This window comes from Pseudomonas sp. SR18, from assembly GCF_023701505.1.
In the GTDB taxonomy this organism is placed as follows: domain Bacteria; phylum Pseudomonadota; class Gammaproteobacteria; order Pseudomonadales; family Pseudomonadaceae; genus Aquipseudomonas; species Aquipseudomonas cyclaminis.
The window spans coordinates 1-91,138 of sequence record NZ_JAMQAU010000023.1 but is presented as its reverse complement, the minus strand read 5'-3'; the positions used below and the strand labels follow the sequence as shown (position 1 = coordinate 91,138).

Below are 91,138 nucleotides of genomic sequence, written 5' to 3'. Positions count from 1 at the left end.
GCATTCTACAGCAGCCTCATTTGCTGTCAAGTGATTATTTTCAGAAGCTTTCGAAGATTTCTTCAACAACTTCAACCACTTGCGCTTCAGATCTCTCATCAGCGGGAGGCGAATTCTACAGCGTTACGCGCTGCTGTCAACACCTCTTTTTCAACTTCCTTTTGGCTTCGATGAACTGAAGCAACCCGCTGCCGAAAACTGCGTAACTCATTGTTTACCAAGGAGTTTTCCGTTTCGACTGCGCCGGAAGTGGGGCGAATTATAGACAGATATAATTCGCCGTCAACCCTTAACTTCAACCTTATTCGGATTTGAGCGTAATACGCGCAAACGCCTTCTTCCCCGCCTGGCAAACATGGGTCGCGCCCAGCTCGTATATAAAGGTGCGATCTACCACTTCACCATCTATACGCACACCACCAGAATTCAGAAGGTCGCGCGCTACGGCCGAGTTCTTGACCAGGCCTGCCTTATTAAGGACAGCAGCAATAGGCATAGCCTCGCCAGCAGTCAGCTCGACCTCAGGCAAATCATCCGGCAGTTCGCCATCCTTCATACGATTACCCGCTGCGCGGTGAGCACTGGCCGCAGCCTCCTCACCATGGAAACGCGCAACAATCTCTTCGGCCAGCTTGATCTTCACATCACGCGGGTTGGCGCCAGCCTCGACATCTGCGCGCAGCGCATTGATTTCATCCATGGAGCGGAAGCTCAGTAGCTCGAAGTAACGCCACATCAGCGCATCAGGAATGGAGACCAGCTTGCCGTACATGACACCCGGCGCCTCCTGGATACCCACATAGTTACCCAGGGACTTGGACATCTTCTTGACGCCGTCCAACCCTTCCAGCAGCGGCATGGTCAGAATGCACTGCGCCTCCTGCCCATACGCACGCTGAAGCTCACGCCCCATCAGCAGATTGAACTTCTGATCGGTCCCACCCAGCTCCACGTCGGCACGCAATGCCACCGAGTCATAGCCCTGGACCAGCGGATACAGGAACTCATGAATAGCGATCGGCTGATTGGTGGAGTAGCGCTTATCGAAGTCGTCGCGCTCAAGCATCCGCGCAACAGTGTACTGGGAGGTCAGGCGAATGAAGTCCGCAGGCCCCATCTGGTCCATCCAGGTGGAGTTGAACGCTACTTCGGTCTTAGCCGGATCAAGGATCTTGAACACCTGAGTCTTGTAGGTCTCGGCATTGTCGAGAACCTGCTCGCGGGTCAGCGGCGGGCGCGTCGCACTCTTGCCACTCGGATCGCCGATCATCCCGGTGAAGTCACCTATAAGGAAGATGACCTGATGCCCCAGCTCCTGGAACTGACGCAGCTTATTAATAAGCACGGTGTGACCAAGGTGCAGATCCGGCGCCGTCGGATCGAAGCCAGCCTTAATACGCAGGGGCTGGCCACGCTTGAGCTTTTCGATCAGCTCGGACTCGACCAACAGTTCTTCCGCACCACGTTTTATCAGCGCTAGCTGCTCTTCAACCGACTTCATAACAGACCCGCAAGGCTCAGATTCAAAAGGGAACCAACCATACAAGATCAGGGACTAATTACAAGTTTTGCCCTGCGCACGGACACCGTTCAGCAAGCCCAGCGTTCGCGAGCTTGCGCCACAGATGATTTGGTTATATTTTATACAGTTATTTCATCTTCATCATGTCATTCATCTTTTCCATTTCATCTTCAAAGTCAAAATTACCTATGACCACTGAACCGTCTAAAGCGCCGCCGCTTTACCCGAAGACCCACCTGCTCGCTGCAAGTGGTATCGCCGCCCTTCTTAGCCTGGCACTCCTGGTATTTCCTTCCAGTGACGTAGAAGCCAAACGAACATCCCTGAGCCTTGACTTGGAGAGTCCAGTTGAACAACTGACACAAGATCAAGACGCTTCCGACGCTCAACAAGCCACAAATGCCCCGTCTGAATCGCCGTTCGCGCAGATAGAAAACACGCCCGAAGAAACCCAACAGGCCGCTAAGGAAACGCAAAAGCCCCTCGCAGACGCTGCCAAGAATCCTCAGCACCGCGAAGTGATCGTCGCAAAAGGCGATACGCTTTCGACCCTTTTCGAGAAAGTTGGCCTTCCCGCTTCCGCCGTAAACGACGTGCTGGCGAGCGACAAACAAGCCAAGCAGTTCACCCAACTGAAACACGGCCAGAAGCTTGAGTTCGAACTGACGCCCGACGGCCAGTTGAACAACCTGCACAGTAATGTCAGCGACCTCGAAAGCATTTCCCTGACCAAAGGCGCCAAAGGCTTCGCCTTCAATCGCATCACCACCAAACCGGTGATGCGCTCCGCCTACGTTCACGGCGTGATCAACAGTTCACTGTCGCAATCCGCTGCCCGCGCCGGGTTGTCCCATAGCATGACCATGGACATGGCCAGCGTATTTGGCTACGACATCGACTTCGCTCAAGACATCCGCCAGGGTGACGAATTCGACGTAATCTACGAGCAAAAAGTCGCCAACGGCAAAGTGGTCGGCACAGGCAACATCCTCTCCGCACGCTTCACCAACCGCGGCAAGACCTACACCGCCGTGCGTTACACCAATAAACAAGGCAACAGCAGCTACTACACCGCCGATGGCAATAGCATGCGCAAGGCCTTCATCCGCACCCCGGTGGACTTCGCTCGCATTAGCTCGCGTTTCTCGATGGGTCGCAAGCATCCAATTCTGAACAAAATCCGCGCCCACAAAGGCGTCGACTATGCCGCCCCACGCGGTACGCCGATCAAGGCTGCGGGTGATGGCAAGGTCCTGCTGGCCGGCCGTCGCGGTGGTTACGGCAACACCGTGATCATCCAGCACGGCAACACTTACCGTACCTTGTATGGCCACATGCAAGGCTTTGCCAAGGGCGTGAAGACGGGCGGCAACGTGAAGCAGGGCCAAGTGATCGGTTATATCGGCACCACTGGCCTCTCTACCGGACCGCACTTGCACTACGAGTTCCAGGTCAACGGCGTACACGTCGATCCATTGGGTCAGAAACTACCGATGGCCGACCCAATTGCCAAAGCAGAGCGTGCGCGCTTCATGCAACAAAGCCAGCCGCTGATGGCACGCATGGACCAAGAGCGGTCCACCCTGCTGGCTTCGGCGAAGCGTTAAGCCATGCCGCTCTATATAGGCGTGATGTCCGGGACCAGCCTGGATGGCCTGGACATCGCTCTGGTTGAACAGGGCGCGGCAGTCAATCTGATCGCCACGCACTACACACCGATGCCTGACGCCCTGCGCGCAGAGCTGCTGAGCCTGTGCGCCAGCGGCCCGGATGAGATTGCCCGCTCAGCGATCGCCCAGCAGCACTGGGTTACCCTCGCAGCCCAAGGCATTCGTACGCTGCTCGAACAGCAAAACCTCAAGCCTCGGGACATCCGCGCGATCGGCAGCCATGGCCAGACCATCCGCCACGAACCCGCCCGGGGCTTTACCGTGCAGATTGGCAACCCAGCCCTGCTCACCGAGCTGACGGGCATCACCGTGGTAAGCGACTTCCGCAGCCGCGATGTCGCCGCCGGTGGCCAGGGCGCGCCGCTCGTACCCGCGTTTCATGAAGCATTGTTTGGCGAAAGCACCGGCAATCGTGCGGTACTGAACGTAGGCGGTTTCAGCAACCTCAGCCTGATTGAGACCGGCAAGCCCGTAGCCGGCTTCGACTGCGGCCCGGGCAATGTCTTGCTTGATGCCTGGATTCATCTACAACGCGGCGAACATTTTGATCGCGACGGCCAGTGGGCAGCCAGCGGCAAAGTAGAACCTCAATTGCTCAACGCACTGCTCAGCGATCCCTTCTTCCTGACCAAAGGCCCAAAAAGCACCGGCCGCGAAGTGTTCAACCTGGGATGGCTGCAACAGCACCTGAGCCGCCTACCAGCCTTCGCCCCACAAGATGTACAGGCGAGCCTGCTGGAATTGACCGCTCTGACCATCGTCGAGTCCCTGCAATCGGCACAACCGCAGACAGAAACGCTCTTGATCTGTGGTGGCGGCGCACATAACACCGCCATGATGAAGCGACTGGCTGCCCTGCTGCCATCTACTCAGGTCAGCAGCACCGCCACTTACGGCGTAGACCCTGACTGGGTCGAAGCCATGGCCTTCGCCTGGCTGGCCCATTGCTGCCTGGAAAGCATTGCCGCCAACCGACCCAGCGTCACTGGCGCACGCGGATTGCGGGTGTTGGGCGCGATCTATCCTGCCTGAATCCCAGACAGCAAAACGCCGCTTGGCCCATGAAAGCCAAGCGGCGTTTTTTTGCATCCACTCTCGATCAGATCGAGAACGAAGACCCACAACCGCAGGTAGTGGTGGCATTAGGGTTCTTGATCACGAAACGCGAACCCTCCAGACCTTCCTGATAATCCACCTCGGCGCCTGCCAAGTACTGGAAACTCATCGGGTCGACAACCAGGCTCACGCCCTCGCGCTCAACGATGGTGTCATCGTCAGCCACATCTTCATCGAAGGTAAAGCCGTACTGAAACCCTGAACAACCGCCGCCCGTAACGAATACGCGCAGCTTCAAGCGATCATTACCCTCTTCATCGACCAGGCTCTTCACCTTGTGCGCAGCACCGTGGGTGAATTGCAAAGCCGTGGGGGTGAAGGATTCAACGCTCATGCTGATAATCTCCCGGCGTAGCGCCGCCATATGCGTAATGGCGGGCATTATCCGCTTCTCCTAGAAAATCGGTCAACTATTGTTACGGTATATCAATGTGCTTCGCCGCCATTAGAAACACAAAAGGCCCGTTCGACGGGCCTTTTGCCTAGCCGCTAAACCGCCTTAAGGCAGCATGCCCGCGTGGGACAAACCCAACTTCTCGTCCAGTCCGAACAGGATGTTCATGTTCTGCACCGCCTGGCCCGACGCGCCTTTGACCAAGTTATCGATCACCGACAGCACCACGACCAGATCACCATCCTGCGGACGATGCACCGCAATCCGGCACACATTGGCGCCGCGCACGCTGCGGGTTTCCGGGTGGCTGCCCGCTGGCATTACGTCGACGAACGGCTCATTGGCGTAGCGCTTTTCAAACAACGCCTGCAGGTCTACCGAACGGTCAACCACGGTTGCGTAAAGCGTGGAGTGAATACCACGGATCATCGGCGTCAGGTGCGGCACGAAGGTCAGGCCCACGTCCTTACCGGCAGCACGACGCAGGCCCTGGCGGATTTCCGGCAAATGACGATGCCCTTTTACCGCGTAGGCCTTCATGCTTTCCGACGTCTCGGAGTACAAAGAACCTACCGCCGCACCACGGCCTGCACCGCTGACGCCGGACTTGCAGTCTGCGATCAGGCGCGAAGCATCCGCCAGCCCAGCTTCAAGCAACGGCAGGAAGCCCAGTTGCGTCGCGGTTGGGTAGCAACCCGGCACCGCAATCAGGCGCGCCTGCTTGATCTGCTCACGATTGACTTCCGGCAGGCCGTACACCGCCTCTTCCAACAACTGAGGCGCGCCGTGTGGCTGACCATACCATTTGGCCCATTCATCGGCATCCTGCAGACGGAAGTCCGCCGACAGGTCGATCACCTTGGTGCCAGCCGCCAGCAACTCACCTGCCAGCGCATGGGCAACACCATGAGGCGTGGCAAAGAACACCACGTCGCAGGCGCCAAGGGTCTTGATGTCCGGAACGCTGAACGCCAGGCCGTCGTAGTGGCCTCGCAGGTTCGGGTACATATCGGCCACGGCCAGGCCGGCCTCGGATCGGGAGGTAATGACCACCACCTCAGCTTGCGGATGCTGAGCCAACAGACGCAGCAATTCGACACCGGTGTAACCCGTGCCGCCGACGATACCGACCTTGACCATAAACCTGCCCTCAACGAACCACTGGAAAGCCGTCGATAATAGGGGCCGTATCGTCCTGCGACAACCGTCAACGTGACGTATGGACGTATGAGCCACTACTATCTCGACTACCGTGAACCTGGGAATAACTAGAAATGCTCTATCTATGGATCAAAGCCCTCCACATCGTCAGCATCGTCTGCTGGTTTGCAGCGCTGTTCTACCTGCCGCGCCTGTTCGTCTACCACGCCCAAAGCGAAGACACGGTGAGCAAGGAACGTTTCAGCATCATGGAGCGCAAGCTGTACCGCGGCATCATGGGGCCGGCGATGATCGCCAGCCTGGTATTCGGTGGCTGGCTGATCTACCTCAACCCAAGCATCTTTCAGTCCGGCGGCTGGATCCACGCCAAGCTGACCCTGGTCGTGCTGTTGATCGGCTATCACCACATGTGCGGCGCGCAGGTAAAACGCTTCGCCCGTGGCGAAAACACCCGCAGCCATGTCTTTTATCGCTGGTTCAATGAAGTTCCGGTTCTGATATTGCTGGCTATCGTAATTTTGGTCGTGGTCAAACCGTTCTAACTTCAATTACTCGGGGTACCTCCAATGTCGCTGCCCGCTCTGCTTGAACAACGTCTGCGCCTGCCCGTGGTAGTGGCGCCGATGTTCCTGATTTCCAACCCGCAACTGGTCCTGGCCTGCTGTCGCAATGGTGTGGTCGGGAGCTTTCCCGCGCTTAACCAGCGCGAGAGCAGTGGCTTCAAGGCCTGGCTGGAGGAAATTGAAGCGGGCCTGGCGCAACTGGATGACCCCGCTCCGTATGCCGTCAACCTGATCGTGCACAACAGCAACCCGCGCCTGGAGGCGGACCTGGCAATCTGCGTCGAGCACAAGGTGCCGATTGTGATAACCAGTTTGGGCGCGGTAAAAGAGCTGGTAGATGCCGTGCACAGCTATGGTGGCCTGGTGTTTCACGATGTCACTACCCGTCGCCATGCCGAAAAAGCCGCTGAGGCGGGTGTAGATGGCCTGATTGCCGTGGCTGCGGGTGCCGGCGGCCATGCCGGTACCTGGAGCCCGTTCTCACTGATTGCCGAGATTCGCCAGTTCTTCGACAAAACCCTGCTGCTGGCTGGGTGCCTCAATCACGGGCACCAGATCCTCGCCGCACAATTGCTGGGTGCGGACCTGGCGTATTTCGGCACGCGTTTTATCGGTACCACCGAAAGCCACGCCCCAGATGCCTATAAAGAGATGCTGCTCACATCGCGCGCCGCCGACATCGTGCACACTCCCGCAGTCTCCGGCGTTCCCGCTAGCTTTATGCGCCAAAGCCTGGAAAATGCCGGGTTCGACCTCGCTGCCCTGCAAGGCAAAGGCGAAGTCAACTTCGGTTCCAAGCTCAAGCCGCTGGGCGACGAAGCCAAGGCGTGGAAGACCGTATGGTCCGCCGGCCAAGGCGTCGGTGAGATTGATGATTTGCCCAGCGTCGATGAACTCGTTGCCCGCCTGGATGCCGAATACCGCAAGGCGCGCGAGCAGGCCGCACAATTGCGCTGGCCACGCTGACCCAACCGACAGGCCTGCCGATTGAGCGGGCCTGCACCTCCTACCTGAATAAGTGACAAGGAAGCCTGCATGAGCGACAACCGCTTCAGGATTGTGTTTGATGGAGCCTTGCTCCCGGGCGTCGAAAGCACCACGGCCAAGCTGAACCTGGCTGAGCTGTTCAAGAGCACCGTCGAGGACATCGAGAAACTCTTCACCGGTCGCCCGGTCGCACTCAAACGTGACCTGTCACGCCCCGATGCCGAAACCTACCTCACCGCGCTGAAAAATGCCGGCGTGGATGCACGCATCGAAGCTGAACAGCCCGTGGCCTTCAGCCTCGCCGAAACCCACGAGACAAGCTCTGGTGCGACAGACTTCGCTAGCCCAGCCGCTTCACCGTACGCGCCTCCGCGTTCTGCCGTGGGTGACAGCCTCCCGGAATACGCCACGCTGAAGATCTTCACGATCAATGGCCGTATTGGCCGCCTGCGGTATCTGGCCTGGACGCTGGTACTGACCGTCGCAATGCTCGTCGCAGCAGGCATCCTCAGTACTGTGGGCTTCGCCATCGCGACCGCGTCGCCGACGATAGCCATCATTGTTGGCTCGCTGCTCGGTTTCGCACTGTTCGTTGCGGTTATGGTCGTGAGTGTGCAAATCGGCGTGCAGCGCCTGCACGACCTCGGCTGGTCTGGTTGGCTGTACCTGCTTAACCTCGTGCCGCTGGTCAACAGCATTTTCCCGCTGTTGCTGCTGGTCGTGCCAGGTAACTCGGGGGCCAACCAGTACGGCGCGCCGCCACCGCGCAACTCCACTGCGGTGAAGGTCCTGGCGTCCCTGTGGCTGGCATTCATTCCGCTGATGCTCATCATCGTGGTGTCGCTGGGCATGAACGGCTACCTGGACCAACTCGAAACGAACGTGGACAGCAGCTACGAAAGCAGCTCCATCACCTCCGATGAAGACGCCGATCAAAGTGTCATCGTTGATGAAGAAGACGCCCAAAGTGCTGACGAAGCGGCCGAACCTGTAGACTCTGCTGAAGAACAGTAAAGAAACGCCCCCATCCGTGATGCCTCCATCATCGATGGGGGCGTTGCGATGGAGAAAGGCATGACCCGTTACGCTCTGATCACCGGTGCCTCCAGCGGCATTGGCCTGGCCTTGGCCGAAGCACTGGCCCGTCGCGGCCGCAGCTTGATTCTGGTGGCCCGCCAGCGTGATCAGTTGGAAAGCATTGCACTCGAATTGACTCAACGCTTCGGCGTCGAGGTGCTGTTTCGTGCCTGTGACCTGGGCGAGCCGCTGCGCTTGTCCGGGTTCCTGCTGGAGCTTGAAGAAGGCGAGCGGCAGATCGATTTGCTGGTCAACTGCGCCGGCATCGGCACCAGCGGGCCATTCCTGGCCCAGGACTGGATGACCGAACAAGACCTGATTGAAGTCAACGTCCTCGCCCTCACCCGCATGTGTCACGCCCTGGGCAATACCATGGCGTTGCAAGGCGGCGGGCAGATTCTCAACGTCGCATCGATTGCCGCCTTCCAACCCGGCCCGTGGATGAGCAGCTACTACGCCAGTAAAGCCTATGTGCTGCACTTCTCCGAGGGGTTACGTGAAGAACTGAAGACCTGTGGCATCAAGGTCTCGGTCCTTTGCCCCGGCCCTACGCGCACCGCATTTTTCGGCACGGCGCAAATGGACATCGCCAAACTCGATCGCAGCGAACAACTGATGAGCCCGGAAGAGGTCGCGCTCTACACCGTGCGCGCATTGGAAAAGAACAAAGCCATCATCATCCCTGGCCGCCGCAATCGCTGGCTGGCGTTCAGCCCACGTTTCAGCCCGCGCTGGCTGACTCGCAAGATCGCCGGTGCAATCAACAAAGCCTATTGCCCACGCTGACCGGCTGAGTACACTCCCCCTGCACTTTCATAATGGAGAAACAGCTGTGGATACTCTGTTCACCAAGATCATCAACAGAGAAATACCCGCGAAGATCATCTACGAAGATGATCAGGTCCTCGCCTTCCACGATATTGCCCCGCAGGCCCCCGTGCATTTTCTGGTGATCCCGAAGAAGCCGATCCGCACCCTGAATGATCTCACGGAAGATGACAAAGCCCTGGCCGGACACATCCTGTTCACCGCCCAGCGCCTGGCCCTTGAACTTGGCTGCGAGGATGGTTTCCGCGTCGTCATGAACTGCAATGAAAAGGGCGGCCAGACCGTCTATCACATCCATATGCATGTGCTGGGTCAGCGCCAGATGAACTGGCCGCCGGGCTGACAGGCCTCTGAAACGGATCGCAGCACGGTGCTGCGACCCCATGCCCTTGACTCAGCGCAAACGCTTCACCCTCTCTTGCGGTAAACTGGCCGCCGAGATTCTTCCCGGAGGTCAGCATGACTACCCAGCGTCACTACTCGCCGATTGATCGCCTGTTGCTGCAAGCCGACATGGCCATGCGCACGCTGCTGCCCTTCAGCGGCCAACCGTACCGTCCGTCGCCCGCCATTGTGCAGCCCGACGCGCAGATGAGTGAGACAGACACGCGTCATGTCGCCGGCTTGATGCGCATCAACCATACCGGCGAAGTCTGTGCCCAGGCGTTGTACCAAGGCCAGGCCCTGACCGCCAAGCTGCCGCAGGTACGCGCAGCCATGGAGCATGCGGCCGAGGAAGAAATCGACCACCTGGCCTGGTGCGAGCAACGCATTCGCCAACTGGGCAGCCACCCCAGCGTGCTCAACCCACTGTTTTACGGTTTGTCATTCGGCATCGGCGCTGCTGCCGGGTTGATCAGCGACAAGGTCAGCCTGGGCTTTGTCGCCGCGACCGAACATCAAGTGTGCAAGCACCTGGATGAACACCTGGAACAACTGCCGGCCGAAGACGAAAAGTCCCGGGCCATTCTTGAGCAGATGCGTATCGATGAAGAACACCACGCTGAAAGCGCCCTGGATGCCGGCGGTTTCCGCTTCCCGGCGCCGGTGCGGTTCGGCATGAGCGTGCTGGCCAAGGTCATGACAAAAAGCACCTACCGTATCTGACCCAACCTGCAGCCGAAAAAAAGGGCGCTTTCAAAGCGCCCTTTTCTTTTGCCATTGGCGATCAACCCAACTCGACAATCTCGTAGTCGTGGGTAATGGCCACACCAGCCGCGCCGAGCATGATCGACGCCGAGCAGTACTTCTCTGCCGACAGTTCGATAGCACGTTTGACCTGGGCCTCCTTCAGCCCCCGGCCCTTCACCACGAAGTGCATATGGATCTTGGTGAACACCTTGGGATCTTCAGTGGCGCGCTCGGCTTCCAGGAACGCTTCGCAGCTTTCCACGGCCTGACGGGATTTTTTCAGGATGCTGACCACGTCGAAGTTGCTGCAACCGCCCACGCCCAGCAGGAGCATTTCCATCGGACGTACGCCCAGGTTGCGGCCACCGGCTTCCGGGGGGCCATCCATGACCACTACATGGCCACTGCCCGACTCACCGAGGAACATGGCTTCGCCCGCCCATTGGATGCGTGCCTTCATCGCCCAGACTCCACTGCTAAAAAAGGGTCGCCAGCTTAGCACAGGGCCCGAGCGCGGCAGCGTTTCCCGTCAATGTGATCAATAACAGGGCTTACTCGGTAAATTGGCTAATCGAGTCAGAATGTGTCTGTTAAGCTGGCGCCAAATGAGTGGCGTATTGCCACCCTTTATACAGCGTGTATCAATGCCGATACCGCTGAGTACAACAACTCCAACCACCTCGCGCTGCCTTTCGGGATACAACCATGGTTGCTCTGACGCCCATACCCAAGATCAAGAATCTCGACAAGCTGCTGATGCACTGCCAGCGCCGGCGCTACCCGGCCAAGCACAACATCATCTGCGCCGGCGAGCGCTCCGAAACGCTGTTCTTCATTATCAAAGGCTCCGTCACCATCCTGATCGAGGATGAAGACGGCCGCGAGATGATCATCGCCTACCTGAACACCGGGGATTTCTTCGGGGAGCTGGGGCTGTTTGAACAAGCGGGCAAGGAACAGGAGCGCAGCGCCTGGGTGCGGGCCAAGGTCGAGTGCGAAGTGGCCGAGATCAGTTACACCAAATTTCGCGAGCTGGCCCAACACGATCCCGACATTCTGTACGCCCTCAGCGGCCAGATCGCCCAACGCCTGCGCGACACGACGCGCAAAGTCGGCGACTTGGCATTCTTCGACGTCACCGGTCGCGTGGCCCGTTGCCTGCTGGAGCTGTGCAAACAGCCCGATGCAATGACACACCCGGACGGCATGCAGATCAAAGTTACACGCCAGGAAATCGGGCGCATTGTCGGCTGTTCACGGGAGATGGTCGGCCGTGTGCTCAAGGATCTGGAAGAGCGCAACCTGGTGCACGTCAAAGGCAAGACAATGGTGGTGTTCGGTACCCGCTAAACCGGCAGGAAGCTGGCCAGCATCTGACGGTACAAGGTATCCAACCGGCTGATGGCATCCGGTGCGGGGAACGCTTCGTGCAAGGCGATATGGCTGTCGGCACGAACCCGTTGGTCGAGGCCGCACGCCTGGTTGAAGCGGTTGACCGCCGCGATCAACGCTTCGCGATGGTTATCCAGCAGCAAAGCGCCGTGTACCAACCCCACCGGGCGGCCACCGCTTTGCCGCCAGCGCTGGGCAGTGCCGACCATTTTGCGGCCATCGAGATTGACGTTGTAGCGACCGTCGCAGAATGCCCCGTCGATCTCACCCACGGAAGCATTGCCGCCCAGCTCGGTCAGCACATCACAGATCGGCTGGCACAGACGCTGATAACCGGTTTCGATGCGGCCTTGATCACCTTCGCTGCGGGGCGGCGCGTACACCAGCGCAATATTGACCGTAGCACTCGACTGCGGCACCGGCTCACCGCCGGTTTCGCGCAGTAGCACGGGCCAACCGGCATCGGCGGACACGCGACTGGCGACTTCGAAAGCGGGCAGTCGACTCAAGCGACGTGGCATCACCAATGCCTGATCGCTGGGCTGCCAAAACAGCAGCCCGTACTCCAACTCACCGGAGCAAACCGCACCCAACAAATCTTGCTCAGCAGCAAGGCCTGCTTCGACGGTCATCATCACGGGCTGAGTCATCAAACACCTACCTCTCTGGACAAACACAAAACCCAATGTGGGAGGGGGCTTGCCCCGATAGCGGAGTGTCAGCCGACTGGTTCATCAACTGACAGAATGCCATCGGGGGCAAGCCCCCTCCCACATTGTGATCGCATTTCACATCAATCGAGCGTGGAACCGCTGACCGCCACGCCACGCTCCGGGAAGAACAGACGCTGCAGTTCCGCCCCCGGGTTCTCGGCACGCATAAAGGTTTCGCCCACCAGGAACGAGTACACGCCGCTGATTTCCATCAGCTCCACATCGGCGCGGTTGACGATGCCACTCTCGGTAATCACCAGGCGGTCACGCGGGATACGCGGCAGCAGGTCGAGGGTGTTTTCCAGGCTGACTTCGAAGGTATGCAGGTTACGGTTGTTGACCCCGACCAGCGGCGTGTCGAGGGTTTTCAACGCCCGCTCCAGCTCGTCGCCGTCGTGCACTTCCACCAGCACATCCAGGCCGACGCTTTTGGCTACAGCCGCGAGTTCGGCCATCTTCACGTCATCCAGTGCGGAAACGATCAGCAGCACGCAGTCGGCGCCCAAGGCACGGGCTTCGACGATCTGGTACGGGTCGACCATGAAGTCCTTACGGATCACCGGCAACTTGCACGCCGCCCGGGCCTGTTGCAGGAACAAATCGGAACCCTGGAAATAATCAATGTCGGTCAGTACGGACAGGCATGTCGCCCCGCCCTTTTCATAGCTGACCGCGATTTCCGCTGGCACGAAGTGCTCGCGAATCACACCTTTGCTCGGCGAAGCCTTCTTGATCTCGGCGATCACCGCCGGGTGCTTGAGCTTAGCCTGGGCGATCAGCGCATCGGCAAATCCACGTGGTGCGTCAGCGGCTTTCGCTTGGGCTTCCAGCTCAGCCAGGCTCACGCGGGCACGGCGCTCGGCGACTTCTTCGGCCTTGCGGGCGAGGATTTTTTCCAGAACAGTCGGAACACTCATCCTTCATTCTCCATCTTGAATACGGCGGTGAATGCTCCCAGTTCTTCGAGCTTCTCGCGAGCCAGACCGGTGTGCAGCGCATCGTGGGCCAATTCGACACCTTCCTTAAGACTATAGGCGTGGTCGGCTGCGTAAAGTGCCGCGCCAGCATTCAGAACAATCATTTCCGCAGCCTTTTGACCGTTCTCAGTCTTGCGCCGCCCCAGGGCATCACGGATCAGCTCCAGCGACGCCGCCGGGCTTTCCACCGCCAGGCCATGCAGGCTCTGACTCTTCATGCCCAGGTCTTCAGGCTCGACCCAGTATTCGGTGATCTGGTCATTCTTCAGTTCCGCCACAAAGGTCGGCGCGGCGAGGCTGAATTCATCCAGGCCATCTTTGGAATGCACCACCAGCACATGTTTGCTGCCCATGCGTTGCAGTACTTCAGCCAATGGTTTGCACAGCGCCTGGCTGAACACGCCCACCACCTGGTGCTTCACACCGGCCGGATTCGTAAGCGGGCCGAGCATGTTGAACAGGGTGCGCAGGCCCAGGTCTTTACGCGGGCCGGCGGCGTGTTTCATCGCGCCGTGGTGGGACTGGGCAAACATAAAGCCGATGCCGACGTTGTCGATGCAACGCGCCACTTGCACCGGCGTCAGGTTCAGGTAGATCCCGGCCGCTTCCAGCAGGTCGGCACTGCCGCTCTTGCCGGACACCGCGCGGTTACCGTGTTTGGCCACGGTGCAACCGGCCGCCGCCACCACAAAGGAGGACGCGGTCGACACGTTGAAAATATTTGCACCATCGCCGCCGGTGCCGACCACGTCGACCACGCCATCGAGGGTTTTGAGCTCAACCTTGTCCGCCAGCTCGCGCATCACCGAGACGGCGCCGACGATTTCGTCGATGCTTTCGCTCTTCATGCGCATCGCCATCATGAACGCGCCGATCTGCGCGTCGGTGCATTGGCCGGTCATGATCTCGCGCATCACATCGCTCATTTCAGCGGTGCTCAGGTCCAGATGGCCGACGATACGGCTCAGGGCAGTCTTGATATCCATGGAAAGTCCTTAGCGCGTGCCGCCGCTCTGCTTGAGAAAATTGGCGAACAGCTCGTGGCCCTGCTCGGTCAGGATCGATTCAGGATGAAATTGCACCCCTTCGATGTTCAGTGTCTTGTGACGCAGGCCCATGATCTCATCGACCGAGCCGTCTTCCAGCTGGGTCCAGGCGGTCAGTTCCAGGCATTCGGGCAGGGTTTCACGCTTGACGACCAGCGAGTGGTAGCGGGTCACCGTCAAGGGATTGTTCAGGGCCTGGAATACGCCCAGCTCTTTGTGGAACACCGGGCTGGTCTTGCCGTGCATCACCTGGCGCGCACGCACCACGTCACCGCCAAAAGCCTGGCCGATGGATTGGTGGCCCAGGCATACGCCCAGGATCGGCAGTTTGCCGGCGAAATACTGGATGGCTTCAAGGGAGATGCCCGCCTCGGTCGGCGTGCACGGGCCTGGCGAAACCACGATGCGCTCGGGGTTCAGCGCCGCGATCTCGGCCACGGTCAGTTCGTCGTTGCGCACCACCTTGACCTCGGCACCCAACTCGCCCAGGTACTGCACAACGTTGTAAGTAAAGGAATCGTAGTTATCAATCATCAGCAACATGGGGCAAACCTCAGGAATTGGGGGTCTGTTCAGCCAGCGCAACAGCGCGGAACATCGCACGGCGCTTGTTCAGGGTTTCTTCCCATTCGAGGGCCGGCACCGAGTCGGCGACAATCCCGCCACCGGCCTGCACATGCAGCTCCCCGTCCTTGATCACTGCCGTGCGGATCGCAATGGCAGTGTCCATGTTGCCGTTCCAGGCGAAATACCCCACGGCGCCGCCGTAGACACCCCGCTTGACCGGTTCCAGTTCGTCGATGATTTCCATCGCGCGAATCTTCGGCGCGCCCGACAAGGTGCCCGCCGGCAGAATCGCTCGCAACGCATCCATTGCAGTCAAGCCAGCCTTCAGCTCGCCCGTGACGTTGGACACGATGTGCATAACATTGGAGTAACGCTCGATGACCATCTTCTCGGTGAGCTTCACCGAGCCGATTTCCGAGACGCGCCCGGTGTCGTTGCGGCCCAGGTCGATCAGCATCAAATGCTCGGCGATTTCCTTGTCGTCGCTGAGCAGGTCTTCTTCCAGCGCCAGATCGGCTTCTTCGGTCGCGCCACGTGGGCGCGTACCGGCAATCGGGCGCACGGTGATCAGGTTGTCTTCGACGCGCACCAGTACTTCCGGCGAACTGCCTACAACGTGGAAGTCGCCAAAGTTGAAGAAGTACATGTATGGCGTCGGGTTGAAGCAGCGCAGCGCACGGTACAGGTCGATGGGTGCAGCCTTGAAGTCGATGGACATGCGCTGCGACGGCACCACCTGCATGCAGTCACCGGCGAGGATGTATTCCTTGATGGTGTCGACGGCGCGCTCGTAGTCATCCTGGGTAAAACTTGAGCGGAACAACGGATCGCTCGCCGGCGGGCGGCTGAGGTCCAGGCCGCGACGCGGGGTGATCGGCTGGCGCAGTTTTTCCAGCAGGGCTTGCAGGCTGGCCTGGCCTTGTTCGAACGCCTCTTCGCGGGACGGATCGGCCAGTACGATGGCGTGCATCTTGCCGGCGAGGTTGTCGAACACCACCACCGCGTCAGACACCATCAGCAGAATATCCGGCACGCCCAGCGGATCCGGGTTCGGGCATTTGCCCAGGCGTTTTTCCACATAGCGCACGCAGTCGTAGCCGAAATACCCGACCAACCCGCCATTGAAGCGCGGCAGGCCAGCAATGGTCGGCACGTTGTAGCGCGCCTTGAAGGTTTCGACAAAGGCCAGCGGGTCTTCCACGTCATGGCTTTCGATCTCGACGCCGTCATGGGTGATGCTCACATGATGATCGTGTACCCGCATCACGGTGCGGCACGGCAGGCCGATGATCGAATAACGGCCCCATTTCTCACCGCCCTGTACCGATTCCAACAGATAGGAATTGGGCTCGTCGGCCAGTTTCAGGTAGATCGACAGCGGCGTGTCGAAGTCGGCCAGGGTTTCGCAGGCCAGGGGAATACGGTTATAGCCGGCAGCGGCCAAACGCAGGAATTCTTCGCGATTCATGAGGTGCCTCGTGGTGTGAGGGTCTAACAGTCAGGTATGCAAACGTGCCGCAGGGCGCGGCCAGGATCAGTCAGGCGCGCCAACGCCAGCGGGCCAGGGCCTTGATGACTTTCATCCAGAGTTTGCGAGTGACCACCACGATGGGACTTCCAGAAGGGGACGGATCGGTATCGGGCAACGTTATCTCAGCGCCCGCTCCCAAGCAACCGGGGATTAGCAGTCGCAGGTCATCAATCACCAGCGCTGGCGACTCTTCGGCAATCGGCCGGCCATGGTTATAGCCGTAGCTCAGGGCAACACACTGCACGCCTGCAGCTTTTGCCGCCTGCACATCCGTGCGCGAATCGCCGACAAACAACGACTGGGACGCCGGGATATTGGCCATTTTCATCACGAAAAACAGCGCCGCCGGGTCAGGTTTCTTCTGCGGCAAGGTATCGCCACCGATGATCCAGCGGAAATACCGGCCGATTTTCATCTGGTCCAACAGCGGCGCGACGAAACGCTCCGGCTTGTTGGTGATCAGGGCCATTTCCACGCCCTGCTTGTGCAGCCATTTGAGGGTGTCGCGCACGCCGGGATAAACCACGGTCAGTTCATGGCCGTCTTCATAGGCAGCATTGAACAGTTCCAGGGCATGCTCGGCCTCCACCTCATCGACGCCTTCGGGGTCGATGTTGTTGGCCAGGGCCCGGCGTACCAGCATATGCACGCCGTTACCTACCCAGTTACGCACGGATCCCAGACCCGCGGGCGGGCGTCCGAGTTTGAGCAGCATCTGGTCCACCGCCGCCGCCAAGTCAGGCACCGAATCGATCAACGTACCGTCCAGATCGAACATCACCAACCGTGGCAGTTTGCCGGGGAACAGCTGCTCAAAGCCGCTCATGGACGTGCCAGCGCCAGTTCTGCACGCATCTTGTCGATCACTTCCTGGTAGTTCGGCGCGTTGAAGATCGCCGAACCGGCCACGAACGTGTCGGCACCGGCCGCTGCGATTTCACGGATATTGTTGACGTTGACCCCACCGTCGATTTCCAGGCGGATATCACGGCCCGAGGCGTCGATCAGCGCGCGGGCTTCGCGCAGTTTGTCGAGGGTGCCGGGAATGAACTTCTGCCCGCCAAAGCCTGGGTTGACGCTCATCAGCAGCACCATGTCGACCTTGTCCATCACGTACTTGAGTACATCCAGCGGGGTCGCCGGGTTGAACACCAGGCCCGCCTTGCAGCCACCTTCGCGGATCAATTGCAGGGTGCGGTCGACGTGCAGCGAGGCTTCCGGATGAAAGGTGATGTAGGTCGCGCCGGCCTCAATGAAGTCGCCGATGATGCGATCCACCGGGCTGACCATCAGGTGCGCATCGATCGGCGCGGTGACGCCGTATTTGCGCAACGCCGCGCAGACCATCGGGCCGATGGTCAGGTTGGGCACGTAATGGTTGTCCATGACATCGAAGTGCACGAAGTCGGCACCGGCGGCCAACACGTTGTCCACTTCCTCACCCAGTCGGGCGAAATCGGCGGAGAGAATCGATGGGGCAATAACGAAGGGCTGCATGACGCACCTTTTCTGAGCTAAATCACGATGGCGCGCATTGTATACCTCATGCTTTGCTGCGCGCACCGTGACCTAGCTCAATGGCTAGTACGCGGCCCGGTAGATTTTCTCGATATCCGCCACGCTGAGCTTGCGCGGGTTGTTGCGCATCAGCCGTTCGATCCCGACGGCTTCCGCCGCCATGGTCGCAATTGCGCTTTCGGGAATCCCGAAACTGTGAAGCCCGGCCGGGATCTCGACCGCAGCACACAGTCGCGTCATCGCCTCGACCGCCTGGTCGGCCGCGTCATTGGCACTCAACCCCGTGATGTTCACGCCCATGGCCTGGGCAATGTCCTGCATACGCTCGACACACGCGAGCTTGTTCCAGTGCATCACATAGGGCAGCAACAGCGCGTTACTTACGCCATGGGCAATGTTGAAGCGCCCACCCAGCGGATACGCCAACGCATGTACCGCGCCCACCCCGGCGTTGCCGAAAGCCATGCCGGCCATCAGGCTGGCAGTGGCCATGTCGTCGCGGGCCTGCAAGTTGGCCGGGTTGGCGTAGGCCTTGGGCAGCGCCTTGGCGATCAGCTTGATGGCGCCGATGGCCAAGGCGTCGGTGATCGGCGAAGCATTCAGCGACAGATAGGACTCAACGGCATGCACCAGCGCATCCACACCACTGGCAGCGGTGACGCTACGCGGGCAGGTCAGGGTCATTTGCGGGCTGATCAGCGCCACGTCCGGCAACAAGTAATCGCTGACGATGCCCTTCTTGAGCTGCGCGGCCTTGTCGGAGAGGATCGCTACATTGGTCACCTCCGAGCCGGTGCCGGCCGTAGTCGGGATGGCGATCAGCGGCGGGCCCTTGCGCGGTACCTGGTCGACACCAAACAAGTCAGCCAGGGCGCCGTGGTAACCGGCGTAGGCGGCCACGCTTTTGGCGATGTCGATGGCGCTGCCGCCACCCAACCCGATCAAGCCATCGTGGCCGCCGTCGCGGTAGGCCTGCATGCAGTCTTCGACAATGGCGATTTCCGGGTCGGGCAGCACGCGGTCGAAAATCTCATAGGGGCGGTCGCCCAAATGTTCGAGCGCCAACGCCACGGTGCCGGATTTGACCAGCACGGCGTCGGTCACGATCAGCGGGTTATCCACGTCCAGGCGCGTGAGTTCAAAGGCCAGTTGTTCGATGGCGCCAGCGCCGGTCAGGAGTTTGTGGGCGATCTTGAATGAGGAAATACTCATATGCGCGGCCTCTTATTCGGAAATGGGCTGGCACAAGAGTAGCTGACCGAAACAGGTTGTCTTCCATTCAGCAGCTGAATGGTCTTTGTGGTTCAACACACAACCCTTGTGGGAGGGGGCAAACCCGCTCCCACACTTTGATCTGCGCTGCGCTTTAGACCTGGGCAGTACGCAGCTTCTCGCTACGGCCGCGCAGCCATTCCAGGGTCAGCAACAGCAACACCGAGAACGCAATCAACAAGGTCGCCGCTGCGGCAATGGTGGGGCTGAGGTTTTCGCGGATACCGCTGAACATCTGCCGTGGCAGGGTCGCTTGCTCCGGGCCGGCAAGGAACAGCGTCACCACCACCTCGTCGAACGAGGTCGCGAACGCAAACAGCGCCCCGGATATCACCCCCGGTGCAATCAACGGCAAGGTCACCCGACGAAACGCGGTGAGTGGCGAAGCCCCCAGACTGGCCGCCGCACGCACCAGATTGTGGTTGAACCCCTGCAATGTCGCCGACACCGTGATGATCACAAACGGCACGCCCAACACCGCGTGCACCACGATCAGCGAGAAGAAACTGTTACCCAAACCCAGCGGCGCAAAGAACAGGTAGCTGGCCACGCCGATGATCACCACCGGCACCACCATCGGCGAAATCACCAGGGCCATCACCAGCGCCTTGCCAGGGAAATTGCCACGGGTCAGGCCAATTGCCGCCAGGGTACCGAACACCATGGCCAATACCGTGGCTGCCGGGGCGACGATGATGCTGTTCTTCAGCGCACGCATCCACTCGGCCGAGGCGAAGAAATCCTGGTACCAGTGCAGCGAGAAGCCCTGCAACGGGTACACCAGGAAACTGCCGCTGTTGAACGACAGCGGGATGATGACCAGCACCGGCAGGATCAGGAACAGCAGGATCAAGCCGCAGAGGATCCGCAAGCTGTAGAACCAAACCCGCTCAACGGGCGACATGTAAGGGCTCAGCATCGCAAGGTCTCCTCAGCTCAGGCGCAGGCGGCTGGCGCCGACCAGACGGTTGTAGATCAGGTACAGCACCACGGTCGCCAGCAGCAGCAAGCCGCCCAACGCCGTCGCCATGCCCCAGTTGATGCTGGTGTTGGTGTAGAAGGCCACGAAGTAGCTGACCATCTGGTCGTTCGGGCTGCCCAGCAAGGCCGGGGTGATGTAGTAACCAATCGCCAGGATGAACACCAACAGGCAACCGGCGCCCACACCGGCGTAGGTCTGCGGGAAGTACACCCGCCAGAAACTGGCAAACGGGTGGCAGCCCAGGGAAATAGCGGCACGCATGTAGGTCGGCGAGATGCCTTTCATCACGCTGTAGATCGGCAGGATCATGAACGGCAACAGAATGTGCACCATGGAGATGTAGACCCCGGTGCGGTTGAACACCAACTCCAGGGGCTTATCGATCAATCCCATGCCCATCAGCGCGCTGTTGATCAGGCCGCCGGACTGCAACAGCACGATCCACGCCGCCACTCGCACCAGGATCGAGGTCCAGAACGGCAGCAACACCAGGATCATCAGCAGGTTGCTTTTACGCGCCGGCAGGTTGGCCAGCAGATACGCCAGGGGATAGGCCAGCAACAGGCAGATCACGGTGATCACCAGGCCCATCCAGAAGGTGCGGGCGAAGATGTCCAGGTAGATCGCCTGGTCCGGGGTGGCCGGGGCCACTTCGCCGAGGTCGTCGATACGGTGATCCACGGCCGCCAGCAGATAGAACGGCGTCAGGCTGCTGGTATTGCGCCGGATCGCCTGCCAGTACGCCGGGTCGCCCCAGCGTTCGTCGAGGGTTTCCAGCGCTTCTTTATAAGAGGCCGGCGCTTCGGTAAACGGCAGCGCCCGCGCGGTTTTGGTCAGCAGGCTGCGATAGCCGGCCAGTTCCATGTTCAAGCGTTTGGACAGATCGCCCAGGGTCTGGTTTTTACGCGCCTCGCCCAAGTCCTCACTGAGGGCCTGGTACACCGGCTCGCCGGGCAGGCCACGGCCGTCCCAGGCAGTCACCGCCACCACGGTACGCGGCAAACCGCCCACCACTTCCGGGTTGCCGACGCTTTTAAACAACAGCGCGACGATCGGCACCAGGAACACCAGCAGCAAAAACAGCACCAGCGGCGCAATCAAGGCCTGGGCCTTCCAGCGATTGAGCCGCTCGGCACGCGCCAGGCGCTGCTTGAGGGTGGGGATGGCGATGGCCATGGCAAACTCCGGATCTTGAAGATAAATGCAGATCTCCTGTGGGAGGGGGCTTCCCCCCCCCCACAGAGGTTAGGCGGTGTTATTTAGCAGCCCAGGAATTGAAGCGCTGCTCCAGTTGCTCGCCGTTATCCGCCCAGAAGCTCACGTCGATCTGCACCTGGTTGGCGATGTTCTCTGGCGTGGTCGGCATGTCCTTGAGGATGTCCTTGGCCAGCAACGGTACGGCTTGGGTGTTGGCCGGGCCGTAGGCGATGTTTTCCGAGTAGGTCTTCTGCTGCTGCGGCGCGACCGAGAAGGCGATGAATTTCTTCGCCGCTTCGGCACGATCCTTGGCCAGGCCTTTTGGAATGGCCCACGCGTCGAAGTCGTAGATGCCGCCGTTCCACACCACTTTCAGGTTGCTTTCTTTCTGCACGGCAGCGATGCGGCCGTTGTAGGCCGAGCTCATCACTACGTCACCCGAGGCGAGGTACTGCGGCGGTTGTGCGCCGGCTTCCCACCACTGGATCGACGGCTTGAGTTCGTCGAGTTTCTTGAAGGCACGGTCCTGGCCATCTTTGCCGGCCAGCACTTTGTACACATCCTTCGGCGCTACGCCATCGGCCATCAACGCGAATTCCAGGGTGTACTTGGCGCCTTTACGCAGGCCGCGCTTGCCCGGGAATTTCTTGGTGTCCCAGAAATCCGCCCAGTTGGTTGGCGCAGAAGCCAGTTTGTCGGCGTTGTACGCCAGCACCGTCGACCACACGAAGAAACCCACGCCGCACGGCTGGATCGCGCCCTTCACGTAGTTGGCGCTGTCGCCGAACAGTTTCGGGTCGAGCGGCTCGAACATGTCTTCGTCGCAACCGCGGGACAGTTCCGGCGATTCCACTTCGACCAGGTCCCAGGACACGCTCTTGGTGTCGACCATGGCTTTGACCTTGGCCATTTCACCGTTGTACTCACCGGCGACGATCTTGCCGTTACCCGCGCTTTCCCACGGTGCGTAGAAGGCCTTGACCTGAGCCGCCTTATTCGCGCCGCCGAAGGACACGACCGTCAGGTCCGGGCCCGCCATGGCCTGTGTCGCGCCCATCAAGCTCAATGCCAGAACGGAATACTTCAAGGAACTCAACATTGTTGTTCTCTCCACGTGCAGGGTTGGTGAAGCCATGGGGGCGATCAATTCGCCTCTAGAAGTGGGTCGAGTGCGCGAACGTGCTCGACTTGCCAGCCAATCGGTACCACGTCGCCGACCGCCAGGGCTGGGTCCAGCTCGGCAATCGGTTGTTTCACAAAAAAATCGGCCTTGCCGCAGACTTCCAGGCGCACACGCACGTGGTCGCCCAGGTAGATGAATTCCGCCACCCGCCCGGAGAAGCGGTTGACGCAGCTTTCGCTGGAGCCATTGAGACTGACCCGTTCCGGACGTACCGACAGCGTGACCGGGCCACCGATCTGGCCGACGTTGATCGCCAGCGCTTCGACCTTCTCGCCCCGCGCCAACTCGACCACGCAGCGGTCACCGGTATGGCTGTGCAGACGACCATTGAGACGGTTGTTCTCGCCGATGAAATTGGCGACAAAAGTGTTCTTCGGTTCTTCATACAGGGTGCGCGGCGGGGCGATCTGCTGGATCTCGCCCTGGTGGAACACCGCCACTCGGTCGGACATGGTCAGGGCTTCACCCTGGTCATGGGTCACGTACACCACGGTCACACCTAGGCGTTGGTGCAGGTGCTTGATCTCCATCTGCATGTGTTCGCGCAGTTGTTTGTCGAGAGCGCCGAGGGGTTCATCCATCAGCACCAATTGCGGTTCGAACACCAGCGCACGGGCCAGGGCCACACGCTGTTGCTGGCCCCCAGACAATTGCGCCGGGTAGCGCTGAGCGAAGGCGTCGAGCTGGACCATGCTCAGCACACGCTTGACCCGCTCGCTGACGTCGGTCTTGCTCAAACCGCGTACAGACAAGGGAAACGCCAGGTTCTCGGCCACGGTCATGTGCGGGAACAGCGCATAGTTCTGGAACACCATGCCGATGTCGCGCTTGTGCGGCGGCACGTTGTTGATGGAACGCCCGGCCAGCTGGATTTCACCGGCGGTCGGCGTTTCAAAGCCCGCGAGCATCATCAGGCTGGTGGTCTTGCCCGAACCGGAAGGCCCGAGCAAGGTGAGGAACTCGCCCTTGCGAATTTCCAGGTTGAGGTCTTTGACGATCAGGTTCTCGCCGTCGTAGCTCTTCTGCACGCCACGAAAGCTGACCAGCACATCATTTGAATCCACCTCGCTCATACCCGCACCTTTGTGTTTTGGACTGCTGTGGCACAAGCGTAGTCCAGGCGCGAGGCCCCGGAAATCGGGGGCCAGGAGAGAATTGCATCAGCCGGATGGAAGGTTGGGGGTAGGGATTGCCCTACACGGATGGCGGGAATGGAACAGTGCCGTGGTGCGAAGCGCCGGGCATCGCGTCAGCGCGGTTTAAAGCAGGTCGCAAACAGGCATGTCGTCACAACAGCTTGTGTTCCATGGCGTACTTCACCAGATCAGCCAGGGAGGTGATATTGAGCTTTTGCATCAAGCGCGCCTTGTGGGTGCTGATGGTCTTGCTGCTCAGCGCCAGCTGCTGGGCGATGTCATTGACGTTGGCGCCTTGAGCCAGGCGCTCGAACACCGAAAACTCACGCTCCGAGAGCAGCGAGTGCAACGGCCGGGCATCGGTGAGGCCGACTTCGAAGACCATACGGTCCGCCAAATCCGGATCGATGTAGCGCCCGCCCGCCGCGACCTTGCGAATCGCCGTGAGCAACAGCGCCGGGTCGCTGTCCTTGGTCGCGTAACCAGCGGCGCCGACCTTCAGGGCGCGGGCAGCCATTTGCGCTTCATCGTGCATCGACAGCACCAGGATCGCCGGCGGGTTACTCAATGCACGGATCCGGGCAATGGCTTCCAGGCCGTTGACGCCGGGCATCGAGACATCCAGCAACACCACCTCGCACGGCACGTGGCGTAAGGTCTCCAGCAACTGCTCGCCATTGCTCGCCTCCCCCACCACCAGCAGGTCTTTGGCCAGGCCGATCAGTTGCTTGATGCCTTCGCGAACGATGGTGTGGTCTTCGGCTACCAGTACACGGATCACAGGAATTTCCTCTTGGTGTTATGCATCCAGCGGCACCGTCACACTCAGGGTAGTGCCCTCCCCCAACTCGCTGTGCAGGCTCAATTGCCCGCCCATGATCAGCACGCGCTCGCGCATACCGACCAGGCCAAACGATACCGCACGGCCTTCAGGCTGGACGAAACCGACCCCGTCGTCGCTGATGGTCAGCCGCAAATCCGTGCCTTCTATGGCCAGGGTCAGCTCCACAGTATGCGCCTGGGCATGGCGCATCACGTTGGTCAGCGCTTCCTGCAGGATACGAAACAGGCCGATGGCCTTGGCGTCGCTCAGGGCCGGCAGGTTATCCGGCACCTGAACCAGGCAGGGAATCTGCGTGCGCGCTTCGAAGCGTCGGGCCTGCCATTCAATCGCGGAGGCGATGCCGGCGTCGAGAATCGGTGGGCGCAGCGCCGTCGCGACGTCCCGCACCAGTTGGAACAGTTGAGCGATCAGGCGCTTCATGCTGTTCAAGCGCTCGTGCAGGCCGGGGTCCAGTTGCGCATAGGCCAACTCGCACATGGAGGTTTCCAGCTTGAGCACGGTGAGCATCTGCCCGAGCTCATCGTGAACCTCCCGAGCGATGCGGGCTTTTTCTTCTTCGCGCACGGTTTCCAGGTGGGCCGAGAGTTCGCGCAGTTGCGCTTCACTTTGCATCAACGCGGCCAGCGTGCGGCGCAACTCGGTGACATCGTTCAGGTAGACCACCAGGTACTCGGCCTCGGCAAACCGCAGAAAGCTCAAGGACACGTTGGCCGGCAGGATGCTGCCGTCGGCGCGTAAACAATCGGTGGCGAAGTTCTGCGGCCCCTCTTCGCTGGCCCGTGCGCGCTTCCACAGGTTGAGCCAACGGTCCATGTCCAGGGTCGGGTCGAGGTCGACGAGCGGGCGCTCGATCAGCGCACCCGGGGCGTAACCGAGCATGCTTTCGGCGGCGTGGTTGGCGTAGCGCACATGGCTGTCCCAATTGACCCATAGGATGCCGACGGTGCTTTGGTCGATGGAAAACTGCGTCAACCGCAGCGCTTGCGCACCCGCGGCGCGGGCGGCGCTTTCTTCCCGCGCAGCCAGCAGTCCATGTTCGAGCACGCGTTGCTGGCGGCGCTGCCAGAACACGGTCGCCAGACTGGCGAGCAGCAGCAGGCTCAGCAACAGGCTGAGGTTCTGCCACAGCCCAGGCGACTCCGATAACCGTGGGTATTTGGGTTGCAGCCAACGGCTGTGCAGTTGATCCAGGTCGCGGGCGGGGATAGCGGCCAGGGCACTTTCCATGATGCCCGCCAGTTCGGGCCAATCCCTGCGCGTGGCCACCCGCAGCAATTGCGGCAGACCGATGTCCCCCACCACCGCCAGGCCGGCGAACTCGGCCTCGCCAGACAGTCGGCTCAATTGCGCTTCATCCACCACGGCATAACGTGCCTGCTGGCTGACCAACAACTGCAAGGCTTGGCGCTCGATGGGCACGCCTTGCAGGTTGAGGCTCGGATAAGTGCTGCGCAGGTAATCGGCCACCGCGCTGGGCATGCGCACGGCAACGCGGGACTGATCGTCGAGTTTTTCCAGCTCCACCGCGCCGCCGCCCTCGCGGACGCCGACGATATGCTGGGGCACGCGCATATAGGGGTCGCTGAATAACCACAGGCGCAAACCAGCCGGGGTTTGTTGCAGGCCGGGGGCGATGTCCACTTCGTCATCGCGGACGGCGATTTCCAGTTGCTCCTGGTTAGGGAAGTTGCGCCAGGTCAGCTCGATATTCAGCGCCTTGGCCAGCGATTGCATCAACTCCACATTGGCCCCGGACAAGCGCTGCAGGCGCCGGTCGTACTGCGCGTAGGGCACTTGCAGCACCACGCCCACCCGCAACTCCGGGTGCCGGGCCAGCCATTCGCGCTGCTGCGCAGTGAGCTGCGCCTGCGGGGCGGCAGGCGCGGGGGAGGCGTTTGCGATCAAGGCGACGCACAAACAGCCGATAACCAGCAGACAGCGAAAACCCATGATCCACGTCTCACATCACTGACAAAAACTGACCAACCCTTTAGGCTGCTGGAATCTCTTCTGGCCGGAAATCAACGATGCCCTATCGAAACCGTTCGGCACTGCCAGCATTGTGCCTGTCGCTGCTGTTTACCAGTGCCTTTTCTGTACAGGCTGCTGACGCCCCCGCGCCGGCTGCCGAAAAACCTGTCGAGCGCCAACCCCTGCTTGAGCGCAGCCAGGAAGACGCCAGCGCGCTGGAGCGCACGATACCGCAGCAGGAACAGCAACAGCTGCAGGCCGGCAGCGACTCATTCCTCGCCCTGTGGAAACCGGCCAACAGCGCCGAACCCGAAGGCGTGGTGATTATCGTACCCGGCAGCGGTGAAAGTGCTGACTGGCCGCAAGCAATCGGCCCGTTGCGACGCAAATTGCCGGACGCCAATTGGGGCAGTCTCAGCCTGTCGTTGCCGGATGTGAGCGTCGACACCCTGCCGCCGCGCGTGATGGAAGCGCCCAAGGCCACCGTCGACACCAGCAGCAAGGACGCGAGCACCGCCGACAAACCGATCGAACAAGCCGCCAGCGCCGAAGCCGAAGGCACCGATCCGTCAGTGGTGCCGGGTGTCGACGAGCAAGACAAGACCGACGCCTCGCGCATCTTTGACCGCATTGACGCGGCCGTGGCCTTTGCCCAGACCCAAAGCGCACGCAGTGTGGTGCTGGTGGGCCATGGCACTGGCGCCTGGTGGGCTGCACGTTACCTGAGCGAGAAACAGCCGTCTCAAGTGCAAAAGTTTGTGATGGTCGCGGCGCAGACGCCTAACGGGCGCCATCCGGATGTGCAGCAACTGGCGCCCGGACTGAAACTGCCGACTGCCGATGTCTACTATCAGGACAACGCACAGGCACGCAAAAACGCCCAGGCCCGTGCCCAGGCAGCCAAGCGATTGAAGAACGATGGCTACAAGCAGGTGTCACTGAAGACCTTGCCCGGCAACAGCGCTGCGGAACAGGAGCAGTTGTATCGCAGGATTCGCGGATGGTTGAGCCCGCAGGCCAGCACCGACTGAGGAACAGTACATACCCAATGAGGGAAGGGTCTTGCCCCCTCCCACATTGGTTTATGGTTATCCGTGAATCTAACGAAAATCCCGGCGCTCACGAATCAGCGCATAGGCGTTATGCAGCTCGCGAGTGCGCTCGGTGGCCTCATGCACTTGCGTAGGGGTGGCGCCACCGCCGGCGACTTTATCCGGGTGGTGGCGGCTGAGCAGCCGACGGTAGGCACGCTTGATGACCGACGGTTCGGTGGTGGCGGTTACACCTAGCAAGCGCAGCGCGTCCTGATAACTGCCGCCGCGATTGACCAGCGTCTTGCGCTCGGGTGTGTAGTCCGCCGCCAAGGCCTTGAGCTGCTGCGGTGTCCAGCCCAACCACTTGCCCCACAAGTCGATCAGGTCGCGCTCGGCGTCATCCGCCCTGCCGTCCGCCCAGACCATCCGCCAACAGGCGCGCAACACACCTTCCGCTGCATGGGGCTGGGCCTTGAGCACACGCAGATAACTGCGCACACGGTCTGAGCCGGACTTACCCCGATTGAACGCGGCAATCGCGCGGCGCTGCGCGGACTCGGTCATGTCCAGCGAACGCATCTCCTGTCGCGCCTGCTGAATATGCCCGTCGACCACGCGCCCGTTGCTTTTGGCCAGGCGCCCGAGCAATACAAACAACAACTCATCATTGCGCAGCACCGGACGACCACCCATGCGCTCGCGCAGCTGAGCCCAGCTGTGCAGTTGCATTCGACGGTCCAGGGCCTGGCCCAGCAATGCACCCAACAAGGCCCCTGGAATACTGGCAATGGCGAAGCCAGCCCCGGCGCCGATCAGCGTCCCTGGCCACAACATGCTACTGCCCCGCTGTCAGCAGGGTTTCGACTTGCGCCAGGCGCTCCAGCGTGCCGACATCAATCCAGCGTCCCGCCATGTGTTCCCCCGTTACCAAACCTTTAGCCATGGCCTCGCGCAATAGAGGCGCCAGCTTGAAGGCACCGGCGCTGCAACCCGCGAACAATTGAGGGTCGAGCACTGAAATGCCACTGAAGGTCAGGTTATCGGCACCGGGCGCCGCATCATGAAGCAGACCCTCGTCCAGGTAGAAATCACCGCCCGAAGGGTGATGCGCCGGGTTGTCGACCATCACCAAATGGGCCAGGCCCTTGAGCGGCCGATTGAGTGGGGTGAAGTCGTAATCGGTCCAGATATCGCCATTGACCACCAGGAAAGGCTCATCCCCCAGCAACGGCAACGCCCGGAAAATCCCGCCACCGGTTTCCAGCGGTTCGCCCTCCGGGGAGTAGCGGATGCGCAAGCCAAACTGTGCGCCATCCCCCAGGTAGCTCTCGATCTGCTGACCGAGCCAGGCGTGGTTGATCACGATATCGGTGAAACCAGCCTTGGCCAGCGCCTCCAGGTGATATTCGATCAGCCGCTTGCCGCCGGCCTGCACCAGCGGCTTGGGCGTGTGCAAGGTGAGCGGACGCATCCGCTCGCCTTTGCCGGCGGCCAGGATCATGGCCTTCATACCATTGCCTCAGCGGGTTGGCGCAGGCTGGTGAGCAACTCAGCCAATTCGCTCAACTCCGGACGATCCGCGATCACTGCTTCTATATAAGCAAAGAAACGCGGCACGTCGGCCAGGTAGCGCGGCTTGCCGTCGCGATGGCAAATGCGCGCGAAGATGCCGATGACCTTGAGGTGGCGCTGCACGCCCATCAGGTCGCTGGCACGCAGGAAGTCATCGAAATCCTCGTGCACCGGGATGCCAGCCTGGCCTGCACGCTTCCAATAGCCGCGCTGCCATTCGCGCACGCGCCCCTGGGGCCAGCTGAGGAAGGCGTCCTTGAACAGGCAGGTAATGTCGTAGGTGACCGGGCCGTAGACCGCGTCCTGGAAATCCAGCACGCCGGGGTTCGGCTCGCTGATCATCAGGTTGCGCGGCATGTAGTCGCGGTGCACCAGCACTTTGGGTTGCGCCAGGGCGCTCTCGATCAGGCGGTCGCTGACACGCTGCCAAAGGTCTTGTTGTTGTGCATCCAACTCGACGCCCAGATGGCGGCGTATGTACCACTCGGGGAAGAGTTCCAGCTCGCGGCGCAACAAGGCGACGTCATAACTGGGCAGCGGCGCCTCCATCGGCAACTGTTGGAACGCCAGCAAGGCATTGATGGCGTCGGCAAAGAGTTGATCGGCGTTTTGCTCGTCAATCACGTCCAGGTAGGTTTTTCTGCCAAGGTCATTGAGCAAAAGAAAGCCGCGCGGCAGATCTTCTGCATAAATTTTTGGAACATTTACGCCCGACTTCGCCAGTAAATGGGCGATATCGACGAAGGGTTTGCAGTTTTCCTGGGGGGGCGGCGCGTCCATTACCACGAAAGTCCGGCCGCCGCCTTCCCAACGGAAGTAACGCCTGAAACTCGCGTCGCTGCTGGCCGCAGTCAATGTGGCCGGGGGTACGGGGCCCCAGTCCTGAGCGTTGAAAAGGATCGGCAACTGCTCATCCAGCCAGACTTCCAGCTGTTGTAAACGTAGATCTTGCTCGGGCATTACAAGGGTCTCCGACGGCGCTAGCCGTCAAGCGGGGCATGCTTTATTATCACGCATCTTTTTCAGACCATCGAGAGGCGTGCGGCCCAAACCGCGGGCAGATGGCACGCAGGAAGCCCGGACTAATAAGATGGCATTGAAATCCCCCGCGTTTCGTAGAAAATTTCCGTTGCTGGTAACCGGCAGTCTGCTGGCCATGCAACCCTTCGCCACCTCATTCGTGGTCGCCGCGGAACAGTATGACTGCTCAGTCTCTGCTTCGGGTGCCTGGGATTGCGCGCCGAAAACCGCCGCTGCCCCGTTGCCACCGCGCCCGGTGCATGACGGCGCTGCCGTCAGCTCGGCCAACAGCACGGCGCAGGCCGATGCTGGTGGCAGTGCCGCGGCCGAACCCAAGACTGCACTGGTCACCGAATCCAAGGGCCGTGGCCTGCGCTCGCGCAGCGCCGATTACAGCCACTTGGACTGGGTACCTCGCGAAAAGTTGACCGCAGCCCAGTTGGCCGAAACCGGTCCTTATTGCGGCGGTGCGTACATCGAGCCGAATCGTCCTGGCATGAACGACAAGACGAACAAGAGCGATGCGCCCACCTTCATCGGTGCCAAGGCCTCTCGTTACGAGCAGGAACAACAAGTCGCAACCCTGGCCGGTGACGTTGTCATGCGCCAGGGCAGCATGCAGCTTGAAGCCGAAGAAGCCAGCCTGTACCAGGCGGAAAGCCGCGGCGAGCTGAACGGCAACGTACGACTGCGCGACAACGGTGCCCTGATCGTCGGCGACCACGCCCAGGTTCAGCTGGACACGGGTGCGGCGCAGATCGACAACGCCGAATACGTAATGCACAAGTCACGTATCCGCGGTAACGCGCTGTACGCCAAGCGTGCCGAAAACGCGATCATCCGTCTCAAGGACGGTACGTACACCACCTGCGAGCCGGACAGCAACGCCTGGCAACTCAGGGGCAACAACATCACGTTGAACCCGGCCACCGGTTTCGGTACCGCCACCAACGCGACGTTGCGGATCAAGAACATCCCGATCCTGTATACCCCGTATATCTATTTCCCGATCGACGATCGTCGTCAGTCCGGCTTCCTGCCGCCGAGCTTCAGCACCGGCAGCGAAACCGGCTTCACCCTGGTCACGCCGTACTACTTCAACCTGGCGCCTAACTACGACGCCACGTTGTACCCGCAATACATGACCAAGCGCGGCATGATGATGGAAGGCGAATTCCGCTACCTCACCAAGTCCAGCGAAGGCCAGTTCGGCGGCGCGTACCTCAACGACGACAACGACGAACGCAAGCTGCAGACCGATTACGAAAAAACCCGCTATATGCTCAATTGGCAGCATAAAGGTGGGCTGGATTCGCGTGTACTGACCCAGGTCGACTACACAAAGATCAGCGACCCCTATTACTTCCAGGACCTCAAGTCCTACCAGGAAGGTGTCGAGAGCCAATCCTTCGTCAACCAGCAGGGTTCCGTGAGTTATCGCGGCGACTCCTTCAAGGCGCGCTTGAATGTCCAGGCTTATCAGCTGGCCACGATCTCCCAGATCACGCCTTACGACCGACTGCCTCAGATCACCTTCAATGGTCAGTTGCCCTACCACCCAGGTGGTTTGAACTTCAGCTACGAGACCGAAGCAGTTCGGTTTGAACGCAGCCTGGAAAGCGGCAACTTCATCAACGAAAATGGTGATTCCGAGCGCCGCCTGGACACTTACGTCAACGGCCTGACCCGTGCAAACGGTACTCGCCTGAACGTGGCGCCAGCCGTCTCCTACCCGATGAACTGGACCTACGGCTTTGTGACGCCGAAGCTCAAGTACGTCTACACCAAGTACGATCTTGACCTGGACAACAAAGGCAAGAACGACATCATCGCTGCACAAGCTGCAGCGGCGACAGCTGGCACCCAATATAACGGTGGCACGTTCAAAAGCTCCCAGGACCGTGCAATTCCTGTAGCCAGCGTAGACAGCGGCCTGTATTTCGACCGCAATACCAACTGGTTCGGCAAAGACTATCGCCAGACCCTTGAGCCGCGTGCGTTCTACCTGTACGTACCGAACAAGGACCAAAGCGATATTCCGGTGTTCGACACCAGCGAAACCTCCTTCAGCTACGCGTCGCTGTTCCGCGACAACCGCTTCAGCGGCTCCGACCGTATCGGCGACGAAAACAAGCTGTCCCTGGGCGTGACCAGCCGCTGGATCGAAGAAAACGGCTTCGAGCGTCAACGTGTGGCCGTGGGCCAGGCGCTGTATTTCAAGGACCGTGAAGTGCAACTTCCAGGTGTCCTGGCTGCCGACCGTGCCGATGCACAGTCTGACGTATCGCCGGTTGCCCTGGACTACGAGTTCCGCTTCAACCGTGACTGGCGCGCCACTGCCGACTACAACTGGGACACCGAGGAGCACAGCCCTCGCTCCGGCAGCGCGATGCTTCATTACCAGCCGGAAGACAACCCGAACAAGATCATCAACGTCGGTTATCGCTATCGTAACGACCAGGTCGTCTACAACCAGCTGACCGGTAAATGGCAGTTCGGTGGCGACTACGGCACACCAGGCTCGGCGAACTACGTGAAGGATTACTACAAAATCCAACAACACGATTTCTCGATGATGTGGCCGATCATTCCTCAGTGGAACCTGATCACCCGCTGGCAGTATGACTACGCACGCAACCGTACCCTGGAAGCCTTCGGTGGTTTCGAGTACGACAACTGCTGCTGGAAACTGCGCGTCATCAACCGTTACTGGGTTTCCAACGACGAATACAGCCAGATCGCCCCGCTGAACGAAAAGGGTGACCACGGGCTCTTCCTGCAAATCGTCCTCAAAGGACTCGGCGGCCTGACCGGCGCCAAGGTAGAGAGCTTCCTCGACAAAGGCATTGAAGGTTATCGTGAACGTGAAGACCAAGCTTTCTGATTGTCTGCGCCCGCTAGTGCTGGGCGCACTGTTCCTGGGGACCGCATCGGCACACGCTGCGGTTCAACAGCTGGACAAGGTTGTGGCCATCGTCGATAACGACGTGATCATGCAGAGCCAACTGGACCAACGCGTCAAGGAAGTTCAGCAAACCATCGCCAAGCGTGGCGGTGGTGTGCCGCCTACCAGCGTCTTGGACCAACAGGTATTGGAACGTCTGATCGTTGAAAACCTGCAACTGCAGATCGGCGACCGCTCCGGCATCCGCATTTCGGACGAAGAGCTGAACCAGGCCGTTGGCACCATTGCGCAACGCAACAACATGAGCATCGATCAGTTCCGCGCCGCCCTGGCTCACGACGGTCTCTCCTATGAAGACGCCCGTGACCAGATCCGCCGCGAGATGATCATCAGCCGTGTGCGTCAGCGCCGGGTGGCCGAGCGGGTTCAGGTGTCCGAACAGGAAGTGAAGAACTTCCTGGCGTCGGACCTGGGCAAGATGCAGCTTTCCGAAGAACTGCACCTGGCCAATATCCTGATCCCGACCCCGGACAGTGCCAACTCCGAGCAGCTCAATGCCGCCGCCGCCAAGACCCAGGCCATTTATGAGCGCCTGAAGGCGGGTGCAGATTTTGCCCAGATGGCAATTGCCCAGTCCGGCAGCGACAACGCTCTTGAAGGCGGCGACATGGGCTGGCGTAAAGCTGCTCAGTTGCCACCTCCGTTTGACCGCGAGCTGAGCGCCATGGAAGTGGGTGGTATCACCCAGCCAGCGCGCACCCCAGGCGGTTTCATCATCCTGAAGTTGCTGGAACGTCGCGGTGGCGAGACCTCGCTGAAAGACGAAGTGCATGTTCGTCATATCCTGGTCAAACCAAGCGAGATCCGCACCGAAGCACAAACCAAGGAACTGGCCCAGAAGATCTATGACCGCATCGAAGGCGGTGAAGACTTCGCCACCCTGGCCAAGAGCTTTTCGGAAGACCCTGGTTCGGCCCTCAACGGCGGCGACCTGAACTGGATCGACCCGAAAGCCCTGGTGCCGGAGTTCCAGCAGGTCATGGCCGATACGCCACAGGGCGTGCTGTCCAAGCCGTTCAAGACCCAATATGGCTGGCATGTACTGGAAGTCCTTGGCCGTCGCGCCACCGACAACACCAGCCAGGCCCGCGAGCAACAAGCACTGAACGTACTGCGTAACCGCAAATACGACGAAGAGCTGCAAACGTGGTTGCGTCAGATCCGTGACGAAGCCTACGTGGAAAACAAGCTGCCAGGCGCCGAGCAAACAGGCACCGACCAGGCAGTACAGTGAAACCCCAGCGTTTCGCGGTAACACCCGGCGAGCCGGCCGGTATAGGTCCAGACCTGTGCCTGCTGCTCGCCTCGCAGCCCCAGCCACACCCCCTGATTGCCATCACCAGCCGCGACCTGCTCATTGAGCGGGCCGCGCAACTGGGTGTGGCCGTCAACGTGCTGGACGTGGCACCGGGCAACTGGCCCGACCTGCCGGCGCCAGCCGGTAGCCTGTATGTGTGGGATACCCCACTTGCAGCCAAGGTGATTGCCGGGCAACTGGACAAAGCCAATGCGGCATTTGTGCTGCAAACCCTGACCCGCGCCGGGCAAGGCTGCATCGACGGCGACTTCGCAGGCATGATTACCGGCCCGGTACACAAGGGTGTGATCAACGAATCCGGCATCGCCTTTTCCGGCCACACCGAATTCCTCGCTGAACTGACCCACACCGAACAAGTCGTGATGATGCTGGCAACGCACGGCCTGCGGGTCGCACTGGTGACCACACACCTGCCGCTGCGTGAGATTGCCGACGCCATCACCGCTGAACGCGTGGAGCGCGTCACGCGCATCCTGCACGCCGATCTGCAGCAAAAATTCGGCATCGCCCAACCGCGCATCCTGGTCTGCGGGCTCAACCCCCATGCCGGTGAAGGCGGTCATTTGGGCCATGAAGAAATCGACATCATCGAACCAACCCTGGAGCGTCTGCGCCAAGAAGGCATGGACCTGCGTGGCCCACTGCCAGCGGACACTCTGTTTACCCCCAAATATCTGGAGCACTGCGACGCAGTGCTGGCGATGTACCATGACCAGGGGCTGCCGGTGCTGAAATACAAAGGCTTCGGCGCCGCCGTCAACGTGACACTGGGCCTGCCGATCATCCGCACGTCCGTCGACCATGGCACTGCCCTGGACCTGGCGGGCAGCGGCAAGATCGATACCGGCAGCCTGCACGTGGCCCTGGAAACCGCCTATCAGATGGCCGAGACCCGTATATGACTGAGCATTACCAACACCGGGCGCGCAAGCGTTTCGGGCAAAACTTCCTGCACGACGCCGGCGTGATCGACCGCATCCTGCGCTCCATCCATGCCAAGCCCGAAGACCGCCTGCTGGAAATCGGCCCAGGCCAGGGCGCATTGACCCAAGGCCTGCTGGCCAGCGGTGGCCAATTGGACGTGGTTGAACTGGACAAGGACCTGATCCCGATCCTCAACCAGCAGTTTGCCGGCAAATCCAACTTCAACCTGCACCAGGGCGATGCACTGAAGTTCGACTTCAACTCCCTCAACGCCGCGCCCAACAGCCTGCGCGTGGTCGGTAACCTGCCGTACAACATCTCTACGCCGCTGATTTTCCACCTGCTGAACAACGCCGGGATCATCCGCGACATGCACTTCATGCTGCAGAAAGAAGTGGTGGAGCGCCTGGCCGCAGGCCCTGGCGGTGGTGACTGGGGCCGTCTGTCGATCATGGTTCAGTACCACTGCCGTGTTGAACACCTGTTTAACGTAGGTCCAGGTGCATTCAATCCGCCACCTAAGGTCGACTCGGCCATCGTCCGCCTGGTGCCACACGCCGTTCTGCCGCACCCGGCCAAGGATCACAAGTTGCTGGAGCGCGTGGTGCGCGAGGCGTTCAACCAGCGCCGCAAAACCCTGCGCAACACGCTCAAAGCACTGCTGAGCAACGCCGAAATCGAAGCCGCCGGCGTCGACGGCAGCCTGCGCCCCGAGCAACTGGACCTCGCCGCGTTTGTGCGCCTGGCCGACCAGCTTGCCATCCAGCCTGCGCCAGCCGCCGACTGAAGCACCCAGGCATGGCCAGACACATGTCTGGCCTAGTGCCCACCTCTTGGCCTAGACTGATCCGCATCTGCTGTCCTCCGCTTTTGCTTTTAAGGCCTCTTGCATGTCCGATCCTCGCTACCAGATCGACGTCAGCGTCGTCACCCGCTTCCTGGCGGACCAATCGCAACCTGAACACAACCGCTTTGCCTTTGCCTACACCATCACGGTGAAGAACAACGGGCTCGTGCCGGCCAAGTTGCTGTCACGCCACTGGGTGATCACCGACGGTGACGGCCAGGTCGAAGAAGTAAGCGGCGCAGGCGTGGTTGGCCAGCAGCCGTTGATCGACATTGGCGCCAGCCACACCTACAGCAGCGGCACGGTGATGACCTCCAAGGTCGGCACCATGCAAGGCTCGTATCAGATGAAAGCCACTGACGGCCAACTGTTCGACGCCATCATCAAGCCGTTTCGCCTTGCCGTACCGGGAGCCCTGCACTGATGGCGACCTACGCGGTCGGTGACCTGCAGGGCTGCCTGGAACCGCTCAAGTGCCTGCTTGAGCGCGTGGCGTTCAATCCGGCCAACGATCGGCTTTGGTTGGTCGGTGACCTGGTCAATCGCGGCCCCGAGTCACTGGATACCCTGCGCTACTTATATAGCCTGCGTGATTCCCTGGTATGCGTACTCGGCAACCACGACCTGCATCTACTGGCGGCCGGCAACAATATCGAGCGCCTGAAAAAGGGCGACACGCTACGGGAAATCCTCGAAGCTCCCGACCGGGCCGAGTTACTCGACTGGCTGCGCCGGCAAAAGATCATGCATTACGACGAAGGCCGCAACATGGCCCTGGTGCATGCGGGTATCCCGCCGCAGTGGACACTGAAGAAGGCCCTCAAGTGCGCCGCTGAAGTTGAAAGCGCCCTGGCCGACGACAGCCTGTACACCGCCTACCTCGACGGCATGTACGGCAACGAACCGGTGAAATGGGACAACGACCTGACCGGCGTCGCCCGCCTGCGGGTGATCACCAACTACTTCACGCGCATGCGTTTCTGCACCGCCGAGGGCAAGCTGGACCTCAAGAGCAAGGAAGGCGCCGACACCGCCCTGCCCGGCTACAAGCCCTGGTTCGCCCACAAGGAACGCAAGACCCGTGACACCAAGATCATCTTCGGGCACTGGGCCGCCCTGGAAGGCAAGTGCAACGAACCCGGCGTGTTCGCCCTCGACACCGGTTGCGTGTGGGGCGGCGCCATGACCCTGATGAACATCGACACCGGCGCGCGCCACAGCTGCCAGTGTGAATCTCCCCTTTCCGTTACACAGCAGACCGCAGTCAAGCCTTAGGAGCCTGCCATGAGCGAATTCAAACGTATCCCCCCCATAGATGCCCAGGCTCTGCGCGAGCGAGGTGCAGTGGTCGTGGATATCCGCGACCAGCCCACTTACGCCGCCGCCCACATCACCGGCGCCCAGCACCTGGACAACGTCAACATCGCCGACTTCATCCGTGCGGCCGACCTCGACGCGCCGCTGATCGTGGCCTGCTACCACGGCAACTCCAGCCAGAGCGCCGCCGCCTACCTGATCAGCCAGGGTTTCTCCGACGTCTACAGCCTGGACGGTGGTTTTGAGCTGTGGCGTACGACCTATCCTGAGGAAATTTCCTCGGGCGATTCGCAATAATTTTTTTCAAACCCCGCTACCCCGCGTGACGCTTGGGCTCGCGCCGTTTCTGACGAACGGCGCAGGCAAACTAATTGCGTATCGCGCCTTGACCTCCCGGATTCCGAACTATCCTTAAGCGCAGGCCATCCGAATCAGGGGAGAGCCGGTACACCGGCGTGCGGGTCATCGGTAGGGTTTAGGGTGTTCTGGGGGGAGAACAGCCGTTGGCGATTGCCAATGGCTGCCAGCATCGACTGATTGATCCGGCGTCGGCTCCACGTATCGAGCGAGGTGACGACGTCATGAGTATTTTTAGCCACTTCCAACAACGCTTCGAGTCCACACAGCAAGAAGAACTCACGCTTCAAGAGTATCTAGAGCTGTGCAAAAAGGACCGCAGCACCTACGCGTCTGCCGCCGAACGCCTGCTGCTGGCAATTGGCGAGCCGGAGCTGGTGGACACCTCGAACAATTCGCGCCTGTCGCGAATATTTTCCAACAAGGTGATCCGCCGTTACCCGGCCTTTGAAGACTTCCACGGAATGGAAGAATGCATTGACCAGATCGTCTCCTATTTCCGCCATGCCGCCCAAGGCCTGGAAGAGAAGAAACAGATCCTTTACCTGCTCGGTCCCGTCGGCGGTGGCAAGTCGTCCCTGGCCGAAAAGCTCAAACAGCTGATCGAGAAAGTGCCCTTTTACGCGATCAAGGGCTCGCCGGTCTTCGAGTCGCCACTGGGCCTGTTCAACGCCACGGAAGATGGCGCGATCCTCGAAGAAGACTTCGGCATCCCACGACGCTACCTCAACACCATCATGTCGCCCTGGGCCACCAAGCGCCTGGCTGAATTTGGCGGCGACATCAGCCAGTTCCGTGTCGTGAAACTCTACCCGTCGATCCTCAACCAGATCGGCGTGGCCAAGACCGAGCCGGGTGACGAAAACAACCAGGATATTTCCGCGCTGGTGGGCAAGGTCGATATCCGCAAACTCGAAGAATTCCCGCAGAACGACGCCGACGCGTATAGCTACTCTGGCGCACTGTGCCGGGCCAACCAGGGCCTGATGGAGTTCGTGGAAATGTTCAAGGCACCGATCAAGGTGCTGCACCCACTGCTGACCGCGACCCAGGAAGGTAACTACAACAGCACCGAAGGCCTGGGCGCGATTCCGTTCACCGGGATTCTGCTGGCCCACTCCAACGAATCGGAATGGCACACCTTTCGCAACAACAAGAACAACGAAGCCTTCATCGACCGGATTTATATCGTCAAGGTGCCGTACTGCCTGCGGGTCAGCGATGAGATCAAGATCTACGACAAACTGCTGTTCAACAGCTCCCTGGCCAAGGCCCATTGCGCACCCGACACCCTGAAGATGCTCGCCCAGTTCACCGTGCTGTCGCGCCTCAAGGAGCCGGAGAACTCGAATATTTACTCGAAGATGCGCGTGTACGACGGTGAGAACCTCAAGGACACCGACCCTAAAGCCAAGTCGATCCAGGAATACCGCGACACGGCGGGCGTGGATGAGGGCATGAACGGCCTGTCGACACGCTTTGCGTTCAAGATCCTGTCCAAAGTCTTCAACTTCGACCCGCACGAGATCGCCGCCAACCCGGTGCACCTGCTCTATGTACTGGAACAGCAGATCGAACAGGAACAGTTCCAGGCGGAAACCCGCGAACGCTACCTGCGCTTCCTCAAGGAATACCTGGCACCACGCTATATCGAGTTCATCGGCAAGGAAATCCAGACCGCGTACCTGGAGTCCTACAGCGAGTACGGCCAGAACATCTTCGACCGCTACGTGCTGTACGCCGACTTCTGGATCCAGGACCAGGAATACCGCGACCCGGAAACCGGCGAGATTCTCAACCGCGTCGCCCTCAACGAGGAACTGGAGAAAATCGAGAAACCGGCCGGCATCAGCAATCCGAAGGATTTCCGCAACGAAATCGTCAACTTCGTCCTGCGCGCCCGCGCCAACAACAACGGCAAGAACCCGACCTGGCTCAGCTACGAGAAGCTGCGGGTGGTCATCGAGAAAAAAATGTTCTCCAACACCGAAGACCTGCTGCCGGTCATCAGCTTCAACGCCAAGGCCAGCAAGGAGGATCAGCAAAAACACAACGACTTCGTCACACGAATGGTCGAGCGTGGCTACACCGACAAACAGGTACGGCTGCTCTCCGAGTGGTACCTGCGGGTTCGTAAATCACAGTAAGGCAGCGGCAAGCGTTCACTGCCAGGCAGTTGTCCTGGCAGCTGACCGCTTGTCTCTAAGCTTCCAGCTCGCGGCTTGAAGCTTGTAACGTGAAGCTGCCCGGAGGGCTCCCCATGAGCTATGTGATCGACCGACGCCTCAATGGCAAGAACAAGAGCACGGTAAACCGCCAGCGTTTCCTGCGGCGTTACCGTGACCACATCAAAAAGGCCGTTGAAGAGGCCGTCAGCCGCCGTTCCATTACCGATATGGAACATGGCGAGCAAATCAGCATCCCCGGACGGGACATCGACGAACCGGTGCTGCACCACGGTCGCGGCGGCAAACAGACCGTCGTGCATCCAGGCAACAAGGAATTCACCACCGGCGAACATATCCAGCGGCCCCAAGGCGGTGCGGGCGGCAAAGGTCCGGGCAAGGCCGGCAACTCCGGCGAAGGCATGGATGAGTTCGTGTTCCAGATCACCCAGGAAGAATTCCTCGAATTCATGTTCGAGGACCTGGAACTGCCCAACCTGGTCAAACGCAACCTGACGGGTACCGACACCTTCAAAACCGTGCGAGCGGGTATCAGCAACGAGGGCAACCCGTCACGGATCAATATCATCCGTACCCTGCGTTCGGCCCATGCGCGGCGCATCGCCCTGTCGGGGAGCAGCCGCGCCAAACTGAAGGAAGCCAAGGAAGAATTGGCGCGTTTGAAGCGCGAAGAACCGGACAACTTCGGCGATATCCAGGAAATCGAGGGGGAAATCGAGAAACTCAGCGCGCGTATTCACCGCGTGCCCTTCCTCGACACCTTCGACTTGAAATACAACCTGCTGGTCAAGCAACCCAACCCCAGTTCCAAGGCGGTGATGTTCTGCCTGATGGACGTCTCCGGCTCCATGACCCAGGCCACCAAGGACATCGCCAAGCGGTTCTTTATCCTGCTGTACCTGTTCCTCAAGCGCAATTACGACAAGATCGACGTGGTGTTTATCCGCCATCACACCAGCGCCCGGGAAGTCGACGAAGAAGAGTTCTTCTACTCGCGGGAAACCGGCGGCACCATCGTGTCCAGCGCCCTGAAGCTGATGCAGGAGATCATGGCCGAGCGCTATCCGGCCAACGAGTGGAACATCTACGCCGCCCAAGCCTCGGACGGCGACAACTGGAACGATGATTCCCCCATTTGCCGCGACATCCTGATCAACCAGATCATGCCGTTCGTGCAGTATTACACCTACGTCGAAATTACCCCCCGTGAGCACCAGGCCTTGTGGTTCGAATACGAGCGCATCGGCGAAGCCTTTGCCGACACGTTCGCCCAGCAGCAACTGGTCTCGGCCGGCGATATCTACCCGGTCTTCCGTGAACTCTTCCAGCGCAGGTTAGTGACATGACCGCCAAAAAAGAGACTAAGCGCCAACCCATTTCCACCGGCTCCGAGTGGACCTTTGAACTGATCCAGGCCTATGACCGGGAAATCAGCCGGATCGCGGCGGGTTATGCCCTGGACACATACCCCAACCAGATCGAAGTGATTACCGCCGAGCAGATGATGGATGCCTACGCGTCCGTCGGCATGCCGCTGGGTTATCACCATTGGTCCTACGGCAAACATTTCCTCAGCACCGAGAAATCCTACACCCGAGGCCAGATGGGCCTGGCCTACGAGATCGTGATCAACTCCGACCCGTGCATTGCCTACCTGATGGAAGAAAACACCATCTGCATGCAGGCTTTGGTAGTGGCTCACGCCTGCTATGGGCATAACAGCTTTTTCAAGGGCAACTACCTGTTCCGCACCTGGACCGATGCCAGCTCGATCATCGACTACCTGGTGTTCGCCAAGCAGTACATCATGCAGTGCGAGGAGCGCCACGGCATCGATGCGGTAGAAGACTTGCTCGACTCCTGTCATGCCCTGATGAACTACGGGGTCGACCGCTACAAACGCCCCTACCCGATTTCCGCCGAGGAAGAACGCCTGCGCCAGAAGGAGCGCGAGGAGCATCTGCAAAAGCAGATCAACGACCTGTGGCGCACCATTCCTAAAAAAGCCGGTAAGAACAGCGACAAGGACAACGCACGCTTCCCCGCCGAACCTCAGGAAAACATCCTATATTTCCTGGAAAAACACGCGCCGCTGCTGGAGCCATGGCAACGGGAAATCGTGCGCATCGTGCGCAAGATCGCCCAGTACTTTTATCCACAACGCCAAACCCAGGTGATGAACGAAGGCTGGGCGACGTTCTGGCACTACACGCTGATGAACGACCTGTACGACGAAGGCCTGGTCACCGATGGCTTCATGATGGAGTTCCTCACGTCTCATACCAGCGTGGTGTTCCAACCTGGCTTCGACAGCCCGTATTACAGCGGCATCAACCCTTATGCCTTGGGCTTTGCCATGTACCGCGATATCCGGCGCATGTGCGAACACCCCACCGAAGAAGACCGCCGCTGGTTCCCGGAAATCGCCGGCACTGACTGGCTGTCTACCATCAAGTTCGCCATGAGCAGCTTCAAGGACGAGAGCTTCATCCTGCAGTACCTGTCACCCCAGGTGATCCGGGACCTCAAGCTGTTCAGCATCCTTGATGACGACCTCAAGGACGACTTGGTCGTCCCGGCCATCCACGATGAGCCTGGCTACCGCATCATCCGTGAAACCTTGGCCGCGCAGTACAACCTGGGCAACCGCGAGCCCAACGTGCAGATCTACAGCATCGATGTGCGTGGCGACCGCTCGCTGACCTTGCGTCACCAGCAACATGACCGCAAGCCGCTGGGCGAATCCACCGAGGAAGTACTCAAGCATCTGCACCGGCTGTGGGGCTTCGACATCCATCTGGAAACCCTGCAGGGCGATCAGGTGATGAAGACTCACCATGTGCCACCGCGCAGCGATCACAACGACAACGACTACGGCCGCCTGGACCTGGCCGTCGTGCATCTCTGAAACGGCAAAGCCTCCATTGGTCCGGCACAGGCGGTATCCTGTGCCGCTAATGGAGGCTTTTTCATGAAAATCTACAAAGTCGGCGGCGCCGTGCGTGACCGCCTACTGGGCATCAAGGTTACCGACATCGACCGCGTGGTCGTCGGCGCCACCACCGAAGAGATGCTGGCCAAGGGCTTCAAGCCGGTGGGCTCCGACTTCCCGGTCTTTCTCGACCCCAAAAACGGCGACGAATACGCCCTGGCCCGTACCGAGCGCAAGAGCGGCCGGGGTTACGGCGGCTTTGTGTTTCACGCCAGCCCCGAGGTTACGCTGGAAGAAGACCTGATCCGTCGCGACCTGACCATCAATGCAATGGCAGAAGACGATGACGGCAACCTGACCGACCCTTATCACGGCCAGCGCGATCTCGAAGCGCGCATTCTTCGCCACGTTTCACCCGCGTTTGCCGAAGATCCCCTGCGAGTTCTGCGCGTTGCACGTTTTGCTGCGCGCTATGCACACCTGGGTTTTACGGTGGCACCGCAGACCCTGGAACTGATGCGTCAACTCAGCGAGTCAGGAGAGTTGGAAGCCCTGACGCCGGAGCGCAGCTGGAAAGAAATCTCCCGGGCGCTGATGGAAGATCAGCCCCAGGTGTTTATCCAGGTACTGCGCGACTGTGACGCACTGAAAACCCTGATGCCGGAAGTGGATGCCCTTTTTGGAGTACCGCAGCCCGAAGCCCATCACCCCGAAATCGACACCGGCGTGCACACGTTGAGCGTGCTGGAGCAGTCCGCACTGCACAAGCAGCCACTCACCGTGCGCTGGGCCTGCCTGCTGCATGACCTGGGCAAAGGCCTGACGCCTGTGGATAAGTTGCCGCAGCACATCGCCCACGAGCATCGGGGTTTGAAGCTGATCAAGGCGGTCAACGAGCGCTTCAAAGTGCCAAGGGATTGCCAGGAGCTGGCGCTGTTGGTGGGTCAATATCACACCCACGGCCATCGAGCGCTGGAGCTGAAAGCCTCGACACTGCTGGAGTTGCTGCAAAATTTTGACGTTTATCGCCGACCGCAGCGCTTTGAGGAGTTTGTGGTGAGCTGTGAAATGGATGCTCGGGGCCGCAAGGGCCTTGAGCAACGCAGTTATCCACAGGCAGATTATTTGCGCGGCGCAGCAACGACAGCGCGCGAAGTGGCCGTAGCGCCACTGCTGGAGGAAGGTTTCAAAGGCCCTGAGCTGGGCGAGGCCTTGAAGCGCGAACGGCTCAAGGCGCTGCAAGCCTACAAGAAACAACGCGCCCTATAGAATTAGGAGCGCGCTCGATGTCAATTGCTGGCCCTGCCACTCAAATGCAACAGGCGCCAGCACTTGGTCGATGTGCGCATCGCGCCACAGCTCAGCCATGGTTTTGCCCACCTCAGGGTGCACCCGGTCCGGCGCCATCATCGAAAGCGGCCACAACACGAAGGCGTTTTTCAGGATCTCTGCGCGGGGCAGGATCAAACCGTCGAAATCACCCACCATTTCGCCGTACAGCAGCACGTCGATATCCAACGGCAAGCCCTTGCGATCTGGCGCATAACGACCATTGTCGGCTTCGATGAGCTTGAGACGACGATCCAGCTCCCTCAACGGCAGGTCGGTATAGGCCGACACTACTAAATTGAAAAACGGCCCACTCTTGATGCCCACTGGTTGGCTTTCGAACACCGCCGAGCAGCGCACGTCGGTCAGAAAGCTCGCCAGCGCATCAAGTCCGGCGCACAAATGGGGCTCGCGCTCGATATTGCTGCCGAGGCCAAGGTAAATCTGCGTTAGCGACATCCGCGCTCGATCTCCACGCCCACGCCCGTTGCGGCCGGTACGGCGCCGGGCTTGGTCAACTTGAGGTGCAGCCAGGGAATCTGGAATTCACTCATCAGCACTTGAGCCAGGCGCTCGGCAAAGGTTTCCACCAGTTGGTACTGGGACTGCTCGGCAAAGGCCTGGATACGCGCGGACACGCTGGCGTAATCCAGCGCCAGGCTCAGGTCGTCACCCGCAGCCGCCGGGCGGTTATCCCATGCGAAGCTCAGGTCCAGGCGCAGGCATTGGCGGATTCCGCGCTCCCAGTCGTAGGCCCCGATCACGGTGTCGACTTCCAGGCCTTCGATAAACACTCTGTCCAAGCTCTTCTCCGCAGCACGACAAGGGCGCGATGCCCCGTTAGAATCAGGGCGTCCTCGCCCGGAATAGTTAGCATGTTTTGGTCACTGGCGATTCTCGCCTACCTGCTCGGCTCGCTGTCCTTCGCCATTTTGCTCAGCCGCCTGACGGGAAACCCCGACCCGCGAATGAGTGGCTCAGGCAATGCCGGCGCCACCAATATGTTGCGCCTGGCCGGCAAGAAGCTCGCCGTCCTGACGCTGCTGGGCGATCTGTGCAAGGGTTTGCTGCCCGTGCTGATCGCCAGCCTCGTCGGCCTGACCCTGCAACAGCAGGCCTGGGTGGGCGTGTGCGCCGTCCTCGGCCATCTGTTTCCACTGTACTTCCGCTTTCGCGGCGGCAAAGGTGTCGCTACGGCAGCCGGCATGCTGCTGGGGATCTACCCACCGGCAGCATTGCTGGCCGTACTCGCCTGGCTGCTGACGTTCTACCTGACCCGCACCAGCTCACTGGCGGCTCTGATCGCCACGCCGCTCACCCTGCCCTTGCTGGCCTGGCAGGAACCCGCGGCGCTGTTGCCGATGAGCGTGCTGACACTGCTGATCGTCTGGCGTCACCGGGGCAATCTACGCGACCTGTTTGCCGGGCGCGAACGGCATTTTTAAATACCGTCGATGAGTACTTCTCACGTTGCAGCCCTACAACAGCCTACAAAGGCGGCAGTTGCTCCATCGGCCAGCGCGCCTGCACGCTGATCGCCAGACTTTCGTGCTGCCCCGCCTGCAAGCGCTGGCAACCGGCATAGGCGATCATCGCGCCATTGTCGGTACAGAACTCAGGGCGGGCGTAGAACACATCGCCCTTCATATCGCCGAGCATTTTTTCCAGTGAACTGCGCAGCGCCTTGTTGGCGCTGACGCCGCCAGCGATCACCAGTCGCTTCATGCCTGCCTGTTTCAGGGCACGCTTGCACTTGATGGTCAAAGTCTCCACCACGGCCTGCTGGAACGCCAGCGCGATGTCGCAACGGGCTTGCTGACTGTCGTCCCCGGCGCTGACACTGTGCTGCCAGGTATTGAGCGCAGAGGTTTTCAAGCCGCTGAAACTGAACATCAAACCAGGGCGATCGCACATCGGACGCGGGAAGGTATAACGACCAGCAACGCCTTTTTCGGCGAGGCGGGCGATCTCCGGTCCGCCGGGGTAATTGAGGCCCATCATCTTCGCGGTCTTGTCGAACGCTTCGCCGGCGGCGTCATCCAGCGACTCGCCCAACAGCGTGTATTGACCGATTGCGTCGACCTGAACCAGCTGCGTATGCCCCCCTGAAACCAACAAAGCGACGAACGGGAACTGAGGCGGGTTTTCTTCCAGCATTGGCGCCAGTAAATGGCCTTCCATGTGGTGCACACCGAGGGCCGGAATGCCCCAGGCAAACGCCAGCGCCTGGGCGCAAGAGGCCCCAACCAGAAGGGCTCCGACCAATCCAGGGCCTGCGGTATAGGCAATCGCGTCGATCTCGGTCGGCACGCAACCGGCCTCGTCCAACACCTGACGAATCAACGGCAACATACGCTTGACGTGATCACGGCTGGCCAGCTCCGGCACCACGCCGCCATAGGCACGATGCAGGTCGATCTGACTGAACAGTGCATCGGCCAAAAGCCCGCGTTCACTGTCGTAAAGTGCGACACCGGTTTCGTCGCAGGAGGTTTCAAGTCCCAGTACTAGCATGGGTTTGCGCCTTGTAGAGGCTAAATTCGAAGGCGCGCATAATAGTCGCCACTCCCCCTCCCGACTAGCGGTTTTCGATCAGAGGCTTTGCATTCCGGTCAATGAGGGGTTAACATCCGCAACCCTTAAAAACCGACGACCTCAGCCGCGAATTTTTTGCGACGAGAACGTTGATCCCGGTAATGAAAGAAGGTAGCTCTGGATGCCAGCCGTCAAAGTTAAAGAGAACGAACCCTTCGACGTAGCTCTGCGTCGTTTCAAGCGCTCCTGCGAAAAAGCCGGTGTACTGGCCGAAGTTCGTAGCCGCGAATTTTACGAGAAGCCAACTTCTGAGCGTAAGCGTAAAGCAGCAGCCGCTGTTAAGCGTCACGCCAAGAAAGTTCAGCGCGAGCAGCGCCGCGCCGTTCGTCTGTACTAATACACAGACGTTCGTAGCACGCTTCTGCCAAGCCCGGCCCTCAGCCGGGCTATTGGCATTTGCAGATATCGCTTGATGCTTTACCGTCGACGCCGCACACGCGACTGAGACAACTGCTTCACACGTCAGGACTGGCTCTTTTGCCAGCGGTGCACGTCTCTTCTGACGAGCCTAACAAGGCTACTGACGAGCACACTTATTCTGTAAACAGGCGATCAACGGTCGACTGTGCCCATCGATGAGCTACCGAGGCCACCATTGGCCAAGACCGGAGCCTGGGGCAACATTTCTTCGCCGAAGACTGATTGGAAATTAACGTCAGTGAATGCTCGGCAGATACACTTCCATACAGCCCAAGCAGACGATTGATGGTCGAGCCACTCGACCCAAGCGCTTGAGCACTTCACGGGCCCTCATTTACACGCAGTGATGACGAGAACGCCATGGCCGGGCTAATTCCCCAGAGCTTTATTGACGACCTTCTGAACCGCACCGACATCGTCGATGTTGTCAGCTCGCGCGTGCAACTGAAGAAAGCCGGCAAGAACTACACCGCCTGCTGCCCGTTCCACAAAGAAAAAACCCCGTCGTTCAGTGTCAGCCCCGACAAGCAGTTCTACTACTGCTTCGGCTGCGGCGCAGGCGGCAACGCCCTCGGCTTCCTGATGGACCATGACAACCTGGATTTCCCCCAGGCAATCGAGGACCTGGCGAAAGCCGCCGGCATGGAAGTCCCCCGCGAAGAAAGCGGCCGCCCGCACAAACCGCGGCAACCCACCGATTCGCCGCTGTACCCACTGCTCACCGCCGCCGCCGACTTTTACCGACAGGCACTCAAGAGCCATCCGCAGCGCAAGGCCGCCGTCGACTACCTCAAGGGCCGCGGCCTTACCGGCGAAATCGCTCGCGACTTCGGCCTCGGCTTCGCGCCGCCCGGCTGGGATAACCTGTACAAGCACCTGAGCAGTGACACCCTGCAGCAAAAAGCCATGATCGACGCCGGTCTCCTGGTGGAAAACGCCGAGACCGGCAAGCGCTACGACCGTTTTCGCGACCGCGTGATGTTCCCGATCCGCGACAGCCGCGGCCGCATCATCGCCTTTGGTGGCCGAGTATTGGGGGACGACAAGCCCAAGTATCTGAACTCGCCGGAAACCCCGGTATTCCACAAAGGCCAGGAACTCTACGGCCTGTTCGAAGCGCGCAAAAACAATCGCAACCTCGATGAAATCATCGTGGTTGAAGGCTATATGGACGTGATTGCCCTGGCCCAGCAAGGCTTGCGCAACGCCGTAGCCACCCTCGGTACCGCCACCAGCGAAGAGCACTTGAAACGCCTGTTCCGCGTAGTGCCCAGCGTGCTGTTCTGCTTCGACGGCGACCAGGCCGGCCGCAACGCCGCCTGGCGAGCACTCGAAGCCACGCTGCCGAGCCTGCAAGACGGGCGCCGCGCACGCTTCCTGTTCCTGCCTGAAGGCGAAGACCCGGATACCCTGGTGCGCTCCGAAGGCACCGACGCATTCCGGGCACGCATCAACCAACATGCGCAGCCGCTGGCGGACTATTTCTTCCAGCAACTGACCGAAGAAGCCGATCCGCGCTCCCTCGAAGGCAAGGCCCATATGGCCACCCTCGCAGCGCCGCTGATCGACAAGGTGCCAGGCGCCAACCTGCGCACCCTGATGCGCCAGCGCCTGCTGGAAATTACCGGATTGAGTGGCGAAGCCGTCAGCCAGCTGGTGCACAGCGCACCGCAGGACGCGCCGCCCGCCTACGATCCGGGCATGGATTACGACGCCATGCCGGACTATTCCGACTTCCAACCGCAGGATGCCTACGCGCCCCAGCAGGAATGGGCCCCGAAGAAACCCGGTGCCGGCGGCAAGAAGTGGGACAAAAAGCCCTGGAGCAAGAACGGTAAGCGCGGCGATCGCGACGAGGCCTACGCCCCGCGCACGCCAGTTGCCGTAGAAGCGCCCACGCTGATCGCCCTGCGCACGCTCATTCACCACCCGCAATTGGCGGGCAAGGTCGAAAGTGCCGACCATTTTGCCAACGCGAGCAATACCTACGCTCAAGTCCTGATCGCACTGATCGAAGCTGTGCAGAAAAATCCTAAGCTAAACTCAATTCAGTTGATCGCGCGCTGGCACGGCACAGAACAGGGACGCTTGTTGAAAGCACTTGCGGAAAAGGAGTGGCTAATTGACGGCGATAACCTTGAACAACAGTTTTTAGACACCATTACTAGGTTATCCGCGGGTCAGCATACGCAGACCCTCGATGAACTCATCATGAGAGCAAGACAGCCGGGATTATCGGCTGAAGAGCAAATTCAGATAGCAAAACAGATGCGTGACCTCTTAAAACAGAATGTTTCCGCATCAAACCCGACCTCAGCTGGCGTGTGAGGTCATAGCTCGGGTATAATCCTCGGCTTGTTTTTTGCCCGCCAAGACCTTCAGTGGATAGGGTGTTATGTCCGGAAAAGCGCAACAGCAGTCTCGTATCAAAGAGTTGATCACCCTTGGTCGTGAGCAGAAGTATCTGACTTACGCAGAGGTCAACGACCACCTGCCTGAGGATATTTCAGATCCTGAGCAGGTGGAAGACATCATCCGCATGATTAATGACATGGGGATCCCCGTACACGAGAGTGCTCCGGATGCGGACGCCCTTATGTTGGCCGACGCCGATACCGACGAGGCAGCCGCTGAAGAAGCCGCTGCTGCGTTGGCCGCGGTGGAGACCGACATCGGTCGCACGACTGACCCTGTGCGCATGTATATGCGTGAAATGGGTACCGTCGAGTTGCTGACACGCGAAGGCGAGATCGAAATCGCCAAGCGTATCGAAGAGGGCATCCGTGAAGTGATGGGCGCAATCGCGCACTTCCCTGGCACGGTTGACCACATTCTCTCCGAGTACACTCGCGTCACCACCGAAGGTGGCCGCCTGTCCGACGTCCTGAGCGGTTATATCGACCCGGACGACGGCATTGCGCCGCCTGCTGCCGAAGTACCGCCGCCTGTCGATCCGAAAGCCGCGAAAGCGGATGACGATTCCGAAGACGACGAGGCTGAAGCCAGCACCGACGACGAAGAAGAAGTCGAAAGCGGTCCAGACCCGATCATCGCTGCCCAGCGTTTCGGTGCGGTTTCCGATCAAATGGAAATCACCCGCAAGGCCCTGAAAAAGCACGGTCGCTCCAACAAGCTGGCAATTGCCGAGCTGCTGGCGCTGGCTGAGCTGTTCATGCCGATCAAGCTGGTACCGAAGCAATTCGAAGGCCTGGTTGAACGCGTTCGTAGCGCCCTTGAGCGTCTGCGTGCACAAGAGCGTGCGATCATGCAGCTCTGTGTCCGTGATGCGCGCATGCCGCGTACCGACTTCCTGCGCCAGTTCCCGGGCAACGAAGTTGACGAAAGCTGGAGCGACGCCCTGGCCAAAGGCAAGGCGAAGTACGCCGAAGCCATTGGCCGCCTGCAGCCGGATATCATCCGTTGCCAGCAGAAGCTGACTGCACTTGAGACCGAAACCGGTCTGACGATTGCCGAGATCAAGGACATCAACCGTCGCATGTCGATCGGTGAGGCCAAGGCCCGCCGCGCGAAGAAAGAGATGGTAGAAGCGAACTTGCGTCTGGTGATCTCCATCGCCAAGAAGTACACCAACCGTGGCCTGCAATTCCTCGATCTGATCCAGGAAGGCAACATCGGCTTGATGAAGGCTGTGGACAAGTTCGAATACCGTCGCGGCTACAAGTTCTCGACTTATGCCACCTGGTGGATCCGTCAGGCGATCACTCGCTCGATCGCCGACCAGGCCCGCACCATCCGTATTCCGGTGCACATGATCGAGACCATCAACAAGCTCAACCGTATTTCCCGGCAGATGTTGCAGGAAATGGGTCGCGAACCGACCCCGGAAGAGCTGGGCGAACGCATGGAAATGCCTGAGGATAAAATCCGCAAGGTATTGAAGATCGCTAAAGAGCCGATCTCCATGGAAACCCCGATCGGTGATGACGAAGACTCCCATCTGGGTGACTTCATCGAAGACTCGACCATGCAGTCGCCAATCGATGTCGCCACTGTTGAGAGCTTGAAAGAAGCGACTCGCGACGTACTGTCCGGCCTCACTGCCCGTGAAGCCAAGGTACTGCGCATGCGTTTCGGCATCGACATGAATACCGACCACACCCTTGAGGAAGTCGGTAAGCAGTTTGACGTGACCCGCGAGCGGATCCGTCAGATCGAAGCCAAGGCGCTGCGCAAGTTGCGCCACCCGACGCGAAGCGAGCATCTGCGCTCCTTCCTCGACGAGTGATACCAGAACCCCCGGCCCAGGCCGGGGGTTTTGTTTTGCATAGATAAAATCCTGTACTGCCCCTCCTCCCCCCGCAATGCCCGTCTACACTCGACACATTCCCCGTGCCATAACGAGACCGTTATGCCCAGATTGCCGACCGTGATACTGCTGTCGCTGCTGAACTGGACCGCAACGGCTGGCGCGTTGACTCTTACTGATGATGAGCGTGGCTGGCTGGCGGACCATCAGGAGCTGAGACTTGGCGTGGACGCCTCGTGGCCACCCTTCGAATACCGTGATGACAGTGGCCGATACCAAGGCTTGTCGGCAGATTACGTGCGCCTGATCCAGGACCGCCTGGGCGTCAGGGTCAAGATAATCGAACCGCCGAGCTGGGGCGCTGTATTGGAGATGGCGCGAAACAACCAACTCGATCTTATCGCCAGCATCATGTCGACCCCGGAACGCCAGGGCTATCTGGCTTTTACCCGGCCTTACATCGACTTCCCGATGGTGATTCTTGCCCACGAAGGCGGAGCACGACCGCGCAACCTCAAGGATCTTTACGGCCTGAAGGTTGCCGTGGTGGAAAACTACGCCCCTCACGAGTTGCTGCGTACCCACCATCCCGACCTTAACCTGGTCGCACTGCCCAACGTCAGTTCCACACTGCAAGCCCTGGCGACCGGCGAAGTGGATGCCGTGGTCAGCGACCTGGCGTCCAGCGTCTGGAGCCTGCGCGAACTCAAACTCGATGGCCTTTACGTCAGCGGCGAAACCCCTTACCGCTATCAATTGGCGATGGGCGTACCACGGGACGATAAAATGCTGGTGGGCATCCTGGACAAAGTCCTGGCCGACCTCAGCCCGGAGGAAACCGACGCGATTCAGCAGCATTGGGTGGGTAAGTTCACGGATAACCGCACCTTCTGGAACGACCTGCTGATGTACGGCCTGCCCGCCGTACTGCTGCTGTGCAGCGTATTGGCCATCGTGATTCGGATCAATCGTCGGCTGAGTTCGGAAATTTCCCGCCGCGTCGCTCTCGAACAAGAATTGCGCAGCAGCGAATACCACTATCGCGGCCTGGTAGAGAGCTTGTCCGCCATCGCCTGGGAAGCCAATGTCACCGATTTCACCTACAGCTACGTCTCCCCTCACGCAGAAGACTTGCTCGGCTACCCACGCGCTCATTGGCTGATTCCGGGCTTCTGGCGCAACATCATTCACCCGGCCGACCTCATACGTGCCGAAGCTTATTGCCACCGCGAAACCCGTGCCAGCCGCGACCACAGTGTTGATTACCGAGTGATTACCGCCGACGGCCGCTGCCTGTGGGTACGCGACATTGTCAGCCTGATCGAACACGGTCATGAGCCTGTGCTGCGCGGCCTGATGATTGATATCAGCGAGGCCAAGCGCACCGAGGAAGCGCTGCAATTGTCCGAACAGAAATTTGCCTCGGTGTTCCAGCAATGCCCGGACATTCTGGTGATTGCACGGCTATCCGATGGCTGCTTGCTGGAGGTCAATAAAGCCTTCGAAGATCAAATCGGCCTGACTGCTGAAGAGGTGATCGGCAAAACCGGTACAGAGCTGGAAATATGGGGCATCCCGGGCATCGGCCCCGAGCTGCTGCAACGTGTCCAGACCACCAGTATCCGCAACCTTGAAATGCCGTTCCTGCGCAGCAACGGCCAAGCCTTTACCGGTCTTATCTCGGCAGAACCCTTCCAGTTGGACACGACTGAAGCCATCGTGGTGGTGGTGCGCGATATCACCCAACTCAAGGAAACCCAGCAGCTGCTGCAAACCTCCGAAGAGAAGTTCGCCAAAGCCTTCCACGCCTCGCCCGACGGTTTGCTGCTGAGCCGCCAACGCGACGGTCTGCTGATTGAGGTCAACGAAGGCTTCAGCCGCCTGACCGGCCACACCAGCGCCACATCGGTTGACCAATCGAGCCTGGACCTTGGCATCTGGGTCGACCTCAACGAGCGCAAACACATGCTGGAGTTGATGCAGCGTGATGGGTTTGTCCGCGACTTTGTCTGCCATATCCGCCGCGTCGATGGCCTGATACGCCTCTGTGAATTGTCCAGTCGCCCACTGCCTATCGGCGATGAAGACTGCATGCTCACCATCGCCCGCGACATCACTGAACGCCAGCAGATGCAGGAAAAACTGCAACAGGCTGCCACCGTCTTCGAAAGCACTGCCGAAGGCGTGTTGATCACCGACACCCGCCAGAACATCAGTGCCGTCAACCGCGCCTTCAGCGAAATCACCGGCTACAGTGAAGCCGAAGCGCTCGGCCAGACACCGCGCCTGCTCGCCTCGGGCCAGCATGACAGCGCCTTCTACGCCGCCATGTGGCACCAGTTGACGGCCCATGGCCACTGGCAAGGCGAGATCTCCAACCGCCGCAAGAACGGTGAGTTGTATCCCAGTTGGCTGACCATCAGCGCCGTGCGTAACCGCGATCAACTGATCACCCACTTTGTGGCGGTGTTTGCCGACATCTCCAGCCTCAAACTGGCCCAGGCACGCCTCGACTATCAGGCGCACCACGACCCACTGACCGGCCTGCCCAACCGCACGCTGTTTGAAAACCGGTTGCAGGCCGCCCTCAACGGTCATCAGGAAACCGGTAAACAGGGCGCCGTGCTGTTCCTCGACCTGGACCGCTTCAAACACATCAACGACAGCCTCGGCCACCCGATCGGCGACCTGCTGCTCAAAGACATCGCTGTGCGCCTCAAGGATCAACTGCGAGACATCGACACCGTCGCGCGCCTGGGCGGCGACGAGTTCATCATCCTGTTGCCCGGCCTGCAACACGCCAGCGACGCCGAACACCTGGCCAATAAGCTGCTGGCCTGCTTCACCCCGCCCTTCCAGGCTGGCGAGCACGAGTTCTTCATCAGCGCCAGCATCGGCACAAGCCTCTATCCGCAGGACGGTACGGATGTCGCCACCCTGGTCAAGAATGCCGACGCCGCGATGTACCGCTCCAAAGCCAAGGGGCGTAACCGGGTCGAAAGCTACACCCGCGACCTCACGGCCCAGGCCAACGAACGCGTGGCACTGGAGCACGAACTGCGGCGAGCCATCGAACGTAAAGAGCTAAGCCTGTATTACCAGCCAAAGCTGAGCCTGGTGACACACGAACTGATCGGCGCCGAAGCCCTGATTCGCTGGCACCACCCCACCTTTGGCGAAGTCCCCCCCGAACACTTCATTGCCCTGGCCGAAGAGAACGGCACGATCCTGCAAATTGGCGATTGGGTATTGGAACAGGCCTGCCAACAACTGCACGCCTGGCAGGGCACCTTCGAAGATTTCGGCCCGCTGTCGGTCAACCTCGCCGGCGCGCAGTTGCGACATCCCGGCTTGCTGAGTCGCATCGAACAACTGTTGCGCGACTACCACCTCGACCCCGGCCACCTGCAATTGGAGATCACGGAAAACTTCATCATGAGCCAGGCCGAGGAAGCACTGGAGGTGCTGTACCAACTCAAGCAGTTGGGCGTGCAACTGGCGATTGATGACTTCGGTACCGGCTACTCATCCCTCAGCTACCTTAAACGCCTGCCGCTGGATTTCCTGAAGATCGACCAATCCTTCGTCCGTGGCCTGCCCGATGACCCCCACGATGCCGCCATCGTGCGCGCCATCATCGCCCTGGGGCATAGCATGCAATTCACCATCATCGCCGAAGGCGTGGAGAACCCCGCCCAGCAAGCCTTCCTGGCCTCTGAAGGCTGCGAACAGATGCAAGGCTACATCGTCAGCCTGCCGCTGCCGCCGGAGCTTTTTGCCGCGACCTTCCTTCGCATGCACATTGAGGATTTTTCGGATGGCACAGCGGGGAAACCATCGTTATAATCCGCGACCTGTTACAGGGCCTATAGCTCAGTTGGTCAGAGCAGAGGACTCATAATCCTTTGGTCCACGGTTCAAGTCCGTGTGGGCCCACCAAACAAGAAAGCCGCGCATTGCGCGGCTTTTGTGTGTCTGGCAGTCTCACTTTGCAAACAACTGCCCAATATCCCGGAATGCTTTGAACTCCAGCGCGTTCCCGCACGGATCAAACAGAAACAACGTCGCCTGCTCCCCCACCTGCCCCTTGAAGCGAATGTGCGGTTCCAACACAAACGTCGTCCCTCTCGCCTGCAAGCGTTCCGCCAAGGCATGCCAATCTTCCCAGCCCAACACCACGCCAAAATGCGGCACGGGCACGTCGTGGCCGTCTACCGCGTTGGTGTGGGCTGATTCCTGAGAGGCGGTTTTCGGGTGTTCGTGAATGACCAACTGATGCCCGAAAAAGTTGAAATCTACCCAGTGTTCGCTGGAACGCCCCTCTTCAAGGCCAAAGACGTCACCGTAGAAATGCCGCGCAGCGGCGAGGTCGTATACCGGAATTGCCAGGTGAAAAGGTGCGAGTGTCATCAGGTCAAACCTCTGTGGGCATTAAGTTCCCCGAGTTTAGCCTTGCTTCAGCCGATGAAAAGACGATAGTTTTTGCGCCGAGCTCAAATTATTTCGATGAATAGAGACCCTATGCTGCGTGAATTGAAGACCTTTATTGCCGTAACCCGCCATGGCACGTTCGCGGCGGCGGGCATGCATGGCGGCCTGACACAGTCGGCGGTCAGCGCGCAGATTCGGCAGTTGGAGCAGACGCTGGGGGTGAGCTGTTCGATCGCACCGGGCGTCAGGCCACGCTGAATGCGGCGGGTTTGCGCGCATTGCCATTGGCCAAGGAAATCATTGAAACGTTCAACCGCATGGCGGTGCCGGTGGACGCCGATGAATATCGGGGCGAGTTGAAAGTCGGTGCCATCACCACCGCCCAGACCGGCTTGCTGCCACAGGCGTTGGTGCGTTTGCGCCAGGCTGCGCCAACGGTCGAGTGCAAGTTGGTCCCTGGCGTGTCCCTGGAGTTGTTGAGCCAGGTAGATGCCGGCGAGTTGGATTCAGCGATCATCATTCGCCCGCCGTTCGATCTGCCCAAGGAATTGCACGTGCAGGTGCTGCGCAAGGAACCGTTCGTGCTGGTCGTGCCGCACACAATGACTGGCGATGATCCTGTGCAGTTGCTCAGCAGCCACCCCCATGTCCGCTATGACCGCGCATCGTTCGGCGGTCGGTTGGTGAGCCGGTTCCTGCGCGAGCAGAAAATTGATGTACAGGTCGCACTGGAACTGGACGAGCTGGAGGCCATCGTCAAGATGGTGGAATGTGGCCTTGGCGTATCGCTGATCCCCCAGGCGGGCCTGTGGCTGGAGCGTTCGCCTGAAATAAGAACAATCCCCCTGGGCAGCCTGACGTTTTACCGTGAGATCATCCTGCTCAGTCGCTACAGCCAACGGCATCTGCCGGTCCCGCAGCTGTTCGCCCGCTGCCTGCTGGCCGATACAAGCCTGTAACATGCGTGGCTGTTGCCGCCCGAAATGGAGCCTCTCTTGCCTGTCCTAGATGAAATCGACCGCCAACTGATCGCCGCGCTGCAGATCAACGCCCGCGAAAGCGTGGCCATGCTTGCCCGGCAGTTGGGGATCGCACGCACCACCGTGACTTCGCGCCTCGCACGCCTGGAGAAAACCCAGGTGATCACCGGTTACGGCGTGCGCCTGGGGCAACGTGTGGCAGACGGTGGTTTGCAGGCCTACGTGGGCATCACCGTGCAACCACGTTCAGGCAAAGAAGTGCTGCGCAGGCTGAGTGCCATGGCTCAAGTGCAGCAGTTGTGCGCGGTGAGCGGCGAGTTTGATTACGTGGCCTGGCTGCGCACGGATTCGCCGGAGCAGCTTGATCAGTTGCTGGACCAGATCGGCAGTGTCGATGGTGTGGAAAAAACCACAACCTCGATCATCCTAAGTAACAAATTGGATCGCGGCCAACCAATCTGACCGTCAAACTCGTCACTTCGACTGAAAACAGTCCATTTTGACGACACATTGCGTCTTATTAACGAGCGCAACGCTCCCTAAACTGGCTGCCATCTTTTCCTATACTCAGCGGGTTCCTTCCGCCTAGTCGCCAGTAAGGTCAGCCATGAGCATTCCGTCCAGCACCCTCAGCAAGACCAATCGCCATCCGGCAGACGGTAAAAAACCCATCACCATCTTTGGCCCGGACTTTCCGTTTGCCTTTGATGACTGGATCGAGCACCCCGCCGGCCTGGGCAGTATCCCCGCCGCCAACCATGGCGCCGAAGTTGCCATCGTCGGCGCCGGCATCGCCGGTCTGGTCGCCGCCTACGAACTGATGAAGCTGGGCCTCAAACCCGTGGTGTACGAAGCCTCGAAGATGGGCGGCCGGTTGCGCTCCCAGGCCTTCGAAGGCGCCGAAGGCATCATCGCCGAGCTGGGCGGCATGCGCTTTCCTGTGTCATCCACCGCCTTCTACCACTATGTGGATAAGCTGGGCCTGGACACCAAGCCGTTCCCCAACCCGCTGACGCCGGCCTCCGGCAGTACCGTGATCGACCTCGAAGGCCAGACCCACTACGCACAAAAGCTGTCTGACTTGCCTGCCCTGTTCCAGGAAGTGGCCGACGCCTGGGCCGACGCGCTGGAAGCCGGCTCGCAGTTCGGCGATATCCAGCAAGCCATTCGCGACCGCGACGTGCCGCGCCTCAAAGCGCTGTGGAACAAGCTGGTACCGCTGTGGGACGACCGCACCTTCTACGACTTCGTCGCCACCTCCAAGGCCTTCGCCAAGCTGTCGTTCCATCACCGTGAAGTGTTTGGCCAAGTCGGTTTCGGCACCGGCGGCTGGGACTCGGATTTCCCCAACTCGATGCTGGAAATCTTCCGGGTGGTGATGACCAACTGCGACGACCACCAACACCTGGTGGTCGGCGGCGTGGCCCAGGTGCCCATGGGCATCTGGCGCCATGTGCCAGAGCGCTGCGCCCACTGGCCGGCCGGTACCAGCCTCAGCTCACTGCACTGCGGCGCACCTCGCGCAGGGGTCAAGCGCATTGCCCACGCCGCAGATGGCCGTTTCGCGGTGACCGACAACTATGGCGACACCCGTGAATACGCCGCCGTGCTCACCACCTGCCAAAGCTGGCTGCTGACCACCCAGATCGAATGCGATGAAACCCTGTTCTCGCAAAAGATGTGGATGGCCCTGGACCGCACGCGCTACATGCAATCGTCGAAAACCTTCGTGATGGTCGACCGCCCCTTCTGGAAAGACAAAGATCCGGAAACCGGCCGCGACCTGATGAGCATGACCCTCACCGATCGCCTCACTCGCGGCACCTACCTGTTCGACAACGGCGACGACAAACCAGGGGTGATCTGCCTGTCGTACTCGTGGATGAGCGACGCGCTGAAAATGCTTCCGCAGCCCATCGACAAGCGGGTAAAACTGGCCCTGGATGCCTTGAACAAGATCTACCCGAAAGTCGATATCAAGGCGCGCATCATTGGTGATCCGATCACCGTGTCCTGGGAGGCGGATCCGCATTTCCTCGGCGCCTTCAAAGGCGCATTGCCTGGCCACTACCGCTACAACCAGCGGATGTACGCGCACTTTATGCAGAAGGACATGCCCGCCGAACAGCGTGGGATTTTTATCGCGGGCGACGACGTTTCCTGGACCCCTGCGTGGGTGGAAGGCGCCGTACAAACCTCGCTGAACGCAGTGTGGGGCATCATGACCCACTTCGGCGGCAGCACTCACGCCGAGAACCCCGGCCCCGGTGATGTGTTCGATGAAATCGGGCCAATCGCCCTGGCCGAGTAAGGAGTTACGCCATGCGTGTCGCCCTGTACCAATGCCCGCCGCTGCCGTTGGACGTAGCGGGCAACCTCAAGCGCCTGCGTCGGCTTGCACACGAAGCGACCGACGCCGATGTGCTGGTGCTGCCGGAGATGTTCCTCACCGGCTACAACATCGGCGCAGAAGCCGTCGGGGCCCTGGCCGAAGCACAGGATGGCGAGTCTGCCGAGATCATCGCAGACATCGCGAAAATTGCCGGGCTGGCCATTTTGTACGGTTATCCGGAGCGGGCCGACGATGGGCAGATCTACAACGCCGTGCAATTGATCGACGCCCACGGCCATCGCCTGTGCAACTACCGCAAGACCCATCTGTTCGGGGATCTGGACCATTCGATGTTCAGCGCCGGCGACGATGACTTCCCACTGGTGGAGCTCAATGGGTGGAAGCTGGGATTCCTGATCTGCTACGACCTGGAGTTCCCGGAAAACACCCGACGCCTGGCCCTGGCCGGGGCAGAGGTGATCCTGGTGCCCACCGCCAACATGGTGCCGTTCGATTTTGTTGCCGACGTCACCGTGCGGGCGCGGGCCTTTGAAAACCAGTGCTACGTGGCCTACGCCAACTATTGCGGGCACGAAGGCGAGATTCAGTATTGCGGGCAAAGCAGCATCGCCGCGCCGGATGGCCAGCGAATCGCCCAGGCGGGGCTGGATGAAGCCTTGATTGTCGGCACGCTGGATCACCAATCGATCCTCGACGCCCGCGCCGCCAATCACTACCTGCAAGACCGTCGCCCCGAGCTTTACGGCCCGCTGCACAAGCCCTGACCCAACGGGTTTGTTAGCATAGGCACTTGCCCCGTTCTGGAAGTGCCCATGCCTGCCCCGGCCCACCCTTATCCCGTTCACTTAACCCTGGCCAATGGCCTGCGTGTTTCCCTGCGCCATGCGCCACGTTTGAAACGTTGCGCCGCAGCGTTAAGGGTGGCTGCCGGTAGTCATGATATGCCGCTGGATTGGCCTGGACTGGCGCATTTCCTTGAGCATTTGTTGTTTCTTGGCACCGAGCGTTTTCCCACCGGCGAAGGGTTGATGGCCTACGTACAACGCCATGGTGGCCAGGTGAACGCGAGCACCCGCGAACGCACCACGGACTTCTTCTTCGAGCTGCCGGTTTCGACCTTTACGGATGGGCTGGAGCGGCTGGCAGACATGCTCACCCATCCGCGCCTTGCGCTGGAAGATCAACTGCGCGAGCGCGAAGTGCTGCACGCCGAGTTTGTCGCCTGGTCCCAGGACGCCAAGGCTCAACAGCAGGTGACGCTGCTCGGACGTTTGGCGGCAGATCATCCGTTGCGTGGCTTTCACGCAGGCAACCGCGACAGCCTGCCGGTGGAGCGTGAGGCGTTTCAGCAAGCCTTGCGGGAATTCCACGCGCAGTTCTATCAGAGCGGGCAGATGACCTTGAGTCTCGCCGGCCCGCAGTCGTTGCAAACGCTGGAAACCATGGCGCAGCAATTCAGCGAGCATCTGATCTCTGGCCCGCAGCATCCACAGGCTTCGCCACCCGCCTTGATGCAAGGCGCGGCCCGGCGTTATCAGCACACCGAAGACGGCCACCTGCACCACGTCATCACCTGTGACGCGCCCCGCGCCGCACTGGACTTCCTTTGCACCTGGCTCAACGCCTCTGCGCCGGGCGGGCTGCTCGCCGAGTTGAAAGAACAACAACTGGCCTGTGCACTGCAGGCGTCCGTGCTGTATCACTTCGCCGGACAAGCCGTGCTGGATATCGACTTCACGCTCGGTACCGCAGATAAACCGACGACACAGATTGAGGCGCTGTTGCACGACTGGCTGAGCTTTTTCTCACGCAGCGACTGGACGCCACTTCGCGAAGAGTCCGCGCTACTGAACGCCCGCCGACAACAGATCCAGGGCGCATTGGCATTGGCCCGAAACGACAGCGAAGATCTGTGTGAACAAGACATCGCCGCGCTCAAGGCCCTGCTTGAATCACTGCACCTGCCGCCCGCCGAGCACATTTGGCAACTTCCCCCGCCCAACCCGTTCCTGCGCCCACCGGCCAAGGAAGAGCGCGCCGGCCTGATCCGCGGCCAAACCAGCGCCCACCGGGGCCTGCGCACCTTTGCCCAGGACCGCTCGCGGGGTCGCCGCGAGGTATCGGCGCTGGCCTTCAGCCCGGCCTTGGCGGATGACAGCGACGAAGGCGCGCTGTACCTGCAATGGCGGTTCGACGCGCCAGTTGCTGCCGCACTGGAAAACATCTTGCAGCCATTGCGTGAGAGTGCACGTCAGGCGGGCGTTGAAGTGTCCTTCGAAACCACCGGCACTGACTGGCGGGTGACGATGACCGGACTGCACGAGCCCATGCCAGCCGTGCTGGAGGCCTTGGCGCAAAGCCTGAACCTGCCGCAAGAGGCGGTCATTGCCCCAGCGCCAATGATTCCAATCCGGGCGTTGCTCAAGGCGCTGCCCTCGTGCTGCGCCAACGGCAATGTCGAGACACGTGAGCAGCCTGCATCCTGGGCCACCGCACGCTGGCATGGCCTGGGCCTGGGTTTGCCCGCCGCGACTGAAACGCTGATCAAGGCCGCCGCCGCTCGTCTGCCAGGCCAACCTGCCCACCTCGAACCACCTCAGCAGACCTTCAGCGGTCAACGCGTGTGGCATGCGATAAAAACCGATTCCCCTGAAGCCGCCTTGCTGCTGTTTTGCCCGACACCGAGCCCGTCCCTGGCCGACGAAGCGTCGTGGCGACTGCTGGGACACCTGCTCCAAGGGCCGTTCTACCAACGCCTGCGGGTCGAGTTGCAGTTGGGCTACGCGGTCTTCAGCGGTGTCCGACAGATAAACGGACAGACCGGCCTGTTATTTGGCGTGCAGTCTCCCAGCGTGTCCCTGGAAGGCATCGTTGAACACTTGAACACCTTCCTGGCCCAACTGCCGGCATTGGTCGGCGCCAGCGAAGACCTGGACAATATTGCCCTTGCCCAACAGTTTTCACCTCATGCGTTGCCGGTCGCCCAAGCCGCCGAACTGCTGTGGCACGCACACTTGGCCGGCCATCCGTCGGCTTATCTCACTCATCTTCAACAGTTGATCCAAGGCCGCAGCCGTGAGGACCTGCTGCTGGCCGCCCAGCAACTGAACGACGCCCAAGGGGGCTGGCGCTATGTGGCCAACGGCCCGCAAACCTCGAACGCGTGAAGGCCGGCAGGTCGATCATTGCCAACTCTGCAACAGGCTTTTTCCACCAAGACAGCGCTAACTTGCCAAGAATTGAGTAACATTCCTACGCACACATCTGAACATCTCCGACTGGAGGTGGACTATATGTATTACTTGGTAGTAAACGTCCCATCCCTTCGTAGGAGTATGAATATGACTTGGTCCAAACCTGCTTACACTGATCTGCGCATCGGCTTCGAAGTCACCATGTACTTCGCCAGCCGCTAATCCGCTGGGTAATACAACGCCTCGGTTCGCCCGGGGCGTTTTTGTTTTGAGCTTTGCGTGATGGAGCAATCATGTTTGTCCAGATTCTAGGTTCCGCCGCCGGCGGTGGTTTTCCGCAGTGGAATTGCAACTGCGTGAACTGCGCAGGCTTTCGTGATGGCAGCCTGCGGGCCCACGCACGTACCCAGTCGTCCATCGCGATTTCCGACGATGGCGTGAATTGGGTGCTGTGCAACGCCTCGCCGGATATCCGCGCACAGCTGCAAGGCTTTGCGCCGATGCAACCCGGCCGCGCCCTGCGCGACACCGGCATCAGCGCGATCATCCTGATGGACAGCCAGATCGACCACACCACGGGCCTGTTGAGCCTGCGCGAAGGCTGCCCGCACCAGGTGTGGTGCACCGACATGGTCCATGAAGACCTGAGCACCGGCTTCCCGCTGTTCACCATGCTCACCCACTGGAACGGCGGCCTGGCCTGGAACCGCATCGAGCTGGACGCCAGTTTCACCATCCCGGCCTGCCCCAACCTGCGCTTCACTCCACTGCCGCTGCGCAGCGCTGCGCCGCCGTACTCGCCGCACCGCTTCGACCCGCACCCCGGCGACAATATCGGCCTGATCGTCGAAGACCTGCGCACCGGCGGCAAACTGTTCTACGCCCCGGGCCTGGGCAAGGTCGACGCGCCGCTGCTGGAGATCATGGCCGGCAGCGACTGTCTGCTGGTAGACGGCACGATGTGGGATGACGACGAAATGCAGCGCCGTGGCGTCGGCACCCGAACTGGTCGCGAGATGGGCCACCTGGCGCAAAACGGCCCCGGCGGCATGCTCGAAGTGCTGGAGCAGTTGCCCGAGCAGCGCAAGGTGCTTATCCATATCAACAACACCAATCCGATCCTCGATGAAGACTCTCCCGAGCGCGCGGAGTTGGTGCGACGTAATGTCGAAGTGGCTTACGACGGCATGAGCATTGAATTGTAGGAGCAGACGACATGACTGACACACCGTTGACGACCGCCGAATTCGAAGCCGCCTTGCGCGCCAAGGGTGCCTTCTACCATATCCATCACCCGTACCACGTAGCGATGTACGAAGGCCGCGCCAGCCGCGAACAAATCCAGGGCTGGGTCGCCAACCGCTTCTACTACCAAGTCAATATTCCGCTGAAGGACGCCGCGATCCTGGCCAATTGCCCGGACCGCGAGATCCGCCGCGAATGGATCCAGCGCTTGCTCGACCACGATGGTGCGCCCGGTGAAGACGGCGGCATCGAAGCTTGGCTGCGCCTGGGCCAGGCGGTCGGACTCGACCCGGATCAATTGCGTTCCCAGGAATTGGTACTGCCCGGCGTACGCTTTGCGGTGGACGCCTACGTCAACTTCGCCCGTCGCGCCAGTTGGCAGGAGGCCGCCAGCAGTTCGCTGACCGAACTGTTCGCGCCGCAGATCCACCAGTCGCGCCTCGACAGCTGGCCGCAGCATTACCCGTGGATCGACCCGGCCGGTTACGAATATTTCCGCACCCGCCTGGGCCAGGCCCGCCGCGATGTGGAGCACGGTTTGGCGATCACGCTGCAGCACTACACCACCCGTGAAGGCCAGGAGCGCATGCTGGAAATCCTGCAGTTCAAACTGGACATCCTGTGGAGCATGCTGGATGCCATGAGCATGGCCTACGAACTCAAACGCCCGCCGTATCACAGCGTGACCGAGCAGCGGGTCTGGCATAAAGGGATCACCCTATGAGCTTTGATCGCAGCAGAATACCCACCTGGCGCCAGGGCTATCGCTACCAGTACGAGCCCGCGCAAAAGGGCCATGTACTGCTCTACCCCGAAGGCATGATCAAGCTCAATGACAGCGCCGCATTGATCGGCGGTTTGATCGACGGCGAGCGCGACGTGGCGGCGATCATCGCCGAGCTGGATCAGCAATTCCCCGGCGTGCCTGAGCTGGGTGACGACATTGAGCAATTCATGGAGGTCGCCCGTGCTGAGCACTGGATCACCCTTGCCTGAAAAACCGGCTATCGGTTTGCCGCTGTGGCTGCTGGCCGAGCTGACTTACCGCTGCCCGTTGCAGTGCCCGTACTGCTCCAACCCGCTGGATTTCGCCGAGCAGGGCAAGGAGCTGAGCACCGAGCAGTGGATCAAGGTGTTTCGCGAAGCCCGGGAAATGGGTGCCGCGCAGTTGGGCTTTTCCGGCGGTGAACCGCTGGTGCGCCAGGACTTGGCGGAGTTGATCGCCGAGGCGCGCAAGTTGGGGTTCTACACCAACCTGATCACCTCCGGCATCGGCCTCACCGAGCAGAAAATCAGCGACTTCAAGAAGGCCGGCCTGGACCATATCCAGATCAGCTTCCAGGCCAGCGACGAACAGGTGAATAACCTGCTGGCCGGTTCGAAAAAAGCCTTCGCGCAAAAACTGGAAATGGCTCGGGCAGTGAAAGCCCACGGCTATCCGATGGTGCTGAACTTCGTCACCCATCGGCACAATATCGACAAGATCGACCGCATCATCGAGCTGTGCATTGCGCTGCAAGCCGACTTTGTCGAACTCGCCACCTGCCAGTTCTACGGCTGGGCGCAGCTCAATCGTGTGGGGTTGTTGCCCACCAAGGAGCAGTTGGTGCGCGCCGAGCGCATCACCAACGAATACCGCGCCAAGCTCGAAGCCGAAGGCCACCCGTGCAAGCTGATTTTCGTGACGCCGGATTACTACGAGGAGCGCCCGAAAGCCTGCATGAATGGCTGGGGCAGTATCTTTCTTACCGTGACGCCAGACGGCACCGCCCTGCCCTGCCACGGCGCCCGACAGATGCCGGTGCAGTTTCCGAATGTGCGCGACCACAGCATGCAACACATCTGGTACGACTCGTTTGGCTTCAACCGCTTTCGCGGCTACGACTGGATGCCCGAGCCGTGCAAGTCATGTGATGAAAAGGAAAAGGACTTCGGCGGCTGCCGTTGCCAGGCCTTCATGCTCACGGGGGATGCGAGCAATGCCGACCCGGTGTGCAGCAAGTCCGAGCAGCACGGCATCATCCTTCAGGCACGGGAAGAAGCCGAACACGCCACCCAGACCATCGAGCAACTGGCCTTTCGCAATGAGCGCAACTCACGGCTCATCGCCAAAGGCTAACGGCCTCAGCGCTTGGCGATGATGTACACCGCGTGGATGATGCCTGGGAAGTAACCGCACAAGGTCAGCAGAATGTTCAACCAGAACGCGCCGCCGAAGCCTACTTGCAGGAACACACCCAATGGCGGCAGCAGAATGGCGATGATGATACGAATGATGTCCATGGGTCAGCTCCAAAAAATCGGCTCGTGTGAGCCGTGTAGCTAATCGACCTTGGGCGCTCGTGAGGGTTCAGTGGAATCTGGCACTGGGCCACCCTCAGGCCAGGATTTCCAATCCATGCTTTTGCACGATGCTCAGAAGCTTGAGCGCCATGCCGCTGGGTTGTTTCTCACCCGACTCCCATTTTTTTACCGTGGAGGCGCTGGTGTTCAGGTAACGGGCGAATACGGGTTGGCTGACATGGTTGGTTTCGCGCAGTTGTTTGATCTGTTCGGCCGGGATTTGCACGGGGGCAGTTGCAAAGCACATCTCGTCGAACTCTCGAAGGGTGGTCTTGCTGATCGCACCAATCGAATACAACGCCTTGGCCGATTGATGAACCGACTCCAATGCTTCACTTTCATATTTTCTGGTCATGATGTATCTCCACAAACTCCTTGAAGTCCAGTAGCTGCTGGACATCCGATTCAGTTAAATCTTCATATTTCTTCGCCATCGCACGCAACCCGACCAAATCCTTCTGGCTGATATTGCTTTGATCCTGTTTGGCATACAGAAGCTGATAAACCCAAAAATGTCTGCCCTTGGCCAAGACAATAAACCGATGTCTGTTCTGGTTTAGGCGTTTTTTCCACACCCCGCCTCCCAGGTTGTCTGCTTGCCCTCTTAGCATTTCGCCGAATGCCTCACTCAACTCCAAATCACAAATCCAGGCCTTGCTGGCCGCATCAGCGAAATTGCGTGTTTTAAACAGCCTGAGCCTCATGGATATCCCTTCCTATAAAACATACCACCCAGTGGTACAGATTAGAAATGGAGCACGCGAAAAAGCGTCACGCCCCATCGGCAGTCCTTGCCGACGCCCGCTAAAAAGCCACTATTTTCAAAATCGATCAATCAACGCTTTCAATCCAAAAATTTCACACACAAAAAAACGCCCCCAGCCAAAAAAATCAGGCTGGAGGCGCCGCGTATGCCGCGAGACGGTTCAGGAAAATGGGGTTAAACAGCGATGCCCTTGCGGCATTGCAGTTGTGCGGTGCGCACGCGGGAGAAGGCGCGGGCCAGGCGCAGGAGCATGTCGTCGATGTTGCTTCTGCTCACGGTCAACGCCGGGGTAAAGCGCAGACAGTCAGGTTGCGGGGCGTTGAGGATCAGGCCCTCCTGCAGCGCGGCGTTTACCACGGCATCGGCAGAATCATCCGACAACGTCAGGCCCCACATCAGACCTTGTCCGCGCAGTTGGCCGTGCTCGTAGCGGTAGGCCAGGCGGGCAAGGCCTTCGCCCAGATAAAGACCGGATTCACGCACGTGCTCAAGAAAACCATGTTCCAGCACCGCGTCGACTACCGCCGTGCCGGCTGTAGCCATCAACGCATTGCCGTGATGGGTACCTTCCAGTTCGCCCACTTCGAAACAACACGCGCTACCACGCGCCAGTAGCGCCGCGAGAGGCACGCCGCCGCCCAGGCCTTTGCCGAGGGTGATGATGTCGGCTCTTACGCCGTACTGTTGTTCGGCCAGCAACGTGCCACAACGACCGAGGCCGGTCTGCACTTCGTCGAGGATCAGCACGATTCCCAGTTCACGGCACAGGCGCTCGACGCCCTTGAGGTAGTGTTCGGTCGCGGGGGTTACGTTGGCGCCCTGGATCGGCTCAAGCAGGATGGCAACGGTTTGCGCATCGACAGCAGCGTGCAGGGCCGGCAGGTCGTTGAAAGGCACATGGCTGAAACCGGGCAGTTGCGGCTCGAAACGGTTTTCCAAGGTCCCGGCCGATGCCGCCAGCGCCGCGAAACTGCGGCCATGGCAACCGTTGCTGGCGCTGATGATGCGATAGGCGCCGCCGCGGTGCAGTTGGCCCCATTTACGCGCCAGCTTGATCGCCGCTTCACAGGCTTCCGCGCCGCTGTTGAGCAAATAAGCCTGGTCGCTGCCGGTGCGGTGGCACAAGCGCTCAACGAGGTTGAGTTGGGCGCGGTTATGCAGACCCATGCCGGGGTTGATCAGCGCGTGGGTCTGTTCGCTCAAGGCTTTGATCAACACCCGCGGGCTGTGGCCGAGGCTGTTGGCGCCATTGCCTTGGCTGAAGTCCAGATAGGCGCGGTCGTCACTGTCCCACAACCAGGAACCCTGGCCACGCACGAAGACGTGTTGCGGCCGCGCCACCGTGGGCATCAAGGATTCGCTGGAGGGATCATTGCGCGGCGCATCCAGGACCAAATCGTCCAGGCTTGGCGCGGGGCGGCGGATAGAGAACAAGTTCACAGATCCGTCCCGATAGCAACCGAGCCTGGTGTCGACACTGTCTTTGGATTTTTTGACTTGCCTATATAAACGCTATCAACACAAACACTGTTCATTGCCCGATCCGGCCCTGTAAGCCCTGCGAATAGGCGCTAGACTAGGCGTCTCACAGGCCAACGGCCATTTCGATTTTGCAGCTTTTTCGATAAGAAAGTCTTATGGATTTCAAGCAACTGCGTTATTTCGTCGCGGTATATGAAGAAGGCCATGTGGGCCGTGCCGCCGAACGTCTGTCGATCTCTCAACCGGCGCTGTCACAGCAGATTCGCCAGTTGGAGCAGAACCTGGATGTGAGCCTGTTCGAGCGCAGCAGCAAGCGTCTGCTGCCAACCCTGGCCGCCCACACGCTGTACAACCATGCGCTGCCGTTGATCGATGGCATGCAGCAAGCTGTCGAGGCGCTACGCAACTTCAAAGGCCAGGCCTTGCGCACCTTGGCCATCGGCGTGCTGCAAACCGTGCACACCAGCCTGGTGCCGCAGATGCTTGAGCGGGTGCGCAAGGCCCAGCCGCACCTGGTGGTGCAGATCTATGAACTCACCGGGATTGAGATAGAACGGCGGCTGCTCAACGGCTCGCTGGACATTGGCATCAGTTACCTGCCGCCGCGTCAGCCTGGGTTGCACGGCGTGCTGCTGTATGAGGATGAGCTGAAAGTGGTGATCCCGGACGATCATCCCCTGCGCGAATTCAAGAAAGTCTCGCTGAAACAAGCGGCCGAGTTGCCAATGTTGCTATTGGGGGAAGAGTTTCAAATCAGGCAGATATGGCAGGGCCAGCTCGCCAATCTTGGGCGACGACCGCAAGTACAGGCTGAGCTCAATACCATGGTGGGGATTCTCGACAGCCTGCCCCATACCAAACTGGCAACCGTGCTGCCGGGGCGCTCCCAGGACGAACACAACAGCCAGATGCTGCTGTGGAAACCCTTGAGTGAACCGCGGGTGCCGCTGAAAGTAGGCTTGGTCTGCCGTGATGTGCAGCGTCAACAGGCGACGGTGGCGTTACTGCGCACCTTGCTCGAAGACGTGATGAATGCCCCGCAGGCGCCGGCCTGACTTTTTCGCAGGCAAAAGAAAACCCCGCCGAAGCGGGGCTTTGCAGACTGTTTCCCTGACATCCATTTCACTCCGCCGTCCTGGCAGAATCCTACGTGTCCGTGTTGTTGCTTTGCGCTTCCTGCGCGACGTCCATGTGAAGTAGATTATCCGTGGATCCAATTTGGCGATAGAGGACGAATAGCAGTACGTCATGTAAGAGAATGCTTACACGCCCTCCAAACCCTTAGAACAGTGCCTCATCCAGCAGAAACAGTGATTCACTCCCGGCCTTTACCGACGCGCTCAACGAGTGAATACGCGGCAGCAGGCGTGCAAAGTAGAAGCGCGCCGTCCCCAGTTTGCTGGCGTAGAAATCTTCTTCAGCCTCTTTACCCAACGCCGCCTTGGCCATACGCGCCCACATGTAGGCGTAGGCCATGTATCCAAACGCATGCAAATACTCCACCGAGGCCGCGCCGATTTCATTCGGGTTGGTCTTGGCGCGATCCAGTACCCAGGCCGTCAGTTCATCCAGGTTATCCACCGCCGCGCTCAGCGGTTTAGTGAACTCGGTTAACCCAGGGCCTGACTCAACGATGAACTGGCGGATCTCATCAGCAAACAAGGTGTAGAACGCCCCGCCGCTACCCACGATCTTGCGGCCCATCAAGTCCAGGGCCTGAATGCCGTTGGTGCCTTCGTAGATCTGGGTGATGCGCACATCACGCACCAATTGCTCCTGGCCCCACTCGCGGATGTAACCGTGGCCGCCAAACACCTGCTGGCCGAGCACCGTGGTTTCCAGGCCCAGGTCGCTGAGGAACGCCTTGGCCACCGGCGTCAGCAATGCCACCAGGTTATCCGCTCGTTCACGGGCTGCGGCGTCTTCGCTGAACTTGGCGATGTCCAACTGCGTTGCCACGTAGGTGGAGAACGCACGGCCGCCTTCATTGGCGGCTTTCATGGTCAGCAGCATGCGGCGCACGTCCGGGTGGACGATGATCGGGTCAGCGACTTTGTCTTTCGCCTGGGCACCGGTCGGCGCACGGCTTTGCAAGCGGTCACGGGCATATTCAATCGCGTTCTGATAGGAACGCTCGCCGGACGCCAGGCCCTGGATACCCACACCCAGGCGCTCGTAGTTCATCATGGTGAACATCGCCGCCAGCCCGCGATTAGGCTCGCCCACCAGGTAACCCACGGCTGCGTCGAAGTTCATCACGCAGGTCGCGGACGCCTGGATACCCATCTTGTGTTCAATGGAGCCACAGCTCACCAGGTTGCGCGCGCCCAGGCTGCCGTCGGTGTTGACCATGAACTTCGGCACCAGGAACAGCGAAATGCCTTTAGGCCCGGCCGGCGCATCCGGCAGCTTGGCCAGGACCAGATGGATGATGTTTTCGGTGAGGTCGTGCTCGCCACCGGTAATGAAAATCTTGGTGCCGCTGATTTTGTAGGAACCATCCGTCTGCGGCTCGGCCTTGGTACGGATAATCCCCAGGTCGGTGCCGGCATGGGCCTCGGTCAGGCACATGGACCCGGCCCACTCGCCGGAATACATCTTCGGCAGGTAGGCCGCCTTGAGTTCTTCACTGGCGTGAGTGTTGATCGACACACACGCACCGGACGTCAACATTGGATACAGGCCAAACGCCAGGCTCGACGAGTTGATCATCTCCTCAACCTGCGCCGACACGGCCTTGGGCATGCCCATGCCACCAAACGCAGGATCGCCGCCGACGCCGACCCAGCCGCCTTCAGCGTAGGTTTTGTAGGCCTGTGCGTAACCGTCCGGGGTGAACACCGCTGTGTTGTCCCAGCGGCAGCCTTGTTCATCGCCGCTGCGACTGATCGGGGCAATGGATTTGGCGGTGACCTTGCCGGCTTCTTCGAGGATCGCCTCGACGGTTTCGGCGTCGACGGTGTCTGCCAATGCCGGCAATTGGGCCCAGGTGCTGGCGACCTCAAAAACTTCGTTGAGGACGAAGCGCATATCACGCAGCGGCGCTTTGTAATCAGCCATGGCAAACCTCGTGGGAACGTGAAAAGTGATTCGATAGGATCGGTTTTACAGGCTCCGAGTGTACCCGAACAACTTTTCAGACACATAGGGTCCACTTGTGACTGATTGGTATTTTTAAGTCATTACTAAGCAAACGCCTCCGCCGGCAGACTCATCAGGCATTCGCTGCCCGCTTCCACCGCTGCACGGTGGGTTGCAGTACGCGGTAGCAGGCGCTTGAAGTAGAACTCGCACGTGGCCAGCTTGGCCTTGGCAAACTCGACATCGTCATGGGCCTGCGCCGCGATCGCCATGCGCAGCCACAGGTAGGCGAGGATGATGTAACCGCTGTACATCAAGTAATCCACGGCAGCGGCGCCCACTTCGTCAGGATTTTTCATCGCGGCCATGCCGACCTGGGTGGTCAGTTCGCCCCACTCTCCGTTCAATTGATTGAGCTGCGCCACAAAGGCCTTGAACTGCGGATGTTCAGCATTCGCGGCGCAGAACTTATGCACAATTTTGGTGAAGCCGCGCAGCAACTTGCCCTGGCTGCCCAATACCTTGCGGCCCAGCAGGTCGAGCGCCTGGATGCCGTTGGTGCCTTCATAGATCGGCGCAATCCGCGCATCGCGGGCCAGTTGTTCCATGCCCCACTCACGAATGTAGCCGTGACCACCAAACACCTGCATGCCGTGGTTGGTCACTTCCAGCCCGGTGTCGGTCATAAACGCCTTGCAGATGGGCGTGAGAAACGCCAACAGGTCTTCAGCGTCCTGGCGTTGAGCGGCGTCGCTGCTCATGTGCGCAGTGTCGAGCAATTGCGCGGTGAAGTAGGTCAGTGCGCGGTTGCCTTCGTTGAAGGCTTTCATGGTCAGCAGCATGCGGCGCACATCGGGGTGCACGATGATCGGATCGGCGGCCTTGTCCGGAGCCTTGGCGCCGGTGAGCGAGCGCATTTGCAGGCGGTCGTTGGCGTATTTGATCGCGCCCTGGAAACTTGCCTCGCCGTTGCACAGGCCTTGCATGCCGGTGCCCAGCCGCGCGTGGTTCATCATGGTGAACATGCAGTTGAGGCCTTTGTTGGCCTCGCCAATCAAAAAGCCCTTGGCACCGTCGAAGTTCAGCACGCAGGTGGCCGAGGCCTTGATGCCCATCTTGTGCTCGATGGACCCGCAGTGCACCGCGTTGCGTTCGCCGGAATCGGCGTGGAACTTGGGCACGATAAACAGCGAGATGCCCTTGGTGCCCGCCGGCGCGTCCGGCAGTTTGGCCAACACCAAGTGGATGATGTTGGCGCTCATGTCGTGCTCGCCGGCCGAGATGAAGATTTTGCTGCCGGTGACTGCATAACTGCCGTCCGCCTGTGGCACGGCGCGAGTCTTGATCAGGCCGAGGTCGGTGCCGCAATGGGCTTCGGTGAGGCACATGGTGCCGGTCCATTCGCCGGCCGTGAGTTTGCTCAGGAAGGTGTCTTTCTGCTCAGGGGTGCCGTGGGCGTGGATCGCCGACATGGCGCCGTGGGTCAGCCCGGGGTACATACCCCAGGAGGTATTGCTGGAGCCGATCATCTCACTGAGCACCAGACCCAGGGATTGCGGCAAGCCTTGGCCACCGTAGGCCGGGTCTGCCGCCACACCGTGCCAGCCGCCTTCGACGTACTGGGCGAAGGCCTCCTTGAACCCCTTGGGCGTGGTGACGACGCCATTATCGAAATGGCAGCCCTCTTCATCGCCGCTGCGGTTGAGCGGCGAGAGCACGTTCTCGCAGAATCTGGCGCCTTCTTCGAGGATCGCGCTGACCATGTCCGGGCTGGCGTCGGTTGCGCCCAGCGCGGCGTAGTGGCCGTGGAAATCGAACACGTTGTCAATCAGAAAGCGCATGTCGCGCAGGGGAGCTTTGTACTCAGGCATGGTCATGTCTCCGGCAGCAGATAGTCTCAACCTACTGCCGGCGAACGCCGCAAACAATCACTGTAGAACCGCTGAATACAGCGCCATTACTCAACCGGTAGCGCTTTCCATGCGCACTGCGCCACGGCGGGTCTGCCCGGCGGCAATCACACAGTTACGCCCCGCGCCCTTGGCGGCATAGAGTGCCTGGTCGGCAGACTTGAGGACTTCTTCCGGCGTGCGCTGCTCGGCCTGGCGCTCGGCCACGCCGATGCTGACGGTCACCGACACACTCGTCGCGCCGCTGCCCGCCCGGCGCTGACGGCCTTGCTGATCGTCATGAGGGCGGTCCGCGTTGCGTAGCTTGATGTCGTAGTTGGCGACAATTTCGCGGATTTCTTCCAAGTGCGGCATGCACTCATCGAGGGTCTTGCCGGCAAATACCACGGCGAACTCCTCGCCGCCATAGCGATAGGCACGCCCGCCGCCGTTGACCTTGGACAGCTTGCTCGCCACCAGACGCAGCACTTGGTCACCCACGTCGTGACCATGGGTATCGTTGAAGCGTTTGAAGTGATCGACGTCGGTCATTGCCAGCACATAGTTGCGCCCCAGCCGTTGCATGCGTTCGTTGAGGGCGCGGCGCCCCGGCAGGCCGGTCAGTTCATCGCGGAACGCCATTTGATAAGCCTCGTGGGCCACGCCCGCAGCAATCATCAGCATCACCTGGCTACACATGATGTTCAGGGTAAACGGCAGGATGAAGGTCTTCGGCAACATCCAGAACAGCCCCAGCAGCCCGACCAATTGCGCCGCATGCAGCGGGCGCGGTTGGTACCAGTACTGTGCGGCGAGGGTGAGAAAACCGATCAGGAACATCGGATACGACAACTGGATCAGGCTCATCCAAGTGCCGTGCAGCGCCGGCCAGCGAATCTCTGCCAGCCAGTTCAGCACCGCCTGCGGAAAACTCTGTTCCAGGGCCAGCGCCACACTGCCGATGGCCAGCAACACGGCGCAGCGGGCCACGAAGTCGCGGAACAAATGAGTTTTCTCCTGCCACAGCGCGTAGATGCTGAACAGCAGCGGCAACAACAGGCAACACAGATGAAACACCACCGCCGCGTCTTCGCGCACGCGGCCGTTGTCGCGATAGAAATCGGTTTGGGTATCGAGCAGGAAGTAGGCGATGTACACGGTGATCATCAAAAACAGCTCACGCTGGCGCCGATAAACTGCGCAGTACGAACCGCCGAGCAACAGCACCAAGGTGGGCAACACGTTGAACAGTGATGTGAAGAAGACGTTGAGGTCCTTGACGTACGCAGCCGAGAGCCCGGCCAGCAAGAGCAGCAACGAAGGTAGAAAATGACTGAAACGTACAGCGGACACGCGTGACAAGGGTAAAACTCCGACCCGCAAAAAATGATGGCAATGTGCCTTGGACGGAACAGTTAAGCACACCCTGCCTGCCATGTATCACATTGCCATCACTGTAACGGCAGCCAGCGGCAATCCCTGAGCGCTGTGCTGTGTTTTTTATCCTCCAAAAAAAACCGCCGCTCCCAAAGGAAGCGGCGGTTTCAGGTAAACCCGGTGAGGCTTAGTAAGCCAGGCCGAAGTCTTCCTCTTTCATGTCCATCAGGTTGTTGGCGCCCGACAGCATGGTTGCCTTGTGCGCCAGAGTACGCGGCAGGATGCGCTGGAAGTAGAAGCGCGCGGTCTGCAGCTTGGCGGTGTAGAAGGCCTCTTCGGTGGTGCCGGCAGCCAGTTTTTCAGCCGCCAAGCGGGCCATGTCGGCCCAGAAGTAAGCCAGGCACGCGTAACCGGAGTACATCAGGTAATCCACCGAGGCGGCGCCGACTTCTTCACGGTCTTTCATCGCGGCCATGCCGACCTTCATGGTCAACTCGCCCCACTCTTTGTTCAGTGCAGCCAGCGGTGTCACGAACTCCTGAACGGCGGCGTTGCCTTCGTTGGCCTGGCAGAACTTATGCACGATCTTGGTGAAGCCCTTGAGCGCTTCGCCCTGGGTCATCAGCACTTTACGGCCGAGCAGGTCCAGCGCCTGGATACCGGTGGTGCCTTCGTACAACATCGAAATGCGGCTGTCGCGAACGTTCTGCTCCATGCCCCACTCGGCGATGAAGCCGTGGCCGCCGTAGATCTGCACGCCATGGTTAGCCGCTTCAAAGCCGACTTCGGTCATGAACGCCTTGGCGATTGGGGTCATGAAGGCCAGCAGGCCGTCGGCCTGTTTCTTGGCTTCGTCGTCGGTGCCGTACTTGACGATGTCCACTTGCTTGGCGGTGAAGTACACCATCGCACGGTTGCCTTCAGCGAAGGCTTTCATGGTCAGCAGCATGCGGCGCACGTCGGGATGCACGATGATCGGGTCAGCAGCCTTGTCCGGTGCTTTCGGGCCGGTCAGGGAGCGCATTTGCAGGCGATCGCGAGCGTATTTCAGGCCGCCCTGGAAGCCGATCTCGGCGTGGGACAGGCCTTGCAGTGCGGTGCCCAGGCGCGCGGTGTTCATAAAGGTGAACATGCAGTTCAGGCCTTTGTTCGCCGGGCCGATCAGGAAACCGGTGGCCGCATCGAAGTTCATCACGCAGGTGGCGTTGCCGTGGATGCCCATCTTGTGTTCCAGGGAGCCACAGGACACCGCGTTGCGCTCACCCACCGAACCGTCGGCGTTGGGCAGGAACTTCGGCACGATAAACAGCGAGATACCTTTGGTGCCGGCCGGCGCGTCCGGCAGGCGGGCCAGTACGATGTGGACGATGTTGTCGGCCATGTCGTGCTCACCGGCCGAGATGAAGATCTTGGTGCCGGAGACTTTGTAGGAACCGTCGGCCTGAGGCTCGGCCTTGGTACGCAGCATGCCCAGGTCGGTGCCGCAGTGTGGCTCGGTCAGGCACATGGTGCCGGTCCATTCGCCCGATACCAGTTTGGTCAGGTAAGCGTCTTGCTGTTCAGGGGTGCCGTGCTCAGAGATGGTGTTCATCGCACCGTGGGACAGGCCTGGGTACATGCCCCACGACCAGTTGGCGGCGCCAACCATTTCACTCACCGCCAGGCCCAGGGATTCCGGCAGGCCTTGGCCGCCGTGTTCCACGTCGTGGGCCAGGCTAGGCCAGCCGCCTTCGACGAATTGCTTGTAGGCTTCTTTGAAACCCGTCGGCGTCTTAACGCCTGACTCACTCCAGGTGCACCCTTCGATGTCGCCCACGCGGTTCAGCGGTGCCAGCACTTGTTCACAGAACTTGGCGCCCTCTTCAAGGATGGCGTCAACCATGTCCGGAGTAGCGTCCTGGCAAGCCGGCAGGCTCTGATAGTGCGCTTCATAACCGAGCAGTTCGTCACGAACGAAGCGAATATCACGCAAGGGGGCCTTGTAGTCAGGCATAGCGATAAACCTCTGCTGATGTAGCTGGAATGAACAACCGCGTGGAATGTGTTGTGGCGGTCAAACAGGTGTTTGAAACATACGTTTACGACCTGGGGATGTCAAGCGTCGTCCAAGCGCCGTTTGTCATGACGTGGATCAACCCAGGCGCAACAAGGCCTGCGGCGAGATGCCACATCAAAGAGAGTGTAGAGAGGGCTCAGGATAAAACAGGGCAAATGTGGGAAGGGGCTTGCCCCCCTCCCACACTTTTAGATCAGGCGTAGGTGTCGATCAGAGTACCGAGCATTTCGTCGGAAGCCTTGGCGACTTTGACGCCCAGCTCCACCTGAAACTTGCCTTCGGCCAGTTCCACCATATTGCTGGCGGAGTTGGTCGGCTGGCCACGGTTGACCGCCTGCAAGCGATCATTCTGGGCATCCGAAGGTTGGCTGGTGGCTGCACTGGCGATCTTGCCAGCGGCCTGGTCGACACGGCTTTGCCCGGACTGAATGGTATTCAGGCCCGAGTAAAACGCGCTGCTTCCAGAGATTTCCATGGCGTAAGCCTGCCTTTAGAGAATCGTGAACGCTGATTGAAGCAGAGAACGTGGCAAAACGCCCGTCAAAAACACTAATAGCACAATGCCTTACCGATAGCCAAAATCAGTCAAGCAAGTCCAACTGCAAGTATTCCGCCACGGCTTCGGCGCCGGCATGCTTGAGTTTGGGCACGCGCCCCAGGCACGGTGCGGGCAACCGTTCGGCCAAGGTGGCGAGGTTTTCCTCCAGGCGGGAGGTCTTGGGGTCGATGATGTTCGCGACCCAACCCGCCAGCGCCAAACCGTCCCGTGCGATGGCTTCGGCGGTGAGCAAGGCATGGCTGATACAGCCCAGACGCACGCCCACCACCAGGATCACCGGCAGTTTGAGCGCGATGGCCAGGTCCGACAGATTGGCCTGGTCAGCCAGCGGCACGCGCCAGCCGCCCGCGCCCTCGATCAAGGTGAAATCCGCTTGCCGCGCCAGAACCTGCTGCATGGGCTTGAGCAGCGATTGCACCGTCAGCGAAACACCGGCCTCCCGCGCCGCCAGATGAGGGGCTATGGCCGGTTCGAACGCCACCGGATTGACCTCGGCATAACTCAACGGCAATGAGCATTCGGCCAGCAGCGCCAGGGCATCGGCATTGCGCAGGCCGTTGGGGGTCACGGCACAACCGGAGGCCACGGGTTTACCGGCGGCGGTGCTTTTGCCGGCTTGGCGGGCGGCATGCAGGAGGCCGGCGGCGACGGTGGTCTTGCCGACATCGGTGTCGGTGCCCGTAATGAAATAAGCGACGCTCATTGAGGTTTCTCCAGTACGGCATACACCACTTGATAAGTCGCCGGCAGGCCCTGGGCCTGGCGGAACCGCTCATAAGCCTCGACCAGTGCCACAATCCGCGCCCGGCCGGTCAGCCCGCCGGGGCGGCCGGGGTTGAGGTTGTGTGCACCGAGGGCCTTCAATTCATGGGTCAGGCTGCGTACATCCGGGTAATGCAGCACATGGGGCTGGCGCTCCAGGCTGACCACGCGCAAACCGCTGGCCGCGCACAGTTGCTGGTAAGCCTCGAAGGTGCGGAAGCGATTGACGTGCACCAGGCCATCGGCGGCGCGCCAGCTTTCGCGCAGTTCATCCAATGTGCCCACGCACAAACTGGCAAACGCCAACACCCCGCCCGGTTGCAGCACGCGATGGGCCTCGCTGAGCACCGCATCGAAGTTCGCACACCATTGCACCGCAAGGCTGGAGAAGATCAGCTCAAAGCGCTCGGCGTTCAGCGGCAAGCGTTCGGCATCCCCCGCGATGAAGTGCTGCGCGCCACCCAAGGGCCGCGCATGGTTGAGCATACCTTCGGCGATATCCAGGGCCACGCCCTGACTGGCGGGCAATAAATCCCCCAGCACGCGACTGAAATACCCCGTACCACATCCCATATCCAGCCAACGACGTGGCGCACAGGCTGACGGCAGGCGGGACAGCAACGCGTGCCCCACAGCGCGCTGCAACTCGGCGACGCTGTCGTAACTGGCCGCCGCACGGGAAAACGACGCCGCCACCTGGCGCTTGTCTGGCAAGGCACCCGGCAGAGGGGGGTGGGATAGATCAGTCATCAACACACTCATGCAAAAAAGCCTGGATGGCCCCCGCTACGCCGTGGGGGTCTTCCAGAAGAAACGCGTGACCGGCCTGTTCAATCAGGCCGATTTCAACATCGGGCAGCAGCGCCAGCAGGTCGCTGGCGGCTTCGGCGGGCACCAAGCCGTCCATACCGGCAAACAGATGCAACTGCGGGCCGCGATAGGCCAGCAAGGCTTCGCGGGTGTCCAGTTGCGCAAGCAGTTCAAGACCGGTCATCAAAATGGCGGACGGCGTATTCGGCGCGCCGCTGACCAACAACCGCGCGAGCCCGCGAGGCTCTTCGGCGCCCTTGGCACACAACAGGCCGAAGCGCTTGAGCGTGACCTGGGAGTCCGCGTGGCACCCGGCGAGAAACGCATCGAAGGTCTCGGCGGGCATCGCACTCGGCCAACTGTCGTGGGCGACAAAACACGGGTTGCTCGCCAGGGTCAGCAAGCCACAGCAGCGTTCACCGCGTCGCGCCGCCAATTCAGAGGCCAGCATGCCGCCCAGCGACCAACCGCCGAGCCAGGTGTTGTCCGGCAAGGTGGCGTCGAGTTCATCCAACCATTCGCAGAGATCGCTGGCGTCCAGCGCCGGCAACGGCTCGATCTGTACGTGCAGATGCTCGTCCAGCCCACGCAATGCGGCGGCCAATGGTTCCAGCGGCGATACGCCAAGGCCCCAGCCGGGCAGCAATATCAGTCGATCACGCATGGTCGGGCTCCAGGGCGCCTGGCAAGCGGAAACACTCTTCCAATGCGCTTAACAATAGCTGCACCTGCGCCTCGCTGTGGGCCGCCGTCAATGTCACGCGCAAACGGGCGCTGCCGACGGGCACGGTGGGCGGGCGGATCGCGGTGACCATCAGGCCACGCTCGCGCAGCATCCGGGACAAACGCACGGCCCTGGCGCTGTCGCCGATCAGGATCGGCTGGATCGGTGTAAAGCTGTCCATCAAGTCCAGGCCAAGCTGCTCGGCGCCGTGGCGGAACTGACGGATCAGGCCGCTGAGGTGTTCACGCCGCCAATGCTCGGTGCGCAGCAATTCCAGGCTTTTCAACGTGGCGCAGGCCAGCGCCGGTGGTTGGCTGGTGGTGTAGATATAGGGGCGAGCAAACTGGATCAGGCTTTCGATCAAATCTTCACTGCCCGCCACAAACGCGCCGGCGGTACCGAAGGCTTTGCCCAGGGTGCCGACCAATACGGGCACGTCTTCCTGGCTCAAGCCGAAATGCTCGACGATGCCTGCGCCGTTGGCGCCCAGCGGGCCGAACCCATGGGCGTCGTCGACCATCAGCCAGGCGCCTCTGGCCTTGGCTTCACGGGCCAGGGCGGGCAAGTCAGCCAAATCGCCGTCCATGCTGAACACGCCATCGGTGACTACCAACGTGTTGCCGGTGGCTTTCTCCAGGCGCTTGGCCAGGCTGGCCGCGTCGTTGTGCAGATAGCGATTGAAGCGCGCCCCGGACAGTAAGCCCGCATCCAGCAACGACGCGTGATTGAGCCGATCTTGCAGCACCGTGTCGCCCTGCCCCACCAACGCCGTGACCGCGCCCATATTGGCCATGTAGCCGGTGGTAAACAGCAGCGCACGCGGGCGACCGGTCAGGTCAGCCAGCGCCTCTTCCAGCTCATGGTGCGGCGTGGCATGCCCGACCACCAGGTGCGACGCGCCACCGCCCACGCCCCAACGGGAAGCACCGGCGCGCCAGGCTTCGATCACTTGCGGGTGATTGGCCAGGCCCAGGTAGTCGTTATTGCAGAAGGCGAGCAACGGTTGGCCGTCGACCACCACTTCAGGGCCTTGAGGGCTCGCCAGCAATGGGCGTTGGCGGTAAAGGTGTTCGGCACGGCGGGCAGCGAGGCGCGCAGAGAGATCGAAAGACATGCTGGCCTCGGTTTAACAGGATTAACTCAGTCGAGAATGTCGGAGGAGCTGCTTCGCAACCCCGCGCAGGACAAGCCTGCTCACCACAGCAAGCCGGCTCCTACAGGGTCCGAATCAAACAGCAGCGTTGTAGAACTGCTCGCTGCTCTTCTGCTCCACCAATGCCTGCTCGATCGCCGCCTGATGCACTTCATCGGCGTGCTCTTCACGGGCTTCCGGCAGGATGCCCAGGCGCGAGAACAGTTGCATGTCCTTGTCGGCCTGCGGGTTGGCAGTGGTCAGCAGTTTGTCGCCGTAGAAGATCGAGTTGGCGCCGGCGAAAAACGCCAGGGCCTGCATCTGCTCGTTCATGGCTTCACGACCGGCCGACAGGCGCACGTGGGACTGCGGCATCAGGATGCGCGCCACGGCGAGCATGCGGATGAAGTCGAACGGGTCGATATCTTCGGCGTTTTCCAACGGCGTACCGGCCACTTTCACCAGCATGTTGATCGGCACCGACTCCGGATGCTCCGGCAGGTTGGCCAACTGGATCAGCAGGTTGGCGCGGTCGTCGAGGGACTCGCCCATGCCGAGGATGCCGCCGGAACAGATCTTCATCCCCGAGTCACGCACATAGGCCAGGGTTTGCAGGCGCTCGCTGTAGGTGCGGGTCGTGATGATGCTGCCGTAGAACTCCGGCGAGGTATCCAGGTTGTGGTTGTAGTAGTCGAGGCCGGCCTGGGCCAGGGCTTCGGTCTGGTCCTGGTCGAGACGGCCGAGGGTCATGCAGGTTTCCAGGCCCATGGCTTTCACGCCCTTGACCATCTGCAGCACGTACGGCATGTCTTTGGCCGACGGGTGTTTCCAGGCGGCGCCCATGCAGAAGCGGGTCGAACCGATGGCCTTGGCGCGAGCGGCCTCTTCGAGGACCTTCTGCACCTCCATCAGCTTTTCTTTTTCGAGGCCCGTGTTGTAGTGGCCCGACTGCGGACAATATTTGCAATCTTCCGGGCAGGCGCCGGTCTTGATCGACAGCAGGGTCGACACCTGTACACGGTTCGCGTCGAAATGCGCACGGTGTACGGTCTGCGCCTGGAACAAGAGGTCGTTGAACGGCTGCACGAACAGTGCTTTGACTTCGGCCAGGGACCAATCGTGACGCAAGGTGGCGGTGATGCTGGCGCTCATGGGCGATTCCTTGATTATGCTTGGGCTCTCGCTGCGGGAAAGGTAATACCCACAGGCGCGACACGGATGCTCGGCATATTTAAGGAAGATCCATGCACTGTCAACCTGGGTACAAACACCAAGTTTACATCTGGTCAAAAAACACACAAACCTGCTTACTCTGCGACGAAGCCACAGAAACAGCCGATTGTGTGTGCAACGTCTGCGAAACCGAGCTGCCTTGGCTGATGGAGCATTGCGAAACCTGCGCGCTGCCCCTGGCGATGGACGGGTTGGTCTGCGGCCAATGCCTCAAACAACCGCCCGCCTTTAAACAAGTCATCGCGCCCTGGACCTACAGCTTTCCCGTGGACACCCTGATCAGCCGCTTCAAGCACCAGGCACGCTGGCCACTCGGGCATCTGCTGGGGCATTTACTGGGAAAACACCTGCAACATCGCTTCGACAACCACGAACTCATTCGCCCGGACGCACTGCTGCCGGTGCCCATGGCGAGCCAGCGCCTGCGCGAGCGCGGTTATAACCAGGCGCTGATGCTGGCGCGCTGGCTCAGCGCCGACCTGACTATCCCCTGCAATGAACACGTGTTGTTGCGCCCCCATGAAACCCTGGCGCAACAGAACCTCGACGCCAAGAGCCGCAAACGCAACCTGCTCAACGCCTTTGCCCTGGCCCCTGACGCGCAGGTACAAGACCGCCACTTCGCGCTGGTGGACGACGTACTCACCACCGGCGCTACCGCCCACAGCCTGGCGCGGCTGTTGATCAGCGCCGGAGCGCGGCAGGTGGATGTGTACTGCCTGGCCCGCACACCCAAGCCTGGCACTTGACTCTCATGCCGCACGGCCGCAACGTCCGCTCATCCCAACACAGCGTACGCCCATGTCTCTCCCGACTTTGCTCAGCCAACATATCGTCCGCCGCCCCCAGCGCATCGCCCTGCTGGGGCATATCGCCGAACAGGGCTCCATCACCCGCGCCGCCAAAAGTGCTGGCTTGAGCTACAAGGCCGCGTGGGATGCCATCGATGAACTGAACAACCTCGCGCAAAAACCCCTGGTAGAACGCAGTGTCGGCGGCAAAGGCGGTGGCGGTGCCAAACTCACCGCCGAAGGCGAACGGGTGTTGCGCCTCTACCAACGCCTGCAAGCGTTACAGGCCGAGGTGCTGGGTTCGGACGAAGCCGCCAGTGACTTCAATCTGTTGGGCCGCCTGATGCTGCGCACCAGTGCACGCAACCAGCTGCATGGCCAGGTCAGCGCGATTGAAAGCCGCGGCCGCAATGATCTGATTCATTTGCAACTCGCGGGTGGGCTGACCCTCACAGCCCAAATCACCCATGACAGCACGCAACGGCTGGAGCTGGAGATTGGCGTGGAAGTCGTCGCACTGATCAAGGCCGGCTGGCTGGAATTGCTCGCATCGCACAGCGCTGCAACACTCGGACACAATTGCATGAGCGGTACGGTAGACGCCATTCTCCACGCCGAGGACGGCCCCAGCGAAGTGCGCATCGCCCTGCCCAATGGCCAGGTTTTATGCGCCCTGGCGCAGCCCGACGTACTCAAGGCCCTGGACGCCACCGAAGGCCGGGAGATCCACGTGCAATTCGCCCCCAGTCATGTATTGCTCGGTACGCCAGTCTGAGCCGCAGAGTTCTTCAAACTGCAACAACTTCGTCACACCCGCTCCTTATGGTGTCTGCAAAAACCGCAGGGAGCCTGAGATGAGCCTATTAGAAGAAAACCAAGCCACCGACCTTGAGCAGATGGTTGGCCTCACCCGCCGCCGCTTTATCGGCGCCGGCGCCTTGTGCGGCGCCGCGATGTTCCTGGGCGGCAACCTGTTGAGCCGCAGCGCCCTGGCCGTGAATGCCGCTTCCGCCAGCCCGCTGCTGGGGTTTGCCAGCATCGCCGCCGCGACCAGCGACACCATCACCTTGCCGCCGGGCTACAGCGCCTCGGTGTTGATCAGTTGGGGCCAGCCGCTGCACAAGAGCGCGCCGGCCTTCGACCCGTCCGGCAACGGCACGGCCAAGGCCCAGGAGCAACAATTCGGCGACAACAACGACGGCATGAGCCTGTTCGCCTTCCCTGGCGACGACAACCGCGCGCTGATGGCGATCAACAACGAATACACCAACTACCGCTACCTCTACGCCCACGGCGGCGCGCCGCAATCGGCCGAAGACGTGCGCAAGGCCCAGGCCAGCGAAGGCGTGTCGGTGATCGAAGTGCGGCGCAAGGGCGACACCTGGCAGTTCGTCCAGGATTCACGCTACAACCGCCGCATTCACGGCAACTCGCCGATCCGTCTGAGCGGCCCCGCTGCCGGCCACGACTGGCTGAAAACCAGCGCCGACAAATCCGGCAAGAAAGCCCTCGGCACCTTCCAGAACTGCGCCAACGGCATGACACCGTGGGGCACTTATCTGACCTGTGAAGAGAACTTCACCGACTGCTTCGGCAGCAGCAACCCACAACAAACCTTCGACGCCGGGCAGAAACGCTACGGCGTAGTGGCCGCCAGTAAAGAGATCAACTGGCACCTGCACGACCCGCGCTTCGACATGGCCAAGAACCCCAACGAACTCAACCGCCATGGCTGGGTAGTGGAAATCGACCCGTTCGACCCGCAATCCACCCCGGCCAAACGCACGGCCCTGGGCCGCTTCAAACACGAAAACGCCGCCCTCGCCGAAACCCGCGATGGCCGCGCCGTTGTGTACATGGGCGACGATGAGCGCGGCGAGTTCATCTACAAGTTCGTCAGCCGCGACAAGATCAACCACAAGAACCCCAAGGCCAACAAAGACCTGCTCGACCACGGCACCTTGTATGTGGCGATCTTCGACGCGGGCGATGGCGACGCCGACCATCCAAAAGGCAAAGGCCAATGGGTTGAGCTGACCCATGGCAAAAACGGCATCGACGCCAGCACCGGTTTTGCCAATCAGGCCGAAGTGCTGATCCATGCCCGCCTGGCCGCCAGCGTGGTCAAAGCCACGCGCATGGACCGCCCGGAATGGATCGTGGTCAGCCCCACCGACGGCCAGGTCTATTGCACCCTGACCAACAACGCCAAGCGCGGCGAAGACGGCCAACCCGTGGGCGGCCCCAACCCACGGGAGAAAAACGTCTACGGTCAGATCCTGCGCTGGAAAGCCAATGCCGATGACCACGGCGCGGCCGACTTCAGCTGGGATTTGTTTGTGGTGGCCGGCAACCCCGGCGTACACGCGGGCAAGCCCAAGGGCGGCTCGTCCAACATCAACCCGCAGAACATGTTCAACAGCCCCGACGGCCTGGGTTTCGACAAGGCCGGACGCCTGTGGATCCTCACCGACGGCGACTACAGCAACGCGGGTGACTTCGCCGGCATGGGCAATAACCAGATGCTCTGCGCCGACCCGGCGACCGGTGAAATCCGTCGTTTCATGGTCGGGCCGGTGGCGTGCGAGGTTACGGGGATCAGCTTTTCGCCGGATCAGAAAACGCTGTTTGTGGGGATCCAGCATCCGGGGGAAACCGGCGGTTCGACGTGGCCGGAGCATCTGCCGAATGGGAAGCCGCGGTCTTCGGTGATGGCGATTCGCAGGGATGATGGCGGGATCGTCGGCGCCTGATAGGGCCCCATCGGGGGCAAGCCCCCTCCCACATGGGAACGCATTTCAAATGTGGGAGGGGGCTTGTCCCCGATGGCGATACTTAAGTCACCCCCTATCTCAAGCCCGGTGCGTTACCATACTCGGCCGGACGCGGCGCCCTGCTGCCCGCAGGAGTTCCCATGGCCCATCCGTTTGAAACCCTCACCCCTGATCTGGTGCTCGACGCCGTCGAAAGCATCGGTTTTCTCAGTGATGCTCGCGTCCTGGCGCTCAACAGCTACGAAAACCGCGTGTATCAGGTGGGCATCGAAGACGGCGAACCGCTGATCGCGAAGTTCTATCGCCCCCAGCGCTGGACCAACGATGCGATTCTCGAAGAACACCGCTTCACCTTCGAACTGGCCGAATGCGACGTGCCGGTCGTCGCGCCACTGATCCACAACGGTGAAAGCCTGTTCGAACACGAAGGTTTCCGCTTCACCCTGTTCCCTCGCCGTGGCGGCCGCGCGCCGGAGCCCGGTAACCTTGATCAACTGTATCGCCTCGGGCAACTGCTCGGCCGTTTGCACGCGGTGGGCTCCACCCGCCCGTTCGAACACCGCGAAGCCCTGGGCGTGAAGAACTTCGGTCACGACTCACTCAACACATTGCTTGAAGGCAATTTCATTCCCAAAAGCCTGCTGCCGGCCTACGAGTCTGTGGCCCGCGACCTGCTCAAGCGCGTGGAAGAGGTCTACAAGGCCACGCCGCACAAGAACATCCGCATGCACGGCGATTGCCACCCCGGCAACATGATGTGCCGTGACGAGATGTTCCATATCGTCGACCTGGATGACTGCCGCATGGGCCCGGCGGTGCAGGACCTGTGGATGATGCTCGCCGGTGACCGTCAGGAATGCCTGGGCCAACTGTCGGAATTGATGGACGGCTATCAGGAATTCCACGACTTCGACCCGCGTGAATTGGCGCTGATCGAACCGCTGCGCGCCTTGCGCCTGATGCATTACAGCGCCTGGCTGGCACGGCGCTGGGACGATCCGGCGTTCCCCCACAGTTTTCCGTGGTTCGGTAGCGAGCGGTATTGGGGCGATCAGGTGCTGGCGTTGCGCGAGCAACTCTCAGCCCTCAACGAAGAACCATTGAAACTGTTTTAACTGCTAGAACAAGGACTCTGCAATGCACGCCGCCAACCCCCGCAAGGGGTACATCCTGGGCCTCAGCGCCTATGTCATCTGGGGCTTGTTCCCGCTCTACTTCAAAGCCATCGCCAGCGTACCCGCCGCCGAGATCATCGTGCACCGCGTGCTGTGGTCGGCGCTGTTCGGGGGCTTGCTGTTGATGGTGTGGAAACATCCCGGCTGGTTCCGCGAACTGCGCGACAACCCCAGGCGCCTGGCGATCCTGGCCTTGAGCGGAGCGTTGATTGCGGCCAATTGGCTGACCTACGTATGGTCGGTGAACACCGGGCGCATGCTTGAGGCGAGCCTGGGTTATTACATCAACCCGCTGGTGAATGTGCTGCTCGGCATGTTGCTTCTCGGCGAACGCCTGCGTCGTTTGCAATGGGTAGCGGTCGGGCTGGCAGCTGTGGGTGTGGCGCAACAGGTGTGGCAGGTGGGCAGTTTGCCGTGGGTGTCACTGGTGTTGGCGCTGACCTTTGGCTTCTATGGCCTGATCCGCAAACAGGCGCCAGTCAAAGCGCTGCCGGGGCTGGTGGTGGAAACCTGGATGCTGGTGCCGATTGCAGTCGCGTGGTTGCTGTTCAACCCGACCGCCCACAGTGCTCAGCTTGAGTTCTGGAGCACCTCTGAAGCCTGGTGGCTGGTCGCCGCCGGCCCGGTGACGTTGATCCCGCTGGTGTGCTTCAACGCCGCCGCACGGCATCTGCCCTACACCGCGCTGGGCTTTTTGCAGTATGTTGCGCCGACCCTGGTGTTGCTCGAAGCCGTGCTGCTGTTCGGCGAACACCTGGCGCCCAGCACGCTGCTCGCCTTCGCCTTTATCTGGGCTGGCCTGGTCGTCTACAGCGTCGATGCCTGGCTGACCGTGCGCAAACGCTGATCAAATAACATACAGCATCCTGCAAGCCACAACCGCCGTGGCTTGCAGGCATTCACCCCAAGGTTATCCACAGGCCCATGCAAGTTTTCCATGCATAACCTTGTGGACAGATTATTCCTCGCTGCGCAGCTCCACCATCAAGTCATCCGCCAAGGTTTCCAGGGATAGCTGCAAGCGCTCCAGGGATAACGACGGCGGCACCTGCAACAACGCTTCGGCGCTGAACAACGGATCGCCACTCATGGGGGCCGGGCGCACATCCGTGCTCAAGCGCTCCAGGTTCACGCCTTGCTGGCTCAACAGGGCCGTGATCTCACGCACGATGCCCGAGCGGTCATTGCCCACCAATGTCATCACAATCGGCTTGGACGCCGAGGCCTGCCCGGTACTGCCCTCACCCACCAGCACGCGAATGCCATGTGTGGATAAGTCCTCCAGCGCCCCCAACAATGCCTGGCGGCTTTCCGCGGGTACGCTGACCCGCAGGATCCCGGCAAACTGCCCGGCCATGTGGGCCATGCGGCTTTCCAGCCAGTTGCCCCCGTGGGCGGCAATGTTCTGCGCGATGCGCTCGACCAGGCCGGGTTTGTCGGCGGCGATAATTGTGAGTACAAGATGGTCCATGGCGAAGCCCTCTGAATTCAATCTACAAGGTGGACCCGGGAGTCCCCGAAAACAAATCGTGTACCATTTTTATATTTATCTGGAACAATCCAATAGTTTTTTGAGAACATCCCGTTCTCCGCTGTGACCGTACGACCAAAGTGGGTCGCTAAACGACGTATTTAGTCTAATTTTCACAACCGCAAGTCATCATGTAGTATGCGCAACTTGGCACTACATAATGAAAATCTAAAAAGCGCTTAAGCTGTGCAGAGTGAGGCAAGCAATGACTGAACACGTTCAAGTCGGTGGCCTGCAGGTCGCCAAAGTCCTGTTCGACTTCGTGAACAACGAAGCCATTCCCGGCACCGGCATCACTGCCGACCAGTTCTGGGCCGGCGCCGACAAGGTCATCCACGACCTGGCACCGAAGAACAAAGCCCTACTCGCTAAACGCGATGATTTCCAGGCGCGCATCGACACCTGGCACCAGACCCACGCCGGCCAGGCCCACGACCCGGTGGCCTACAAAGCCTTCCTGCAAGACATCGGATACCTGCTGCCAGAAGCCGCAGACTTCCAGGCCTCGACCCAAAACGTCGATGACGAAATCGCCCGCATGGCCGGCCCACAGTTGGTGGTGCCGGTGATGAACGCCCGTTTCGCCCTCAACGCCTCCAATGCGCGCTGGGGTTCGCTGTACGACGCGCTGTACGGCACCGACGCCATCAGCGAAGCCGACGGCGCCGAGAAGGGCAAGGGTTACAACAAGGTGCGTGGCGACAAGGTCATCGCCTTCGCCCGCGCCTTCCTTGACGAAGCCGCGCCGCTCAGCGCCGGCAGCCACGTCGACTCCACCGGTTACAAGATCGTCGACGGCACGCTGATCGTCAGCCTCAAGGGCGGCAGCAACAGTGGCCTGCGTGACGATGCCCAGTTGATAGGTTTCCAGGGCCCTGCGGCCGAGCCGATTGCGATCCTGCTGAAACACAACGGCCTGCACTTCGAAATCCAGATCGACGCCAGCACCCCAGTCGGCCAGACCGATGCCGCCGGCGTCAAAGATGTGCTGATGGAAGCTGCGCTGACCACCATCATGGACTGCGAAGACTCCGTCGCCGCGGTGGATGCCGACGACAAAGTGGTGATCTACCGCAACTGGCTCGGCCTGATGAAGGGCGACCTGGCCGAAGAAGTGGCCAAGGGCGGAAAAACCTTCACCCGTACCATGAACGCCGACCGCGTTTATACCGGCGTGGATGGCCAGGACGTGACGCTGCACGGCCGTTCGCTGTTGTTCGTGCGCAACGTGGGTCATCTGATGACCATCGATGCGATCCTCGATAAAGACGGCAACGAAGTGCCGGAAGGCATCCTCGACGGCCTGGTCACCAGCCTCGCCGCGACCCACAGCCTCAACGGCAACAACACCCGCAAGAACAGCCGCACCGGTTCGGTGTACATCGTCAAGCCGAAGATGCACGGCCCGGAAGAAGCTGCGTTCACCAACGAGCTTTTCGGTCGCATCGAAGACGTGCTGAACCTGCCGCGCAACACCCTCAAGGTCGGGATCATGGACGAGGAGCGCCGCACCACGGTCAACCTCAAGGCCTGCATCAAGGCGGCCAGCGAGCGCGTGGTGTTTATCAACACCGGCTTCCTCGACCGTACCGGTGACGAAATCCACACCTCCATGGAAGCCGGCGCGATGGTGCGCAAGGCTGCCATGAAGGCCGAAAAATGGATCGGCGCCTACGAAAACTGGAACGTTGATATCGGCCTGAGCACCGGCCTGCAAGGCCGTGCGCAGATCGGTAAAGGCATGTGGGCGATGCCCGACCTGATGGCGGCGATGCTCGAACAGAAAATCGCCCACCCATTGGCCGGCGCCAACACCGCCTGGGTGCCCTCGCCGACCGCCGCCGCGCTGCACGCGTTGCACTACCACAAGGTTGATGTATTCGCCCGCCAGGCCGAGCTTGCCAAGCGCGAGCGTGCGTCGGTAGACGACATCCTGACCATTCCTCTGGCCAGCAACACCGATTGGTCCGACGAAGAAATCCGCAACGAGCTGGACAACAACGCCCAGGGCATCCTGGGTTATGTGGTCCGTTGGATCGACCAGGGCGTCGGCTGCTCGAAAGTGCCGGACATCAATGATGTGGGCCTGATGGAAGACCGCGCCACCCTGCGCATCTCCAGCCAGCACATCGCCAATTGGCTGCGCCACGGCATCGTCAACCAAGACCAGGTCATGGAAAGCCTCAAGCGTATGGCGCCGGTGGTGGACCGTCAGAATGCCGGGGATGCGCTGTACCGCCCACTGGCTCCGGATTTCGACAGCAACATCGCGTTCCAGGCAGCGGTGGAGTTGGTGATTGAAGGGACTAAGCAGCCTAATGGGTATACCGAGCCGGTGCTGCACCGTCGGCGTCGGGAGTTCAAGGCTAAAAACGGCCTGTAAATGAAAAAGCCCTGATCGTGAGATCAGGGCTTTTTCTTTGGGGCTTGTAGTGACCAGACTGGCCTCATCGGGGCATAGCTATCTACACAACTCTCAAAGGCTTATACATAACTCTGTGGTGAGCGGGCTTGTCCCGCGCTGGGCTGCGCAGCAGCCCCAAAACCAGGCAACTTGGTTTTTCTGAAAAAACGCGGTGGCTTTGATGG

82 protein-coding genes, 1 tRNA gene and 1 pseudogene are annotated in these 91,138 nt (G+C 60.4%); 44 read left to right on the top strand and 40 right to left on the bottom strand.

Annotated features, from left to right (window positions below; translation table 11 throughout):
- Positions 1 to 301: 301 nt before the first annotated feature.
- The gene (tyrS, locus tag NDJ82_RS25615; protein ID WP_112192556.1) at positions 302 to 1,501 is read right to left on the bottom strand and encodes a tyrosine--tRNA ligase; all 1,200 of its coding nucleotides are present in this window, start codon (positions 1,499 to 1,501) and stop codon (positions 302 to 304) included.
- Between the two features lie 209 nt (positions 1,502 to 1,710).
- On the opposite strand from tyrS, the gene NDJ82_RS25610 reads away from it, so the two are divergent.
- Both NDJ82_RS25610 and NDJ82_RS25605 read left to right on the top strand, forming a co-directional pair.
- A complete protein-coding gene (locus NDJ82_RS25610) occupies positions 1,711 to 3,129 on the top strand; it encodes a peptidoglycan DD-metalloendopeptidase family protein (RefSeq protein ID WP_250926547.1) in 1,419 nt (472 codons plus the stop codon).
- A 3-nt stretch (positions 3,130 to 3,132) separates the two neighbouring features.
- Positions 3,133 to 4,224 (top strand): anhydro-N-acetylmuramic acid kinase, encoded by a 1,092-nt coding sequence (locus NDJ82_RS25605; RefSeq protein ID WP_099585643.1) that lies wholly within the window; start codon positions 3,133 to 3,135, stop codon positions 4,222 to 4,224.
- A 67-nt stretch (positions 4,225 to 4,291) separates the two neighbouring features.
- Here NDJ82_RS25605 and erpA read toward each other — a convergent pair whose 3' ends face one another.
- The gene (erpA, locus tag NDJ82_RS25600; protein ID WP_003176443.1) at positions 4,292 to 4,642 is read right to left on the bottom strand and encodes an iron-sulfur cluster insertion protein ErpA; all 351 of its coding nucleotides are present in this window, start codon (positions 4,640 to 4,642) and stop codon (positions 4,292 to 4,294) included.
- A gap of 165 nt (positions 4,643 to 4,807) precedes the next feature.
- A complete protein-coding gene (argC, locus tag NDJ82_RS25595; protein WP_003210935.1) occupies positions 4,808 to 5,842 on the bottom strand; it encodes an N-acetyl-gamma-glutamyl-phosphate reductase in 1,035 nt (344 codons plus the stop codon).
- A gap of 134 nt (positions 5,843 to 5,976) precedes the next feature.
- On the opposite strand from argC, the gene hemJ reads away from it, so the two are divergent.
- From hemJ to coq7, 6 genes are all read left to right on the top strand, one after another.
- On the top strand, positions 5,977 to 6,405 hold the full coding sequence (hemJ, locus tag NDJ82_RS25590) for a protoporphyrinogen oxidase HemJ (protein ID WP_099585644.1): 429 nt from the start codon (positions 5,977 to 5,979) through the stop codon (positions 6,403 to 6,405).
- A gap of 24 nt (positions 6,406 to 6,429) precedes the next feature.
- Positions 6,430 to 7,392: an NAD(P)H-dependent flavin oxidoreductase gene (locus NDJ82_RS25585; protein ID WP_099585645.1), complete on the top strand. Its 963-nt coding sequence runs from the start codon at positions 6,430 to 6,432 to the stop codon at positions 7,390 to 7,392.
- Positions 7,393 to 7,461: 69 nt separating this feature from the next.
- Entirely contained in the window at positions 7,462 to 8,427 is a 966-nt protein-coding gene (locus tag NDJ82_RS25580; protein WP_250926546.1) for a DUF805 domain-containing protein, read from the top strand.
- A 60-nt stretch (positions 8,428 to 8,487) separates the two neighbouring features.
- Positions 8,488 to 9,276, top strand: coding sequence for an SDR family NAD(P)-dependent oxidoreductase (locus NDJ82_RS25575; protein ID WP_250926545.1), 789 nt, complete (start codon positions 8,488 to 8,490; stop codon positions 9,274 to 9,276).
- A gap of 46 nt (positions 9,277 to 9,322) precedes the next feature.
- Entirely contained in the window at positions 9,323 to 9,661 is a 339-nt protein-coding gene (locus NDJ82_RS25570; RefSeq protein WP_250926544.1) for a histidine triad nucleotide-binding protein, read from the top strand.
- Between the two features lie 116 nt (positions 9,662 to 9,777).
- Complete coding sequence (gene coq7, locus NDJ82_RS25565) at positions 9,778 to 10,425, top strand: 2-polyprenyl-3-methyl-6-methoxy-1,4-benzoquinone monooxygenase (protein WP_017138087.1); 648 nt, start codon at positions 9,778 to 9,780, stop codon at positions 10,423 to 10,425.
- Between the two features lie 61 nt (positions 10,426 to 10,486).
- Here the strand turns inward: coq7 and NDJ82_RS25560 are convergent, their stop codons facing one another.
- Positions 10,487 to 10,909, bottom strand: coding sequence for an OsmC family protein (locus NDJ82_RS25560; RefSeq protein WP_020295492.1), 423 nt, complete (start codon positions 10,907 to 10,909; stop codon positions 10,487 to 10,489).
- 245 nt (positions 10,910 to 11,154) lie between these two features.
- Between NDJ82_RS25560 and crp the strand changes: the two genes are divergently transcribed.
- Complete coding sequence (gene crp / locus NDJ82_RS25555) at positions 11,155 to 11,799, top strand: cAMP-activated global transcriptional regulator CRP (protein WP_099585649.1); 645 nt, start codon at positions 11,155 to 11,157, stop codon at positions 11,797 to 11,799.
- On the opposite strand, the gene NDJ82_RS25550 is transcribed toward crp, so the two are convergent.
- The 14 genes from NDJ82_RS25550 to NDJ82_RS25485 all read right to left on the bottom strand — a co-directional run bounded on the left by NDJ82_RS25550 (position 11,796) and on the right by NDJ82_RS25485 (position 26,757).
- Entirely contained in the window at positions 11,796 to 12,491 is a 696-nt protein-coding gene (locus NDJ82_RS25550) for a lipoate--protein ligase family protein (RefSeq protein WP_250926543.1), read from the bottom strand. The genes crp and NDJ82_RS25550 overlap by 4 nt on opposite strands.
- Before the next feature lie 143 nt (positions 12,492 to 12,634).
- Positions 12,635 to 13,471, bottom strand: coding sequence for an indole-3-glycerol phosphate synthase TrpC (gene trpC, locus NDJ82_RS25545; RefSeq protein WP_099585651.1), 837 nt, complete (start codon positions 13,469 to 13,471; stop codon positions 12,635 to 12,637).
- The gene (trpD, locus tag NDJ82_RS25540; protein WP_099585652.1) at positions 13,468 to 14,517 is read right to left on the bottom strand and encodes an anthranilate phosphoribosyltransferase; all 1,050 of its coding nucleotides are present in this window, start codon (positions 14,515 to 14,517) and stop codon (positions 13,468 to 13,470) included. Before trpD ends, trpC begins: the two co-directional genes overlap by 4 nt.
- A gap of 9 nt (positions 14,518 to 14,526) precedes the next feature.
- Entirely contained in the window at positions 14,527 to 15,120 is a 594-nt protein-coding gene (locus NDJ82_RS25535) for an aminodeoxychorismate/anthranilate synthase component II (protein WP_099585653.1), read from the bottom strand.
- A gap of 10 nt (positions 15,121 to 15,130) precedes the next feature.
- Positions 15,131 to 16,612, bottom strand: coding sequence for an anthranilate synthase component I (gene trpE / locus NDJ82_RS25530; RefSeq protein ID WP_191946859.1), 1,482 nt, complete (start codon positions 16,610 to 16,612; stop codon positions 15,131 to 15,133).
- 70 nt (positions 16,613 to 16,682) lie between these two features.
- Positions 16,683 to 17,501: a phosphoglycolate phosphatase gene (locus NDJ82_RS25525; RefSeq protein WP_250926542.1), complete on the bottom strand. Its 819-nt coding sequence runs from the start codon at positions 17,499 to 17,501 to the stop codon at positions 16,683 to 16,685.
- Positions 17,498 to 18,172, bottom strand: coding sequence for a ribulose-phosphate 3-epimerase (gene rpe, locus NDJ82_RS25520; protein ID WP_032883842.1), 675 nt, complete (start codon positions 18,170 to 18,172; stop codon positions 17,498 to 17,500). The genes NDJ82_RS25525 and rpe overlap by 4 nt, the downstream gene beginning before the upstream one ends.
- Positions 18,173 to 18,256: 84 nt before the next feature.
- The gene (locus tag NDJ82_RS25515) at positions 18,257 to 19,405 is read right to left on the bottom strand and encodes an iron-containing alcohol dehydrogenase (protein WP_158877570.1); all 1,149 of its coding nucleotides are present in this window, start codon (positions 19,403 to 19,405) and stop codon (positions 18,257 to 18,259) included.
- Between the two features lie 154 nt (positions 19,406 to 19,559).
- Complete coding sequence (locus tag NDJ82_RS25510; protein WP_017739612.1) at positions 19,560 to 20,384, bottom strand: ABC transporter permease; 825 nt, start codon at positions 20,382 to 20,384, stop codon at positions 19,560 to 19,562.
- Between the two features lie 12 nt (positions 20,385 to 20,396).
- Complete coding sequence (locus NDJ82_RS25505) at positions 20,397 to 21,623, bottom strand: ABC transporter permease (RefSeq protein WP_099585657.1); 1,227 nt, start codon at positions 21,621 to 21,623, stop codon at positions 20,397 to 20,399.
- 79 nt (positions 21,624 to 21,702) lie between these two features.
- A complete protein-coding gene (locus NDJ82_RS25500) occupies positions 21,703 to 22,743 on the bottom strand; it encodes an ABC transporter substrate-binding protein (RefSeq protein WP_250926541.1) in 1,041 nt (346 codons plus the stop codon).
- 44 nt (positions 22,744 to 22,787) lie between these two features.
- Positions 22,788 to 23,900 carry an ABC transporter ATP-binding protein gene (locus NDJ82_RS25495; protein WP_099585659.1) on the bottom strand — a complete coding sequence of 371 codons (1,113 nt, stop codon included), beginning with the start codon at positions 23,898 to 23,900 and terminating at the stop codon, positions 22,788 to 22,790.
- Between the two features lie 214 nt (positions 23,901 to 24,114).
- Positions 24,115 to 24,744 (bottom strand): response regulator, encoded by a 630-nt coding sequence (locus NDJ82_RS25490; protein WP_250926540.1) that lies wholly within the window; start codon positions 24,742 to 24,744, stop codon positions 24,115 to 24,117.
- Positions 24,745 to 24,762: 18 nt separating this feature from the next.
- Entirely contained in the window at positions 24,763 to 26,757 is a 1,995-nt protein-coding gene (locus NDJ82_RS25485; RefSeq protein WP_250926539.1) for a PAS domain-containing sensor histidine kinase, read from the bottom strand.
- A gap of 77 nt (positions 26,758 to 26,834) precedes the next feature.
- On the opposite strand from NDJ82_RS25485, the gene NDJ82_RS25480 reads away from it, so the two are divergent.
- A complete protein-coding gene (locus NDJ82_RS25480) occupies positions 26,835 to 27,809 on the top strand; it encodes an alpha/beta hydrolase family protein (protein ID WP_099585662.1) in 975 nt (324 codons plus the stop codon).
- Between the two features lie 69 nt (positions 27,810 to 27,878).
- Here the strand turns inward: NDJ82_RS25480 and NDJ82_RS25475 are convergent, their stop codons facing one another.
- From NDJ82_RS25475 to NDJ82_RS25465, 3 genes are read right to left on the bottom strand one after another with little or no spacing between them, the layout of a single operon-like run.
- Positions 27,879 to 28,646, bottom strand: coding sequence for a TerB family tellurite resistance protein (locus NDJ82_RS25475; protein ID WP_099585663.1), 768 nt, complete (start codon positions 28,644 to 28,646; stop codon positions 27,879 to 27,881).
- Between the two features lies 1 nt (position 28,647).
- The gene (gene murU / locus NDJ82_RS25470) at positions 28,648 to 29,322 is read right to left on the bottom strand and encodes an N-acetylmuramate alpha-1-phosphate uridylyltransferase MurU (RefSeq protein WP_250926538.1); all 675 of its coding nucleotides are present in this window, start codon (positions 29,320 to 29,322) and stop codon (positions 28,648 to 28,650) included.
- Positions 29,319 to 30,344: an aminoglycoside phosphotransferase family protein gene (locus NDJ82_RS25465; RefSeq protein WP_250926537.1), complete on the bottom strand. Its 1,026-nt coding sequence runs from the start codon at positions 30,342 to 30,344 to the stop codon at positions 29,319 to 29,321. Before NDJ82_RS25465 ends, murU begins: the two co-directional genes overlap by 4 nt.
- Before the next feature lie 130 nt (positions 30,345 to 30,474).
- On the opposite strand from NDJ82_RS25465, the gene NDJ82_RS25460 reads away from it, so the two are divergent.
- From NDJ82_RS25460 to NDJ82_RS25410, 11 genes are all read left to right on the top strand, one after another.
- Complete coding sequence (locus NDJ82_RS25460) at positions 30,475 to 33,288, top strand: LPS-assembly protein LptD (protein WP_112192568.1); 2,814 nt, start codon at positions 30,475 to 30,477, stop codon at positions 33,286 to 33,288.
- Positions 33,263 to 34,603: a peptidylprolyl isomerase gene (locus NDJ82_RS25455; protein ID WP_099585667.1), complete on the top strand. Its 1,341-nt coding sequence runs from the start codon at positions 33,263 to 33,265 to the stop codon at positions 34,601 to 34,603. The genes NDJ82_RS25460 and NDJ82_RS25455 overlap by 26 nt, the downstream gene beginning before the upstream one ends.
- Positions 34,600 to 35,589, top strand: a complete 990-nt coding sequence (pdxA, locus tag NDJ82_RS25450; RefSeq protein ID WP_191946852.1) for a 4-hydroxythreonine-4-phosphate dehydrogenase PdxA — start codon at positions 34,600 to 34,602, stop codon at positions 35,587 to 35,589. Before NDJ82_RS25455 ends, pdxA begins: the two co-directional genes overlap by 4 nt.
- On the top strand, positions 35,586 to 36,398 hold the full coding sequence (gene rsmA, locus NDJ82_RS25445) for a 16S rRNA (adenine(1518)-N(6)/adenine(1519)-N(6))-dimethyltransferase RsmA (protein ID WP_099585669.1): 813 nt from the start codon (positions 35,586 to 35,588) through the stop codon (positions 36,396 to 36,398). Before pdxA ends, rsmA begins: the two co-directional genes overlap by 4 nt.
- A gap of 103 nt (positions 36,399 to 36,501) precedes the next feature.
- Positions 36,502 to 36,882, top strand: coding sequence for a Co2+/Mg2+ efflux facilitator ApaG/CorD (gene apaG, locus NDJ82_RS25440; protein WP_250926536.1), 381 nt, complete (start codon positions 36,502 to 36,504; stop codon positions 36,880 to 36,882).
- Positions 36,882 to 37,733 (top strand): symmetrical bis(5'-nucleosyl)-tetraphosphatase, encoded by an 852-nt coding sequence (locus NDJ82_RS25435; RefSeq protein WP_250926535.1) that lies wholly within the window; start codon positions 36,882 to 36,884, stop codon positions 37,731 to 37,733. Before apaG ends, NDJ82_RS25435 begins: the two co-directional genes overlap by 1 nt.
- Before the next feature lie 9 nt (positions 37,734 to 37,742).
- Positions 37,743 to 38,072, top strand: a complete 330-nt coding sequence (gene glpE / locus NDJ82_RS25430) for a thiosulfate sulfurtransferase GlpE (protein WP_250926534.1) — start codon at positions 37,743 to 37,745, stop codon at positions 38,070 to 38,072.
- Between the two features lie 284 nt (positions 38,073 to 38,356).
- Positions 38,357 to 40,279, top strand: a complete 1,923-nt coding sequence (locus tag NDJ82_RS25425; protein WP_017739508.1) for a PrkA family serine protein kinase — start codon at positions 38,357 to 38,359, stop codon at positions 40,277 to 40,279.
- A 113-nt stretch (positions 40,280 to 40,392) separates the two neighbouring features.
- Complete coding sequence (locus NDJ82_RS25420; RefSeq protein ID WP_112192572.1) at positions 40,393 to 41,664, top strand: YeaH/YhbH family protein; 1,272 nt, start codon at positions 40,393 to 40,395, stop codon at positions 41,662 to 41,664.
- Complete coding sequence (locus tag NDJ82_RS25415) at positions 41,661 to 43,226, top strand: SpoVR family protein (protein WP_099585674.1); 1,566 nt, start codon at positions 41,661 to 41,663, stop codon at positions 43,224 to 43,226. Before NDJ82_RS25420 ends, NDJ82_RS25415 begins: the two co-directional genes overlap by 4 nt.
- 63 nt (positions 43,227 to 43,289) lie before the next feature.
- Complete coding sequence (locus tag NDJ82_RS25410) at positions 43,290 to 44,519, top strand: multifunctional CCA addition/repair protein (RefSeq protein WP_250926533.1); 1,230 nt, start codon at positions 43,290 to 43,292, stop codon at positions 44,517 to 44,519.
- On the opposite strand, the gene folK is transcribed toward NDJ82_RS25410, so the two are convergent.
- Both folK and folB read right to left on the bottom strand, forming a co-directional pair.
- Positions 44,514 to 45,038 (bottom strand): 2-amino-4-hydroxy-6-hydroxymethyldihydropteridine diphosphokinase, encoded by a 525-nt coding sequence (folK, locus tag NDJ82_RS25405; RefSeq protein ID WP_250926532.1) that lies wholly within the window; start codon positions 45,036 to 45,038, stop codon positions 44,514 to 44,516. The two genes, NDJ82_RS25410 and folK, sit on opposite strands and share 6 nt — an antisense overlap.
- Positions 45,029 to 45,382, bottom strand: coding sequence for a dihydroneopterin aldolase (folB, locus tag NDJ82_RS25400; protein WP_112192575.1), 354 nt, complete (start codon positions 45,380 to 45,382; stop codon positions 45,029 to 45,031). Before folB ends, folK begins: the two co-directional genes overlap by 10 nt.
- A 72-nt stretch (positions 45,383 to 45,454) precedes the next feature.
- On the opposite strand from folB, the gene plsY reads away from it, so the two are divergent.
- Positions 45,455 to 46,024 carry a glycerol-3-phosphate 1-O-acyltransferase PlsY gene (gene plsY / locus NDJ82_RS25395; RefSeq protein ID WP_099585678.1) on the top strand — a complete coding sequence of 190 codons (570 nt, stop codon included), beginning with the start codon at positions 45,455 to 45,457 and terminating at the stop codon, positions 46,022 to 46,024.
- Between the two features lie 43 nt (positions 46,025 to 46,067).
- On the opposite strand, the gene tsaD is transcribed toward plsY, so the two are convergent.
- Complete coding sequence (gene tsaD, locus NDJ82_RS25390; RefSeq protein ID WP_099585679.1) at positions 46,068 to 47,093, bottom strand: tRNA (adenosine(37)-N6)-threonylcarbamoyltransferase complex transferase subunit TsaD; 1,026 nt, start codon at positions 47,091 to 47,093, stop codon at positions 46,068 to 46,070.
- Positions 47,094 to 47,295: 202 nt separating this feature from the next.
- Between tsaD and rpsU the strand changes: the two genes are divergently transcribed.
- The 5 genes from rpsU to NDJ82_RS25365 all read left to right on the top strand — a co-directional run bounded on the left by rpsU (position 47,296) and on the right by NDJ82_RS25365 (position 55,800).
- A complete protein-coding gene (rpsU, locus tag NDJ82_RS25385) occupies positions 47,296 to 47,511 on the top strand; it encodes a 30S ribosomal protein S21 (RefSeq protein ID WP_002551877.1) in 216 nt (71 codons plus the stop codon).
- 443 nt (positions 47,512 to 47,954) lie between these two features.
- A complete protein-coding gene (gene dnaG, locus NDJ82_RS25380) occupies positions 47,955 to 49,922 on the top strand; it encodes a DNA primase (protein ID WP_250926531.1) in 1,968 nt (655 codons plus the stop codon).
- A 67-nt stretch (positions 49,923 to 49,989) separates the two neighbouring features.
- Positions 49,990 to 51,840, top strand: coding sequence for an RNA polymerase sigma factor RpoD (gene rpoD / locus NDJ82_RS25375; RefSeq protein WP_099585681.1), 1,851 nt, complete (start codon positions 49,990 to 49,992; stop codon positions 51,838 to 51,840).
- 123 nt (positions 51,841 to 51,963) lie between these two features.
- Positions 51,964 to 55,707, top strand: coding sequence for a bifunctional diguanylate cyclase/phosphodiesterase (locus tag NDJ82_RS25370; RefSeq protein WP_250926530.1), 3,744 nt, complete (start codon positions 51,964 to 51,966; stop codon positions 55,705 to 55,707).
- Positions 55,708 to 55,723: 16 nt separating this feature from the next.
- Positions 55,724 to 55,800, top strand: a tRNA-Ile gene (locus NDJ82_RS25365).
- A 45-nt stretch (positions 55,801 to 55,845) separates the two neighbouring features.
- Here NDJ82_RS25365 and NDJ82_RS25360 read toward each other — a convergent pair.
- Positions 55,846 to 56,271 carry a VOC family protein gene (locus NDJ82_RS25360; RefSeq protein ID WP_191959373.1) on the bottom strand — a complete coding sequence of 142 codons (426 nt, stop codon included), beginning with the start codon at positions 56,269 to 56,271 and terminating at the stop codon, positions 55,846 to 55,848.
- A 111-nt stretch (positions 56,272 to 56,382) separates the two neighbouring features.
- Here NDJ82_RS25360 and NDJ82_RS25355 point away from each other — a divergent pair.
- The 10 genes and pseudogenes from NDJ82_RS25355 (at position 56,383) to pqqE (ending at position 66,183) form a co-directional block, all read left to right on the top strand.
- Positions 56,383 to 57,251, top strand: a pseudogene (locus tag NDJ82_RS25355) (LysR family transcriptional regulator).
- Positions 57,252 to 57,287: 36 nt separating this feature from the next.
- Entirely contained in the window at positions 57,288 to 57,734 is a 447-nt protein-coding gene (locus NDJ82_RS25350) for an Lrp/AsnC family transcriptional regulator (RefSeq protein WP_032883895.1), read from the top strand.
- A 145-nt stretch (positions 57,735 to 57,879) separates the two neighbouring features.
- Positions 57,880 to 59,583, top strand: a complete 1,704-nt coding sequence (locus NDJ82_RS25345; RefSeq protein WP_099585685.1) for a flavin monoamine oxidase family protein — start codon at positions 57,880 to 57,882, stop codon at positions 59,581 to 59,583.
- An 11-nt stretch (positions 59,584 to 59,594) separates the two neighbouring features.
- A complete protein-coding gene (locus NDJ82_RS25340; protein WP_250926529.1) occupies positions 59,595 to 60,389 on the top strand; it encodes a carbon-nitrogen hydrolase family protein in 795 nt (264 codons plus the stop codon).
- 48 nt (positions 60,390 to 60,437) lie between these two features.
- Positions 60,438 to 62,792, top strand: coding sequence for a pyrroloquinoline quinone biosynthesis protein PqqF (pqqF, locus tag NDJ82_RS25335; RefSeq protein WP_250926528.1), 2,355 nt, complete (start codon positions 60,438 to 60,440; stop codon positions 62,790 to 62,792).
- A gap of 174 nt (positions 62,793 to 62,966) precedes the next feature.
- Entirely contained in the window at positions 62,967 to 63,041 is a 75-nt protein-coding gene (gene pqqA, locus NDJ82_RS25330; protein WP_003194766.1) for a pyrroloquinoline quinone precursor peptide PqqA, read from the top strand.
- A 71-nt stretch (positions 63,042 to 63,112) separates the two neighbouring features.
- Positions 63,113 to 64,024 (top strand): pyrroloquinoline quinone biosynthesis protein PqqB, encoded by a 912-nt coding sequence (gene pqqB / locus NDJ82_RS25325; RefSeq protein ID WP_099585688.1) that lies wholly within the window; start codon positions 63,113 to 63,115, stop codon positions 64,022 to 64,024.
- A gap of 11 nt (positions 64,025 to 64,035) precedes the next feature.
- Positions 64,036 to 64,788, top strand: a complete 753-nt coding sequence (gene pqqC / locus NDJ82_RS25320) for a pyrroloquinoline-quinone synthase PqqC (RefSeq protein ID WP_099585689.1) — start codon at positions 64,036 to 64,038, stop codon at positions 64,786 to 64,788.
- Positions 64,785 to 65,060, top strand: a complete 276-nt coding sequence (gene pqqD, locus NDJ82_RS25315; RefSeq protein ID WP_099585690.1) for a pyrroloquinoline quinone biosynthesis peptide chaperone PqqD — start codon at positions 64,785 to 64,787, stop codon at positions 65,058 to 65,060. The genes pqqC and pqqD overlap by 4 nt, the downstream gene beginning before the upstream one ends.
- Positions 65,053 to 66,183 carry a pyrroloquinoline quinone biosynthesis protein PqqE gene (gene pqqE / locus NDJ82_RS25310; protein WP_284738671.1) on the top strand — a complete coding sequence of 377 codons (1,131 nt, stop codon included), beginning with the start codon at positions 65,053 to 65,055 and terminating at the stop codon, positions 66,181 to 66,183. The genes pqqD and pqqE overlap by 8 nt, the downstream gene beginning before the upstream one ends.
- Positions 66,184 to 66,188: 5 nt before the next feature.
- Here pqqE and NDJ82_RS25305 read toward each other — a convergent pair whose 3' ends face one another.
- The 4 genes from NDJ82_RS25305 to NDJ82_RS25290 form a co-directional block, all read right to left on the bottom strand.
- Positions 66,189 to 66,347: a YqaE/Pmp3 family membrane protein gene (locus tag NDJ82_RS25305; RefSeq protein ID WP_003194776.1), complete on the bottom strand. Its 159-nt coding sequence runs from the start codon at positions 66,345 to 66,347 to the stop codon at positions 66,189 to 66,191.
- A gap of 94 nt (positions 66,348 to 66,441) precedes the next feature.
- Complete coding sequence (locus NDJ82_RS25300) at positions 66,442 to 66,762, bottom strand: helix-turn-helix domain-containing protein (RefSeq protein WP_099585692.1); 321 nt, start codon at positions 66,760 to 66,762, stop codon at positions 66,442 to 66,444.
- Entirely contained in the window at positions 66,746 to 67,111 is a 366-nt protein-coding gene (locus NDJ82_RS25295; protein WP_250926526.1) for a type II toxin-antitoxin system RelE/ParE family toxin, read from the bottom strand. The genes NDJ82_RS25300 and NDJ82_RS25295 overlap by 17 nt, the downstream gene beginning before the upstream one ends.
- 236 nt (positions 67,112 to 67,347) lie before the next feature.
- On the bottom strand, positions 67,348 to 68,613 hold the full coding sequence (locus tag NDJ82_RS25290) for an aspartate aminotransferase family protein (protein WP_250926525.1): 1,266 nt from the start codon (positions 68,611 to 68,613) through the stop codon (positions 67,348 to 67,350).
- Positions 68,614 to 68,810: 197 nt separating this feature from the next.
- Between NDJ82_RS25290 and NDJ82_RS25285 the strand changes: the two genes are divergently transcribed.
- Positions 68,811 to 69,710, top strand: a complete 900-nt coding sequence (locus NDJ82_RS25285; protein WP_099585695.1) for a LysR family transcriptional regulator — start codon at positions 68,811 to 68,813, stop codon at positions 69,708 to 69,710.
- Positions 69,711 to 69,936: 226 nt separating this feature from the next.
- Here NDJ82_RS25285 and NDJ82_RS25280 read toward each other — a convergent pair whose 3' ends face one another.
- The 10 genes from NDJ82_RS25280 to bioB form a co-directional block, all read right to left on the bottom strand.
- Positions 69,937 to 71,715, bottom strand: a complete 1,779-nt coding sequence (locus NDJ82_RS25280; protein WP_250926524.1) for an acyl-CoA dehydrogenase C-terminal domain-containing protein — start codon at positions 71,713 to 71,715, stop codon at positions 69,937 to 69,939.
- 125 nt (positions 71,716 to 71,840) lie between these two features.
- Positions 71,841 to 73,607: an acyl-CoA dehydrogenase C-terminal domain-containing protein gene (locus tag NDJ82_RS25275; RefSeq protein ID WP_250926523.1), complete on the bottom strand. Its 1,767-nt coding sequence runs from the start codon at positions 73,605 to 73,607 to the stop codon at positions 71,841 to 71,843.
- 90 nt (positions 73,608 to 73,697) lie between these two features.
- Complete coding sequence (locus tag NDJ82_RS25270; RefSeq protein WP_099585698.1) at positions 73,698 to 74,987, bottom strand: GGDEF domain-containing protein; 1,290 nt, start codon at positions 74,985 to 74,987, stop codon at positions 73,698 to 73,700.
- A 202-nt stretch (positions 74,988 to 75,189) separates the two neighbouring features.
- Positions 75,190 to 76,995, bottom strand: a complete 1,806-nt coding sequence (locus NDJ82_RS25265; RefSeq protein ID WP_099585699.1) for a phenylacyl-CoA dehydrogenase — start codon at positions 76,993 to 76,995, stop codon at positions 75,190 to 75,192.
- A 256-nt stretch (positions 76,996 to 77,251) separates the two neighbouring features.
- Positions 77,252 to 77,533: a pyrroloquinoline quinone biosynthesis protein PqqE gene (locus NDJ82_RS25260; RefSeq protein ID WP_099585700.1), complete on the bottom strand. Its 282-nt coding sequence runs from the start codon at positions 77,531 to 77,533 to the stop codon at positions 77,252 to 77,254.
- Between the two features lie 106 nt (positions 77,534 to 77,639).
- Positions 77,640 to 78,320 carry a dethiobiotin synthase gene (gene bioD, locus NDJ82_RS25255; protein WP_191946826.1) on the bottom strand — a complete coding sequence of 227 codons (681 nt, stop codon included), beginning with the start codon at positions 78,318 to 78,320 and terminating at the stop codon, positions 77,640 to 77,642.
- On the bottom strand, positions 78,317 to 79,129 hold the full coding sequence (bioC, locus tag NDJ82_RS25250) for a malonyl-ACP O-methyltransferase BioC (RefSeq protein ID WP_112192589.1): 813 nt from the start codon (positions 79,127 to 79,129) through the stop codon (positions 78,317 to 78,319). The genes bioD and bioC overlap by 4 nt, the downstream gene beginning before the upstream one ends.
- On the bottom strand, positions 79,122 to 79,853 hold the full coding sequence (locus NDJ82_RS25245) for an alpha/beta fold hydrolase (protein ID WP_250926522.1): 732 nt from the start codon (positions 79,851 to 79,853) through the stop codon (positions 79,122 to 79,124). The genes bioC and NDJ82_RS25245 overlap by 8 nt, the downstream gene beginning before the upstream one ends.
- The gene (gene bioF, locus NDJ82_RS25240) at positions 79,846 to 81,027 is read right to left on the bottom strand and encodes an 8-amino-7-oxononanoate synthase (RefSeq protein WP_250926521.1); all 1,182 of its coding nucleotides are present in this window, start codon (positions 81,025 to 81,027) and stop codon (positions 79,846 to 79,848) included. The genes NDJ82_RS25245 and bioF overlap by 8 nt, the downstream gene beginning before the upstream one ends.
- Before the next feature lie 114 nt (positions 81,028 to 81,141).
- Positions 81,142 to 82,197 (bottom strand): biotin synthase BioB, encoded by a 1,056-nt coding sequence (gene bioB / locus NDJ82_RS25235; RefSeq protein ID WP_112192592.1) that lies wholly within the window; start codon positions 82,195 to 82,197, stop codon positions 81,142 to 81,144.
- A 92-nt stretch (positions 82,198 to 82,289) separates the two neighbouring features.
- On the opposite strand from bioB, the gene NDJ82_RS25230 reads away from it, so the two are divergent.
- The 5 genes from NDJ82_RS25230 to rarD all read left to right on the top strand — a co-directional run bounded on the left by NDJ82_RS25230 (position 82,290) and on the right by rarD (position 87,865).
- Entirely contained in the window at positions 82,290 to 83,027 is a 738-nt protein-coding gene (locus NDJ82_RS25230; RefSeq protein ID WP_250926520.1) for a ComFC family protein, read from the top strand.
- 52 nt (positions 83,028 to 83,079) lie between these two features.
- Positions 83,080 to 83,844, top strand: a complete 765-nt coding sequence (locus NDJ82_RS25225; RefSeq protein ID WP_158877620.1) for a TOBE domain-containing protein — start codon at positions 83,080 to 83,082, stop codon at positions 83,842 to 83,844.
- 79 nt (positions 83,845 to 83,923) lie between these two features.
- A complete protein-coding gene (locus tag NDJ82_RS25220) occupies positions 83,924 to 85,822 on the top strand; it encodes a PhoX family protein (protein ID WP_250926519.1) in 1,899 nt (632 codons plus the stop codon).
- Between the two features lie 161 nt (positions 85,823 to 85,983).
- Entirely contained in the window at positions 85,984 to 86,958 is a 975-nt protein-coding gene (locus tag NDJ82_RS25215) for a serine/threonine protein kinase (protein WP_099585709.1), read from the top strand.
- A gap of 22 nt (positions 86,959 to 86,980) precedes the next feature.
- Positions 86,981 to 87,865 carry an EamA family transporter RarD gene (rarD, locus tag NDJ82_RS25210; RefSeq protein ID WP_099585710.1) on the top strand — a complete coding sequence of 295 codons (885 nt, stop codon included), beginning with the start codon at positions 86,981 to 86,983 and terminating at the stop codon, positions 87,863 to 87,865.
- A 111-nt stretch (positions 87,866 to 87,976) separates the two neighbouring features.
- Here the strand turns inward: rarD and NDJ82_RS25205 are convergent, their stop codons facing one another.
- The gene (locus NDJ82_RS25205; protein WP_099585711.1) at positions 87,977 to 88,489 is read right to left on the bottom strand and encodes a glycine cleavage system transcriptional repressor; all 513 of its coding nucleotides are present in this window, start codon (positions 88,487 to 88,489) and stop codon (positions 87,977 to 87,979) included.
- A 265-nt stretch (positions 88,490 to 88,754) separates the two neighbouring features.
- On the opposite strand from NDJ82_RS25205, the gene NDJ82_RS25200 reads away from it, so the two are divergent.
- A complete protein-coding gene (locus tag NDJ82_RS25200) occupies positions 88,755 to 90,932 on the top strand; it encodes a malate synthase G (protein WP_099585712.1) in 2,178 nt (725 codons plus the stop codon).
- Positions 90,933 to 91,138 lie beyond the last annotated feature (206 nt).

Bases quoted from the DNA above. Each gene is read 5' to 3' on its own strand.
- NDJ82_RS25230 (WP_250926520.1), top strand. From the start codon at position 82,290: ATGCACTGTCAACCTGGGTACAAACACCAAGTTTACATCTGGTCAAAA.
- plsY (WP_099585678.1), top strand. From the start codon at position 45,455: ATGTTTTGGTCACTGGCGATTCTCGCCTACCTGCTCGGCTCGCTGTCC.
- rpoD (WP_099585681.1), top strand. From the start codon at position 49,990: ATGTCCGGAAAAGCGCAACAGCAGTCTCGTATCAAAGAGTTGATCACC.
- NDJ82_RS25305 (WP_003194776.1), bottom strand. From the start codon at position 66,347: ATGGACATCATTCGTATCATCATCGCCATTCTGCTGCCGCCATTGGGT.
- bioB (WP_112192592.1), bottom strand. From the start codon at position 82,197: ATGAGCGCCAGCATCACCGCCACCTTGCGTCACGATTGGTCCCTGGCC.
- NDJ82_RS25580 (WP_250926546.1), top strand. From the start codon at position 7,462: ATGAGCGACAACCGCTTCAGGATTGTGTTTGATGGAGCCTTGCTCCCG.
- NDJ82_RS25500 (WP_250926541.1), bottom strand. From the start codon at position 22,743: ATGTTGAGTTCCTTGAAGTATTCCGTTCTGGCATTGAGCTTGATGGGC.
- NDJ82_RS25215 (WP_099585709.1), top strand. From the start codon at position 85,984: ATGGCCCATCCGTTTGAAACCCTCACCCCTGATCTGGTGCTCGACGCC.
- NDJ82_RS25435 (WP_250926535.1), top strand. From the start codon at position 36,882: ATGGCGACCTACGCGGTCGGTGACCTGCAGGGCTGCCTGGAACCGCTC.
- rpe (WP_032883842.1), bottom strand. From the start codon at position 18,172: ATGCAGCCCTTCGTTATTGCCCCATCGATTCTCTCCGCCGATTTCGCC.
- glpE (WP_250926534.1), top strand. From the start codon at position 37,743: ATGAGCGAATTCAAACGTATCCCCCCCATAGATGCCCAGGCTCTGCGC.
- NDJ82_RS25605 (WP_099585643.1), top strand. From the start codon at position 3,133: ATGCCGCTCTATATAGGCGTGATGTCCGGGACCAGCCTGGATGGCCTG.
- NDJ82_RS25360 (WP_191959373.1), bottom strand. From the start codon at position 56,271: ATGACACTCGCACCTTTTCACCTGGCAATTCCGGTATACGACCTCGCC.
- pqqD (WP_099585690.1), top strand. From the start codon at position 64,785: ATGAGCTTTGATCGCAGCAGAATACCCACCTGGCGCCAGGGCTATCGC.
- NDJ82_RS25510 (WP_017739612.1), bottom strand. From the start codon at position 20,384: ATGCTGAGCCCTTACATGTCGCCCGTTGAGCGGGTTTGGTTCTACAGC.
- NDJ82_RS25410 (WP_250926533.1), top strand. From the start codon at position 43,290: ATGAAAATCTACAAAGTCGGCGGCGCCGTGCGTGACCGCCTACTGGGC.
- NDJ82_RS25560 (WP_020295492.1), bottom strand. From the start codon at position 10,909: ATGAAGGCACGCATCCAATGGGCGGGCGAAGCCATGTTCCTCGGTGAG.
- tyrS (WP_112192556.1), bottom strand. From the start codon at position 1,501: ATGAAGTCGGTTGAAGAGCAGCTAGCGCTGATAAAACGTGGTGCGGAA.
- NDJ82_RS25505 (WP_099585657.1), bottom strand. From the start codon at position 21,623: ATGGCCATCGCCATCCCCACCCTCAAGCAGCGCCTGGCGCGTGCCGAG.
- NDJ82_RS25225 (WP_158877620.1), top strand. From the start codon at position 83,080: ATGTCTCTCCCGACTTTGCTCAGCCAACATATCGTCCGCCGCCCCCAG.
- pqqC (WP_099585689.1), top strand. From the start codon at position 64,036: ATGACTGACACACCGTTGACGACCGCCGAATTCGAAGCCGCCTTGCGC.
- folK (WP_250926532.1), bottom strand. From the start codon at position 45,038: ATGTCGCTAACGCAGATTTACCTTGGCCTCGGCAGCAATATCGAGCGC.
- rarD (WP_099585710.1), top strand. From the start codon at position 86,981: ATGCACGCCGCCAACCCCCGCAAGGGGTACATCCTGGGCCTCAGCGCC.
- apaG (WP_250926536.1), top strand. From the start codon at position 36,502: ATGTCCGATCCTCGCTACCAGATCGACGTCAGCGTCGTCACCCGCTTC.
- NDJ82_RS25275 (WP_250926523.1), bottom strand. From the start codon at position 73,607: ATGCCTGAGTACAAAGCTCCCCTGCGCGACATGCGCTTTCTGATTGAC.
- NDJ82_RS25205 (WP_099585711.1), bottom strand. From the start codon at position 88,489: ATGGACCATCTTGTACTCACAATTATCGCCGCCGACAAACCCGGCCTG.
- bioC (WP_112192589.1), bottom strand. From the start codon at position 79,129: ATGACTGATCTATCCCACCCCCCTCTGCCGGGTGCCTTGCCAGACAAG.
- trpC (WP_099585651.1), bottom strand. From the start codon at position 13,471: ATGAGTGTTCCGACTGTTCTGGAAAAAATCCTCGCCCGCAAGGCCGAA.
- pqqB (WP_099585688.1), top strand. From the start codon at position 63,113: ATGTTTGTCCAGATTCTAGGTTCCGCCGCCGGCGGTGGTTTTCCGCAG.
- NDJ82_RS25495 (WP_099585659.1), bottom strand. From the start codon at position 23,900: ATGAGCGAGGTGGATTCAAATGATGTGCTGGTCAGCTTTCGTGGCGTG.
- argC (WP_003210935.1), bottom strand. From the start codon at position 5,842: ATGGTCAAGGTCGGTATCGTCGGCGGCACGGGTTACACCGGTGTCGAA.
- NDJ82_RS25245 (WP_250926522.1), bottom strand. From the start codon at position 79,853: ATGCGTGATCGACTGATATTGCTGCCCGGCTGGGGCCTTGGCGTATCG.
- NDJ82_RS25200 (WP_099585712.1), top strand. From the start codon at position 88,755: ATGACTGAACACGTTCAAGTCGGTGGCCTGCAGGTCGCCAAAGTCCTG.
- NDJ82_RS25525 (WP_250926542.1), bottom strand. From the start codon at position 17,501: ATGAGCGGCTTTGAGCAGCTGTTCCCCGGCAAACTGCCACGGTTGGTG.
- bioD (WP_191946826.1), bottom strand. From the start codon at position 78,320: ATGAGCGTCGCTTATTTCATTACGGGCACCGACACCGATGTCGGCAAG.
- NDJ82_RS25300 (WP_099585692.1), bottom strand. From the start codon at position 66,762: ATGACCAGAAAATATGAAAGTGAAGCATTGGAGTCGGTTCATCAATCG.
- NDJ82_RS25415 (WP_099585674.1), top strand. From the start codon at position 41,661: ATGACCGCCAAAAAAGAGACTAAGCGCCAACCCATTTCCACCGGCTCC.
- NDJ82_RS25340 (WP_250926529.1), top strand. From the start codon at position 59,595: ATGCGTGTCGCCCTGTACCAATGCCCGCCGCTGCCGTTGGACGTAGCG.
- NDJ82_RS25515 (WP_158877570.1), bottom strand. From the start codon at position 19,405: ATGAGTATTTCCTCATTCAAGATCGCCCACAAACTCCTGACCGGCGCT.
- NDJ82_RS25295 (WP_250926526.1), bottom strand. From the start codon at position 67,111: ATGAGGCTCAGGCTGTTTAAAACACGCAATTTCGCTGATGCGGCCAGC.
- NDJ82_RS25575 (WP_250926545.1), top strand. From the start codon at position 8,488: ATGACCCGTTACGCTCTGATCACCGGTGCCTCCAGCGGCATTGGCCTG.
- NDJ82_RS25425 (WP_017739508.1), top strand. From the start codon at position 38,357: ATGAGTATTTTTAGCCACTTCCAACAACGCTTCGAGTCCACACAGCAA.
- NDJ82_RS25485 (WP_250926539.1), bottom strand. From the start codon at position 26,757: ATGGGTTTTCGCTGTCTGCTGGTTATCGGCTGTTTGTGCGTCGCCTTG.
- NDJ82_RS25220 (WP_250926519.1), top strand. From the start codon at position 83,924: ATGAGCCTATTAGAAGAAAACCAAGCCACCGACCTTGAGCAGATGGTT.
- NDJ82_RS25550 (WP_250926543.1), bottom strand. From the start codon at position 12,491: ATGACTCAGCCCGTGATGATGACCGTCGAAGCAGGCCTTGCTGCTGAG.
- NDJ82_RS25265 (WP_099585699.1), bottom strand. From the start codon at position 76,995: ATGCCTGACTACAAGGCCCCCTTGCGTGATATTCGCTTCGTTCGTGAC.
- NDJ82_RS25260 (WP_099585700.1), bottom strand. From the start codon at position 77,533: ATGGAAATCTCTGGAAGCAGCGCGTTTTACTCGGGCCTGAATACCATT.
- trpE (WP_191946859.1), bottom strand. From the start codon at position 16,612: ATGAATCGCGAAGAATTCCTGCGTTTGGCCGCTGCCGGCTATAACCGT.
- dnaG (WP_250926531.1), top strand. From the start codon at position 47,955: ATGGCCGGGCTAATTCCCCAGAGCTTTATTGACGACCTTCTGAACCGC.
- erpA (WP_003176443.1), bottom strand. From the start codon at position 4,642: ATGAGCGTTGAATCCTTCACCCCCACGGCTTTGCAATTCACCCACGGT.
- pqqF (WP_250926528.1), top strand. From the start codon at position 60,438: ATGCCTGCCCCGGCCCACCCTTATCCCGTTCACTTAACCCTGGCCAAT.
- NDJ82_RS25345 (WP_099585685.1), top strand. From the start codon at position 57,880: ATGAGCATTCCGTCCAGCACCCTCAGCAAGACCAATCGCCATCCGGCA.
- tsaD (WP_099585679.1), bottom strand. From the start codon at position 47,093: ATGCTAGTACTGGGACTTGAAACCTCCTGCGACGAAACCGGTGTCGCA.
- NDJ82_RS25610 (WP_250926547.1), top strand. From the start codon at position 1,711: ATGACCACTGAACCGTCTAAAGCGCCGCCGCTTTACCCGAAGACCCAC.
- NDJ82_RS25280 (WP_250926524.1), bottom strand. From the start codon at position 71,715: ATGGCTGATTACAAAGCGCCGCTGCGTGATATGCGCTTCGTCCTCAAC.
- NDJ82_RS25285 (WP_099585695.1), top strand. From the start codon at position 68,811: ATGGATTTCAAGCAACTGCGTTATTTCGTCGCGGTATATGAAGAAGGC.
- NDJ82_RS25420 (WP_112192572.1), top strand. From the start codon at position 40,393: ATGAGCTATGTGATCGACCGACGCCTCAATGGCAAGAACAAGAGCACG.
- NDJ82_RS25465 (WP_250926537.1), bottom strand. From the start codon at position 30,344: ATGCCCGAGCAAGATCTACGTTTACAACAGCTGGAAGTCTGGCTGGAT.
- NDJ82_RS25535 (WP_099585653.1), bottom strand. From the start codon at position 15,120: ATGTTGCTGATGATTGATAACTACGATTCCTTTACTTACAACGTTGTG.
- NDJ82_RS25460 (WP_112192568.1), top strand. From the start codon at position 30,475: ATGGCATTGAAATCCCCCGCGTTTCGTAGAAAATTTCCGTTGCTGGTA.
- hemJ (WP_099585644.1), top strand. From the start codon at position 5,977: ATGCTCTATCTATGGATCAAAGCCCTCCACATCGTCAGCATCGTCTGC.
- NDJ82_RS25475 (WP_099585663.1), bottom strand. From the start codon at position 28,646: ATGTTGTGGCCAGGGACGCTGATCGGCGCCGGGGCTGGCTTCGCCATT.
- NDJ82_RS25370 (WP_250926530.1), top strand. From the start codon at position 51,964: ATGCCCAGATTGCCGACCGTGATACTGCTGTCGCTGCTGAACTGGACC.
- NDJ82_RS25585 (WP_099585645.1), top strand. From the start codon at position 6,430: ATGTCGCTGCCCGCTCTGCTTGAACAACGTCTGCGCCTGCCCGTGGTA.
- murU (WP_250926538.1), bottom strand. From the start codon at position 29,322: ATGAAGGCCATGATCCTGGCCGCCGGCAAAGGCGAGCGGATGCGTCCG.
- rpsU (WP_002551877.1), top strand. From the start codon at position 47,296: ATGCCAGCCGTCAAAGTTAAAGAGAACGAACCCTTCGACGTAGCTCTG.
- bioF (WP_250926521.1), bottom strand. From the start codon at position 81,027: ATGTCTTTCGATCTCTCTGCGCGCCTCGCTGCCCGCCGTGCCGAACAC.
- trpD (WP_099585652.1), bottom strand. From the start codon at position 14,517: ATGGATATCAAGACTGCCCTGAGCCGTATCGTCGGCCATCTGGACCTG.
- rsmA (WP_099585669.1), top strand. From the start codon at position 35,586: ATGACTGAGCATTACCAACACCGGGCGCGCAAGCGTTTCGGGCAAAAC.
- NDJ82_RS25480 (WP_099585662.1), top strand. From the start codon at position 26,835: ATGCCCTATCGAAACCGTTCGGCACTGCCAGCATTGTGCCTGTCGCTG.
- coq7 (WP_017138087.1), top strand. From the start codon at position 9,778: ATGACTACCCAGCGTCACTACTCGCCGATTGATCGCCTGTTGCTGCAA.
- crp (WP_099585649.1), top strand. From the start codon at position 11,155: ATGGTTGCTCTGACGCCCATACCCAAGATCAAGAATCTCGACAAGCTG.